Annotated in this window: 129 protein-coding genes, 4 tRNA genes and 2 pseudogenes (2 of these 135 running past the window's edge); 41 read left to right on the top strand and 94 right to left on the bottom strand. The window is 69.5% G+C overall.

All coding sequences use genetic code 11. The features are described from left to right. The 26 genes and pseudogenes from gpW to LMH63_RS19535 all read right to left on the bottom strand — a co-directional run. On the bottom strand, positions 1-192 hold the 5' portion of the coding sequence (gene gpW, locus LMH63_RS12640; RefSeq protein ID WP_109679637.1) for a gpW family head-tail joining protein. The gene continues 42 nt to the left of window position 1, outside the view; only the first 192 of its 234 coding nucleotides appear in the window; the start codon lies at positions 190-192; the stop codon falls past the left edge of the window. Between the two features lie 15 nt (positions 193-207). Then, positions 208-2187 carry a phage terminase large subunit family protein gene (locus LMH63_RS12645; RefSeq protein ID WP_158280435.1) on the bottom strand — a complete coding sequence of 660 codons (1980 nt, stop codon included), beginning with the start codon at positions 2185-2187 and terminating at the stop codon, positions 208-210. Then, entirely contained in the window at positions 2132-2653 is a 522-nt protein-coding gene (locus tag LMH63_RS12650) for a hypothetical protein (protein WP_158280434.1), read from the bottom strand. The genes LMH63_RS12645 and LMH63_RS12650 overlap by 56 nt, the downstream gene beginning before the upstream one ends. Before the next feature lie 103 nt (positions 2654-2756). Then, the gene (locus tag LMH63_RS12655) at positions 2757-3095 is read right to left on the bottom strand and encodes a phage fiber-tail adaptor protein (protein ID WP_109679635.1); all 339 of its coding nucleotides are present in this window, start codon (positions 3093-3095) and stop codon (positions 2757-2759) included. Further along, positions 3092-3451, bottom strand: coding sequence for a hypothetical protein (locus LMH63_RS12660; RefSeq protein WP_109679634.1), 360 nt, complete (start codon positions 3449-3451; stop codon positions 3092-3094). The genes LMH63_RS12655 and LMH63_RS12660 overlap by 4 nt, the downstream gene beginning before the upstream one ends. Positions 3452-3457: 6 nt before the next feature. Then, entirely contained in the window at positions 3458-3688 is a 231-nt protein-coding gene (locus LMH63_RS12665; RefSeq protein ID WP_109679633.1) for a hypothetical protein, read from the bottom strand. A gap of 10 nt (positions 3689-3698) precedes the next feature. Continuing rightward, positions 3699-5114 (bottom strand): hypothetical protein, encoded by a 1416-nt coding sequence (locus tag LMH63_RS12670; protein ID WP_109679632.1) that lies wholly within the window; start codon positions 5112-5114, stop codon positions 3699-3701. Between the two features lie 412 nt (positions 5115-5526). Then, positions 5527-5898 carry a hypothetical protein gene (locus tag LMH63_RS12675; protein WP_109679631.1) on the bottom strand — a complete coding sequence of 124 codons (372 nt, stop codon included), beginning with the start codon at positions 5896-5898 and terminating at the stop codon, positions 5527-5529. Next, positions 5898-6353, bottom strand: coding sequence for a hypothetical protein (locus tag LMH63_RS12680; RefSeq protein ID WP_109679630.1), 456 nt, complete (start codon positions 6351-6353; stop codon positions 5898-5900). Before LMH63_RS12680 ends, LMH63_RS12675 begins: the two co-directional genes overlap by 1 nt. A gap of 274 nt (positions 6354-6627) precedes the next feature. Beyond that, the gene (locus LMH63_RS12685) at positions 6628-6990 is read right to left on the bottom strand and encodes a DUF1353 domain-containing protein (RefSeq protein ID WP_109679628.1); all 363 of its coding nucleotides are present in this window, start codon (positions 6988-6990) and stop codon (positions 6628-6630) included. Between the two features lie 10 nt (positions 6991-7000). After that, complete coding sequence (locus LMH63_RS12690; protein WP_109679627.1) at positions 7001-7348, bottom strand: hypothetical protein; 348 nt, start codon at positions 7346-7348, stop codon at positions 7001-7003. After that, positions 7345-7554 (bottom strand): Rz1-like lysis system protein LysC, encoded by a 210-nt coding sequence (gene lysC, locus LMH63_RS12695; RefSeq protein WP_442777720.1) that lies wholly within the window; start codon positions 7552-7554, stop codon positions 7345-7347. Before lysC ends, LMH63_RS12690 begins: the two co-directional genes overlap by 4 nt. Continuing rightward, positions 7472-7936, bottom strand: coding sequence for a hypothetical protein (locus LMH63_RS12700; protein WP_109679626.1), 465 nt, complete (start codon positions 7934-7936; stop codon positions 7472-7474). Before LMH63_RS12700 ends, lysC begins: the two co-directional genes overlap by 83 nt. Further along, positions 7933-8223 (bottom strand): hypothetical protein, encoded by a 291-nt coding sequence (locus LMH63_RS12705; protein ID WP_146205246.1) that lies wholly within the window; start codon positions 8221-8223, stop codon positions 7933-7935. The genes LMH63_RS12700 and LMH63_RS12705 overlap by 4 nt, the downstream gene beginning before the upstream one ends. Next, positions 8220-8786 (bottom strand): DUF5675 family protein, encoded by a 567-nt coding sequence (locus LMH63_RS12710; RefSeq protein WP_229332589.1) that lies wholly within the window; start codon positions 8784-8786, stop codon positions 8220-8222. Before LMH63_RS12710 ends, LMH63_RS12705 begins: the two co-directional genes overlap by 4 nt. 226 nt (positions 8787-9012) lie before the next feature. Further along, positions 9013-9495, bottom strand: a complete 483-nt coding sequence (locus LMH63_RS12715) for a hypothetical protein (RefSeq protein WP_229332590.1) — start codon at positions 9493-9495, stop codon at positions 9013-9015. A 317-nt stretch (positions 9496-9812) separates the two neighbouring features. Beyond that, entirely contained in the window at positions 9813-10172 is a 360-nt protein-coding gene (locus LMH63_RS12720) for a hypothetical protein (protein ID WP_229332591.1), read from the bottom strand. Between the two features lie 89 nt (positions 10173-10261). Then, positions 10262-10348, bottom strand: a pseudogene (locus LMH63_RS19525) (VapE domain-containing protein); the annotation flags it as partial. 13 nt (positions 10349-10361) lie between these two features. Continuing rightward, a pseudogene (locus tag LMH63_RS19530) lies at positions 10362-10487 on the bottom strand (VapE domain-containing protein); the annotation flags it as partial. After that, a complete protein-coding gene (locus LMH63_RS12725; RefSeq protein ID WP_373317937.1) occupies positions 10429-10959 on the bottom strand; it encodes a VapE domain-containing protein in 531 nt (176 codons plus the stop codon). The pseudogene LMH63_RS19530 and the gene LMH63_RS12725, both read right to left, overlap by 59 nt. A gap of 116 nt (positions 10960-11075) precedes the next feature. Beyond that, positions 11076-11513 carry a hypothetical protein gene (locus LMH63_RS12730; RefSeq protein ID WP_229332593.1) on the bottom strand — a complete coding sequence of 146 codons (438 nt, stop codon included), beginning with the start codon at positions 11511-11513 and terminating at the stop codon, positions 11076-11078. Between the two features lie 20 nt (positions 11514-11533). Next, positions 11534-11890, bottom strand: a complete 357-nt coding sequence (locus LMH63_RS12735) for a hypothetical protein (protein WP_229332594.1) — start codon at positions 11888-11890, stop codon at positions 11534-11536. Positions 11891-11921: 31 nt separating this feature from the next. After that, positions 11922-12281: a PriCT-2 domain-containing protein gene (locus LMH63_RS12740; RefSeq protein ID WP_229332595.1), complete on the bottom strand. Its 360-nt coding sequence runs from the start codon at positions 12279-12281 to the stop codon at positions 11922-11924. Next, complete coding sequence (locus LMH63_RS12745; RefSeq protein ID WP_146205245.1) at positions 12278-12553, bottom strand: hypothetical protein; 276 nt, start codon at positions 12551-12553, stop codon at positions 12278-12280. The genes LMH63_RS12740 and LMH63_RS12745 overlap by 4 nt, the downstream gene beginning before the upstream one ends. Before the next feature lie 27 nt (positions 12554-12580). After that, entirely contained in the window at positions 12581-13135 is a 555-nt protein-coding gene (locus LMH63_RS12750; RefSeq protein WP_229332596.1) for a DUF8585 domain-containing protein, read from the bottom strand. 639 nt (positions 13136-13774) lie between these two features. After that, positions 13775-13954 (bottom strand): transcriptional regulator, encoded by a 180-nt coding sequence (locus LMH63_RS19535; RefSeq protein WP_373317938.1) that lies wholly within the window; start codon positions 13952-13954, stop codon positions 13775-13777. 451 nt (positions 13955-14405) lie between these two features. Between LMH63_RS19535 and LMH63_RS12755 the strand changes: the two genes are divergently transcribed. From LMH63_RS12755 to LMH63_RS19540, 26 genes are all read left to right on the top strand, one after another. Further along, positions 14406-15152 carry a LexA family transcriptional regulator gene (locus LMH63_RS12755; RefSeq protein ID WP_109679616.1) on the top strand — a complete coding sequence of 249 codons (747 nt, stop codon included), beginning with the start codon at positions 14406-14408 and terminating at the stop codon, positions 15150-15152. A gap of 23 nt (positions 15153-15175) precedes the next feature. Beyond that, positions 15176-15694 (top strand): PH domain-containing protein, encoded by a 519-nt coding sequence (locus tag LMH63_RS12760; protein WP_109679659.1) that lies wholly within the window; start codon positions 15176-15178, stop codon positions 15692-15694. 126 nt (positions 15695-15820) lie between these two features. Beyond that, positions 15821-16291: a hypothetical protein gene (locus tag LMH63_RS12765; RefSeq protein WP_109679615.1), complete on the top strand. Its 471-nt coding sequence runs from the start codon at positions 15821-15823 to the stop codon at positions 16289-16291. After that, positions 16288-16491 carry a hypothetical protein gene (locus LMH63_RS12770; RefSeq protein WP_109679614.1) on the top strand — a complete coding sequence of 68 codons (204 nt, stop codon included), beginning with the start codon at positions 16288-16290 and terminating at the stop codon, positions 16489-16491. The genes LMH63_RS12765 and LMH63_RS12770 overlap by 4 nt, the downstream gene beginning before the upstream one ends. Then, positions 16485-16937: a hypothetical protein gene (locus tag LMH63_RS12775; RefSeq protein WP_109679613.1), complete on the top strand. Its 453-nt coding sequence runs from the start codon at positions 16485-16487 to the stop codon at positions 16935-16937. The genes LMH63_RS12770 and LMH63_RS12775 overlap by 7 nt, the downstream gene beginning before the upstream one ends. 13 nt (positions 16938-16950) lie before the next feature. Further along, a complete protein-coding gene (locus tag LMH63_RS12780) occupies positions 16951-17169 on the top strand; it encodes a hypothetical protein (RefSeq protein WP_109679612.1) in 219 nt (72 codons plus the stop codon). Between the two features lie 128 nt (positions 17170-17297). Beyond that, positions 17298-17879, top strand: coding sequence for a hypothetical protein (locus tag LMH63_RS12785; protein ID WP_109679611.1), 582 nt, complete (start codon positions 17298-17300; stop codon positions 17877-17879). A gap of 2 nt (positions 17880-17881) precedes the next feature. Continuing rightward, a complete protein-coding gene (locus LMH63_RS12790; RefSeq protein WP_109679610.1) occupies positions 17882-18127 on the top strand; it encodes a hypothetical protein in 246 nt (81 codons plus the stop codon). Then, complete coding sequence (locus tag LMH63_RS12795; protein WP_109679609.1) at positions 18127-18327, top strand: TraR/DksA C4-type zinc finger protein; 201 nt, start codon at positions 18127-18129, stop codon at positions 18325-18327. The genes LMH63_RS12790 and LMH63_RS12795 overlap by 1 nt, the downstream gene beginning before the upstream one ends. Next, positions 18324-18620 (top strand): hypothetical protein, encoded by a 297-nt coding sequence (locus tag LMH63_RS12800; RefSeq protein WP_109679608.1) that lies wholly within the window; start codon positions 18324-18326, stop codon positions 18618-18620. The genes LMH63_RS12795 and LMH63_RS12800 overlap by 4 nt, the downstream gene beginning before the upstream one ends. 128 nt (positions 18621-18748) lie before the next feature. Then, complete coding sequence (locus tag LMH63_RS12805; RefSeq protein WP_199225723.1) at positions 18749-19006, top strand: SEC-C metal-binding domain-containing protein; 258 nt, start codon at positions 18749-18751, stop codon at positions 19004-19006. A gap of 4 nt (positions 19007-19010) precedes the next feature. Then, positions 19011-19253, top strand: coding sequence for a hypothetical protein (locus LMH63_RS12810; protein WP_109679607.1), 243 nt, complete (start codon positions 19011-19013; stop codon positions 19251-19253). Then, positions 19250-20137: a phosphohydrolase gene (locus LMH63_RS12815; RefSeq protein WP_109679606.1), complete on the top strand. Its 888-nt coding sequence runs from the start codon at positions 19250-19252 to the stop codon at positions 20135-20137. Before LMH63_RS12810 ends, LMH63_RS12815 begins: the two co-directional genes overlap by 4 nt. Then, a complete protein-coding gene (locus LMH63_RS12820) occupies positions 20134-20343 on the top strand; it encodes a hypothetical protein (RefSeq protein ID WP_109679605.1) in 210 nt (69 codons plus the stop codon). Before LMH63_RS12815 ends, LMH63_RS12820 begins: the two co-directional genes overlap by 4 nt. Beyond that, positions 20340-20498 carry a hypothetical protein gene (locus LMH63_RS12825; RefSeq protein WP_158280431.1) on the top strand — a complete coding sequence of 53 codons (159 nt, stop codon included), beginning with the start codon at positions 20340-20342 and terminating at the stop codon, positions 20496-20498. Before LMH63_RS12820 ends, LMH63_RS12825 begins: the two co-directional genes overlap by 4 nt. After that, positions 20498-21184, top strand: coding sequence for a deoxynucleotide monophosphate kinase family protein (locus tag LMH63_RS12830; protein WP_109679604.1), 687 nt, complete (start codon positions 20498-20500; stop codon positions 21182-21184). Before LMH63_RS12825 ends, LMH63_RS12830 begins: the two co-directional genes overlap by 1 nt. Further along, positions 21184-21828 (top strand): HNH endonuclease signature motif containing protein, encoded by a 645-nt coding sequence (locus LMH63_RS12835; protein WP_109679603.1) that lies wholly within the window; start codon positions 21184-21186, stop codon positions 21826-21828. Before LMH63_RS12830 ends, LMH63_RS12835 begins: the two co-directional genes overlap by 1 nt. Beyond that, positions 21809-22063: a hypothetical protein gene (locus tag LMH63_RS12840; RefSeq protein WP_109679602.1), complete on the top strand. Its 255-nt coding sequence runs from the start codon at positions 21809-21811 to the stop codon at positions 22061-22063. Before LMH63_RS12835 ends, LMH63_RS12840 begins: the two co-directional genes overlap by 20 nt. A gap of 11 nt (positions 22064-22074) precedes the next feature. Then, the gene (locus tag LMH63_RS12845) at positions 22075-22287 is read left to right on the top strand and encodes a hypothetical protein (protein ID WP_109679601.1); all 213 of its coding nucleotides are present in this window, start codon (positions 22075-22077) and stop codon (positions 22285-22287) included. Next, entirely contained in the window at positions 22284-22511 is a 228-nt protein-coding gene (locus LMH63_RS12850; RefSeq protein WP_109679600.1) for a hypothetical protein, read from the top strand. The genes LMH63_RS12845 and LMH63_RS12850 overlap by 4 nt, the downstream gene beginning before the upstream one ends. Further along, positions 22508-22654: a hypothetical protein gene (locus LMH63_RS12855; RefSeq protein WP_158280430.1), complete on the top strand. Its 147-nt coding sequence runs from the start codon at positions 22508-22510 to the stop codon at positions 22652-22654. The genes LMH63_RS12850 and LMH63_RS12855 overlap by 4 nt, the downstream gene beginning before the upstream one ends. Next, entirely contained in the window at positions 22651-22983 is a 333-nt protein-coding gene (locus LMH63_RS12860; RefSeq protein ID WP_109679599.1) for a DUF4326 domain-containing protein, read from the top strand. The genes LMH63_RS12855 and LMH63_RS12860 overlap by 4 nt, the downstream gene beginning before the upstream one ends. Next, the gene (locus LMH63_RS12865; RefSeq protein WP_109679598.1) at positions 22980-23228 is read left to right on the top strand and encodes a Lar family restriction alleviation protein; all 249 of its coding nucleotides are present in this window, start codon (positions 22980-22982) and stop codon (positions 23226-23228) included. The genes LMH63_RS12860 and LMH63_RS12865 overlap by 4 nt, the downstream gene beginning before the upstream one ends. Next, on the top strand, positions 23225-23761 hold the full coding sequence (locus LMH63_RS12870) for a hypothetical protein (RefSeq protein ID WP_109679597.1): 537 nt from the start codon (positions 23225-23227) through the stop codon (positions 23759-23761). The genes LMH63_RS12865 and LMH63_RS12870 overlap by 4 nt, the downstream gene beginning before the upstream one ends. Next, positions 23758-23901, top strand: a complete 144-nt coding sequence (locus LMH63_RS12875) for a hypothetical protein (RefSeq protein ID WP_158280429.1) — start codon at positions 23758-23760, stop codon at positions 23899-23901. The genes LMH63_RS12870 and LMH63_RS12875 overlap by 4 nt, the downstream gene beginning before the upstream one ends. Positions 23902-23911: 10 nt before the next feature. Then, on the top strand, positions 23912-25486 hold the full coding sequence (locus LMH63_RS19540; RefSeq protein ID WP_109679658.1) for a recombinase family protein: 1575 nt from the start codon (positions 23912-23914) through the stop codon (positions 25484-25486). Here the strand turns inward: LMH63_RS19540 and LMH63_RS12880 are convergent. The 24 genes from LMH63_RS12880 to LMH63_RS12995 form a co-directional block, all read right to left on the bottom strand. Further along, positions 25443-25519 (bottom strand) — tRNA-Met (locus LMH63_RS12880). The genes LMH63_RS19540 and LMH63_RS12880 overlap by 44 nt on opposite strands. Before the next feature lie 196 nt (positions 25520-25715). Then, a complete protein-coding gene (locus LMH63_RS12885; protein ID WP_109679596.1) occupies positions 25716-26045 on the bottom strand; it encodes a DUF2818 family protein in 330 nt (109 codons plus the stop codon). 102 nt (positions 26046-26147) lie between these two features. After that, positions 26148-27584, bottom strand: coding sequence for an NADH-quinone oxidoreductase subunit NuoN (gene nuoN, locus LMH63_RS12890; RefSeq protein WP_109679595.1), 1437 nt, complete (start codon positions 27582-27584; stop codon positions 26148-26150). Between the two features lie 45 nt (positions 27585-27629). Beyond that, on the bottom strand, positions 27630-29141 hold the full coding sequence (locus LMH63_RS12895) for an NADH-quinone oxidoreductase subunit M (protein WP_109679594.1): 1512 nt from the start codon (positions 29139-29141) through the stop codon (positions 27630-27632). A gap of 52 nt (positions 29142-29193) precedes the next feature. After that, the gene (nuoL, locus tag LMH63_RS12900; protein ID WP_109679593.1) at positions 29194-31173 is read right to left on the bottom strand and encodes an NADH-quinone oxidoreductase subunit L; all 1980 of its coding nucleotides are present in this window, start codon (positions 31171-31173) and stop codon (positions 29194-29196) included. A 4-nt stretch (positions 31174-31177) separates the two neighbouring features. After that, positions 31178-31483, bottom strand: coding sequence for an NADH-quinone oxidoreductase subunit NuoK (nuoK, locus tag LMH63_RS12905; RefSeq protein ID WP_109679592.1), 306 nt, complete (start codon positions 31481-31483; stop codon positions 31178-31180). 53 nt (positions 31484-31536) lie between these two features. Then, a complete protein-coding gene (locus LMH63_RS12910; RefSeq protein WP_109679657.1) occupies positions 31537-32148 on the bottom strand; it encodes an NADH-quinone oxidoreductase subunit J in 612 nt (203 codons plus the stop codon). Between the two features lie 541 nt (positions 32149-32689). Beyond that, positions 32690-33178 (bottom strand): NADH-quinone oxidoreductase subunit NuoI, encoded by a 489-nt coding sequence (nuoI, locus tag LMH63_RS12915; RefSeq protein ID WP_109677363.1) that lies wholly within the window; start codon positions 33176-33178, stop codon positions 32690-32692. Positions 33179-33257: 79 nt separating this feature from the next. Further along, positions 33258-34277, bottom strand: coding sequence for an NADH-quinone oxidoreductase subunit NuoH (nuoH, locus tag LMH63_RS12920; protein ID WP_109677361.1), 1020 nt, complete (start codon positions 34275-34277; stop codon positions 33258-33260). Positions 34278-34304: 27 nt separating this feature from the next. Then, positions 34305-36710: an NADH-quinone oxidoreductase subunit NuoG gene (nuoG, locus tag LMH63_RS12925; protein ID WP_109677359.1), complete on the bottom strand. Its 2406-nt coding sequence runs from the start codon at positions 36708-36710 to the stop codon at positions 34305-34307. Beyond that, positions 36707-37984: an NADH-quinone oxidoreductase subunit NuoF gene (gene nuoF, locus LMH63_RS12930; RefSeq protein WP_109677358.1), complete on the bottom strand. Its 1278-nt coding sequence runs from the start codon at positions 37982-37984 to the stop codon at positions 36707-36709. Before nuoF ends, nuoG begins: the two co-directional genes overlap by 4 nt. A 2-nt stretch (positions 37985-37986) precedes the next feature. Then, positions 37987-38499, bottom strand: coding sequence for an NADH-quinone oxidoreductase subunit NuoE family protein (locus LMH63_RS12935; RefSeq protein WP_109677356.1), 513 nt, complete (start codon positions 38497-38499; stop codon positions 37987-37989). Continuing rightward, positions 38496-39749 (bottom strand): NADH-quinone oxidoreductase subunit D, encoded by a 1254-nt coding sequence (locus LMH63_RS12940; RefSeq protein WP_109677354.1) that lies wholly within the window; start codon positions 39747-39749, stop codon positions 38496-38498. Before LMH63_RS12940 ends, LMH63_RS12935 begins: the two co-directional genes overlap by 4 nt. Continuing rightward, the gene (locus LMH63_RS12945) at positions 39742-40482 is read right to left on the bottom strand and encodes an NADH-quinone oxidoreductase subunit C (RefSeq protein ID WP_109677352.1); all 741 of its coding nucleotides are present in this window, start codon (positions 40480-40482) and stop codon (positions 39742-39744) included. Before LMH63_RS12945 ends, LMH63_RS12940 begins: the two co-directional genes overlap by 8 nt. A gap of 9 nt (positions 40483-40491) precedes the next feature. Next, positions 40492-40968 carry a NuoB/complex I 20 kDa subunit family protein gene (locus LMH63_RS12950; protein ID WP_109677350.1) on the bottom strand — a complete coding sequence of 159 codons (477 nt, stop codon included), beginning with the start codon at positions 40966-40968 and terminating at the stop codon, positions 40492-40494. After that, a complete protein-coding gene (locus tag LMH63_RS12955) occupies positions 40959-41318 on the bottom strand; it encodes an NADH-quinone oxidoreductase subunit A (protein WP_109677349.1) in 360 nt (119 codons plus the stop codon). The genes LMH63_RS12950 and LMH63_RS12955 overlap by 10 nt, the downstream gene beginning before the upstream one ends. 173 nt (positions 41319-41491) lie before the next feature. Then, positions 41492-41576 (bottom strand) — tRNA-Leu (locus tag LMH63_RS12960). A gap of 83 nt (positions 41577-41659) precedes the next feature. Further along, positions 41660-42058 carry a preprotein translocase subunit SecG gene (gene secG / locus LMH63_RS12965; protein ID WP_109677347.1) on the bottom strand — a complete coding sequence of 133 codons (399 nt, stop codon included), beginning with the start codon at positions 42056-42058 and terminating at the stop codon, positions 41660-41662. 34 nt (positions 42059-42092) lie between these two features. Then, positions 42093-42851, bottom strand: a complete 759-nt coding sequence (gene tpiA, locus LMH63_RS12970; RefSeq protein WP_109677345.1) for a triose-phosphate isomerase — start codon at positions 42849-42851, stop codon at positions 42093-42095. Positions 42852-43448: 597 nt separating this feature from the next. After that, the gene (gene glmM, locus LMH63_RS12975) at positions 43449-44801 is read right to left on the bottom strand and encodes a phosphoglucosamine mutase (protein ID WP_109677343.1); all 1353 of its coding nucleotides are present in this window, start codon (positions 44799-44801) and stop codon (positions 43449-43451) included. A 109-nt stretch (positions 44802-44910) separates the two neighbouring features. After that, positions 44911-45690 (bottom strand): dihydropteroate synthase, encoded by a 780-nt coding sequence (gene folP, locus LMH63_RS12980; RefSeq protein WP_109677341.1) that lies wholly within the window; start codon positions 45688-45690, stop codon positions 44911-44913. A gap of 70 nt (positions 45691-45760) precedes the next feature. Continuing rightward, positions 45761-47683 carry an ATP-dependent zinc metalloprotease FtsH gene (gene ftsH, locus LMH63_RS12985; RefSeq protein WP_229332795.1) on the bottom strand — a complete coding sequence of 641 codons (1923 nt, stop codon included), beginning with the start codon at positions 47681-47683 and terminating at the stop codon, positions 45761-45763. 80 nt (positions 47684-47763) lie between these two features. Further along, entirely contained in the window at positions 47764-48384 is a 621-nt protein-coding gene (rlmE, locus tag LMH63_RS12990) for a 23S rRNA (uridine(2552)-2'-O)-methyltransferase RlmE (RefSeq protein ID WP_109677337.1), read from the bottom strand. A 1-nt stretch (position 48385) separates the two neighbouring features. Next, the gene (locus LMH63_RS12995) at positions 48386-48628 is read right to left on the bottom strand and encodes a hypothetical protein (RefSeq protein ID WP_109677329.1); all 243 of its coding nucleotides are present in this window, start codon (positions 48626-48628) and stop codon (positions 48386-48388) included. Positions 48629-48643: 15 nt separating this feature from the next. Here LMH63_RS12995 and yhbY point away from each other — a divergent pair, with 15 nt between their 5' ends. After that, positions 48644-48943: a ribosome assembly RNA-binding protein YhbY gene (yhbY, locus tag LMH63_RS13000; protein WP_109677327.1), complete on the top strand. Its 300-nt coding sequence runs from the start codon at positions 48644-48646 to the stop codon at positions 48941-48943. A 147-nt stretch (positions 48944-49090) separates the two neighbouring features. Here yhbY and greA read toward each other — a convergent pair whose 3' ends face one another. From greA to carA, 3 genes are read right to left on the bottom strand one after another with little or no spacing between them, the layout of a single operon-like run. After that, positions 49091-49567 (bottom strand): transcription elongation factor GreA, encoded by a 477-nt coding sequence (gene greA, locus LMH63_RS13005; RefSeq protein WP_109677325.1) that lies wholly within the window; start codon positions 49565-49567, stop codon positions 49091-49093. Next, positions 49564-52785, bottom strand: coding sequence for a carbamoyl-phosphate synthase large subunit (gene carB / locus LMH63_RS13010; protein ID WP_109677323.1), 3222 nt, complete (start codon positions 52783-52785; stop codon positions 49564-49566). The genes greA and carB overlap by 4 nt, the downstream gene beginning before the upstream one ends. Before the next feature lie 50 nt (positions 52786-52835). Next, positions 52836-53987, bottom strand: a complete 1152-nt coding sequence (gene carA, locus LMH63_RS13015; protein ID WP_109677321.1) for a glutamine-hydrolyzing carbamoyl-phosphate synthase small subunit — start codon at positions 53985-53987, stop codon at positions 52836-52838. A 617-nt stretch (positions 53988-54604) separates the two neighbouring features. Here carA and LMH63_RS13020 point away from each other — a divergent pair. The 3 genes from LMH63_RS13020 (at position 54605) to LMH63_RS13030 (ending at position 57780) form a co-directional block, all read left to right on the top strand. Beyond that, a complete protein-coding gene (locus LMH63_RS13020) occupies positions 54605-55549 on the top strand; it encodes an ABC transporter ATP-binding protein (protein WP_109677319.1) in 945 nt (314 codons plus the stop codon). A gap of 1 nt (position 55550) precedes the next feature. After that, the gene (locus LMH63_RS13025; protein WP_109677317.1) at positions 55551-56342 is read left to right on the top strand and encodes an ABC transporter permease; all 792 of its coding nucleotides are present in this window, start codon (positions 55551-55553) and stop codon (positions 56340-56342) included. 94 nt (positions 56343-56436) lie between these two features. Beyond that, positions 56437-57780 carry a nicotinate phosphoribosyltransferase gene (locus tag LMH63_RS13030; protein WP_109677315.1) on the top strand — a complete coding sequence of 448 codons (1344 nt, stop codon included), beginning with the start codon at positions 56437-56439 and terminating at the stop codon, positions 57778-57780. 25 nt (positions 57781-57805) lie between these two features. Here the strand turns inward: LMH63_RS13030 and LMH63_RS13035 are convergent, their stop codons facing one another. Then, entirely contained in the window at positions 57806-58126 is a 321-nt protein-coding gene (locus tag LMH63_RS13035; RefSeq protein WP_109677313.1) for an H-NS histone family protein, read from the bottom strand. A 536-nt stretch (positions 58127-58662) separates the two neighbouring features. On the opposite strand from LMH63_RS13035, the gene LMH63_RS13040 reads away from it, so the two are divergent. Continuing rightward, positions 58663-59892, top strand: a complete 1230-nt coding sequence (locus LMH63_RS13040) for a hypothetical protein (RefSeq protein ID WP_109677311.1) — start codon at positions 58663-58665, stop codon at positions 59890-59892. Positions 59893-60038: 146 nt separating this feature from the next. Here the strand turns inward: LMH63_RS13040 and pdxH are convergent, their stop codons facing one another. The 16 genes from pdxH to LMH63_RS13120 form a co-directional block, all read right to left on the bottom strand. Beyond that, complete coding sequence (pdxH, locus tag LMH63_RS13045) at positions 60039-60626, bottom strand: pyridoxamine 5'-phosphate oxidase (RefSeq protein WP_109677309.1); 588 nt, start codon at positions 60624-60626, stop codon at positions 60039-60041. A gap of 8 nt (positions 60627-60634) precedes the next feature. Beyond that, complete coding sequence (locus LMH63_RS13050) at positions 60635-62053, bottom strand: NfeD family protein (protein WP_229332597.1); 1419 nt, start codon at positions 62051-62053, stop codon at positions 60635-60637. 397 nt (positions 62054-62450) lie between these two features. Beyond that, positions 62451-63101 carry an adenylate kinase gene (adk, locus tag LMH63_RS13055; RefSeq protein WP_109677305.1) on the bottom strand — a complete coding sequence of 217 codons (651 nt, stop codon included), beginning with the start codon at positions 63099-63101 and terminating at the stop codon, positions 62451-62453. A gap of 192 nt (positions 63102-63293) precedes the next feature. After that, positions 63294-64055 (bottom strand): NRDE family protein, encoded by a 762-nt coding sequence (locus LMH63_RS13060; protein WP_109677303.1) that lies wholly within the window; start codon positions 64053-64055, stop codon positions 63294-63296. A gap of 7 nt (positions 64056-64062) precedes the next feature. Continuing rightward, complete coding sequence (gene bamB, locus LMH63_RS13065; RefSeq protein ID WP_229332598.1) at positions 64063-65202, bottom strand: outer membrane protein assembly factor BamB; 1140 nt, start codon at positions 65200-65202, stop codon at positions 64063-64065. An 8-nt stretch (positions 65203-65210) separates the two neighbouring features. Further along, a complete protein-coding gene (locus tag LMH63_RS13070; RefSeq protein WP_158280325.1) occupies positions 65211-65840 on the bottom strand; it encodes a YfgM family protein in 630 nt (209 codons plus the stop codon). Positions 65841-65857: 17 nt separating this feature from the next. Next, a complete protein-coding gene (gene hisS, locus LMH63_RS13075; protein WP_109677297.1) occupies positions 65858-67135 on the bottom strand; it encodes a histidine--tRNA ligase in 1278 nt (425 codons plus the stop codon). 93 nt (positions 67136-67228) lie between these two features. Next, a complete protein-coding gene (locus tag LMH63_RS13080; protein WP_109677295.1) occupies positions 67229-68590 on the bottom strand; it encodes a RodZ domain-containing protein in 1362 nt (453 codons plus the stop codon). Beyond that, complete coding sequence (gene pilW, locus LMH63_RS13085; protein WP_109677293.1) at positions 68577-69347, bottom strand: type IV pilus biogenesis/stability protein PilW; 771 nt, start codon at positions 69345-69347, stop codon at positions 68577-68579. Before pilW ends, LMH63_RS13080 begins: the two co-directional genes overlap by 14 nt. Beyond that, the gene (rlmN, locus tag LMH63_RS13090; RefSeq protein WP_109677291.1) at positions 69344-70474 is read right to left on the bottom strand and encodes a dual-specificity RNA methyltransferase RlmN; all 1131 of its coding nucleotides are present in this window, start codon (positions 70472-70474) and stop codon (positions 69344-69346) included. The genes pilW and rlmN overlap by 4 nt, the downstream gene beginning before the upstream one ends. Then, positions 70452-70880 (bottom strand): nucleoside-diphosphate kinase, encoded by a 429-nt coding sequence (gene ndk / locus LMH63_RS13095; protein ID WP_109677289.1) that lies wholly within the window; start codon positions 70878-70880, stop codon positions 70452-70454. The genes rlmN and ndk overlap by 23 nt, the downstream gene beginning before the upstream one ends. A 208-nt stretch (positions 70881-71088) precedes the next feature. Then, positions 71089-71412 carry a HesB/IscA family protein gene (locus tag LMH63_RS13100; protein ID WP_109677287.1) on the bottom strand — a complete coding sequence of 108 codons (324 nt, stop codon included), beginning with the start codon at positions 71410-71412 and terminating at the stop codon, positions 71089-71091. Positions 71413-71427: 15 nt separating this feature from the next. Next, complete coding sequence (locus LMH63_RS13105; RefSeq protein WP_109677285.1) at positions 71428-71787, bottom strand: iron-sulfur cluster assembly scaffold protein; 360 nt, start codon at positions 71785-71787, stop codon at positions 71428-71430. 1 nt (position 71788) lies between these two features. Further along, on the bottom strand, positions 71789-73006 hold the full coding sequence (locus tag LMH63_RS13110; RefSeq protein WP_109677283.1) for a cysteine desulfurase family protein: 1218 nt from the start codon (positions 73004-73006) through the stop codon (positions 71789-71791). A 4-nt stretch (positions 73007-73010) separates the two neighbouring features. After that, a complete protein-coding gene (gene cysE / locus LMH63_RS13115) occupies positions 73011-73871 on the bottom strand; it encodes a serine O-acetyltransferase (protein WP_109677280.1) in 861 nt (286 codons plus the stop codon). 187 nt (positions 73872-74058) lie between these two features. Next, positions 74059-74787, bottom strand: coding sequence for an RNA methyltransferase (locus LMH63_RS13120; RefSeq protein WP_109677278.1), 729 nt, complete (start codon positions 74785-74787; stop codon positions 74059-74061). Between the two features lie 109 nt (positions 74788-74896). On the opposite strand from LMH63_RS13120, the gene suhB reads away from it, so the two are divergent. Further along, positions 74897-75694, top strand: a complete 798-nt coding sequence (gene suhB / locus LMH63_RS13125; protein ID WP_109677276.1) for an inositol-1-monophosphatase — start codon at positions 74897-74899, stop codon at positions 75692-75694. 175 nt (positions 75695-75869) lie between these two features. On the opposite strand, the gene LMH63_RS13130 is transcribed toward suhB, so the two are convergent. From LMH63_RS13130 to queA, 7 genes are all read right to left on the bottom strand, one after another. Beyond that, positions 75870-76970: a glycosyltransferase family 4 protein gene (locus tag LMH63_RS13130; protein WP_109677274.1), complete on the bottom strand. Its 1101-nt coding sequence runs from the start codon at positions 76968-76970 to the stop codon at positions 75870-75872. Then, positions 76967-77776 carry a UDP-2,3-diacylglucosamine diphosphatase gene (locus LMH63_RS13135; RefSeq protein WP_109677271.1) on the bottom strand — a complete coding sequence of 270 codons (810 nt, stop codon included), beginning with the start codon at positions 77774-77776 and terminating at the stop codon, positions 76967-76969. The genes LMH63_RS13130 and LMH63_RS13135 overlap by 4 nt, the downstream gene beginning before the upstream one ends. Positions 77777-77926: 150 nt before the next feature. Next, entirely contained in the window at positions 77927-78862 is a 936-nt protein-coding gene (gene secF / locus LMH63_RS13140; RefSeq protein ID WP_109677270.1) for a protein translocase subunit SecF, read from the bottom strand. Positions 78863-78872: 10 nt separating this feature from the next. Then, positions 78873-80732 (bottom strand): protein translocase subunit SecD, encoded by a 1860-nt coding sequence (gene secD / locus LMH63_RS13145; RefSeq protein WP_109677268.1) that lies wholly within the window; start codon positions 80730-80732, stop codon positions 78873-78875. Positions 80733-80769: 37 nt separating this feature from the next. Then, positions 80770-81147 carry a preprotein translocase subunit YajC gene (gene yajC, locus LMH63_RS13150; protein WP_109677266.1) on the bottom strand — a complete coding sequence of 126 codons (378 nt, stop codon included), beginning with the start codon at positions 81145-81147 and terminating at the stop codon, positions 80770-80772. 59 nt (positions 81148-81206) lie between these two features. Continuing rightward, complete coding sequence (gene tgt, locus LMH63_RS13155; protein WP_109677443.1) at positions 81207-82310, bottom strand: tRNA guanosine(34) transglycosylase Tgt; 1104 nt, start codon at positions 82308-82310, stop codon at positions 81207-81209. 2 nt (positions 82311-82312) lie between these two features. Then, positions 82313-83356, bottom strand: coding sequence for a tRNA preQ1(34) S-adenosylmethionine ribosyltransferase-isomerase QueA (gene queA, locus LMH63_RS13160; protein ID WP_109677264.1), 1044 nt, complete (start codon positions 83354-83356; stop codon positions 82313-82315). A gap of 78 nt (positions 83357-83434) precedes the next feature. Here queA and LMH63_RS13165 point away from each other — a divergent pair. After that, a tRNA-Leu gene (locus LMH63_RS13165) sits at positions 83435-83521 on the top strand. Positions 83522-83535: 14 nt separating this feature from the next. On the opposite strand, the gene LMH63_RS13170 is transcribed toward LMH63_RS13165, so the two are convergent. From LMH63_RS13170 to LMH63_RS13190, 5 genes are all read right to left on the bottom strand, one after another. Continuing rightward, positions 83536-83709, bottom strand: a complete 174-nt coding sequence (locus LMH63_RS13170) for an entericidin A/B family lipoprotein (protein ID WP_109677262.1) — start codon at positions 83707-83709, stop codon at positions 83536-83538. An 88-nt stretch (positions 83710-83797) separates the two neighbouring features. Next, positions 83798-84031 (bottom strand): RSP_7527 family protein, encoded by a 234-nt coding sequence (locus LMH63_RS13175; protein WP_146205176.1) that lies wholly within the window; start codon positions 84029-84031, stop codon positions 83798-83800. A gap of 145 nt (positions 84032-84176) precedes the next feature. Continuing rightward, complete coding sequence (gene glgC, locus LMH63_RS13180) at positions 84177-85448, bottom strand: glucose-1-phosphate adenylyltransferase (RefSeq protein ID WP_109677259.1); 1272 nt, start codon at positions 85446-85448, stop codon at positions 84177-84179. A 189-nt stretch (positions 85449-85637) separates the two neighbouring features. Next, entirely contained in the window at positions 85638-86270 is a 633-nt protein-coding gene (locus tag LMH63_RS13185) for a TIGR04282 family arsenosugar biosynthesis glycosyltransferase (RefSeq protein WP_109677257.1), read from the bottom strand. Beyond that, positions 86267-86965, bottom strand: a complete 699-nt coding sequence (locus tag LMH63_RS13190; protein ID WP_373317857.1) for a TIGR04283 family arsenosugar biosynthesis glycosyltransferase — start codon at positions 86963-86965, stop codon at positions 86267-86269. The genes LMH63_RS13185 and LMH63_RS13190 overlap by 4 nt, the downstream gene beginning before the upstream one ends. Before the next feature lie 65 nt (positions 86966-87030). On the opposite strand from LMH63_RS13190, the gene LMH63_RS13195 reads away from it, so the two are divergent. Beyond that, a tRNA-Ala gene (locus LMH63_RS13195) sits at positions 87031-87106 on the top strand. 124 nt (positions 87107-87230) lie between these two features. Here LMH63_RS13195 and LMH63_RS13200 read toward each other — a convergent pair. From LMH63_RS13200 to yghU, 4 genes are all read right to left on the bottom strand, one after another. Further along, positions 87231-88505, bottom strand: coding sequence for a PQQ-dependent sugar dehydrogenase (locus tag LMH63_RS13200; protein WP_109677255.1), 1275 nt, complete (start codon positions 88503-88505; stop codon positions 87231-87233). Positions 88506-88629: 124 nt separating this feature from the next. Next, on the bottom strand, positions 88630-88947 hold the full coding sequence (locus LMH63_RS13205; RefSeq protein ID WP_109677253.1) for a c-type cytochrome: 318 nt from the start codon (positions 88945-88947) through the stop codon (positions 88630-88632). A 229-nt stretch (positions 88948-89176) separates the two neighbouring features. Then, a complete protein-coding gene (locus tag LMH63_RS13210) occupies positions 89177-89533 on the bottom strand; it encodes a glutaredoxin family protein (protein WP_109677251.1) in 357 nt (118 codons plus the stop codon). A 27-nt stretch (positions 89534-89560) separates the two neighbouring features. After that, positions 89561-90436 (bottom strand): glutathione-dependent disulfide-bond oxidoreductase, encoded by an 876-nt coding sequence (yghU, locus tag LMH63_RS13215; RefSeq protein WP_109677439.1) that lies wholly within the window; start codon positions 90434-90436, stop codon positions 89561-89563. Between the two features lie 176 nt (positions 90437-90612). On the opposite strand from yghU, the gene LMH63_RS13220 reads away from it, so the two are divergent. Together LMH63_RS13220 and LMH63_RS13225 are read left to right on the top strand one after the other, a co-directional pair. Next, positions 90613-91281 carry a DsbA family oxidoreductase gene (locus LMH63_RS13220; protein ID WP_109677249.1) on the top strand — a complete coding sequence of 223 codons (669 nt, stop codon included), beginning with the start codon at positions 90613-90615 and terminating at the stop codon, positions 91279-91281. A gap of 269 nt (positions 91282-91550) precedes the next feature. After that, the gene (locus LMH63_RS13225; RefSeq protein WP_109677247.1) at positions 91551-92462 is read left to right on the top strand and encodes a homocysteine S-methyltransferase family protein; all 912 of its coding nucleotides are present in this window, start codon (positions 91551-91553) and stop codon (positions 92460-92462) included. An 86-nt stretch (positions 92463-92548) separates the two neighbouring features. Here the strand turns inward: LMH63_RS13225 and LMH63_RS13230 are convergent, their stop codons facing one another. The 5 genes from LMH63_RS13230 to LMH63_RS13250 form a co-directional block, all read right to left on the bottom strand. Further along, positions 92549-92920: a thiol-disulfide oxidoreductase DCC family protein gene (locus LMH63_RS13230; protein WP_109677245.1), complete on the bottom strand. Its 372-nt coding sequence runs from the start codon at positions 92918-92920 to the stop codon at positions 92549-92551. 219 nt (positions 92921-93139) lie between these two features. Next, the gene (locus tag LMH63_RS13235) at positions 93140-93775 is read right to left on the bottom strand and encodes an SOUL family heme-binding protein (protein ID WP_109677243.1); all 636 of its coding nucleotides are present in this window, start codon (positions 93773-93775) and stop codon (positions 93140-93142) included. A gap of 104 nt (positions 93776-93879) precedes the next feature. Continuing rightward, positions 93880-97056: an efflux RND transporter permease subunit gene (locus LMH63_RS13240; protein WP_109677242.1), complete on the bottom strand. Its 3177-nt coding sequence runs from the start codon at positions 97054-97056 to the stop codon at positions 93880-93882. After that, the gene (locus LMH63_RS13245) at positions 97053-98309 is read right to left on the bottom strand and encodes an efflux RND transporter periplasmic adaptor subunit (protein ID WP_109677240.1); all 1257 of its coding nucleotides are present in this window, start codon (positions 98307-98309) and stop codon (positions 97053-97055) included. Before LMH63_RS13245 ends, LMH63_RS13240 begins: the two co-directional genes overlap by 4 nt. Positions 98310-98311: 2 nt before the next feature. Continuing rightward, positions 98312-99202 carry a LysR family transcriptional regulator gene (locus LMH63_RS13250; protein ID WP_109677238.1) on the bottom strand — a complete coding sequence of 297 codons (891 nt, stop codon included), beginning with the start codon at positions 99200-99202 and terminating at the stop codon, positions 98312-98314. Between the two features lie 460 nt (positions 99203-99662). On the opposite strand from LMH63_RS13250, the gene LMH63_RS13255 reads away from it, so the two are divergent. The 3 genes from LMH63_RS13255 to LMH63_RS13265 all read left to right on the top strand — a co-directional run bounded on the left by LMH63_RS13255 (position 99663) and on the right by LMH63_RS13265 (position 101697). Beyond that, a complete protein-coding gene (locus LMH63_RS13255) occupies positions 99663-100592 on the top strand; it encodes a PhzF family phenazine biosynthesis protein (RefSeq protein ID WP_158280324.1) in 930 nt (309 codons plus the stop codon). 215 nt (positions 100593-100807) lie between these two features. Further along, on the top strand, positions 100808-101368 hold the full coding sequence (locus LMH63_RS13260; RefSeq protein WP_109677234.1) for a hypothetical protein: 561 nt from the start codon (positions 100808-100810) through the stop codon (positions 101366-101368). Then, a complete protein-coding gene (locus LMH63_RS13265) occupies positions 101365-101697 on the top strand; it encodes a hypothetical protein (protein ID WP_109677232.1) in 333 nt (110 codons plus the stop codon). The genes LMH63_RS13260 and LMH63_RS13265 overlap by 4 nt, the downstream gene beginning before the upstream one ends. 91 nt (positions 101698-101788) lie before the next feature. On the opposite strand, the gene LMH63_RS13270 is transcribed toward LMH63_RS13265, so the two are convergent. Next, a complete protein-coding gene (locus LMH63_RS13270; protein WP_109677230.1) occupies positions 101789-102793 on the bottom strand; it encodes a virulence RhuM family protein/type II toxin-antitoxin system death-on-curing family toxin in 1005 nt (334 codons plus the stop codon). 403 nt (positions 102794-103196) lie between these two features. Here LMH63_RS13270 and LMH63_RS13275 point away from each other — a divergent pair, with 403 nt between their 5' ends. Together LMH63_RS13275 and LMH63_RS13280 are read left to right on the top strand one after the other, a co-directional pair. Beyond that, positions 103197-103829 carry a hypothetical protein gene (locus tag LMH63_RS13275; protein WP_109677228.1) on the top strand — a complete coding sequence of 211 codons (633 nt, stop codon included), beginning with the start codon at positions 103197-103199 and terminating at the stop codon, positions 103827-103829. Continuing rightward, entirely contained in the window at positions 103829-105433 is a 1605-nt protein-coding gene (locus tag LMH63_RS13280; protein ID WP_109677226.1) for an SH3 domain-containing protein, read from the top strand. The genes LMH63_RS13275 and LMH63_RS13280 overlap by 1 nt, the downstream gene beginning before the upstream one ends. A 29-nt stretch (positions 105434-105462) precedes the next feature. On the opposite strand, the gene LMH63_RS13285 is transcribed toward LMH63_RS13280, so the two are convergent. Further along, positions 105463-105801: a hypothetical protein gene (locus tag LMH63_RS13285; protein ID WP_109677224.1), complete on the bottom strand. Its 339-nt coding sequence runs from the start codon at positions 105799-105801 to the stop codon at positions 105463-105465. Between the two features lie 33 nt (positions 105802-105834). After that, positions 105835-107579, bottom strand: partial view of a CHAT domain-containing protein gene (locus LMH63_RS13290; RefSeq protein ID WP_158280323.1) — the 3' portion only. It continues 79 nt past the right edge of the window; the window shows 1745 of its 1824 coding nt (coding positions 80-1824); the start codon falls outside the window, past its right edge; the stop codon is at positions 105835-105837.

Genomic DNA, 107579 nt, shown 5'->3' on the forward strand with positions numbered 1-107579 from the left:
CTTGAGTCGCGCGATCTGGGACTTGAGCTCGGCGATGTAGGCCTCGAGGCGGCGGATCTGGTCCGGCGAGTTGGCGAACTGGGTACTCCGCCCCTCACGGCTCACCTGGACGACCTGCTTGCCGATGTTCAGGTCGTGCAGGGCGGACTCCGCCTCAGCCAGCCGCTTTTCCAGCGTGGCGAGATCGCTCATGGCTTCTCCTCGGGATCAGTCCGTGCGGCTGATGGGCTTGCCGCCGGAGAAAAGGTTGCGCGCGCTGCTCGGCTTCTCTGCCGGTGCAGAGCCGCCGGATTGGCTGTTGCTGAACAGATCCGCCTGGGCGAGCTCGCGCTCCAGGGCGTCCCACTTCGCCTCGCTCCACAGGTGGAGCCGCAGGGCCCGGGCGGCGTGGAGCGCGTACACGGCAGTATCCAGCGCCTCGTTGCGAGCGCCGGCCTTCAGCTGCCAGGTCAGCTTGCCGGGCATGTTCCGGTGCGGGGCTTTTACCTCGCTGGTCATCTGCGCGTACCAGTCGCTGCGCACGTCCTGGTACCAGTGCATCCGCCCCGGGCCGTGGCCGGTGAGCGTGATGCGCCCGCTGCCGCCGACCAAGAGGTCCTTGGCTTTATGCGTGCCGACCATGAAGACCTGCACGCCGGCCTTGCTCGCCTTGGTCTTAGTCTTGTAGTCGACCTTGCGCGGTGCGCTGTAGATCTCGCGCTTACCGTGGTCGTGGCTGTCGCCCTTCACGGCCATGACCCCGCGGCGCTGGCGGCCACGGACGTACCAGTACACGGTGTCCGAGGTCTGGCCGTCCGAAGCATCGATCGACGTGCCCTCGACGATGAGGCGATAGCCACTCTGATGCTTGCGCGCGGTGAAAAGCACCTCGTCCAGCGCCTGCCAGCACGGGTCCGTGCGATCCACCGTTGTGCGTGCCGCGTAGATCTCACCCCAATAGACCAGCCACTGCTCCTCGCCGCGGCCCCAACCCCAAACCGACACCGCCAAGCGATCGTGCTGCACGTCGACGCCGGCTGTCAGCACCAGGGCACCCGCCGGCACTGTAAGCTCTGGATAATCTGAAGCCCGGCTTTCCAGGTCTTCAATATCGGGTGTTTCGCTTTCAACTTCATACGGCCGAGCCAGTTTCGTGTTTACGAATTTGATTCGGCCAGAAATATTTCCCGTTTCCGCTGCACGTTCCGACTCTAAATATTCCCTCACTACGTCCGAAAGAACTGAGCCCGGAAGACAAGCGTAAAGCTCGTTGAGTTCTTTGAAACCCACTACTGTCCCATCGCTTTCTACAGTTGGCTTCCAACCGCAGTAAGGATCTCCCGACGCTACCGCATTTCGGACCGTCTGGAGCACATTTCGCTTTCGTCGCCAATCGTCCCACGCTGATCCGCAATGGGGGCACGCATACAGCGCCGTTTCTGGCATTGCCATACCGTAAACGGGATGAGGCGCGCCCTCGTCTCGCTCCTGCCACGTAACGTTTTCCCATTGCAGGACGTGGCTCTCCAAGCACTCATGGCACTGCACTGGAAGAACGCGCTGGTCAGAAATCGCGATAAACTGCTCTACGCGAGAGACACCTTTAACAGTGGGTGTTCCGCCTAGAATCATCTTCCCTCGCCGCCACCGGACTATCCTGTCTCTGATATGCCCTAGCGCTGCCCCCTGCTCTTTGATGTTTTCATTTGTGTCATCCGGCTCCTCGACCACGACCATTTCCGCGGTTGTGGATTTAACGTTGCTTATTGAGTTGGAACCTACCAGGGTAAAGTAGCCGCCCGGAAATTGTTTAAACAACGCTCTATTGCCGTTTTTCCTAGAAGTTCCAACATCCAGCTTTTTCGACATCGCAGGGGTTGCACGAGCAGCCGGCACAAATTTTTCATCCATGAATTTTCTTGCCGATTCTTCTTTTGGAAAAAGCCCAATAATCGCTGTAGGGCTTTCTGCAATTGTTTTCAAAAGGTACCCAATTAGGCCAAAGGTCCAACCAATCTGTGCAGCTTTCATTTGCACAATTAGCTTTACTTTGGGGTCATCGAGCGCGGCAAAAACGCCCCACAGGTATGGCACCATGTCCGGGCTGTAAGCGCCCGGCAGATCCGCACCCTCCTCCGGCAGCCGGTACTCCTCAGCCAGCCATTCCCTGGTCGCCCTTGGTGGCGGCGGCACCCACAGTTGTCCCACCCTCGCCATCATCGCCTGCAGCGCAGGGCGGGTAGCTCCCGATAGCTCGGTAGGCAGGCTGCAATGCGTCATCAATCTCCTGATCCGACACTTCGATCCCGTGCTGGCTCCGGATTCCCGCCACCAGCTTATCCACGGCAAACCCGACCTCCGACCGCGCCGTCGCGGCCCATCCGGCCAGGCGCGGTTCGATCTCCTCCACGGGCACCAGGAGCTTCAGCTCCCGGTAGTAGGTGAGACGCTTGAGGTTCGCATCGGCCAGCGCCTGCTGGGTCCGCGCCTCGGTAAGCGATGCCTGCTGGTCACCACCCCGGCCAGCCGCGAGCTCACGCAGGTGGCGGATGTACGAGACACGCACCTCGTCCAGGCTGGCCTCGCGATGGTCGACCCCGAGCTCCGCGAGCAGATCCCGCACCCGTCGCTCGGACAGGTCGAGGTGCTCTGCTATCTCTCGTTGTGTCGCCATCACTACCTCACCCGGAACCGGAACCCCCTATAGGCTCAGAAATCTGCACGAAAATCGCGGCTCCGCGCACCCGTACGCTGCCGACCCCAGGAAGGACCCGCGGCTAGGTGTGGCTGACCTTGACCCGTAGGGACCGGTCCTTCTCGGGACCGTCGCTGAAGACCACGCGATTCGTGAACGTCAGCTCAGTCACGCCGGGGGCTGGGGTGCCGCTGATCCTGGCGCGGTTGACGTGCTCCACCAGATCACCGTCCACGGTCTCGACGGTGACGTCCTGCTGCTCCTCGAGGGGCTCAAAGCCATCGGGCAACAGCCAGGCGCTGGAGACCATCGAGCGAGCGCCGGTGAGCCAATCGCTCCAGCTGATCCCGACCCAGTCCGTCTCGTCCGGATCCCACCACTGCGGGTCCAGTGGCGGCTGGCGACCGTCGTGCTTGATCACGTCGGGTCCGCGATCTCGGTGTCGTAAGCGGGCACCGTCACCGTGCCGCCGGACGTGAGCTGCTGCGACGGGCAGGTGGTGACATGGATATTGGTGCCATCGTCCTGCACCACGTGCGTCGCCGACCCCGAGGTGTTGATCGGCAGGTCCGCCTGCTGGCCCATGCGGACCTTCCGGCCGGAGGTGTCCCCATCGCTGACGGTAAAGTCCCCGCCAACGAGCGGCCCCTCCGCCAGCACCACGTTGGCGATGTCAGCGTGATCTACTGGTTCCGCCGAGCAGACGGAGAGCTGAATGCATCCGGCAATCCGGTCAAGCGTGCCGTCGAGGAAAAAGTCGTCAGACTTCTTAGCCATATCGCCTTAGCCCTCCGAGCGCTTGGATTCAAGCTTCTGATTGCGAGGACGCACGGTGGCAGCGCCCGGCTTCCTCTCAGGGGCCTTGTCCCAGCCCTCGACCTCACACCAGCCCGCCTCCCAGGCCTGAGCCAGATCGGCTTCCGTCAGCGACGGGTACTTCTCCAGGGTGTACGTGTTCTCCGCCTCGAACGTGTTTCGTCCGAGCCGGAAGTCCTCGTTGGCCGTGAACTTCATCGGTCTTACCTCAGTGGATGACTCGTTGCGCGGGCGCAACTATCAGGAGCCTATCGGTTGCCTTCACGAGCAGCAGGCGGCCTCGGTGCTCCACCGGGCCGCCCATGTTCGGCTGGTCCAGCAGCAGGCTGAACAGCACGTCCGAGACCACGACCGTCGCGTCGGTCACAAGCTGCGGCTCCTCCGCGGCCAGGGCCACGGCGAGGTCCTGGACGGCGAGCACGGTGGACGTGCTGAGCGTTGGCGCCTCGGTGGCCGTGGCCAGCGACACCCCGGCCGGGGCGAGCACGAGCGCCTGGGTTACCACGGGGCTCTCGATGCTCGGCTCGAGCGACACCTCGTTGACCGCGAGCACGTGCGCCTGAGTGAGCGCCGGCGCCTCGGTGCTCGTCGCGTGCAGCAGATCCTCGACCGCCAGCACCCCGGCGATGCCGAGCGTCACGGTCTCGAGGCTCTGCGCGATCGCGAGCGACTCCGGGGCCAGCGTGTGCGCCTGGGTCAGCCCGGGGCTCTCGGTGCTCGTGCTGTGGAGCATGTCGGCCACTGCGAGCGCGGCGGCTTGACTGAGCTCGGGCGCATCGAGGCCGACGTTGAGCTGCACGCCGTCGGCGGTGAGCACGTGGGCCTGCGTCAAGCTCGGGGAATCAGCAGATACCGCGATCTGCAAGCTGGCCGCTTGTAGCACGTGCTCCTGCGTAAGCGCGGCGGCATCGAGCGTGGGCGCCAGGGCCAGGTCCTCGGGCGCGAGGTCGCCAGCCGCCGTTAGCTCCGGGGCCTCGAGGCTCTGGGCCAGGTTGATCTCATCCGCAGTCAGGACATGAGCCTGCGTCAGGCTCGGGCTCTCCGCGCCGACACTCAGCCCGAGGCCTGCGACGTTCAGCACGTAAGCCTGCACGAGGCTCGGCGTCTCGAGCGCCGGTGCCAGGAGCACGTCGTTCGGTGCGATCGAGACGGCCGTGGTCAGAGCGGGGCTCTCCACGGCCGTCTCATGGTGCAGATCGCTCGGGGTGAGCACGTGCGCCTGGGTCAGCGCGGGCGCCTCTAGGCTGTTTCCGAGGGTCAGGCTGTCGACGGTCAGCGTCGCCCCGCCGCCCGTAGATACGGGGATGAGGAGTGGGCGGGGGCGGAAAGGAAGCCAGGGGTCGTCGGCTAGGTCTGCAATGAGGTGGTCTGGCAAGTAGCTATTGCACACCCACGCGTGCAGAACATCACCGCCGACCCCTGCCCCGAGGTCAGAAGAAGCAGACCCCCCGTTTATAGGGGCGCTGAGGTCCCCGTCCGAGTCATTTGATGCAGCAAGAAGGCCATTGACGAAAACATCTAGTGCGACCCCCTCCCGAAAGCGACCCACTATGTAGACGAGTTCGCCAACCGACCATCCGCTAGTATCCTGCAGCACCAAGCCGCTGGTGGTCTGCACGGCCATTCTGATCCCAGGGGCCGCCTGAAGCTCAATAATCCATTTTCTGTTGGAAAGCGCCCCCCACTGACCCCAGACAACCCCCGAATCAGTCGGATAGAAGGCAATCCCGAACGTAATATCGGACGCACCGGATGCCGTATAATCCGTGTCACTCCACTCAACAACGACCCCGCCTATATCCGACGCGGGACCTCTCGTGGTAATTGTACGAGTTAAATCGCTTTCGTTTATACCCTCAACAAGTCCAGCAGCATTGCGGGCCTTCCGATCTGGTCCGAAAAAAGATAGGTACTCCTGCCCCAGCGCTCTCCAAAATTGAGGCGCAGCACTCTCCGCCGCCGAACGGGCGATGGTCGCGGGCGCGTAGCCTCGCTTGGTGCTTATCCCGCGTGGGACTTGGATCAGGCCCATCAGCTTACGCCGTCATCGCCACATTGCTGTCGCCCGCGTCCAGCGAGCCGATGGGGATGCCCTCCTGCGCGTCCGGCCACGTTGTGCCGCCGTCGTCGCTGAACTCCAGAAAGACGGTGATGACGCCTGCGGTGCCCGTGCCGGTCGCAGAGACGAGCAGATTCGCCCCAATGTTCTTAGCCGTGGAGTTGTCCACGGTGGCGCCCGTGCCAAGCGTCCCGTCAGCGGTGGTTACGGCGTTCATGCGCGTGGTCCAGGTGCCGTAGGACAGCGCTCCGTTGCTATCGAACTTCCACGCCTGCTCCTCCACGGTGATGTCGCTGGAGGCTCCGCTGGCGTTGTAGGCCGTGTAGCGGTAAGTGCTAGGCAATGGCATCAGACGGCCTCCCGAATCTGTGCGAGCGTCACGCGCCCGAGCCCGATCTGCTCAGCGCGGCTGATGTCTGCGGTGGAGAGCGCTTCGAGCGAGGACTTGTCGTCGGCCGTGAACACTGTCGCCTGCACCAGCGCATCAATCATCGCAACTTCCTGCGCGTCGCTCAGATCGAGGCCAGTGTCAGAGCGCTGAACCATGCGCAGGGCGGCAGACGCGATGCTCCGCACATCAGCGCCTAGCTGGCTGTTCGCCGCTGCATCCTCTAGGCGGGCAATACGCCCTGCCTGCGCGCCCCACATCAACAGCTCGGTGCTGGAAATCCTCCGACCGCCGACAGTGCTGTAGCGCGGCTCGTTGATGATCGCCGTGACGCTCTGGTGGTCGCCCGCGCTGATATGCGTCTGGTAGCCAAGCCCTTGTGGGTCATTGGCCAGCTCGTTACTCAGTGTGCTCACAGCCTGTATCTCCGATACGTAATCCGATCACCCCGCCTGCGCTCAATGCACAGCCAGCGGGCGCTACGGGCTCGATGGCGTAGCAGCTCGCGGAAACGCGCCCAATCGGCAAGGTCGAAGCCGTCCGAGCGAAAGCCGGTAACGCTCGCCGTGTCGCCCTCTACAACGACGGTGCCGCTAGCGGTGTACGGGTCGCCGAACGTCTGATGGGGCGGGCCACCGCGCAGCGTGCCAGTCAGGTCCGCGCGCTCGTGCCATTCAATCGTGACGCCCATCAGCCCTGCACCCTCAGCCGCGCCCACAACGCGCCGATCTGCACGCCCGCGTAGAGCACCGCCCGGCGCCACCAGGCGACGCCCAACCGGCGCAGGAGCACGCGGAACACGGCGTCGGCCTCCGACCGAGGTGTCGCCGGCTGGCGCACGAGGTGGTCGTGCACCACGGCCGCAGGCCAGTACCGGCCCATCGGGTGCCCCACGATCGGCCAGAGCGCCCGCGGGATGCTCGCGCCGTCGGTGACGAACCCGGCAGGGACGACGTGGCGGGTGCCGAGGGCGTATACGCGGATCGGCTCGGTGGTGAGCCATTCGCTTGCGCTGATCGGCTCGAGGCGCTGGTAGAGGCCGTGGTCGGTCATGGCTGGGTCCTCACGAGACGATCAGCACGACGAGGGTGCCGGCGGTCAGGACCACGCCGAACACGCCGATCAGCGTGCCGACCAGCCACTTGATGCTGCTGACGGCGCCGTTGAGCTCGCCCACCGTCGCGGAGTACGAGGTCTTCAGCTCGTTGAGCGTGTCCAGGACGCTCTGGTTGGCGACTCGCGATTCTCCCCGCAGGTTGTGGAGCTCCTGGACCAGCCGCTCCTCGCGCTGCTCGATCGCAGTCAGGCGCGCCACGAGGCTGGCCTGCCCGGTCTCCAGGGAATTGAGGCGGCGGCCGTGCTCACTGAGCTTCTTCCAGGATTCGGTCTGCTGCTGGGCCTGTTCCGTCATTCCGGCGCATCCCGCTCCTGAGTCGCCTCGTCTCGCCACTGGCGCATGGCATCCACCTGGTCCGCGCACTGGGCACGCTCATCGATCAGCACCGGCAGCGCCTCCAGCGCCTCGCCGATGGTCTCAGCGGCCACCGGTGTCCTCGGGCAGGGCGCCGTCATCCACGCCGGCGGCGCCACCGTCACCGTCTGCGGCTCGCGGATCACCTCCGTGCCCCCGCAGGCTGCGAGCGACAGACTCAGGCAGGCGCACGTCCAGGCACTGGCGATAGGCCTCATCGGCATTCCTCCGTGCCTCGGCGAGTGCGTCCTCGAGGGACTGGCGGGTGGCGGCGCGTTCGGCCGCACGCTCACGCTCGGCGGCGAGCAGCGCCTCGCGGCGGTCGAGCTCGGTGCGCAGGCGGTTCACCGCGGCCGTGGCGCTCTCGTGCGCCTGGCGGTACTGCTCGGCCCGGCTGCGGGCGGCCTCGGCATCCTCGCGCGCGCCGTCTAGCCTCCACAGCAGCAGGGCGAGGGCCACAGCGGCCGCCACCAGCACACCGAGCAGGACTTTCGGGCCGGCGGCCTTGGTGAGGATGCGGCCGATCATCTCTGCAGCCGGCTTGCCGCCCGGTCAGCAAAGCGCTGGAGAATGTCGGATCCTGCGTAACCGACGCCGAGCGCCGTAATCGGCCCGAGCTCGTCGGTCGCGTGCAGGCCGCCGAATGCGGCCAGGCTCGCCACCACACCGAGGCCGATGGCGTAGGGCCGGCTGCGGAGGAACTCCACCGGGTGCACCGGCTTGTCCGGCTTGGATGCGGAATGCAGCGCCATCAGCAGATTGCAGGCCATGCCGTAGGCAAGCATCGCCAGCGGGTGGCTGATCAGATCGATCACGGCCACTGCACCCGAAAGGGGCGGATGTCGAGCGTCCACTCGTCGCGCTCGTCGAGCTGATCCATGAGCTCACGAAAAGCCGCGCGGCTATGGGTCACAGACCACTTGCCGCGGACCACGCCGATGTCCTCACCCGGGCCGATGCAGCCTTCGAGGTCGTCCATCGTGTTGGCGGGGTGCAGCATGATGAAAGTGCGCCCCGGAACGTCGCAGACCTCCCAGCCTTCCTGGTACTCGCCGCCGGTGGAGCGCGTCACCACACCGGAGCGGCGCATCCGCAGCGGGTAGACACCCTCCGGGATGCAGGAGACGTTCGGCCGGTTGCCCGCCCATGGCCGCTCGACCGTGTAGCAGCTCCAGCGTCCGATCCGCAGCGTCCCGAACACGCCGACCGGCGTGTATGCCCAGCGCTCGAGCTCAACCACGGCGCACCTCCAGCCGTAACACCCGCGCCTGCGGCAGCGGCCCCAGGCCGCCGCCGCCCGCAGCCACGCACGCGCCAAGGCCAGGTGCCAGCCGGCCATCAGCCGGCACCCGATGTAGGTGGCCAGTGCGGGATGCATGAGCGCTCCGAAGAGGGCGGCCCAGCGGCGCAGGGAGGAGAGGAACCACACCGCCGGGCCTGGAACGACAAAGCCCGGCGCGGTGGCCGGGCTTTAGAGACAGCTTTGTTAGCTTGGGAAAATCATGCCTCAAAATTGGGGGCTAAATCAAGCCCCGCTTCAAACCGCCTCCTTCAACGCCACCGGAAGGGCGTCCGCAACCGTCGCCAGCCCCCGCCGATCCCAGTCATCGACGATGCGGATCATCGCCTCCACCGCCGGCTTGTAGTCCCGCCACCGATCCGCGCCCACGCCTATCGCCTTCGTGTACTGGATCGGCTTCGCCCCCCTCCCTCGTCGGCGATCGGTACTGCTGCCGCAGATCCGAGATCACCGCCGCCGCGGCCAGCACCACCCGGTCCGGCCGCATGCGGATCGTCCGCGTCTCCGCGTACTGGCGGTAGAGCTCCGAGGTCACGCGGTGCAGCGCCCGGCTCGAGGCGTAGCCATCGGCCCCGTACGTCAGCAGCAGCCAGCTGCGCACGTGTGGCAGGCAGCGGTCCACCGCCGCCAGCACCCTGCCGCAGTCCAGCCCGTGCCAGATCGCGGCCGTATTGTCCGGCTTGCCCGAGCGGGCCGCCGCCAGCGCCTCATCCACCCAGCCCGGCACCTGCATGCCGTTCGCCGTCGCCACCGCAATCGCCACCCGTGCACTGGTCGTCCTGATCATCGTCACTCCCGCTCGCTGCTCTGCTGATTCGCCCCGTCACCACCTGGTAGTGACACCCCGCCGAGGTAGTGACACCCCGGAGCCCTTGCTGGGCGCGGGTTGTCACTACCGTCACTACCGTCACCACCTTTTTCTCGCGTATAGAGAAAACCGCTTTCTTGTGGCGAGTGCCCCGTTCGTTCACTCACGGAATTGATCCCCCTTACGCGCGACCCCCTTGAGGTAGTGACGGTAGTGACAACCCGCACGGGCACTGGCCTGGAGGCACTTATCCAGGTGGTGACAAGGTAGTGACGAGGTGGTGACGGTGGTGACACCTATCCGCCCTCCTCCGGGCGCACGTAGAGGTACACCCGCCTGCCGTTCCGTCGTCGCTGCTCCCGCTGCCAGCCGAGACGCCTCAGCACCTCGCCGACGCGCATCTGCTCCGGCCGGCTCTGCTTGCCCGTCTCCACCTTCAGCGCCCAGGCCATCACGTCCGCCACCGTCACCTGCCGCACCGGGTGCTTGCGGTCGATCGGCAGCCACTCGAACGGATACCGGTCCTGCTCACACTCCCCGTCCAGCCAGGCACCGATCGGCTCCTCCCAGGCGTCCGCCGCGTTAGCGCGCCTCCTGCCTCCTCCTCCGCGCTTGCCGGGAAAATCCCACCACGGCTCCCCGCGCTGGTAGCGCACGTTCCGCCTCCGCCCACAGCTGGTCGCGCAATTGTTCGAGGGAGGGAATACTCGATCCACCCGCAACTCACGGGCAGGAACCGCCTCGCCCCGGTCGGATCCTGCAGGTAGGCGTGGTCGTTGGTGGTGCCCACAAAGATATTCTGCCCGGGAAAACTGGCGCGCGTAGCGGCCATAGCTCGGTCGGTAGGTGTCTTCCTGGGCGGAGACGGCTGCCTTGATGCGGTTACGGTCCGCCTTGTTGAAGGACTGGAGCTCAGGAATCTCGATGATCCAGCGCCCGGAGAGTATCTGGTAGAAGTCCTTGTCCTGGGGCGATTGCATCATCTCCGCGAACCACTGCGGCCCGCAGAGCGTGCGCACGGCCGTGGACATTCCCCCGGCCCTGCTTGCCTTCCAGGATCACCATGAAGTCCACCTTGCAGCCCGGGGACCGCACCCGCGCCACCGCGCTCATCAGCCACGAGCGGCCCACCGCCGCCGTGTACTCGTCGTGCGTGCAGCCGAAGAAGTCCGAGAGCATGTGGTCGAGCCGCGCCGTCCCGTCCCACTGCAGCCCGTCCAGGTACTCCACCACCGGGTGGTACTTCCGCCGCCGCGCCACCGCCTCCACCGCCTCCAGGGCCATGCCGGAGCCGATGCTCAGCGCGTAGTGGTACGGGTGCCCCATCCAGGCCGCGATCTCGGTCCCGTCCGCGTCCGCCAGCGCCTCGCCCGATCCGCTGCCCGCATAAGGCGGCGCCCGCGTCGTCCGGATCTCGTTGGCGAACGCGTCGAGCGCGTACATCCCGTGCCAGGCCTGGTGGTTCTCCAAAATGGTGATGACGTTGTGCAGCGTGGCCTTCACGCCGCCCTTCTCCGTCCGCACCAGGAGCTCCTCCCACACCGAAGGCGAGCGGGGGGTCAGAGCACCGCCCTCAACCCCCGCTTCGGCTGGCGCTCCTCGCCGCCCCTGGCCGGACGCTCCGCTGTGGCCGCCGCAAACTGCTCGACCAGCTGCCGCGCCACCGCCGGCCGCCCCCTCGGCAATCTGCAGATCGTTCCAGTCGCTCTGCCCCGCCGGCTCCCGGAACTGCGGCACGAGCACCACGCCCCCGGTCTCCGCCGCCGCGGCCTCCGCCTTCTCCCGCCGGGATTGATCGGCCGACCGCGGGCGTCAACCGCCTCGTGGTCGTCGTCCGCGCAGTAGGCCAGCGTCGCGCCCACCTCCGCCGCCAGCGGCAGCAGCACCCGGCCCACCGGCGCCAGGTTGCCGGCATCCCAGGCGACGGCCACCGGCCAGCCCTTGGCCTCGTGCACCGTCGCCGCCGTCGCATACCCCTCGGCGATCGCGAGCGGCATCCCGGCCCGGGGCGTGCCAATCAGATGGAAGGTGCCCTTCTTGCGGGCATGGCGGAGGAACGTCTTCGCCCCGCCGGGAAGATGAACTGCAGGCCCCACAGCGTGGCCTTGGCGTCGCGCATGGGCACCGCCAGCGTCCCGCGCTTCACGTAGCGGAACGAGACCCCGTCCCGCTCGCCCGCCTTGCTGTCGAAGAAGGCGCGGATCTCGGCGCGGTCCGTGATGCAGCGGGCCGTGCCCGCCTCCTCGTCCGTCACCAGCAGCAGCGCGCGCTTCGCGAACCGCAGGCCGTGGCTTTTCACCTTCTTGCCGCCGAGGTACCGGCTCTGCCCCACCTGGTGGAGCTGGTCCCAGCACTCCGCGGCCATCTCCGCCACGCGCCGCTGCCACGCCGCCTCGCGCTCCGCCTCATCCGCCTCCTGCGACCCGACGTTCCTGCTGGCGCCTCTTCTGCCGCTCGTCCAGATCGCGGCGCTCGGCCTCGGAGCGCTCCCGCCGCCGCGGCTGCCAGCCGCCCGCCTTCGCGTGGTGGATCAGCGTGCCGATGCCCACGCGCCCGTGCGGCTTCACGGACCGCCACTGCGTGCGGGCATCCCGCTCGCGGTAGTTCTGCGCCTGCGCGCTCCAGCGGTCCCAGGCCTCGAAGGCGCCGTCCCCGAACTCGGACTTCAGCGCCATTGCCATGCGCAGCCAGACGTCCCGCGAGTGCGGGTCGACGTGGGCCAGCGCCTCTTCCGCCTCCTCGAGCGTGAGCTCGGGCAGCGTCATCCGAGGCCCTGCTCCCGCTCCATCTCCCGCACGCGCTCAGGTGTGCGCTGCGCTATCAGCCGCTGCATCGCCTCGAAAGCGGCCCGCTGGTCCGCCTCACTCTCCACCACGGAGAGCTTCCAGGCCTCCGTCTCGATCTGCACCTCCAGCCGCCGGTCCGCCTTCAGCCGCGTGATCAGCGCGAACAGCTCCCCGCGCTGCCGCGCCGAGCGCACCGTCTGCAGCTGTAACGCCAAACGGTCAATGCGCCGCTCCAGGCGCACACTCGGCAATTCCCTTCCCGCGGCCGCGGCCAGCCGTCAAGCGACTCTCGCGGCAAATCCCGCACGCTCATCGCTCACCCCCGCCAGGTCACCGGGCCGGCCACGACCGTCTCGTCCGCCACCGCCCTCCGCGGCCGCCTGCACGTGCTGGCGCAGGCTCTCCAGATCCGCCTGCATCCGCTGCACGTCCCGCAGCAGGGCCGGCAGACGCGAGGCGTCGTCCTGGTCGATCCGCCCGTCCGCCAGCACCGCGGCCATGTCCCGCGTCACCAGGCCGAAGTCCTCCAGCACGCTCGCCCAGCTCGCCGTATCGCCGGCCACCGTCGCCGGCCGGCGGAAGGCACCGTAGAGCCCGTAGCGCTCCGCGAGCTCGCGGATGCAGTCGCTGCGCCAGGGATCCTCCAGCGCCGCCACCCAGGCCTCCTCCAGCTCAACGGGAAAGCGCAGGTCGTCCGCCGCATAGCGGCGCAAGGTCTGGTCCCAGGCCCGCAGCAACTTGCGCCACTCCTCCGCGCCGGCCACCGCCTCCAGATTCGGCGCCGGCACGTGGCGCAGGCGCTCCGGCACTCGCGCGCAGTACGCCGCGTCCACACCGCTCCGCCCACCGCTCGTGGGACAGCCCCCGGCGCAGGCGGTACTGCTCCGCATAGGCCACCAGCACCGCCTGTCGCGTTGGCGCCTGCGCGCCCTGTGTCTGCCTCTCCATCAGCCATCCCTCCAGGCCGGCTGCAAATGGCGGAGCGTCCCCGGTGGGCCTATGCTGGCCGTTGCCACACGACACCAGCAGCCCACCGGAGCCGCCCCCATGGATCATCGAACCGAATTCGACTTCGCCCTCGAGCAGGTCCAGCGCAACCGCCGCAGCCCCGAGGGAATGGCAGATGCCGCCATCCACGTGCACGACACGATGAAGCCTCGCCATCGACGCCGCCTCGCAGCCTCTTCGGCGATGCTTTCACCCCCGCGCTGGCGCTCGACGTATACGACCGCATCGAGGCGGCCAGGCAGTCGCAGCGCACCGACTCCCGCTCGTAAGGCGGGCGCACAAGAACGCCCCCGCAGCTGCCCCTGGGGCAGGTCGCAGGCGTTTCCTCGGGTGTGTGGTACGGCGGTGCATCCGTTCCACACTCATCTCCCGAGTTCATCCGCTGTGGGTGTTTCAACGTTTCCTCTCCTCTGGTGCTGGGCTGTACTGGCCCCATGGAATCGCCACGCTCAAACCCTGCGCGTTCACTTGTACGACTGGGCTCGGTACAAGTCCGGCCGTAACTCCTCCGGGCGGACCCGCCCCCCAGTCGCGTCGACGATGCGCAACACCTGCTCCGGCGGCACACGGCCGCGAGCCTTCCAGTTGGATATCGCTGATGGCTGGACCCCAAGCGCTGCCGCCAAGGACGCACTCGTGCCCATAGCGGCAATTGCCTTCTGCAGCGCGCTCACGTCTATCCCCGCTTCTCCACACGCCTGGCGCGTCACGCCGCGTCGCTCGCCGGCCCGAACACATCCGGCCGCAACTGCTCCGCCGTCGCCGCGCCGCCGCTCGCATGCTCGATCGCTCGCAGCGCTCGGGAGGCACCGGCCGCTGCCCGCGCACAGCTGCGACACGAACTGCGGGCTCACGCCGATCGCTGCCGCCAGCCGCGCGCGGGACTCGCAAGCCGCCACCGCCGCCTCCAGCGCCCGGATCGCCTGCGCCCCTGCGCTCCGCGTCCAGCTCCTGCCTCTCGGTCACCATTCACCTCTCACCCCGGTCGGGGTCCCTTCAGGTGAAGGAAGTAAAGCAGCGCTTTAGCTACACGTCAATGCCCGAGGACAACCGGCGCTTGTTCCTAGCACCGGAGCACGGCCGCACACTCAAGCCATGACTGAGAAAACCAACCACGAGCTGGCCGAAAACATCCGCTGGGCGATGCAGCAGGCCGGCGTTCGCTCCGTGGACGTCGCCAACGCCCTGGGCGTGAGCGAGCAGGCCGTCTACGGCTGGCGGAAGACGGGCAAGATCAGCCGCGCCAACCTGGTGCGCCTCGCACGCTATCTGCAGGTCCCAGCGGACCAGATCCAGCCGCCCGGCGAGATCATCGAGGTCATGAGCAGCAGTCGAGAGACGACGCTGCCCAAAGAGCTCGAGCCCATGGTCGTTGCCGAGGACGCCGGCCCCTATTTCGACGAGCCGGCCTTCCTTCGCCGTTCGGAACCCGCCTACCCCCTGGAGACGGGCCCTGCTATACGTGGTGAGATACCGCTTATCGGCTGGGATGAGGCAGGGAGGTGGCGAGGCGTGCACGAAGATACCCGCACGGAAGAGACGATCATCGCCACGCGCAAGGTGTCGCCTGATGCCTTCGCGCTGCGCGTGCAGGACGACACCAACTCACCGGACATACCTCGCGGTGCCATCGTCGTCGTGGATCCGGACGTGGAACCACGCCACGAGCACTACGTCATCGCGCTCTTGCCCGGCAGTGATGCGCCCACGCTCAAGCAGCTCATCGTCGACGGCGACCAGCAGTACCTCCGCCCGCGCAACGACCGCTATCCCATCCAGCCCTTCCCGCCAGGCGGCCGCATCATCGGCGTCGTCCGCCAGGCGGTGCAGGACTTCTTCTAGCCAAAGCGAGGCGCAGCGACCCCATGGCCAGCGGCACCGATAAGCACCTCGCCAACTTCCGCCGCCGCCACCGCAACCCCGGTGAGCAGATCCGCACCTGGGCGCCCGGCTACATCGGCAAGATGTTCGGCAGCGGGAAGGACTGGCAGCACAACGGCGTGCTCATCGTCACCGACCAGCGCGTCATCTTCCACCGCCGCGGCCTGCTCGGCGAGGTGCTGGAAACCATGCCGCTCGCACGCATCAGCTCTGTCGAGCAGCTCACCTTCGCCGGCCACCGCGTCCTGCGGCTGCACACGAGCAACGACAGCCTCGAGTTCAAGAGCTTCGACGCCGGCCGAGTCCGCAGCGTAGCCCGCGCGGTAGAGGCTGCCCGCGGCAACATCCAGCCGCCGCCCCAGCCGCAACCGACAGCCACCAACCCCACCAGCGCCACACCCGCCGCCGAGCGCCTCCGCCAGCTGGACGAGCTCCACCACCAGGGCCTCATCTCCGCCGAAGAACACCAAGCCAAGCGCGCCGAGATCCTCGCAGAGCTCTAACCCCTCTCTCAGACGGCCACCGCCCGTCGGCCACAAAGGCCGCTTGTGCTCGATCTAAAGCAATGCTTGACTTCCAGCAACGGCGATGCTTTAGTTTCCGACGTCAGCCAAGCGAGGAGACCGGCCATGAACCAGACAGCCACCGCCCGCCCCCTGGACGAGCCCCGCCTCGACGAGCTCTGGGACAGCACCGTCGCCCGATACGCCTACGAGGGCGGCCCCCTGGCCGCCGAAGCGCGCGCGGAGCTCGTCCGCAGAGGTTTGGCAGAGACGGCCAGCGCACCAGCCGAGGCCGTGCACGCCGTAATCCAGGGCAACGAGCGCCGCATCGAGCACGCGCTCGGCGAGCTCATGCGCGCTGCCGTAGCCTCTCAGCGCGAGGGCCGCGCCAGTGTGTTCGTGACTTACTTCGGCCACGTGAACGCCGTGGACGTCTACGCAAGACGTGTGGCCGACACCAGCGATAGCGATGCGTTCTTGCTGAAGCGCGTAATGATCGATCTCACAGGCCCCCTCAGCGACCGCCCCGCGGACCGCCTCTACGAGCTCGCCGCCCGCATCGACGCCCTACACTCCGACATGGAGCCGGGCCAGTGACCCGCGCGGACTGGCCGCGCCTCCCCGGCGTGCTCATCCAGATTGCCCTGGACCACCAGCGCAACCACGCCGAGGAGCTCCGCCGCGCCGCCGAGATGCGCCGCAACGGCGCCCGCCTCGAGCGCTGGTACCACCGCGGCGGCCCGGAGCGCCGGCTCGACGAGGTCATCGAGCGCCAGGGAGCGATCACCCCATGGTGAGCAGCACCGCCACCATCCGCCGCCGCCTGGGGCGCGTCACTGCCCTCGCCAACCGCGGCCGGCTCAGCTCCCGCGGCCAGGCCCTCGCGGCCCTGCTGCGCAGCCACCTGTTCGCCAGGCTCAACCGCGCCCGAGCCGCCGAGCTCCGCGCCCGGCGCCCGGAGGCCCAAGAGCCGCCGCCGCTGCCGGACCACCAGCAGGCCCTGACGGACCGCTACGGCCGCCAGTGGGAGTGGCACGGCAGCCGCCGCCTGGCCTGGTGGGAGTCCCGCATCGCAGGCCACGCCGTGCGCTATCGCGTCGACCTCACCACCCAGCTCTGGCCCGTCGAGGTCTGGCACCCCGTCCATGGCTGGGCCCCGATCCACCAGGCCACCCATGAGGCCGACGCCCACGAAGCCGTCCACGCCCTCGCCCAGGCCGTCGACCACGCCCGGGCCCGCTGAGAGGAGAGCCACGATGAGCGCCACCGTCCACATCTTCCCCGGCGACCACTGGCGCGACACCACCGCGCGCGTCACCCGCGCCGGCTACCTGGTGCACGTCACCCCCGGCAGCGGCCAGCTCCGTGGCCGCCCCCACGCCGACAACTTCGCCCGCCAGAAGCGCCCGCGCCATCACGGCCAGTACGTCGGCGCCCTGCCCGGCGGCGGGCCGGAGGGGGGCGACGCGGCGTGAGTGACGACCCGGTCCCTGCCCGCCCCTCGCGCTTCCAACAGCCGGCGGGCGACTACCGCCCGCCGGCACCGCCCCCGCGCAGGGCCGGCTCGGACCACAGCCACATCCCCCACAGCCTGGAGCGACCCGTGGAGCATCCGTTCAGCACTCTCAGCCCAACTGGCCGGCGCATCACCGTGCTCGCCGAGCTTCGCAAGCAGCCGGCGACGACCGTGCAGCTGCGCGAGCTGCTCGAGATCGAGCGCGACACGACGGCAGCCACCCAGCTCAACGGCACCCTGCAGGAGCTCCAGCGCGCGGGCGATATCGAGGGCGAGCGCCTGCCGGGCGGACCGCACAAGCGCTGGAGCGTCACTGGTCTTGGCGCTGCCCGGCAAGACTCGGAATCCGATCGCGTTTCGATCGAAGAATCCAGCGCCCCGGCAGACAAACCGCAAGCCGCCACCGTTCGGCAAACGACTCCAGGATGCGGCATGCCGACCCCGGACTGGCAGCCGCCTGAGAACTGGGACCAGCCAGCCGGCCGCATCCGCGAGCTCGCGCCGGAGCTGAACCCGACCGTCACACCCGACCGCGTCGGCATGACCGCCGACGGCCACCTGCTGATCTGGCTGCCGGGCAAGGCCCTGCCGCTCGAGCTCTGCCAGCGGACCACCGCCGGCATCGCCCGGCTCACCGAACTCAACCGGCCGCTGATCCGGGAGGACTGACTATGGCCGATCGCAAGCTAACCGGACTAATACACGACGCGCTGGCTGAAGCTCTTCCGAAGATGGGCGAAAGCGACCGGAAGATAGCCACGAGCGTGATCGCCAACGAGCTAAGCGCCAAAGGGCATGTGGGCACCAGCGCCGAGGCCGACTTCGAGCGCATGCAGTGGACGTTTGAGATCGGCCACGACTGCCGCGTCAGAGGCGGGCGCTACCTGCTTATCCAGATTGGACCGGAGGTGCCGTGATGGCCGACGCCGCCGACATCGCCACCGAGCGAACCGAGGCCGCCATCGAGGAAGCCCTCGCCAGCCGCCAGCGCTACGCGGGCCACAGCGCTACGCACTGCGACGAGTGCGATGCCGCCCTCCCCGAGCGCCGCCGCGAGCTCATCCCGGGAGTCCGGCTTTGCGTGGAGTGCCAGGAGATGGAGGAGCGGAGGCGATGACTGGGAAGCAAATCGATGATTCAGGCGTCACGACGACTCAAGTACGTCAAGTGATGCTGCGCTTCGAGGACGAGCTGGAAATCGCGCTTCAGGAGCACCCAGGATTTCCCGACGACCCGATCCACCAGGTCGCCATCGTGTGCGAGGAATCCGGAGAGGCCCTGCGCGCTGCGATCCAGAGCGTTTACGAACACGGCCCCGAGGCTGCCGTGGACAAGGAGCTTGTTCAGACGGCGGCCATGTGTATCCGAGCGTTGATCGCCCGGCGGCTTCAGCGGGGGGCTGAGGAATGAGCAAGCCGAGACGACGCATCGACGACGGCATGCAGCTGGCGACCGCTGCTGTGCTGGCCGTGGTCTTTGTCGCGGGCTGCGCCGTAGGCGCGGCGGTGCTGGCGGCGCTTTTCTGAGGTGGCAACCCGATGACGCAGATCCTTGACCCGATCGCCCGCGACGCCATCGAGGCCTTCGAGAAGGCGAACCGTGAACTCCGGCGAGTTCTGCGCGTGCCCGAAGGCTCAATGCAGCGCCCGTCTCTGCATCCGATGCAGCGCCCGGCCAAAAGCCGCATCCACCCCGTCACGTATGTCCGGGAGCACCCGAAGGTCGGGCGCAACCAGCCTTGCCCATGTGGCTCAGGGCGGAAGTTCAAGCGCTGCTGCATCAACAGCTGGGAGTGACCTGATGACCACCGCAACACACATGCGAACCCCGGTGGGGCCGGTCCCGATCCGCCCGGAGATCCAGCTCCGGCTGGCCGAGATGAGCGACCGGGAAGTCGCGGATGCGGCTTTCCAGATGTCCGCCCGGTTCATCAACCCCGAAATGTACGCCGAGCTCGTCCACCGCGGCCTGTCGGGCCCAGGCGTGAGCGTCGGCGAGACCTACCGCCTCATCGAGGCGCGAGAGCAGGAGAGCACCCAATGAGCGAACCGCTCTGCATCTATCACGGCAACTGCGCGGACGGCTTCACCGCGGCCTGGGCAGTGCGCCAGGCCCTCGGACCAATCGAGTGCGTCGCCGCCACCCACGGCAACCCGCCTCCGGACGTCACCGGCCGCGACGTGATCATGGTGGACTTCTCCTACAAGCGCCCGGTGCTGGAGGAAATGGCCCAGCAGGCGCGCTCCATCCTGATTCTCGACCACCACAAGAGCGCCGCGGAGGACCTGGAGCCGTTCAAGGTGACGGAGTGCGGCGGCGGGAGACTGGTCTACGACGACGTCCCCGACATGCTCCGCGACCTCGCAGAGCTATGGCGGCCGCCCGTCATCGCCCTATTCGACATGGAGCGCTCCGGCGCCGGTCTGGCCTGGGACTTCTTCCACGACGCGCCACGCCCGGCGCTGATCGACCACGTCGAGGACCGCGACCTCTTCCGCTTTGCGCTCGAAGGCACCCGCGAGATCCAGGCAGCCGTCTTCGCCCGCGAGTACGACTTCGCCCTGTGGGACGAACTCATGGAGACACCGCTCGAGCGCCTGCGCGCCGAGGGCGAGGCCATCGAGCGCAAGCACCACAAGGACGTCCGCGAGCTCGTCGACGTGACCATGCGCTACATGGTGATCGCCGGCCACCGCGTCCCGGTGGCGAACGTGCCCTACACGCTCACGAGCGACGCCGGCCACCTGATGGCCGAAGGCAACCCCTTCGCCGCCTGCTACTGGGACACACCAGACGGCCGCGTCTTCTCGCTGCGCTCTCACCCCGACGGCGCAGACGTCTCCGAGATCGCGACGCAGTACGGCGGCGGTGGCCACAAGCACGCCGCCGGCTTCCGGATGCCCATCGGCTGGGAGGGCGAAGCATGAGCAGTTCACCGAGCCACGGCTACGCCATCGTCCTGCCCTGCGGCCATGCCGACGCCATCCTCGGCGACCTTGGCACGCCGAACGGACTCGCGGACGTGCTGGAGCACTACCGAGACACGGACTGCCACGTAGAGAGGCTGCCGATCGAGCAGCTGCGCCAGGTCCCGATGGGCTGCGACTGCGATGAGAAGGAGAGCAACCAGTGAGAGCAACCCTAATCTCGACCGGCGAGGACGTCCTGGTGCTACTCCGGGGCGACCTGCGCTGCCTCTGCCGATTGGCGCCCATGGCGCCCTGGCACCGCCACCGCATTGAGGAGATCGGCTACAACCGACTCCGGTTTCCGAAGGGGGACGACTGATGCACCTGATCGGTCTGGCCGGCGCCGCCGGCGCGGGGAAGGACACCGTCGCCAGCATCCTCACCGCCGTACACGGCTGGCGCGCGTTCAGCTTCTCGGACGCCCTCTACCAGGAGGTGGCCGAAGCCTTCGGCGTCAGCGCCGAGAGCCTCAAGGAGCGCACGCTCAAGGAGATTCCGTGGCCCAGGCTCAGCGTGGATCGCTGCCGTGACCACGGCTTCCGCCGCCGGATGCTCGCCGGCGTCGCGGACTCCGACCTCTGCGAGCTGATCCTCACGCAACCGAACAGCCCGCGCGAGATCCTCCAGCGCTGGGGCACGGACTACCGCCGCGAGCAGGATCCGGACTACTGGGTGCGCCAGGCGGAGGCTACCTGGTGGCAGCACCACCAGTCCGACGCCCCGCCGGTCGGAATGGCCAACACCTCCACCCGCTTCGACAACGAGCTCGCCTGGATCAGGGCCATGGGCGGACACGTGGTTCGGGTGGACCGCCCCGGCGTCGAGCCCGAGTCGGACTACATCAGCGAGCGCCCGGTGCCGGACAACGCGGTCGACTACGTGATCGACAACAGCGGCGGTATCGACGAGCTGCGCGGGGAAGTGATGCAGATGCTGCTATCCCTGGATCTGCTCGCCCGCGAGGAAACGTCCGACGCGCCGGTGGATCCGCTGGAGGCCGACTGATGGCCGCCCATACCGGCACAGCGTGGACGGACATTGAGCTGTCGTGGCTCGAGGCCTTGTACGCAGACACGCCGAACCGCGAGCTCGGAGAGCTCCTGGGGCGCAATCCGCGTGCGGTAGGCCTGAAGGCACGCCAGCTGGGCCTGCGCAAAAGCGAAGCATTCATGGCCCGGCCGGAGCACAACGGCCGGTTCCGCCGCGGCCAGAGCGCCTGGAACAAAGGCCAACAGTTCGACAGCGGCGGGCGTTCGCGCGAGACACGGTTCCAGCCAGGTGAGCGGCCGCACACCTGGGTACCAGTCGGCACCGAGACCACCGACGCGGACGGCTACCTGAAGCGCAAGGTCCGCGACGACGCGCCACCCGGGATGAGCCGACGGAACTGGCGCTACGTCCACGTGATGCTGTGGGAGGAGCACTACGGCCCCGTCCCTCGAAGCCACGCGGTCATCTTCCGCAACGGCGACCGCACCGACCTCCGCATCGAGAACCTGGAGTGCATCCCGCGCTCCGAGCTTGGTCGCCGCAACAGCATGTGGACACGCTACCCGCGCCCGGTGGCCGAGGCGGTCCATATGCGCGGCGTCCTCAAGCGCCGCATCCGAGAGATCCAGGAGAAGCGCCATGAAGAACCGCATCGATGATCTGCGCGACCACCTGTTCGAGTCACTGGAGCGACTGAAGGAAGCCGACGGCGAATCCCTCGAGCAGGAGCTCACCCGCGCGAAGGCGATCAGCGAAACCGCCGGCAAGCTCATCGACAGCGCGAAGGTCGAGGTTCAGTACCTGGAGGTCACCGGACAGATCGAGGGCAGCCGGTTTCTCAAGGGCGCCCCCGCGCTCAACGGCGAACGTCAGCCTGGCATCACCAAGCAGTGACGGAGAAACCCATGGAAAACCCGTTCATCACCGGCCACTTCAACGGCCATCCGGTGGGCCACACCGACGCCCAATCGCGCATCGAGGCAGCGAGGCGGTTTGACCGTGCCCAGTGTCTGGCGGCGCTTGAGGTGCCTGGGCTGCAGAAGACCGTGCGCAATGCAGTTGAGCGGCGGCTGCGGAAGTTGGAGGCAGCGCTGGCGCACCAGGAGCAGAGGCGATGATCGCCAACGCCGCAACCTGCACAGACAACGACATTGACCGCGACGCCCTGAAGCGCGAGGAGCAGCAGCTATTTAACGAGCTGGCCGTCGCCAAGCGATCCGAAGAGGCCCTGGCCAAGCTCCGCCGGTTCCGCCAGATCAGGCGCCTGCTGCAGGAAACCGCACCGCCGCCTCCGCCGCCGGAGCCAAAGCAGCAGGAGCTGTTCGCGGAGGGCACGCGATGACCCATGACCTCACCTACGCCTCACGCGGCCGCAGTGGCTGGGTCACCGTCTTTTGCCGGCGATGCCGCACCGTCGTCTTTGAGGCCACGAGCGCCGCCGAGGCGCTGATCTTCGTGATGGATTACCGGGAGGGCGCGCTATGACTCCCAAACGCATCCAGCTCCGCCGCGCCCGCGGCTGGCGGATGCCCGAGAACACGGTGAAGGTCGACCGCTCCACGCCGTGGGGCAACCCCTTCATCACCGGAAAGCACGGCACGCGTGCCGAGTGCGTAGAGCTCTACCGCGGCCTTATGGCGGGGTTCATCTGCCTGACCACTTTCAACGCCGATAAGCAGAAGGCCGCGCGGGAACACGTGATCCACCACATCGACGAGCTCCGCGGCAAGAACCTCGCTTGCTGGTGCCCGCCGGACGCTCCGTGCCACGCGGACGTGCTGCTGGAGATCGCGAACCGCGAGGAGACGCCATGACCCGCTACGCCGAAACAAGCAAGGTCCCAGCCCCCTGCCCCTTCTGCGGCAGTCCCGCCGTCGCTCACTGGACCAACCAGGAGCTCGGCATCACGTTCATCCAGTGCAGCGGCTGCAGCGCCACGGTGTCGTTCACCGAGGCCCCGCGAGGAAGAGAGGCGGTGCTGGCGTGGAATGCGCGCAGCGGCGTGGATGAGCAGGTTCGCGCCCGACGGGCGCAGAGGCGGAGGAGGGGCACGCATTGAGCATCGACAGCGACCTCGCCCGCAGCACTGAAGCCCGCCACGGTGCCGACGTCGCCACCCTGGTCCGCCGGTGCATCGCCGACGGCCTGAGCCAGTCCCAGGCCTGCGGGCGCCTGGGTGTGCCACGTGGCACAGTCGGCCGCTGGGCGAAGATGCTCGGCATCCGATGGGTACCCCGCCGCGATTTACAGGTCGCCGCCCTCCGCCGGCAGAGCGCCCGCAACACCTACCGCTGGGTCGAGATCGACGGAGAGCGCATCACCATCGGCGAGCTCCACCGGCGCACCGGCATCGCGCTCACCACACTGCGCATGCGCTACGACGCCGGCCTGCGCGGCCGAGCCCTCACGCGCCGACCAGGCCGCCAGGGCAAGGCGCCTGCCCACTACCACCTCGGCATTGGTGAGCGCGACTGGCGAATCATCCTTGAGCATGCGGAACAGCACGGGCCGAAGACCACGGCGAACCGACTGGGCATACCTCTCGGAGCGATCCAGGCGATGCGGCGGGGCGACGTGTGGAGGGTGGCGTGAGCGAAGCACACCGCAAGCTGATCGAGCTGATCGCCCGCCAGGCCGTACGCGAGCATCTGACACGTGAAACCGCGCAACGGCGGGATCGGGAGAGTGGTCAACAGAATCGGGCCTGCACGAAGCGGGCAGCCAACGGCTAGGCTTCACTCCATGCGCACCGCCGCCTACGCCCGATACTCCAGCGACCAGCAGCGAGAGCAGTCCATCCGAGACCAGCTCCGCAACTGCGCCGCTTACTGCGAGCGCATGGGCTGGCCAGAGCCGGAGCCCTATAGCGACGAGGCCGTTTCAGGATCGCTTAGGGAGCGACCTGGATACCAGCGCCTGCTCAAAGCCGCTGAGGCCCACGCTTTCGACGTGCTCCTGGTGGATGACCTTTCTCGCCTTTCGCGCGACCAAGTGGAATCTACGCAGGCACTGCGGCTGATGCAGTACCGCGGGATCCGCGTCATCGGCATCAGCGACGGCGTGGACACCGATCAGCGAGGCTACAAGCTCCAGGCCGGTGTCCGCGGCCTGATGGCCGAGCTCTACCTCGACGACCTAGCCGAGAAGACGCACCGCGGCCTCACCGGACAAGCCCTCGCCGGCTACTCCGCCGGCGGCCTGCCCTACGGCTACCGCTCCGTGGAGGACCACGACGGACACCGCCGGGAGATCGACGAGGACGCCGCGACCTGGGTTCGCTGGATCTTCGAGCGCTACGCCGCCGGGTGGAGCCCGAGGCGCATCGCCTCCGCGCTGAACGAGCGCCGCATACCGTCACCCCGCGGCGGCAAGTGGTCGCAGACCGCCATCTACGGCGACGCCAAGCGCGGCACCGGCCTGCTAAACCAGCCCCTCTATGCCGGCAAGCAGATATGGAACCGATCCCGCTGGGTGAAGGATCCCGCCGACGGAAAGCGCAAGCGCAAGGAGCGCCCGGAGAGCGAGTGGATCATCACCGAGCACGAGGATCTTCGCATCGTCGACCAGGCGACGTGGGATGCGGTGAAAGCCCGTCAGCGGGATACCCGCGCTCGAACACGCAAGGCCCAGGAGGCGCTCGGGCGCCACGCACGGCTCGGCCGTGGGCCAAAGTACGTGCTGAGTGGGCTGCTGCAGTGCGGAGTCTGCGGCGGGAACTACGTCATCATCGACCGGTATCGGTATGGCTGCGGCCGTCACCGGGACCGCGGACCGAGCGCCTGCACGAACAGCGAGTGCGTGCCGCGACGTGTCGCCGAGGAGCGTCTCCTCGAGCACATCAAGGCCGAGCTACTGAGCGAGGAGGCCTACCAGCTGTTTGCCCAGGAAGTACGCCGCCTCATGGCGGCCGAGAAGCCGGATCCAACGGCCACCCGACGAGAGGTCGCAGAGGCCGAGCGCGAGATCGAGAACATCATGGCGGCCATCCGGCAGGGCATGATCACGCCATCGACGCGCAGCGCCCTGGAGGCGGCCGAGGCACGCAGGGATGCGGCCAAAGACCGGCTGGCCGCCATCAAGGCCTACGAGCCGACCCAGGTGCTGCCCCGGGCGCGCGAAATCTATGAGGGATGGGTGCGCCGCCTCGAGGAGCTGGACGACGTAGCGGAGGCCAGAGAGGCGGTACGGGAGATCACCGGTGTGATCCGGTTGATCCCCGACCGCGGCCTCGTCGCGCAGTTGCAGGCCAGCGGCCTGGCCTGTCAACTAAGAGTGGTAGCGGGGGCAGGATTTGAACCTGCGACCTTCGGGTTATGAGCCCGACGAGCTACCGGACTGCTCCACCCCGCAATCGGTAGCGCGCATATTACGGATGCATTGCGGCGTTTTCAAGGGCCGCAGCCCGGCACTGGACAGTCGGTTTCAGGTTCCACACTCGGAGGTCGTGCACGGCGCAGCCGTGTGCGACGTCCTTGCGCCGCGCGGTCCCCGGTCTCGCATCCCGGTCGGTGCCATGGCCGGGCCGCGGGTCGCGCCACAGGTGCGGCTAACGCCCGCGCCGGCGCTTGCGAAGGTGGCGGCGGAGGTCGTGGTGGTAGATGAAGCCCGGCAGGGCGAACACCGCGAACAGGCACAGGACGATGACCCAGAACTCCCAGTCCTGATCCTGCAGCTGCCCCTGGGTGCGCTGCTCCAGTGCTGCACCGGCCAGGCCCACGAGGCCGAACATCAGCAGCCACTCCAGCAGACGGATCCATTCCCGCTTACCGCGGGGCGGCACCGGGAGCAGGAACAGCGGCCGTTCCGAGAGCCAGGGCAGGTTCGCCGCCACCAGCGCCAGACCGAACAGCAGCCAGATTGCCGCGGCATCGCTCATGCCGTGGCCACCCGGCCTGCCTCACCGATCCACCGCTGCCGCTGCGGGTCCGGCAGGCAATCCCGGGTGGTGCTCGCTGGGCGCATCGTACCGACGGGCGCGCTACAGCCCGAAGGCGGCACGGCAGGCCGAGATCAGCGCATCCGGGAACAGCCCGAGCAGCAGCACCGCGCCGCCGTTGGCCGCGAGCATCACCCGCTGCCCTAGCGGCGCCTCGAGCGGCGGGCCGTCGGACTCGAGGCGGTCGAAGTAGACCGCCTTCAGCACGCGCAGGTAGTAGAACGCACCGATCACCGCGAACACCACCGCCAGCACCGCGAGCCAGATCAGGCCGGCATCGATCAGGGCCTGCAGCACCAGCCACTTGGCGTAGAAACCCACGGTGCCGGGGATGCCGGTCATCGAGAACATGAGCAGCAGCATGACGAACGCGAAGCCGCTGTGGCGCTCGTTCAGGCCCTTCATGTCGTCGATCATCTCCGCCTCGAACCCGCGGCGTGAGAGCAGGATGATCATGCCGAAGGCGCCGGCGGCCATGAGTCCGTAGCTGATGGCATAGAACAGCGCCGCGGCGTAGCCGTCGTCGCTGCCGGCGATCAGCCCGAGGAACAGGAAGCCGATGTGCGAGATGGTGCTGTAGGCCAGCATGCGCTTGAGGTTGGTCTGCACCAGCGCGACCAGGTTGCCCACCACCAGTGAGCCCACGGCGAGAATGACCGCCATCACCTGCCACTGGTCATGCAGGCCGCCCAGCCCCTCGCCGAGCAGCCGCACGAACAGCGCCAGCGCCGCCACCTTGGGTGCGCTGCCGATGAACAGGGTGGAGGCCGTGGGCGCGCCCTGGTAGACGTCCGGGATCCACATGTGGAACGGCACGGCACCGAACTTGAAGGCGACCCCCACCAGGGCGAAGGTCATGCCGAAGGCGAGCAGGAGATTGGCCTCGCCGCTGCTGGCGGCGGCCACGTCGGCCAGCAGCAGACTGCCGGTGGCGCCGTAGATCATGGACATGCCGTAGAGCAGCATGCCCGAGGACAGCGCACCGAGGACGAAGTACTTCATCGCCGCCTCGGCGCCGATGCGGCTCTCGCGATCAAACGCGACCATGGCGTAGAGGGAGAGCGAGAGCATCTCCAGGCCGATGTACAGCACCAGCAGGCTCGCGGCCGAAGCCATCACCAGCATGCCGAGCACGGCGAACAGACCGAGCAGGTAGTACTCGCCCCGCAGCAGGTCGCGCTGGCGCAGGTAGTCGCGGCTGTAGGCCAGGGCGAGCAGCGAGATCACGCAGATCGCGACCTTGAGCACCGCCGCCAGGCTGTCCGAGACGTACATGCCGTTGAACGTGGTCGCGGCCTCGCCCCAGTGCGTCTCCAGCGCCAGCCACGCCGCCACCACCAGCGTGAACTGCGTGAGGTAGAAGGCCGGCGCGCTCTCCCGCCCGCTGGCGAAGAGATCCACCACCAGCACCACGCAGAGCATGATGGCAACCCAGATCTCGGGGGCCGCCATGGCGAATTGGGGCATTTCGAAGCTCATAGTCGTCCTCGAGCCAGCAGTTCGTGACCGCGGGGCGCCGTCGGCTCAGGAGCCGGGCGCCACCTGGCGGAGCAGTTCGGTGAGCGAGGGCTCCATCACCTCGATCAGCGGGGCCGGATAGATGCCCACCAGCAGCACCACCGCGGCCAGGGCGCCGAGCACGGCGAACTCGCGCCGGTTGAGATCCTGCAGCGCATCGACCTGTGAGTTGGCCACCTCGCCGTAGACGACGCGCTTGATCATCCAGAGGCTGTAGGCCGCACCGAGGATGAGCGTCAGACCCGCGATGGCGGCATACCAGAAGCCCGCCTGGAAGCTCGCGAGGATCACCATGAACTCGCCGACGAAACCGGAGGTGCCCGGCAGGCCGGCGTTGGCCATGGCGAACAGCACGAAGAAGCTCGCGAACACCGGCATGCGGTTGACCACGCCGCCATAGTCGCGGATCAACCGCGTGTGCATGCGGTCGTAGAGCACGCCGACGCAGAGGAACATGGCCGCAGAGACGAAGCCATGGGAGACCATCTGCACGACGCCGCCCTCCAGTGCCAGCACCGCGCCCTGCTCGTCCCCGCCGTTGGCGAGGATGCGGAAGATAATGAAGAACCCGAGGGTAACGAAGCCCATGTGCGCGATGGAGGAGTAGGCGATGAGCTTCTTGAGGTCCTCCTGCACCATGGCGACCAGGCCGATGTAGACCACCGCGATCAGCGACAGCCCGATCACCAGCCAGTCCAGCGCCATGCTCGCCTCCGGCGCGATGGGCAGGCTGAAGCGCAGGAAACCGTAGCCGCCGATCTTCAGCGTGATCGCGGCGAGGATAACGGAGCCACCCGTGGGCGCCTCCACATGGGCGTCCGGCAGCCAGGTGTGCACCGGCCACATCGGCACCTTCACCGCAAAGGCGGCGAGGAAGGCAAGGAACACCATCGTCTGGGCGGCGAGCGGTAGCTCCAGCGCATGGAAGGCGAGAATGTCGAAGGTTCCCGCCTGCGTGCGCAGGTAGATCAGCGCCACCAGCATCAGCACGGAGCCGAGGAAGGTGTAGATGAAGAACTTCAGCGTCGCGTAGATCCGGTTCGGCCCGCCCCAGATGCCGATGATCAGGAACATCGGGATGAGCATCGCCTCGAAGAAAACGTAGAACAGGATCGCGTCCAGCGCGCTGAACACGCCGATCATGATGCCTTCCATGATCAGGAAGGCCGCCAGATACTGGCTCGGCTTGTAGCGGATCACCTCCCAGGCGGCGATCACCACCAGCAGCGTCGAGAACGCTGTAAGCAGGATCAGCGGCATGGAGATGCCGTCGACGCCCAGGTGGTAGTCGATGTCGAACGCGGAGATCCAGGACGTGCGCTCGACGAACTGCATCGCCGCCGTGCCCGGCTCGAACCCCGTCCAAAGCCCCAGGCTCAGCAGGAAGGTCACCGCGGCGGTGGTCACGGCGATCCAGCGCGCGCGGTCCGCGTCGCGGTCACCGGCAAGCAGCACCACCGCGCCACCGAGTATCGGCAGCCATACCAGCAGGCTCAGCAGGGGCCAACCTTCAAACATTCCTCAGATTCCTTGCCCAGTCGCGCGGGCGGAGCGGCACCGGCCGCCCCGCTCAGGAAAACCAGCCACGCCAGCCGCCAACGAAGACGGTAAGCAGCACCAGCAGGCCGATGATCATGGCGAACGCGTAGTGATACAGGTAGCCGGACTGTACGCCGCGGACCACGCCGGCGATGCGCCCGATGGTGCGCGCGGTGCCGTTGACGATCACGCCGTCGATGAGCCCGGCATCGCCGCCGCGCCAGAGCACCTGCCCCAGGCCACGGCCGGCGGCGGCAAAGCCGCCGATGTAGAGGTCGTCAAAGCCGTACTTGCGCTCCAGGACGCGAATGGCGAGTGCCGCGCGCTGGTGCACCAGCGGCAGCAGGTCCGGACGGCGGATATACAGAAACCAGGCCAGCAGCGCGCCGGCCACCGTCAGCCAGAACGCGGGGTTGACCGCCGCGTGCAGTCCGAAGGCGAAGGCGCCGTGGAAGTGGCTGCCGAGCTCGGCGAGGACGTCATTGTCCCGGGCCACGAAGATGGCGTCGCCGAAGAAGCCGCCGAAGAGCAGCGGGCCGATGGTGAAGAATCCGATCAGCACCGACGGCACCGCCAGCGCCACCAGCGGCCACTCCATGACCGGCAGCACGTAGCGCGGCAGGTGCTGCATGTGCTCTTTGGCGTGCGGATCAATGCGCTCCTCGCCCCAGAACACCAGGAAGTAGAGGCGGAAGCTGTAGAGGGCGGTGACGAACACGCCGAGCAGCACGCACCAGTAGGCGAAGGTCGCGCCCGCCCGGTCCGCCAGGTGCACCGCCTCGATGATGGCGTCCTTGGAGTAGTAGCCGGAGAAGAACGGCGTGCCCACCAGCGCGAGGGTACCCAGCAGCATGGTGATGTGGGTGCGGGGCAGGTACTTGCGCAGGTTGCCCATACGGCGCATGTCCTGCTCATGGTGCAGGGCGACGATCACGGCCCCTGCGCCGAGGAACAGCAGCGCCTTGAAGAAGGCATGGGTCATCAGATGGAAGATGCCGGCGGCGTAGGCCGAGGCGCCGAGGCCGACGAACATGTAGCCGAGCTGGGAGAGGGTGGAATAGGCGATGACGCGCTTGATGTCGTTCTGCACCAGGCCCACCAGCCCCATGAACAGCGCCGTGATCGCCCCGAGCACCAGCACCGTGGACAGTGCCGCCTCGGAGAGCTCGAACAGCGGCGACATGCGGGCCACCAGGAAGATCCCGGCGGTGACCATGGTGGCCGCATGGATGAGCGCGGAGATCGGTGTCGGACCCTCCATGGAGTCCGGCAGCCAGACGTGGAGCGGCACCTGGGCGGACTTGCCCATGGCGCCAATGAACAGAAGGATGCAGGCCACGCTCGCCACCAGCATCTCGCCGCCGAAGAGGCTCATGGTGAGGTCGGGGCTGTCGGCGGCGGCGGCGAACACCTCGGCGTAGTCGAGGCTGCCGTAGTACATCAGCACCGCGGCGATACCGAGCAGGAAGCCGAAGTCGCCCACCCGGTTGACCAGGAAGGCCTTGAGGTTGGCGAAGATCGCGCTCTCGCGGTTGAACCAGAAGCCGATCAGCAGATATGAGACCAGGCCTACCGCTTCCCAGCCGAAGAACAGCTGCAGGAAGTTGTTCGCCATCACCAGCATCAGCATGGAGAAGGTGAACAGATTGATGTAGCTGAAGAAGCGCTGGTAGCCGGCGTCGTCGTGCATGTAGCCGATGGTGTAGACGTGCACCGCCAGCGAGACGCTGGTGACCACCACCATCATGAGTGCAGTCAGCCGGTCCACCAGGAAGCCCACCTCGAGCTGCAGACCACCCGCCACCGCCCAGGTATAGATGGTGCCGTTGAAGGTCGGCGCCCCGCCCCAGACGTGCAGAACCAGCACCACCAGGGAGAGCACCGCCGACAGGCCGACGGCGGCGATGGTCACGCGGTGGGCGTTGGCGCGCCCGATGCTGCGCGCGAACAGGCCCGCCGCGATGGCGCCAAGCAGCGGCGCCAGCGCGATGACGAGATACAGCGTCTGCATGCGATCAGCCCTTCATGCTGTCCAGGTCGCCGACGTTGATGGTGTCCCGGTTGCGGAACAGCACCACCAGGATGGCGAGCCCGATGGCCGACTCGGCGGCGGCCACGGTGAGGATGAAGAACACGAACACCTGCCCGTGGATATCACCGAGAAAGTGCGAGAAGGCGATGAAGTTGAAGTTCACCGCCAGCAGGATGAGCTCGATGGACATGAGCAGGATGATGGCGTTCTTCCGGTTGAGGAAGATGCCGGCCATCCCTAAGGCGAACAGCAGCGCGCCCAGTACCAGATAGTCGGAGAGCTCGATCATTGGCTTGATCCCGGCCGTTGTTTGGCTTGGTTCCGCGGTTCCCGTGCCCGTTCTTATGACTTCTCGCGGCGCTCGGCGGTCATGCGCACCACGCGCAGGCGCTCCGCCTTGGTGGTGCGCACCTGACGGGCCACGTCCTGGTGCTTGGTCCCGCCCCGACGGCGCAGGGTGAGCATGATCGCGGCGATGATGGCGAGCAGCAGGATCAGCGCCGCGAGCTCGAACGGATAGACATACACCGTATAGAGCACGCTGCCGAGCAGGCGCACGTTGTTGCCGCCCTCAGCCGCTGCGCCGACGTCGGCGGCGGTCATGCCCGCGAGGTCCACCTCTCCGGAGCCGAGCACCAGCAGCATCTCCAGCACCATGACCACCGCCACCAGCGCACCGATGGGCAGATACCGGGCAAACCCCTCGCGCAGCGGCGCCATGTTGACGTCCAGCATCATCACCACGAACAGGAACAGCACCATCACCGCGCCCACGTACACCAGCACCAGCGCAATGCCGAGGAACTCGGCCTCCGCCATCAGCCACAGCGCGGCGCTGTTGAAGAAGGCAAGCACCAGGGCGAGCGCGGCGTGCACCGGGTTGCGCACGGTGATGACCATGGTCGCCGCGGCCAGCAGGATGCCCGCGAACACGTAGAAGATCAGCTGCTCAATCACGTCGTGCCCCTGGTCGAGCGGTTCTTCGTCGCGCGCCCCCACCGGCGCGCGCCGCGGCATCCGGAGCCGCGGGTCGTTGTCAGGTGCCCACTAGCCCGCAATTCTCACCGATCCGCGGCTGCGGACGCGAATCTGGCGGGCAGGCCGGCGTTGTGCTCGGTCCGGGTGCTCGACGTACTGTCGAGTACGCCTAGCGCGCCCGGACTCTCCCGCGCGTTGGGCAGCGCGGAGCCCTTCCCGCGGGCCTCTGCGCTTCAGAGCGGCGACCTGGCAAGGCGGCGTTCGCAGCGAATGGCCGTAGCCCTTTGCAAGAACGCCAACGCAGTCCAGGGCGCCGCTCTGAAGCGCCCTCCGGGGCCGCACGGCGCGCGCGCAGCCGGCGTTGCGCTGCTTGACTGTACCTCGGTACAGCGCTGCGCAGCGCGCCTTGTCTGCACGCGCGCCGTGCGGCCAGAGGCCCGCGGGCAGGGCTCCGCGCTGCCCATCTCCTGCCCGCCATCTCCGCGCCCTCGCTACGCGCATCGGTGAGAACTGCGGGCTAGCGATAGGGCGCGTCGGCAGCGCGGTCGGCGGCGAGCTGGGCCTCGTACTTGTCCCCCAGCGCCAGCAGCTCCTCCTTGTGGATGATCTGCTCGCCGCGGCGCTCGAAATGGTACTCGTGTATCCGGGTCTCGACGATGGAGTCCACCGGGCAGGACTCCTCGCAGAAGCCGCAGTAGATGCACTTGAACAGGTCGATGTCGTAGCGCGTGGTGCGGCGGGTACCGTCCTCCCGCGGCTCGGACTCGATGGTGATGGCCAGCGCCGGGCAGACCGCCTCGCAGAGCTTGCAGGCGATGCAGCGCTCCTCGCCGTTGGGATAGCGGCGCAGCGCGTGCAGCCCGCGGAAGCGCGGCGACTGCGGCGCCCTCTCCTCCGGGTATTCCAGCGTGTATTTGGCATCAAAGAGGTGCCGGCCGGTGAGCCGCATGCCCTTGAGCAGCTCGACCAGCAGAAAACTGTTCACGAAGTCGCGTATCGCCTGCATGCGTTTCACCTCGGGCTCTCGGCCCCTTGCGCGACGCCCGCCCGGCGCCCCGGTGCGGGTCGTGACGGTCAGCCCCGGCTCAGAACCAGGGGCCGAATCCGGTCAGAATGAACACCGACTCCACCACCAGCCACACCACGGTGACCGGGATCAGCACCTTCCAGCCGAGCCGCATGATCTGGTCGTAGCGGTAGCGCGGGAAGGTGCCGCGGAACCAGATGTAGCAGAACAGGAAGAAGGCGACCTTGAGCGAGAACCAGACGATGCCGGGCACCCAGTCAAACAGGGGCCCGAGCAGCGGCAGCCCGTGGAAGGGCGAATACCAGCCACCGAGGAACATGATCGCCGCCAGCCCGGAGATCAGGATCATGTTCGCGTACTCGGCGAGGAAGAAGATGGCGAAGGCCATCCCCGAATACTCTACGTGGAAGCCGGCGACGATCTCCGACTCGCCCTCGGCGACGTCGAAAGGCAGCCGGTTGGTCTCCGCCACTCCGGACACCCAGTAGACCAGGAACAGCGGCAGCAGCGGCAGCCAGAACCAGTTCCAGATCGGCCCCTCCTGGGCGCGCACGATCTCGCCGATGTTGAGGCTGCCGGCGGCCATGAGCACCCCTACCAGCGCGAACCCCATGGCGATCTCGTAGGAGACCACCTGGGCGCCGGCACGCAGCGCCCCCAGCAGGGCGTACTTCGAGTTCGAGGCCCAGCCGGCCAGGATGATGCCGTAGACGCCCATGGAGGTCATCGCCAGGACGTAGAGCAGCCCGGCGTTGATGTCGGCGATCACCAGCCCCTCGCCTACCGGCAGCACCGCCCAGGCGGCCAGCGCCGGCATGATGGAGAGCATCGGCGCGAGCACGAACAGGAAGCGGTTGGCGTTCTGCGGCAGCACCACCTCCTTCATGAGGAGCTTGAGCGCATCCGCGATGGGCTGCAGCAGGCCGTGCCAGCCGACGCGGTTGGGCCCCCGCCGCAGCTGCATGGCACCGATCACCTTGCGCTCGGCATAGGTCATGTACGCCACCGCCAGGAACAGCGGGATGATCAGCGCCACGATCTTGGTGACGATCCAGCTCAGTTCGATCAGCTCACTCATGCGTGCATCGCTTCCTCGTCCCGCGCGTCAGGCGCGCTGCAGGGTGACCTCGCCCACCAGCGGCCCGAGCCCCTCGCTGCCGGGCAGGCCGGCGGCGATCCAGCAACTGCCCGCCGGCACGGCGTCATCGATGCGCAACGGCAGGCGGCGCTCGCGCCCGGCCTGGAGCACCAGCACCGGCTCGCCGTCGCCTATGCCGAGCTCCCCGGCCACCTTGGCCGACACGTGCACCGCCGCCTCGCCGGCGTGCGCCGTGCGCTGCAGCGAGGCCGCCCGGCGCGTCAGCCCGTCGACGTTGAACATGGCCGGCGCGCCGATGCGCAGGGGGCCCTCGAGCTTGACGGGCGTCGGCCGTGCCGCCCAGTCCGGCGCCGCAGCGACACCCGCCTCGCCGGCGACGCTGCGCACCGCGTGGTGGATCTCGTCCGGGGCCTGGTACTCGAAGCCCGCCACCTCCAGGACGTTGGCGAGCACGCGCAGCACGCGCCAGGCCGGACGCGCCTCGCCCAGGGGCCGCGCCACGCCGGCGAAAGTCTGCCAGCGGCCTTCGGCGTTGACGAAGGTGCCGGCGGTCTCGCCCAGGGTGCCGATGGGCAGCAGCACGTCGGCATGCTCGCGCAGGCCGGGTCCGTCCCAGGCGGTGAGGGCCACCACGGTATCGGCAGCAGCCAGGGCCGCCAGCGCCGTGGCCCCGTCCCAGGTATCGTGCTCCGGCTCGACGCTGAGCAGCAGATAGCCCCGGCGGGGCTGCTCCAGCATGGCCCGGGCATCAAGCCCCTGGCCGGCACTGCCATCGGGGCGGCGCTCCGGCAGCGCGCCGGCGAGCCAGCCGCCAGCGCTGTTGGCGCCATCGGTCAGGCGACCATAGCGGGCCCCGGCGAGCTCGGCGATGCAGCCGGCCAGGGCCCGCAGCTCCGCCCCCGCCGGATGCGCCTCGGCCAGGGCGCCGAGCAGCACGGCACCGCGCTCACCCCGGGCCAGCGCCCGGGCGATCGCCTCGTGGGCGGCCTTCGGTCTGGCACGCCCGGCCCAGGTGCCGAGCCCCTCCGGCACGGCAACGCCCTGCTCGGCGGCCAGTGCCGTTGCCACCAGGGCCAGCTCCCGCGGCAGTGTCGCGGCATCGGCCACCTGCTCAACGGCCAGATCGAAGTTCCAGTCGAAGCCCCGCGGGTTCACCGCCATCACCGCACCGCCGCGGCGGGCCGCCTTGCGCAGGCGATGGTTGAGCAGCGGCTGCTCGTGGCGCGGATAGGCACCGATCAGCAGCGCGGCGTCCAGGCGCTCGAGCTCGGCCACCGGCAGGCCGAGACCCGGGAAGCCGTCGGCGGGCGCGCCGTCGCGGAAATCCCCCTGGCGCAGGCGGTGGTCGATATGGTCGCTGCCGAGCTCGCGCACCAGGCGCGAGAGCAGATACATCTCCTCCAGGGTCGCCGAGGGCGAGATCAGGGCGCCGAGGGCGTCGCCGCCGTGATCGCGGACGACGTCGCGCAGGCCGTTGGCGGCGGCCTCCAGGGCCGTCTGCCAGTCCACGGTCTGCCACTCGCCGTTGCGCCGGATCTGGGGCTCCGTGAGGCGCTCCTCGCTGTAGATGCCCTCGTAGGAGAAGCGGTCCCGGTCGCTGATCCAGCACTCGTTCACCGCCTCGTTGTCCCGCGGCACCACGCGCTTGACGGTACCCCGCACCTGATGCAGGTGGATGTTCGAGCCGAGGCAGTCGTGGGGCGCGACGCTGGGATGGCTCAGCATCTCCCAGGCGCGGGCCCGGTAGCGGTAGGGCCGCGAGGTCAGCGCCCCCACCGGGCAGAGGTCGATGATGTTGCCGGAGAGCTCGGAGTGCACGCCGTGGCCCACCAGGGTGCTGATCTCGGTGTGCTCGCCACGGTGCATGGCGCCGAGCTCCGAGGTGCCGGCGATCTCGTCGAGGAAGCGCACACAGCGGGTGCAGTGGATGCAACGGGTCATCTCGGTGGCGATGAGCGGGCCGAGATTCTCGTCCTTGACCACGCGCTTGCCCTCGACGAAGCGCGAGACACTGCGCCCGTACCCGAGGGCCAGGTCCTGCAGCTCGCACTCGCCGCCCTGATCGCAGATCGGGCAGTCCAGGGGGTGGTTGATGAGCAGGAACTCCATCACCCCCTTCTGCGCCTTCAGCGCCCGCTCGGAGGCGGTACGCACCACCATGCCGTCGGCCACCGCGGTGATGCAGGCAGGCAGCGGCTTCGGCGCCGGACGCCCGCCCATCTCCACGTCCACCAGGCACATGCGGCAGTTCGCGGGGGCCGAGAGCTTGCTGTGGTAGCAGAAGCGGGGGATGTCGATGCCGTGCTCGTCGGCCACGGCAATGATCGTGGCCCCCTTCGGCGCCTGGAAGGTCTCGCCGTCGATCTCGACGCTCACGGTCTCGGGATGCTGGGTCTCGACCTTCGCGCTCATGCCGCTGCCTCGACGATGGATCGCTTGTGCTCGATGTAGTACTCGAACTCGTGGCGCCAGTGCTTGAGCACGCTCTGCACCGGCCAGGCGGCTGCCTCGCCGAAGGCGCAGATGGTATGCCCGGCGATCTGGCCGGCGGCGGACTCCAGCAGCTCGATGTCCTCCGGGCGGCCGTGACCCTCGTAGATCCGCTTGATCACCCGGTACATCCAGCCGCAACCCTCGCGGCAGGGCGTGCACTGGCCGCAGGACTCGGCATAGTAAAAGCGGCTGACGCGCATGATCGCCTTGACCATGTCGGTGGTCTCGTCCATCACCACCACCCCGCCGGAGCCGAGCGCGGTGCCGGCCTTCATCAGCGAGTCGTAGTCCATGTCCAGCTCGAGCATCTGCTCGCCCGGCACCATCGGCATGGACGAGCCGCCGGGGATGACCGCCTTGAGCCGGCGGCCGCCGCGCACGCCGCCGGCCATCTCGAGCAGCTCCCGGAACGGGGTGCCCAGCGAGATCTCGAAATTGCCCGGCTTCTCCACGTGACCGGAGACGCAGAAGATCTTGGTGCCGCCATTGTTGGGCTTGCCGAGGTCCAGAAACCACTCGGCGCCGTTGCGGATGATCGCCGGCACCGAGGCCAGGGTCTCGGTGTTGTTGATCGTGGTGGGCCGGCCGTAGACGCCCACCTGGGCGGGGAACGGCGGCTTGTTGCGCGGCATCCCCTTCTTGCCTTCCAGGGACTCCATCAGCGCCGACTCCTCGCCGCAGATGTAGGCGCCGGCGCCGATGTAGTTGTGGATCTCGTAGTCGTAACCGGAGCCGAGGATGTTCTCGCCGAGGTAGCCGGCCTCACGCGCCTCGCGCACCGCCTGCTCCATGCGCTCGAGGGGCTCCTTCATGAACTCGCCGCGGAGGTAGTTGTAGCCCACCGTCGCGCCCATGGCGTAGCCGGCGATGATCATGCCCTCGATCAGCGCATGCGGGTTGTAGCGCAGGATGTCTCGGTCCTTGCAGGTGCCGGGCTCGGACTCGTCGGAGTTGCAGAGCAGGTACTTCGGCCCCGGCGCGCTGCGGGGCATGAAGCTCCACTTCATGCCCGCGGGGAATCCGGCGCCGCCGCGGCCGCGGAGGTTGGCCGACTTCACCTCCTCGATCACGTCCTCCTGACTCATGCCCTCGCCCAATACCTTCTCGAGCGCCTGATAGCCGCCTACCTTGCGGTAGTTCTCCAGCGTCCAGGGCTCGTCGAAGTCCAGGGTCGTGTAGCAGACGCGGGTCATGGTCACTCCAGCCGGTCGAGGATTTCGTCGATCTTCTCGGGGGTGAGGTCGGTGTAGTAGACCTCGTCCACGAGCATCATCGGCGCGCCCGTGCAGGCGGCGAGACACTCCTCCTCGCGCTTCAGGGTGATGCGCCCGTCCGGCGTGGTCTCGCCGAGACGGATGCCGAGCTTCTTCTCTGCATGGGCCACGATCTCCTCCGCGCCGCAGAGCATGCAGGAGATGTTGGTGCAGATGTTGACCTTGTGCCGGCCCACGGGCTCGGTGTCGAACATGGAGTAGAAGGTCGCCACCTCGTAGACCTTCACCGGCGGCAGGCCGATGTACTCGGCCACGGCGTCCATGCGCGCCCGCGGCAGCCAGCCGCCGCTGCCGTGCTGGGCGACGTGCAGCGCCGGGATCACCGCCGAGCGGCGCCCCTCGGGCGTATCGGGGAAACGGGCGAGCCAGCCGTCGATCTCGCGGCGCTCCTCGGCGGTGAGCCCGGATTCCTGGATCTGCTCGGCGCTGCTCACCGGTCCACCTCCCCGAAGACGATATCCATGGTGCCCATGATCGTGACCACATCCGCCAGCATGTGCCCGCTCGCCATCTCGTCCATGGCCGCCATGTGGGCGAAGCCGGGGGCGCGCAGCTTCAGCCGGTAGGGCTTGTTGGCGCCGTCGGAGACGATGTAGGCGCCGAACTCTCCCTTGGGCGCCTCGACGCAGGCGTAGACCTCCCCCGGTGGCGTGCAGTAGCCCTCGGTGAAGAGCTTGAAGTGGTGGATGAGGGATTCCATGTCGTCCTTCATCTCTTCCCGGCTCGGCGGCACCACCTTGTGGTCGTCGAGGATCACCGGGCCGCCGTTGCGGCGCAGCCAGTCGATGCACTGGCGGATGATGCGCACGGACTGGCGCAGCTCCTCCATGCGCACCAGGTAGCGGTCGTAGCAGTCGCCGTTGGTGCCCACCGGGATGTCGAAGTCCATGCGGTCATAGACCTCGTACGGCTGCTTCTTGCGCAGATCCCACTCCACCCCGGAGCCGCGCAGCATGGGGCCGGTAAAGCCGAGCTGCAGCGCCCGCTCCGGCGAGACCACGGCGACGTCCACCAGCCGCTGCTTCCAGATGCGGTTGTCGGTGAGCAGGGTCTCGATCTCGTCGATGGTGCCCACGAAGCGGTCGCAGAACGCCTCGATGAAGTCGAGCATCGTGCCCTGCCGGTCCTTGTTCATCCGCTCGAGGTCCTTCTCGCTGCGGAAGTCCGAGGGCTGGTACTGCGGCATGCGCGCCGGCAGGTCGCGATAGACGCCGCCGGGGCGGTAGTAGGTGGCGTGCATGCGCGTGCCGCTCACCGCCTCGTAGCAGTCCATCAGCTCCTCGCGCTCCTTGAACGCGTAGAGGAAGACCGTCATGGCGCCCACGTCGAGACCATGGGCGCCGATCCAGAGCAGGTGATTCAGGATGCGGGTGATCTCGTCGAACATCACCCGGATGTACTGGGCGCGCTCCGGGGGCGTGATGCCGAGCAGCTTCTCGATGGCGAGCACGTAGGCATGCTCGTTGCACATCATGGACACGTAGTCGAGCCGGTCCATGTAGCCGATGCTCTGGTTGTACGGCTTGGTCTCGGCAAGCTTCTCGGTGGCCCGGTGCAGCAGGCCGATATGCGGGTCCGCCCGGCGCACCGTCTCGCCTTCCATCTCCAGCACCAGGCGCAGCACGCCGTGGGCGGCAGGATGCTGGGGGCCGAAGTTGACCGTGTAGCTGCTGATCTCAGGCATCCCGCGCGTCCTCCTTCGGCTCGCTGCGGCGGTCGGCGTAGCGGTTGTCGTCGCGGATCACGCGCGGCACGAGCACCCGCGGCTCGATGGAGACGGGCTCGTAGACCACCCGCCGGCGGCTCTCGTCGTAGCGCACCTCGACATTGCCGATGAGCGGGAAGTCCTTGCGGAAGGGATGGCCGACAAAGCCATAGTCGGTGAGGATGCGGCGCAGGTCCGGATGGCCGTTGAAGAGGATGCCGAACAGGTCGAAGGCCTCGCGCTCGAACCAGTTGGCGCACGCCCAGAGCGGCACCACCGAGTCGAGCATCGGCAGGTTGTCGTCCTCGGCATAGCAGCGCACCCGCAGCCGGTGATTGCGGGTCAGCGAGAGCAGGTGGTAGACCGCGGCAAAGCGCCGGCCGGTGCTGGACTGGATCTCCTGCACGCCGTAGATCCCGGTCAGGCCCAGGCGCCCGGTGCTGAAGCCGTCCACGCCGCGGCTGAAGCCGGTGTTGGAGGCCTCCTCGGTGATCCACTCGTCCTGGCCGTAGGCGGCGTAGTCGACGCCGGCGATGTCCATGAGCTCCTCGAAGCGAAGGACGTCGTGGTCACGCAGCGTCTGCATCACGCCGTAGAGCTCCGCCGGCGCCACCTCGATCTCGGCCTCGCCGTAGGCCACACGCGTCGCCACGAGGCGCTCGCCGAGGATCGACTCCAGACTGCCGACGAGCTGTTCCGGTGTCTTGGCCATGGGCGCTCCTCAGCGGGCGATGGTGTTGGTGCGGCGGATCTTGTTCTGGAGCTGGACCACGCCGTAGAGCAGGGCCTCCGCCGTCGGCGGACAGCCCGGGACGTAGATGTCCACCGGCACGATGCGGTCACAGCCGCGGGTCACCGAATAGGAGTAATGGTAGTAGCCGCCGCCGTTGGCACAGGACCCCATCGAGATCACCCACTTGGGCTCGGGCATCTGGTCGTAGACGCGGCGCAGCGCCGGCGCCATCTTGTTGACCAGGGTCCCGGCGACGATCATTACGTCCGACTGCCGCGGGGAGGGCCGGAAGATCAGTCCGAGCCGGTCCATGTCATAACGGGCCGCGCCGGCGTGCATCATCTCCACGGCGCAGCAGGCCAGGCCGAACGTCATCGGCCAGAGCGAGCCGGTGCGCGCCCAGTTGATGAGCTTGTCCGCCGAAGTGGTGACGAAGCCCTTCTCGAGAACGCCCTCTATTCCCATTCCAGCGCCCCCTTCTTCCACTCGTACAGAAATCCGACCAGCAGCACCCCGACGAATATCCCCATGGCGGCAAAACCGAACAGGCCGACCTGGTCCAGCACGATCGCCCAGGGGAAGAGAAAGGCGATCTCCAGGTCAAAGATGATGAACAGAATGGCAACGAGGTAGTAGCGCACGTCGAACTTCATGCGCGAGTCCTCGAATGCCTCGAAGCCGCACTCGTACGGGGAGAGCTTGTCCTGGTCCGGGCGCCGGGGCGCCAGCACGAAACCCGCCACCAGCGGGGCGATGCCGATGCCGATGGCAATGACGATGAACACCAGGATCGGAAGGTAGCTCTCGATGTCCATGACGGGCTGCCCCTGCTGCGGAAGGCGGTTCGGCGCGGGCGTTGGGAGCCCGCCGGACCGTCAGCCAGTCTATGGCTGGAACGGTTCCAAGTCAACTCGAGGGCACCGGAAAAATTGCGCTAAATCAAAAAGTTGGGCCCCGCCGGCAAGTACCGGCGGGGCCCTCCTCGATGTGGTGCGGATGGCCGGACTCGAACCGGCACGGCTTGCGCCACTGCCCCCTCAAGACAGCGTGTCTACCAGTTCCACCACATCCGCTTCGGCTGGCTGGCAGCCGGGGGCAAGAATACCAGCGCCCGGCCCCTGGAACAACGCCGCCCCCGCGGCCCGGGCACCAGCGGTTACTCGTCGCCCGGCGGCGGCGCGGGCGCCTCCGCATCGGACTCGCGGCCGCCCGCGGTCGCGCCCTCCGGCGCCGGCGCCGGACCGTCGCCCTCGCTCTCCGAGGCGGGCGCGCTGCTGCTTGCCGGCTCCTCGGCGAAGCGCTCCATCACGCTGCCGCCGCCACCGAAGGTGCCGGCCATGATGGCCAGAGTCAGACTGGTGACGAAGAAACCGGCCCCGAGCACGCCCGTGAGCTTGCCGAGGAAAGAGGCCGAGCCACGCGCCCCGAAGACGGTGCTCGAGGCGCCGCTGCCAAAGGCGGCACCGGCATCGGCGCCCTTGCCGTGCTGAAGCAGCACGATGCCGATGAGCACGAGGGAAATGGCCAGATGGATGACCAGCAGAACCGTATACATGGGTCTCCCGTTACAGCGTCGAGCCGCGGCTGGCCTAGCGCTCGGCCGCCGCTCTGCAGATGGCGAGAAAGTCTTCCGCCTTGAGGGACGCGCCGCCGATGAGGCCGCCGTCCACGTCGGGCATGGAGAGCAGCGCCGCGGCATTGTCCGGCTTCATGCTGCCGCCGTAGAGCAGCCTCACCCCCGCGGCGGCCTCGCCGAGATGTCCGGCCAGGCGGTCGCGCAGCGCCGCGTGCACCGTCTGGGCCTGCTCCGGTGTGGCCGTGCGCCCGGTGCCGATGGCCCAGACCGGCTCGTAGGCGATCACCGCGTCACCGAACCCGTTCGCCCCCACCGCCGCGAACACCGCATCCACCTGACGTGCTACCACGGTCGCGGTGGCGTCCGCCTCGCGCTCGGCGAGGGTCTCGCCCACGCAGAGGATCGGCACCAGCCCCGCCTCGCGGGCCTGACGGAAACGCCGGGCGACCAGGGCGTCGTCGTCCCCATAGTGCTGCCGGCGCTCAGAATGGCCGACGATGACGAAGCGGCAGCCGACGTCCGCCAGCATGGCCGCGGACACCTCGCCGGTATGTGCGCCCTCCGCCTCCGGTGCGACGTTCTGCGCCCCGAGGGCCACCGCACTCCCCGCGAGGCTCGCCGCGGCATCGGCCAGGTGCACGAAGGGCGGACAGATCGCGACCTCCACCGCCTGCGGCGCCGGGACGCCGCTCGCCACCTCGGCGGCGAGGCGCTGGGCATGCGCGCGCAGGCCATGCATCTTCCAGTTGCCGGCAATCAGCGGATGCCGCATCGCGTTGCGTCCCGTGGGGAAAATCGCGGCAAGGTTACGCGGCGCCCGGCATGAAATCAACGCGCCGCCCTACCGACGCCCTCGGCGCCTGCCGAGGGCGGGGGCAACAGTGGCTGAGGCAGGTACGCAATCCGGGGGCGCCGGACGCCTAGCCCGCGTATCTCACCGATTCGCGAAGCGAGGGCGTGGAGATGGCGGGCAGGAGATGGGCAGCGCGGAACCCTTCCCGCGGGCCTCTGCGCTTCAGAGCGGCGGCCTGGCAAGGCGGCGTTCGCAGCGAATGGCCGTAGCCCTTTGCAAGAACGCCAACGCAGTCCAGGGCGCCGCTCTGAAGCGCCCTACGGGGCCGCACAGCGCACGCGCAGCCGGCGTTGCGCTGCTTGACTGTACTCGCTGGTACAGCGCTGCTCAGCGCGCCTTGTCTGCACGCGCGCTGTGCGGCCAGAGGCCCGCGGGAAGGGTTCCGCGCTGCCCAACGCGCGGGAGAGTCCGGGCGCGCAGGCGTACTCGACAGTACGTCGAGCACCCGGGCCGAGCGCAACGCCGGCCTGCCCGCCAGATCCGCGCCCGCAGCCGCGGATCGGTGAGATACGCGGGCTAAGCCGGCGAGGCGGAAAGGGCCTCCCGCACCACTTCCGCCAGGGCCGCGGCATGCCGGCGTACCGCCGCCTCGTCGCGCCCCTCCACCATGACCCGAACCACGGGCTCGGTACCGGAAGGCCGCAGCAGCACCCGACCGGCCTCGCCAAGGGCGTGCTCCACGTCGTTCACCGCCTCGACTACCGCCGCCGTCTCCAGCGGATCGCGGCGCTGGGCCACGGGCACGTTCACCATGTGCTGGGGCAGCTTCTCCATGCCGTCCACCAGCTCGCTCAGCGGGCGTCCCACGGCGACCGCACGGCCGAGGACCTGCAGCGCCGAGACCACGCCGTCCCCAGTGGTGGTGCGATCGAGACAGACGATGTGCCCGGAGGACTCGCCCCCCAGGGTGCCGCCATTGGCGAGCAGCATCTCCAGCACGTAGCGGTCGCCCACGCGAGCGCGCAGGAAAGGCACCTTGAGGCGCTGCAGCGCAAGCTCGAGGCCGAGGTTGGTCATCTGCGTGCCCACCACCGGGCCGGCAAGGCCATCGCCGTCATGGCGATCCCGGGCGATCACCCAGAGCAGCTCGTCACCGTCCAGCAGGCGGCCCTTTTCGTCCACCATCAGCACCCGGTCACCGTCGCCATCCAGGGCAATGCCCGCATCGGCGCGATGTTCGAGAACCGCCTGGCGCATGGCCTCCGGATGCATGGAGCCGCAGTCGACGTTGATATTGAGCCCATCGGGCTGGACGCCAAGGCGGATCACCTCCGCGCCGAGCTCGTGGAACACCGCCGGCGCCACCTGGTAGCCGGCGCCGTTGGCGCAGTCCACCACCAGGCGCAGGCCCTCGAGGCTGCGCCCCGGGCGAAGGGAGTGCTTGCAGAACTCGATGTAGCGGCCGGGCGCGTCCACCAAGCGGAAGGCCTTGCCCAGGCGCTCCGAGGCGACGGTGGTCAGCGGCTCGTCCAGCAGCGCCTCGATGGCGAGCTCGGTGTCGTCGTCGAGCTTGCGGCCCTCGGCGGAGAAGAACTTGATGCCATTGTCCTGGTGCGGGTTGTGCGAGGCGCTGATGACGATGCCCGCATTGGCCTGGAGCGTCCGGGTGAGATAGGCGGTCGCCGGCGTCGGCATCGGCCCGAGCAGCTGGATGTTGACCCCGGCGGCCGACAGCCCCGCCTCCAGCGCCGACTCGAACATGTAGTTGGACAGCCGCGTGTCCTTGCCGATGAGCACCTGATTATTGGTGCCTCGACCCGAGAGCACACGCCCCGCGGCCCAGCCCAGCTTGAGCACGAAATCCGCGGTAATGGGGCTCTCGCCGACCCGGCCGCGGATGCCGTCGGTGCCGAAATAGCGCTTCTGCATGCCAGTGCCCTCCACACTTTGGCGCGCCCGCCCCGGGGCGCATCGGCGCCGGTAGCCCGCCTACCTTACCGAGTCGCGGCTGCGGCCGCGGATCGGTGAGACAGGCGGGCTAGGCGTAGGCGGCGACGTAGCTCGCGAGCCGCACGGCGTCCACGGTCTCACGCACGTCATGGGCGCGAATGATACGCGCCCCCTGCCAGACCGCCAGCGTCGCCGCCGCCACACTCCCGGCCAGGCGCTCGCCCAGCGGGCGCCCGAGCACCCGGCCTACCAGCGATTTGCGCGACAGCCCCACCAGCAGCGGCGCCCCAAGCCCGGCGAGGCGCGGCAGCCCGGCGAGCAGCATCGCGTTGTGGGGGTCGGTCTTGCCGAAGCCGAAACCGGGATCGAGCAGGATGCGCTCCGCCGGGATGCCGGCGGCCAGGGCGGCGTCCCGGCGCTCCGCCAGGAACGCCGCCACCTCGGCGAGCACATCGTCGTACTGCGGCGCCTGCTGCATGGTCTTCGGCGTGCCCTGCATGTGCATCAGGCACACGGGCAGGCCACTCGCCGCCGCTGCCTCCATCGCCCCCGGCTCGCGCAGCGCGCGGACGTCGTTGATGAGCCCGGCCCCGGCGCGGGTGACCGCTGCGATCACCTCCGGCTTGCTGGTATCCACGGAGACGGGCACGGACAGCTCGGCGGCGAGGGCCTCCACCACCGGCAGCACCCGTCGCAGCTCCTCCTCCACCGGCACCGGATCGGCACCCGGACGCGTGGACTCGCCGCCGACGTCGATGATGGCCGCGCCATCCTCGACCATCGCCCGGGCCCGGGCGATGGCGGCCTCGGCCGCAATGAAGTCACCCCCGTCGGAGAAGGAGTCGGGGGTGACGTTGAGTACGCCCATGACGCAGGGCTGCGTCAGGTCGACGGCGAATCGGCCGCACTGGAGCCGGGACAGCACGCGCTGCCCCGCGCTAGTGCTCGCTGGCGGGGCGCCCCAGCTTGCCGTCGTCGGTGCCGGCCTCGCCCTCCTCCGCGGGCTTGCCGGCACCGCCGTCCGCGGGCGCGGAGGGCTTGCTCCAGTCCCGGGGCGGGCGCGGCGGGCGGCCGTTCATGATGTCGTCGATCTGCTCGCGGTCGATGGTCTCGAACTTCATGAGCGCATCGGCCATCGCGTGCAGCTGCTCGACATGCGCCTCGAGGATGCGCTTGGCCTCCTGGTAGTTCTCCTCGACGATGCGGCGCACCTCCTCGTCGATGGCATGGGCCGTCTCGTCGGAGATGGTCTTGTGCTGCGTCACCTGGTGGCCGAGGAAGACCTCGCCCTCGTCCTCGCCGTAGGCCAGCGGGCCCATGCGGTCGGACAGGCCCCACTTGGTGACCATGTTGCGGGCGATTTCGGTGACCCGGGAGATGTCGTTCTGGGCGCCGGTGGTCACGCGCTCGGCGCCGAAGATCATCTCCTCGGCGATGCGCCCGCCGAACAGCCCGCAGATGGAGCTGTTGAGCCGCCGCTTGGTGTAGCTGTAGCGGTCCTCCTCGGGGAGGAACATGGTCACGCCGAGCGCCCGCCCGCGCGGGATGATGGTCACCTTGTGCACCGGATCGTGCTCCGGGACCTTGAGGCCGACGATGGCGTGCCCGGCCTCGTGATAGGCGGTGAGCCGCTTCTCGTCCTCGGTCATGACCATGGACTTGCGCTCGGCGCCCATCAGGATCTTGTCCTTGGCGTCCTCGAAGTCCTGCTGGTCCACCAGGCGCTTGTTGCGGCGGGCGGCGAACAGCGCCGCCTCGTTCACGAGGTTCGCCAGATCGGCGCCGGAGAACCCCGGCGTGCCGCGGGCGATGACCCGCGGATCCACCTCGTCCGCGATCGGGGTCTTGTTCATGTGCACGCGCAGGATGTGCTCGCGCCCGCGCACATCCGGCAGCGGCACCACCACCTGGCGGTCGAACCGGCCCGGACGCAGCAGCGCCGGGTCGAGCACGTCCGGACGGTTGGTGGCGGCGATGACGATGATGCCCTCGTTGCCCTCGAAGCCGTCCATCTCGACGAGCATCTGGTTCAGGGTCTGCTCGCGCTCGTCATGCCCGCCGCCGAGGCCGGCGCCACGCTGGCGGCCGACGGCGTCGAGCTCGTCGATGAAGATGATGCAGGGCGCGTGCTTCTTCGCCTGGGCGAACATGTCCCGCACCCGGGAGGCGCCGACGCCGACGAACATCTCCACGAAGTCCGAGCCGGAAATGCTGAAGAACGGCACCTTGGCCTCGCCGGCGATGGCCTTCGCAAGCAGGGTCTTGCCGGTGCCGGGCGGGCCCACCATGAGCACGCCGCGGGGGATGCGGCCGCCGAGGCGCTGGAACTTGGAGGGATCGCGCAGGAACTCCACCAGCTCCATGACGTCCTGCTTGGCCTCCTCCACGCCGGCGACGTCGGCGAAGGTGATCTTCACCTGCTCCTCGGACATCATCCGCGCGCGGCTCTTGCCGAACGACATGGCGCCACGGCCGCCGCCACCACCCTGCATCTGGCGCATGAAGTAGATCCAGACGCCGATCAGCAGCAGGAAGGGGAACCAGGAGATCAGGATCTGGAGCAGCATGCTCCGCCCTTCCGGCGCCTCGGCCCGGATCTGGACGCCGTTGTCCATGAGCTGGCCGATGAGGGCGTTGTTGTCCGTCTCCGGGTTGTAGGTGCTGAAGTTGCTGCCGTCGCTGCGCGTGCCGCGGATCACCGGACCCTTCATGGTCACGGAATCCACGCGGCCGCTGTCTACCTCGCTCAGAAACTGCGAGTAGGGGACTTCCTGCGCGGTGGAGCCCTGATCCTGGAAATTGCTGAAGACGGACATCAGCACGATGGCGATGACCACCCAGAGGATCAGATTCTTGGCCATGTCGTTCAAGGCGAACTACCTTTGTCGCTGCGCCGGCACTGCCGCCGGCAGATGCCTCGGGCTATCGTAGCCCGACCCTACTACGCAAGAAACTCTCGGGCCAGCAGATAGACCTCGCGGCTGCGATCCCGCGAGGCGCCCGGCTTGCGGCTGTGTACCCGCCGGAAGCGCCCCCGCATGTCTGCGAGCAGCGCCTCGAAGCCCTGTCCCTGAAAGGTCTTGACCAGCAGGTCGCCCCCCGGGTTCAGCCGCCCGTCCACGAACTCGAGGGCCAGCTCGGCGAGCAGCATCGCCCGCGGCTGATCCACGGCCTTCTGACCGGAGAGATTGGGCGCCATGTCCGAGAGCACAAGGTCCACCGGCTCGCCGCCCAGCGCCTCGTCGAGGCCAGCCAGCGCCGCCGCCTCGGTGAAGTCCCCCTGCAGGACCGTCACCCCCGGCAGCGGCTCCATGGGCAGCACGTCCAGCGCGATGACCTGCCCGCGGCCACCCAGCCGGGCGGCGCAGTATTCGCTCCAGCCGCCCGGCGCCGCGCCGAGATCCACGATCCGCTGGCCCGGGCGGATCAGCCGGTCGCGGCCGTCGATCTCCTCGAGCTTGAACACCGCCCTGGAGCGGTAGCCCTTCTGCTGCGCCGCCTTCACGTAGGGGTCGCTGAAGTGCTCCTTCAGCCAGCGGCGGCTGCTGCGGGTGCGCGGCATCTCACTCGCGCCGCTGCTCGTGGCGCCGCAGCACGCCACGGGTGCGCGCCGCCAGCCAGCCGCCGCACCCGAAGCCCACCACCGCCAGGATGGCGAGCTCCGTCCACTGGCCGAGCTCGAGCCTCAGCACCACCACCAGCACACCCACCACCAGCCCGAGGACCACGGCGAGCTCGAGCTTGACCTTGTCCAGCGGACCCGGCTGCTGGGAGACTGTGCGACCTTCGCGGTCCGCTCCGCTCATCGGGAATTCTCACGCATGTCGCTTACTCCGGCCCAGAAACGCTATCTGCGAGGCCTCGGTCACGATCTCCACCCGCTGGTCCGCACCGGCAGCGCCGGGCTCACCGACGCCGTGCTCGCCGAGCTCGAGCGGGCACTGGCGGACCACGAGCTGGTCAAGATCCGCCTCCTGGCCGACGACCGCGAGCAACGCAGCCAATACCTCCAGCAGGTCCTCACCACCACGGGCGCCGAGCTGGTCCAGCGGGTCGGCCATGTGGTGCTGTTGTACCGGCCGAACCCAGAGAAGCGCCGCGGGCGTATCGAGCTGCCCTAGGGCAGCTCGATACGCCCGCGGCGCAGTCCAAAGTTCAAAGTTCAAAGTCCGCGAGTCGGGCGCCGTGACAACATTCACCGCGGTCTGTATGGCCAGCGGCGCCTGGCCGCCACTTTGAACTTGTCCCTTTGAACTTTGAACTGTGCGCTACTCGTAGCGCACCTCCACGATCTCGTACGACCGATTGCCCCCGGGCGCCTGCACGTCCGCCACGTCGCCCTCCTCCTTGCCGATCAGGGCGCGGGCGATGGGGGACTGGACCGAGATCAGGCCCTGCTTGATGTCGGCCTCGTCCTCGCCGACGATCCGGTAGGTTTTCTCCGTGCCGTCCTCCTCGTCGGCCAGCACGACGGTTACCCCGAACACCACCTTGCCGTTGGCCGGCAGGCTGGTCACGTCGATGATCTGGGCATTGGAGAGCTTGCTCTCGATGTCGGCGATGCGGCCCTCGATGAAGCTCTGCTGCTCGCGGGCCGCGTGGTACTCGGCGTTCTCCTTGAGGTCGCCATGGGCGCGCGCCTCGGCGATGGCACGGATGATCCGCGGGCGCTCCTGACTCTTCAGCCGGTCCAGCTCCTCGCGCAGCTTCTCGGCACCGCGCACGGTCAGCGGCGTCTTGCTCATGCCCTTGCCTCCCTGTAGAGGTCCTGGAGGGACGTCACCGTGGCCGGTTCGAGGTAGTCCAGCGCCTGACAGGTGGCGCGGGCACCGGCAATCGTGGTCGTGTAGCAGACCTTGTGGTGCAGGGCCTCGCGGCGGATGGAGAAGGAATCCGCAATGGCCTGGCGCCCCTCGGTGGTGTTGATGATGAGGTCAATCTCCTCGTTCTTGATGGCGTCCACGATATGCGGACGGCCTTCGGTCACCTTGTTGATCAGCTCGCAGTCGATGCCCGCCTGGTGCAGCACGGCCCCGGTGCCGCCGGTAGCGACCAGCGCGAAGCCCCGGCGCAGCAGATCGCGGGCGATGGGTACGGCCGCCTGCTTGTCGGCGTCGCGGACGCTGATGAACACCTTGCCGCTGCGCGGCAGCACCACGCCCGCGGCCAGCTGCGACTTGGCATAGGCCTCGCCGAAGCCCGGCCCCAGACCCATGACCTCGCCGGTGGACTTCATCTCCGGACCGAGGATCGGGTCGACGCCCGGGAACTTGATGAACGGGAACACTGCTTCCTTCACCGCATAGTAGGCGGGAATGGCCTCCCGCGTGCAGCCCTGCTCGGCGAGGCTGCGTCCGACCATGCAGCGCGCGGCGATCTTGGCCAGCGGCAGCCCCGCCGCCTTGGAGACGAACGGCACCGTGCGCGAGGCCCGCGGGTTGACCTCGAGCACGTAGATCTCCTCGCCCTGGATCGCGAACTGGGCGTTCATCAGCCCCACCACGCCGAGGCTCAGGGCCATCTCGCGCATCTGCGCGCGCAGCCGGTCACTTACCTGGGGCGCGAGGCTGTAGGGCGGCAGCGAGCAGGCGGAGTCGCCCGAATGCACGCCGGCCTGCTCGATGTGCTCCATGATGCCGCCGATAAGCACCTGTTCGCCGTCGCAGACGGCGTCCACGTCCACTTCGACGGCATCGTCCAGGAAGCGGTCCAGCAGCACCGGCGACTCGTTCGAGACCTTCACCGCCTCGTTCATGTACTGCTCGAGCTCGGCCTCCTCGTAGACGATCTCCATGGCCCGCCCCCCCAGGACATACGAGGGGCGCACCACCAGCGGGTACCCGATCTGGGCGGCCAGCTCCAGGGCTTCCGCGGCGCTGCGGGCGGTGCGATTCGGCGGCTGCTGCAGGCCGGCGGCGTTGATCAGGCCCTGGAAGCGCTCGCGGTCCTCGGCGAGGTCGATGGAGTCCGGCGTCGTGCCGATGATGGGCGCGCCGAAGGCCTCCAGATCCCGGGCGAGCTTGAGCGGGGTCTGGCCGCCGTACTGGATGACGATGCCCGCCGGGCGCTCGGTCTCCACGATCTCGAGCACGTCCTCCAGGGTCAGCGGCTCGAAGTAGAGCCGGTCGGAGGTGTCGTAGTCGGTAGAAACGGTCTCCGGGTTGCAGTTGACCATGATGGTCTCGTAGCCGTCGTCGCGCAGGGCGAGGGCGGCATGAACACAGCAGTAGTCGAACTCGATGCCCTGACCGATGCGGTTGGGCCCGCCGCCGAGGATCATGATCTTCTGCCGGTCGCTCGGTTCGGCCTCGTCCTCCTCCTCGTAGGTGGAGTACATGTAGGCCGTGGCGGTGGCGAACTCGGCCGCGCAGGAGTCCACCCGCTTGTACACCGGCCGGATGCCGAGGCCGCGCCGGCGCTCGCGGATGGCATGCTCGCCCAACCCCACCAGGCGGCCGATGCGCGCGTCGGAGAAGCCGCGACGCTTGAGCTCGCGCAGCGCGTCCGCGTCAAGCGAGTCCGGGCCGGCGGCGGCCAGTGCCTGCTCACGGGCGACCAGATCCTCCACCTGGGCCAGGAACCAGGGATCGATCCAGGTGTGCTCGTGCACGGTGTCCAGCTCCAGCCCGGTACGGAACCCGTCCGCCACCCAGAGCAGGCGCTCCGGCCCCGGCAGGCGCAGCTCCTGGACGACCCGCGCCTGGGCCCCCGCGGCATCCGCCGGCACCCGCGGATCCAGTCCCTCGAGCCCGTTCTCCAGCCCCCGCAACGCCTTCTGCAGAGACTCCTGGAAGGTGCGGCCGATGGCCATGACCTCGCCCACGGACTTCATCTGGGTGGTCAGCACCGGCTTCGTCTTCATGAACTTCTCGAAGGTGAAGCGCGGGATCTTCGTGACCACGTAGTCGATGGTGGGCTCGAAGGAGGCGGGCGTGCGCCCGCCGGTGATCTCGTTGCGCAGCTCGTCGAGGGTGTAGCCCACCGCGAGCTTGGCGGCGACCTTGGCGATGGGAAAGCCCGTGGCCTTGGACGCCAGCGCCGAGGAGCGCGACACCCGCGGGTTCATCTCGATCACCACCATGCGCCCGTCGTCCGGGTTGATGGCGAACTGGACGTTGGAGCCCCCGGTCTCGACGCCGATCTCGCGCAGCACGGCGAGCGAGGCATCGCGCATCAGCTGGTATTCCTTGTCGGTAAGCGTCTGCGCCGGGGCCACGGTGATGGAGTCGCCCGTGTGCACGCCCATCGGGTCCAGGTTCTCGATGGCGCAGACGATGATGCCGTTGTCCGCGCGGTCGCGGACCACCTCCATCTCGAACTCCTTCCAGCCGAGCACCGATTCCTCGATCAGCAGCTCGTTGGTGGGCGAGAGATCGAGGCCGCGCTCGCAGATCTCGACGAACTCCTCGCGGTTGTAGGCGATGCCGCCGCCGCTGCCGCCGAGGGTGAACGACGGCCGGATGATGGTCGGGAAGCCGATCTCCGCCTGCGCCGCCATGGCCTCGGCCATGGAGTGGGCCAGCAGCGCATGGGGGGTTTCGAGGTCGATGCGCGCCATGGCCTTGCGGAAGGCCTCGCGGTCCTCGGCCATGTCGATGGCGATCTTGCTCGCGCCGATCATCTCCACGCCGTGCTCGGCGAGCACGCCGTGGCGGTCCAGGTCGAGCGCACAGTTCAGCGCCGTCTGCCCGCCCATGGTGGGCAGCAGGGCGTCCGGGCGCTCCTTGGCGATGATGCGCTCGAGCACCCGCCAGTCGATGGGCTCCACGTAGACGGCGTCGGCCATCTCCGGGTCGGTCATGATCGTGGCCGGGTTGGAGTTCACCAGGATGACCCGGTAGCCCTCCTCCCGCAGGGCCTTGCAGGCCTGTGCGCCGGAGTAGTCGAACTCGCAGGCCTGGCCGATGACGATCGGCCCTGCGCCGATGATGAGAATGCTCTGGATGTCGGTGCGCTTCGGCATCGTCTTGCGTTCGCCTCGAGTCGGGGGCCGCGGGGCCGGGGTAGGAGCGCTCAGGCGGCGTCGCCGCGGCGACCGTCCATCAGCTCGATGAAGTGGCCGAACAGCGGCGCGACGTCGTGCGGCCCGGGGCTCGCTTCCGGATGCCCCTGGAAGCTGAAGGCCGGTTGGTCGGTCAGGTGGATGCCCTGCAGGGAGCCGTCGAACAGCGAGCGCTGCAGCACCCGCACGTTGGCCGGCAGACTCTCGGCATCCACCGCGAAGCCGTGGTTCTGGCTGGAGATCATGACCCGGCCCGCGTCCTCGTCCAGCACCGGATGGTTGGCGCCGTGATGGCCGAACTTCATCTTCACCGTCCGTCCGCCGACGGCCAGGCCCAGCAGCTGATGGCCGAGGCAGATGCCGAACACCGGCGTGCCGCTGGCGAGGATCTCGCGGGTGGCCTCGATGGCGTAGCCGAGGGGCTCGGGATCACCCGGCCCGTTGGAGAGGAACACCCCGTGCGGGCGCATCGCCAGCACCTCCGCAGCCGGCGTCTGCGCCGGCACCACGGTGACCCGGCAGCCATGATCCACCAGCTGGCGCAGAATGTTGCGCTTGATGCCGAAGTCGTAGGCGACGACGTGCCAGGGCAGCTCCGCCTCGGGGCGCGGCTCGGGCTCGCGCTCGCCCCGCTCCAGCGCCCAGGTGCCGAGCCGCCACTCGTAGGCCTCGGCGGTGGTGACCGCCTGCACCAGGTCGCGCCCCTTGAGGTCCGGGCACTCCCGCGCCGCCGCCACGGCGGCGTCCGCGTCCGGCTCGCCGGCCAGAATGCAGCCGTTCTGCGCGCCGCCCTCGCGGATGATCCGCGTCAGCCGCCGGGTGTCGATGTCGCTGATGGCGACCACACCGTTGCGCTCGAGGTAGTCCGGCAGCGACTCCCGGGCGCGCCAGCTGCTCAGGCGCACCGGAGCATCCCGCACGATGAGCCCGGCCAGCTGCGGGCCCAGGGACTCCTCGTCCAGCGGGTTGGCGCCGGTGTTGCCGATATGGGGGTAGGTGAGGGTCACGAGCTGGCCGTGGTAGGAGGGGTCGGTGCAGATCTCCTGGTACCCGGTCATGGCGGTGTTGAAGCAGACCTCGCCGACAGTCTGCCCCTCGGCGCCGAGCGCCCGGCCATGGAACACTGTGCCGTCTGCAAGCGCGAGAATGGCGGCTTTGGCCAATGCAGTCCTCCCCCCGGTCGCAAAAACGGGAGGGATCCGCGGATGCCCTCCCGTTACCTGCGTCAGGCGCTGTTCACCCTCATCGATCAACCCCTAATTCTACGTCGCCCCTCTGAAGCTGTCCAACCGCGCTCCTGTCCTGTTCACAGGCTTCGCCCCGGTATCTGACCGCGAGCTCGGAAGCTCGAGATGCCCTCCGCACGCTGGGTGCCCGGGCCGCGCTGAGCGCGGCTGTCGGCGAGCGCTCCGCGCTTGCCGACCTACCGAAGAGTGACCGCATCGAGACCGTTCGTGAAGCAGGGTCAGGGTGTGGTTCCCAAAGCTTGCCCAAGCACGACACCGCGGAACCCGGCACGGCGCCCGGGGAGATGGTTCGTGGTGACCGTTTACGGGACACGCCGTGAATACCTCCATGTAGGCTCCACTGCGGCATCCATGCCGCAGAGGGTCCCGTAAACGGTCACCACGAACCATCGCGGCACGGCCCCATGCGCAAGCACGACCTCGCGGATCTGAATAGCCGAGCGCGAGCGGGTTGCACAAGCGAGCCCCCAGCGGCTAGCCTACGCGGCCTTCACCGCCGCGGGCGGTGACCTCCGACTCCTGTCAGGCACCCCATGAACGCGCTCTCCCTGCGTCAGCTGAACAAGACGTATCCCGGCGGCGTCACCGCCCTGCGGGACGTGAACCTGGAAGTGGCCCCCGGCGACTTCTTCGGCCTGCTCGGCCCCAATGGCGCCGGCAAGACCACCATCCTCGGCATCGTGGCCTCGCTGGTGCGCAAGACCTCCGGCAGCGTGGAAGTGTTCGGCCACGATATCGACCGCGAACCCTGGGAGGCGAAATCGAATCTCGGCCTCGTGCCCCAGGAATTCAATTTCAACCAGTTCGAGACCGTCAGCCAGATCGTGCTCAACCAGGCGGGCTACTACGGCATCGACCGGCACACCGCCCGGGAGCGGGCCGAGCGGTATCTCAGGGAGCTCGACCTCTGGGGCAAGCGGGACGCCACCTCCCGCTCCCTGTCCGGGGGCATGAAGCGCCGGCTGCTGATCGCCCGGGCCCTGATCCACGAGCCGCGGCTACTGATCCTCGACGAGCCCACGGCCGGCGTGGACATCGAGCTGCGCCGCTCCATGTGGCGCTTCCTGCGGCAGATGAACGAGCGCGGCACCACGATCATCCTCACCACCCATTATCTCGAGGAGGCGGAGTCGCTCTGCCGTAACATCGCCATCATCGACGGCGGCCGGATCATCGAGAACACCGACGTACGCTCGCTGCTGCGCAAGCTCAAGAGCCAGAGCTTCATTCTGGATATCCGGGGCAGCGTGCGCACCATGGACACCCTGCCGGACTTCCACGTGGTGCCACTGGACGAAAGCACGCTGGAGGTGGAAGTCCGCGGTGACCAGACCCTCAGCGACCTTTTCCACCAGCTGACCGAGCGCGGTGTCGAGGTGGTGAGCATGAAGAACAAGTCCAATCGTCTGGAGGAGCTGTTCGTGCGCATGCTCGGGCACGGGCAGCCGACGCGGCGGGCCGACGCCGTGGAGGCCTGAGATGGCGAGCTTCTACCCGGCCTACCCCCGGCAGACCCTGATCGCCCTGCGCACCCTCGCCGGCAAGGAAACCCACCGCTACCTGCGGATCTGGGTGCAGACGCTGCTGCCGCCCGCGATCACCATGACGCTGTACTTCATCATCTTCGGCAGCCTGATCGGCTCCCGCGTCGGGCCCATGGATGGCTACAGCTTCATGGAGTTCATCGCGCCCGGCATCATCATGATGTCGGTCATCACCAACTCCTATACCAATGTGGTCTCCTCGTTCTTTGGCGCCAAGTTTCAGCGCCATATCGAGGAATTGCTGGTCTCGCCCACGCCGAATTACGTGATCCTGCTCGGCTATCTCGCCGGGGGCGTCGGGCGCGGGCTGCTCACGGGCCTCATCGTCACCATTATTGCCACGTTCTTCGCCGATCTCAGCATTCACAGCGTACCCATCACCATCAGCGTGGTGTTCCTGACGGCGGTGCTGTTTTCCCTCGGCGGGTTCATCAATGGCGTGTTCGCCCGCAAGTTCGACGACATCGCCATCGTACCCACCTTCATTCTGACGCCGCTCACCTATCTCGGCGGCGTGTTCTATTCCATTTCGCTGCTGCCGGACTTCTGGCGGGTGCTGTCGCTGGCGAATCCGATCCTGTACATGGTCAATGCCTTTCGCTACGGCATTCTCGGCAGCTCAGACATTCCGATCGGGGTCGCCTATGCGCTGGTGTTCGGCTTCATCGCCCTGCTCGGCGGCTTCAGCCTGTACCTGCTGGAGCGCGGTACCGGTCTGCGCAGCTGACCGCCAGCCGCAAGACCACACTTGACTTGCGCCCGTCGCGCACGCACACCTGCCGGCAGGCCCGGGGCCGCGGCAGAGAGGGGACGCAGACACCATGGATCTAGAGCGCACGCCGCTGCTCACCGATCTCTACGAGCTGACCATGCTCCAGACCTACTACGAGCATGGCATGACCGGCGAGGCGGTGTTCGAGCTCTTTTTCCGGGCGGCGCCGCATCGGGGCTTCTTCGTTGCCGCCGGGCTCGAGCAGGCGCTCGACTGGCTCACGGGCCTGCGGTTCGGGGACGAAGAGCTTGCCTGGATGCGCGACAGCGGGCATTTCTCCGCCGAATTCGTCGAGCGCATGGCCGGCTTCCGGTTCACCGGCGAGGTGCGCGCCCTTCCCGAGGGCACGGTGTTCTTTGCGGAGGAGCCCGTGCTGCAGATCACCGCGCCGCTGCCCGAGGGCCAGCTGGTGGAATCGCGGCTGATGAACATCGTCCACTACCAGACGCTCATCGCCACCAAGGCGGCACGCTGCCGGCTCGCCGCCGGCGACCGGAGGGTGGTGGACTTCGGCATGCGCCGCGCCCATGGCGGCGAGGCCGGGCTATGGGCGGGCCGGGCCTGCCATCTGGCCGGCTTCGAGGCGACGGCTACCTGCCTCGCCAGCGCGCGCTACGGTGTGCCGGCCACCGGCACCATGGCGCACGCATTCATCCTCGCTCATGACGACGAGGCCGAGGCCTTCGAGCGCTTCGCCCGCAGTCATCCGCACAACGTCGTGCTGCTCATCGATACCTATGACGTCGAGGCCGGCGCGCGCAAGGTGGTGGAGGTGGCCCGGCGGCTGCGACCCGAAGGCATCCCGGTGCGGGGGGTGCGCATCGACAGTGGCGACCTCGCTGCCCATGCCCGGAAGGTAAGGCGGATCCTTGATGCGGGTGGCCTTCAGGAGACCAGGATCCTGGTCAGCGGCGGACTCGACGAACACCGCATCGCCCGGCTGGTGGCCGACGGCGCCCCCATCGACGGCTTCGGCGTTGGCTCCCAGGTGGATACCTCCGCCGATGTGCCCTTTCTCGACTCCGCCTACAAGCTGCACGAGTTCAGCGGCCGTGCCCGCGGCAAGCGCTCGGAGGGCAAGACGGACCTGCCCGGGCGCAAGCAGGTCTTTCGTGAGCAGGATGCCGACGGGCGCTGGCGCGGGGACACCATCGGCCTTGCCGACGAGTCACTGCCGGGAGAGGCGCTGCTCGCGCCGGTGATGCAGGGCGGGGAAAGGGTTGATCCGGGGGGAGAGGGATCACTCGAGCGCGCCCGGGCGCACTGTGCTGACGGTCTGCGCCGCCTGCCCGAGGCGCAGCGTGCCCTGAAGCCGAAAGCGGATTATCCGGTCAGCCTTTCGCCGGCGCTGCGTGCGCTGCGCGAGCAGGTGGCGGGCGGCGCGGCCGGCTGAGCGCCGGCCGCCCTCCACGCCAGTCTCAGTCGACGCGGATCTCGTCGAGGGAGCGGCCCGAGGCCTCCCACTCCTTGATCCAGACCGGCTTGCGGCCACGGCCGGACCAGGTCTTGCTGGCATCCGCGGGGTGCTGGAAGCGCACCTTGCCCTTGGCACGCGTGGTCTTGGGCTTGCTCGGCTGCCCGCCCACGAGGTCGGTCAGATTGAAGCCGTAACGCTCCGCGACCTGCTTGATCTCCTGCTGGGCCTTCTTTGCATCCTCCTTGCGCCGGCTTTCGATCTCGCGATCGATATCCTTCTTGAGCTGCCGAAGCTCCTGGGAGGAATACTTGGAAAGATCCATTACTGCTCCTTTTCGGTAACACCGCCTGAAATCGATGGCATCGACCGGACTGCCGGTCGCTTTGTTATTCTTCGCGGTCTTTCCATCGCGCGGACGCCTGGGTCGCCGCGAAGATGGCGGTAATTTAATCGCAACCGGGAGCGAATGCAAAAAAATCCATGGCCCATGCCGGCGTCGGCGCGAGGCCGTGTAGGGCACCCCGTCTGCGTTCAGCGACGGTGCGGTTTGGAGCGCGCCTCGGCACTTGCGGGAATACCAGGCTTCGAGGGTTGCCCGGCGAACCGGAATGCCTGTGAATGGGTTTTCGCGGGGATCAGGCTACCCTTGCGCAATTCGGGAAAGCCGGCAGGCGCCAGATTCTGCCTGCCGCCATGAACCCGCGGACCTGCGTGCAAAATCACCGCTACAGGCCATTTCGGCCCCGGGGATCTGAAGGGCGATCGCCACTGCCTCCCACCCGCGTCGCGAACGCTATTCCCGCACCGGGTTCGGGCGGTACCCTGACCGGTCTCTCACTGACCCCTGGAGTGACTGCCATGCAGGGCGCCCTGTCCGCCACGCCTGCCGTGCTGACCGTCGAGCTTGATCCCGCCGTGGCCGCCGGCGGGTCGCCGCCGGAGCCGCTGACACGGGATGCCGCGGAGATTCTCGCCGGTGCCATCGCCGACGACCTGCGCCGGATCGTCGGCGAGGAGGTCGCCGAGGCGGGGCTGGTGATGCCCGCGGCCCTGTACGACCTCACCGAGCTCCTGCGTCCCGGCCTGCCGATGGCAGAGGCCCTGCTGGACATCTACCGCGGCGCCCTGCGGGGCGGACCGTTCGCGCCCCAGCTGCTCGCCCTCGGCACCGCCGGCGGGCGGTTTCCCGTGCCGGCGATCGCCCCGGCACGGCGGCCGGGCTCGGGCCCGCTGCTGGCGATCCCGTTCGCGCTGGTGGCACCCGGTCCCGTGCTGGATCCGCTGCGCCGGCAGCTGGAGTCGGTGCTGCTGGAGAAAGGCGGCGCCTCGCTGGCCACGGACCGGACCCTGCGCCAGTTGCTCGCCGTGGAGCCGGTGCATCTCAGCTACGCCACGTTTCACGACCTCTCGGCGCTGCTCAAGGTGCAACTCGAGCATGCCGGCTTCGGGCCGCTGTGGGCGCTGCTGGAGGCCGCGCTCTACCGCCCGGACGAGCCGGTACGCGAGGCGCTGCCGGCGGGCAACCGTTTTCTCGGCCTGCACGGCCGGGTGTGGACGCCGATCACCGGCTTCGATGCCTGGGCGGCCCGCCACCCGGAGGCCGAGGGCGGCGCCGAAGCCGGCTACGCGCGCTGGAGTCGCCAGCAGCGGCAGTACATGGCGGGGCTGGAGGCGCATGGCATCGAGGTGATCCCGGTGGCCGAGCGCCCGGGCGTGGATGCCGAGGATGTGGAGGTCGCTCTGGGCGTGGCCCAGTCAGCCGCCCTACCCGATCCGGTCTGGTACACCGAGACGGTGGGCGAAGCAAAGGCGGGAGAGCCGGCCATCGTCAGCCTTACCGAACAGGCCACCCCGGAGCTCGGCCCCATCGCCTACACGGTGCTCATACAGGCCACCGACGGCGACGTGCTCACCCTCCGCCACGACTACCCGCTGAGCCCCGAGGCCATCCCCCGCATCCGCGATCACTGGCAGCACCACGCCAACGAACATGGCGCCCGCTTCCACCTGGAACGCCCGGGCCAGCTGGTCACCACCGGCAACCCGCCGAGGCTCATGCCCTGGCTGGAATACGCCGGCGAGGCCTGACGGCCTCGCCGGCAGTTCAAGGTCCAAAGTTCAAGGTTCAAAGACCGCAACCGCCCGGCCTTGCCCAACCTCGGCGTGCGCTAGGGCTTTGGGCTGTCCGGCGGGAGTCTTTGAACTCCGAACTTTGAACTTTGAACTAAACCCCGCTAGGGGTTTAAGAGCATCCACCGCCACTCCCCATCTTCAAGGTGGTAGCGGTCGCGGTCGTGGAGGCGGCCTTCGCGGCCGTGCCAGAATTCGATGAGGTCGGGGCGGATGCGGTAGCCGGTCCAGTGCGGGGGGCGGGGGACTTCGCGGCCGTCGAACCGGGCCTCGAGCTCGGCGACGCGGGCCTCGAACTCGTCGCGGCCGGACAGCGGCTCCGACTGCTGCGAGGCCCAGGCACCGATCTGGCTGAGGCGCGGGCGGCTTGCGAAGTAGGCATCCGCCTCCGCGTCCGCCACCGGCGCCACGTCCCCCTCCACGAGTACCTGGCGGACCAGCGGTGCCCAGAAGAAGGTCAGCGCCGCGCGCGGGTTCTCCGCGAGCTGGCGGCCCTTGCGGCTGCGGGTGTTGGTGTAGAAGACGAACCCCCGCTCGTCTATCTGCTTGAGCAGCACGGTACGCGCGCTGGGGCGCCCCGCCGCCGTGGTGGTGGCGAGGGTCATCGCCGTCGGCTCGCCGATGTCAGGATGTTCCCTGGCCTCCTGCAGCAGTGCCTTGAATCGCTCGAGCGCATCCTCGTAAAGCCCCATGCCCCGGGTCACTCCCTCTGCGGTGTCTGCGTGTGGGTATCCGTCTTCGCCACCGGCTCCACCTTGAGCCGCAGGCCCTGCATGTCGACGACGCGCACTATGTCCCCCGGCGCCAGTGCCGCGTCCGAGTCCGCCAGCCAGCTCTCGCCCTCGATGCGCACCCGCAGCGGCGGCCCGGCCTGCAGGACCTCGCCCTCGCCGCCAAGCATATGCTCCGCGCCGGCGACGCCGCGTCGCTGGAAGGCGCGCGCCGCCAGCAGCGCGGTGCCGAGAAAGAGCACCAGGCTCGCCGCCGTGACGCCGCCCACCAGCATCATCGACAGCTGAAAGCCTTCCCCCTCGGCATCGAACAGCAGCACGGAGCCGAAGGCGAAGGCGATGACCCCGCCTACGCCCAGCGCACCGAAGGATGGCACGAGGGCTTCGGCGATCATGAACAGAATACCGAGCAGGATGAGCCCGAGGCCCGCGTAGTTCACCGGTAGCGCCTGGAAGGCGAACAGCGCGAGCAGCAGGCAGATGCCGCCGAGCACGCCGGGGACCAGCGAGCCGGGGTTGGCCAGCTCGAAGATCAGCCCGTAGATGCCCACCAGCATGAGGATGTAGGCCACGTTGGGGTTGGTGATTACGGACAGCAGCTCGGTACGCCAGTCCGGCGGCCGGTCTTCCACGGTGGCGCCGGCGAGGGCGAGGCTGCGGGACTCGCCGCCGATGCTCACCTCGCGGCCGTCGGCGGCGGCCAGCAGCGCGGCACTGTCCGGCGCCACCAGGTCGATGACGTCCTGCTCCAGCGCCGCGGAATAGGACAGGCTCACCGACTCCCGCACGGCGCGCTCGGCCCACTCGGCGTTGCGACCCCGCAGCTCCGCCAGGGAGCGGATATAGGCGACGGCGTCATTGATCATCTTGCGCTCCATCGCCGAACCGCCCTGGTCTGCGCCCTCATCGGCGCCGCCCTGGCTGTCTTCCGCGGCCTCGCCGTCGCCGCCACTCTCACCGGCACCGCTGCCCTCGCCACTGCCGGCGCTGCCATCACCCTCGCCCTCACCGGCCGGCTGATCACCTCCGGGCTGATCACCTCCGGGCTGATCACCGCCCGGCGTGCCAGGCATGCCGCCGATGCGCACCGGCGTCGCGGCACCGAGGTTGGTGCCCGGCGCCATGGCCGCCACGTGGCTGGCGTAGAGGATGTAGGTGCCGGCGCTGGCCGCCCGCGCCCCGGACGGGGCCACGTAGCCGATGACCGGCACCGGCGAGGCCAGTATGTCGCGCACGATCTGGCGCATGGCGCTGTCCAGGCCGCCGGGCGTGTCCATCCGCAGGATCACGGCCTCGGCGTCGGCCGCAGCGGCCTCCTCGAGCCCGTCACTGACATAGTTCGCCGTCACCGGGCCGATGGCCCCGTCGATGGTGAGCTGATGTACCACCTGGCCATGCGCCGGCAGGGACAGCAGCAGAAGCCCAAAGACGGCGGCGAGCCCGCCTATCCCACCGATCCGCGGCTGCGGTCGCGGATCTGGCGGGCAGTCCGGCGTTGCGCTGCTTGACTGTACCGCGGTACAGCGCTGCGCAGCGCGCCTTGTCTGCACGCGCGCTGTGCGGCCAGAGGCCCGCGGGAAGGGTTCCGCGCTGCCCCTCTCCTGCCCGCCATCTCCACGCCCTCGCTGCGCGAATAGGTGAGATATGCGGGCTAGCACTGGGCGGAATGGCATGGTGGCTCCCGGGTTGCGCAGCCGGGACGGACGGCGTCCGCCCCTAACCTTTCCGATCGCCGCGACCCGGCCCCGGTTCCATGTCGCGGCCCGCCTTCCCCACTCGTGGCGACTACAGTGCGTTCAGGATGCGGCGGCTCACCTCGTCGATGTCGCCGCGGCCATCCACGGTAACGTAGCGCGGTGCGTCCTCACCGCCCTCGCGGGCCCAGCTGGAGTAGTACTCCACCAGCGGGCGGGTCTGCTCGTGGTAGACGGCGAGGCGCTTGCGGACGGTGTCCTCGCGATCATCGTCGCGCTGCACCAGCGGCTCGCCGGTGATGTCATCCTTGCCCGGCTCCTTCGGCGGTGCATGCTCGAGGTGATAGACGCGCCCGGACCCCGGATGACACCGCCGGCCGGCCATGCGGGCGACGATGTCCTCGTCGTCCACGGCGATCTCCACCACGGCATCGATGCGTATGCCCTCGTTGCGCAGCGCATCGGCCTGGGCGATGGTCCGGGGGAAGCCGTCGAACAGGAAGCCGTTGGCACAGTCCGGCTCCGCGATGCGCTCCTTGACCAGGCCGATGATGATGTCATCGGACACGAGCCCGCCGGCGTCCATCACCTTCTTCGCCTCCTGGCCGAGGGGCGTGCCCGCCTTGACCGCCGCACGCAGCATGTCGCCAGTGGAGATCTGGGGGATGCCGTAGTGCTGACACAGGGTTGCGGCCTGGGTGCCCTTGCCGGCGCCGGGCGGGCCCAAGAGGATGATGCGCATAGCGGAGATTCTCCCTGCCGTTTTCGTAGCCGTGGCCCCTGGCCGCCGGCGGCAGCGGGGGTCTTGTCAGGGTGATGGCGGATCGCGGAGCCCGCGCGTCGCGCCGGGCCACCTCTCCTCCTCGTTGGCCGGCAGGCTACCACCCGCCCCGGGGCCCCGCAACGCGGGCCCCCGGGGCCGGCGGACGGTCGCTCAACCCTTGGCGGCGGCGGGCGACAACGCCTCGCGGGTCTCCCCGATGCAGCGACCCTCGGCATCGAAGCGCCGCTCCAGCACCGTCACGCCGCCCTCGGCATCAGCCAGCAGGATCGTGGTGGCACGGGTGCCGTACTCCGGGGAGACGATGAACATCGGCGAGAGCCGCCGCTCCCACTCCGGGCTGAGGCCCGTGTCCGGCAACTCGCCGTGATCCGCGGGACGGCGATCGGCGAGCAGGGCGCAGAGCGACTCCGGATCGGCCACTGGCAGGCTGGCGGCGAGCAACTCGAGGCCACGGCTCACCTTGGGCCAGGGGGTATCCAGCAGGTGATTGCTGAGCCCGTGCAGGCCCGGGTTGACCGGCTGCGGGGGCACGCCCCGGTTGGAGGCGTAGTGGACCGCTCCGGGGCGGCCCCAGAGCAGATTGAATCCGGCGTAGGCCTTGCCGTGGCGGCGCAGGTGCGCGCCCAGGTCCTCCGCGCTCTCCGTGAGGGCGAGCAGCGGCAGTTCGCCGCGGGAACGTCCGCCGCTGGGCCGTTGCTCCGGCTCGCGGTAGTTGGTCACCGCCGCAAAGGCGCCATCCGGCGCGACGGCGAACCACGTGCCGCCGGCCTCCTCGTCGCGGCCTGCCAGCACCCGCGGCTCGCGCCACCAGTGCATGGCGGTGGTCGGTCGGCGGTGGAACTCGTCGCGGTTCGCCGCGATCACCAGCGGCTGGCCGGGCACTGCCTGATGCGCGAGCAGAACCAGGCACATGCCGACGCTACCGCTCGGAGAGCCGCAGGGCCTGGACGCGGCCCTCGAGATCCTGGACGTAGAGACGCTCGCCCGCGACCCGTGGCGCGGCGCTGATGCGCGCGCCGCCCACCCGGTGCCGGACCACGGGACGGCCATCCTCCGGGGCCACCCAGGTCAGATGACCGTCGGAGCCCGCCACCACAACATGCCCCTGGTGCAGGGCCGGCGCGGTGAGCCGCTGACCCTCCAGGGCGTCCATGCGCCAGACGGTGGCGCCGTTGCGCCGGTCGAACGCCCACAGGCGCCCGGAGGCATCGGTCACATAGAGGTTGCTGTCGTCCACGGCGAGACCGCCACCCACCGAGAGCTCGCGGCTCCAGGCGATGCGGCCGTCGTTGAGCGCCACACCGACCACCCGGCCCTGATAGCTCGCGGCGAACAGGTCGTTGCCGTCCACCACCGGGTCCACATCCACGTCCACCATGCGCTCCAGGTCGGTGCGCCCGCGGGGAACGCCCACCGTCGCCTCCCAGGCGGGAGCGCCCTCGCGCAGGGTAAGCGCGCTCAAGCGGCCGTTGTCGAAGCCGACCACCGTGCCACCGCGCACCAGCACCGGGCTTGAGTGCCCGCGCAGGCTCAGCGCCGGCACGTTGCGGTCGTACAGCCAGCGGCGGGCACCACTGTCCGCCGCAAAGGCCACCACGCGGCCATCGTTGCTGCGCACCACCACGGCGCCCTGACCCACCGCCGGCGGCGCCAGCACCTCGCTGGTGGTGCGGGCCTGCCAGCGCTGCTCGCCGGATTCGGCTTCCAGGGCGATGACCTCCCCCTTGGGCGTGCCGACGACCACCAGCCCGTCACCGGCGCCGGGGCCGCCGGAGATGCGGTGCTCCAGCCGTCGGCGCCAGTGGCGCTCACCGCTGTCCGCCGCATAGGCGCTGACGGTGCCATCCGCCGCCGCAGCGAACAGGCGGCCGCCGGCAAGGGCCGGCTCCAGGCGCTGCTCGCGCTCCGCCGCGGGGCCAACCCGGGCCTGCCAGAGAATCTCCACGGCGAGATCGTCGCCGGCCAGCCCCAGCGATGGCGCATCGTCCGCCTCCAGCAGGTCCGGCGTGCCGCAACCGCCTAGGGCAAGCGGCAGCGCGAGCACCAGAGCCCAACGCACCAGCCCCCTCATGAGCTCGGATCCACGCCCAGGTCCGTGAGCTTGACCTGTACCAGGCCGCGGCGCTGGCTGCCGGCCTCCGCCATGGCCTCGCGGTAGGCCTCGATGGCGGCGTCCCGCTCGCCGCTCGCCACCAGCAGGTCGCCGCGCAGCTCCAGATAGCGCGCCCGCAGGGCGCCATCCGGCAGCGGCTCCAGCAGCTCCAGCGCCGCCGCCACCTCGTCCGCGCCGGCCAGTGCCTCGGCCCGGCGCAGCCGGGCGATCTCCACCAGCCCGGCCGGCGCCTCCCGGGAAGCAGCCCAGGCCAGCGTCTCCGCCGCCGCGGCCGCGTCACCGGCGTTCATCTGGGCCCGGGCAAGGCGGAAGCTTGCGAGGATCGCGTAGGGGCTGTCGCCGTAGTCGCTGCGCAGGCTCTCCAGACGGTTTGCCGCCGCCTCCAGATCGCCCTCGCTCACCGCCCCGGCAATGGCGCTGTAAGTCGACGCCGCCGCCGCGGCCTGGCGCTCCTGATAGGCGTTCCACTGCTGCCAGCCGAGCACCGCGGCCACCGCGATCACCACGCCGGCCACCACCGCGCGGCCATTGCGCCGCCACCAGTCGCGGATCGCCTCGAGTTGCTCCTCGTCCTCGTATGCCACGCTCAATCGCTCCCGTCTCAGTCACTCTGCCGGGCCTCGCCGAGCACGTCGGCGAGGCGTGCCACCGGCACCTGCTCCTGGGGGCGCTCGCCCCGCAGGTCCTTGACCGTCACCGCGCCTGCCGCGGCCTCGTCCTCGCCGAGCACCAGGGCAAAGCGCGCCCCGCTGCGGTCAGCACGCCGGAACTGGCTCTTCAGCGAGCCCCCGGCCGTGTTCAGCCGCAGCTGCAGCCCCGGCATGGCGTGGCGCAGCCGCTCCGCCAGGCTCACCGCCTCGCTCTCCAGGGCCTCGTCGGCCACCACCAGGAAGGCGTCCGGCGCCGCCGGCGCCGGGGCCGCTCCGGCCTCCTCCACCAGCGCCACCAGCCGCTCGATGCCGGCGGCGAAACCGATGGCCGGCGTCGGCCGGCCGCCGATCATCTCCACCAGCGTGTCGTAGCGCCCGCCGGCCAGCACCGTCCCCTGTGCGCCGAGCCGGTCGCTCACCCACTCGAAGACGGTCCGCCCGTAGTAGTCGAGGCCGCGCACCAGGCGCGGGTTGACGTGGTACGGCTGGCCGGCAGCGTCGAGCATGGCGCAGAGGCGCCGGAAGTGGTCCGCCGATGCCCCGTCCAGATGATCCAGCAGGCTCGGCGCGCTCTCGATGACCCCGGCCATGGCCGGATTCTTGCTGTCCAGCACCCGCAGCGGATTGGTCTCCAGGCGCCGGCGGGCGTCGTCGTCGAGCTGGTCGGCGTGGGCCTGCAGATGCGCCACGAGGCGCTCACGATAGGCCGCCCGGGCCTCGCTGCTGCCAAGGCTGTTGAGCTCGAGGCGGACGTCATCGAGCCCCAGCGCCTGCAGCAGCCGCCCGCTCATCAGGATGAGCTCCGCATCCAGCGCCGGACCCTCGACGCCGAAGGCCTCCACACCCACCTGATGGAACTGGCGGTAGCGGCCCCGCTGCGGGCGCTCGTGGCGGAACATCGGCCCGGCGTACCAGAGCCGCGGCTGGGCATTGTGCAGCAGCCCGTGCTGGATCGCGGCGCGCACGCAGCCGGCCGTGCCCTCGGGGCGCAGCGTGAGGCTGTCGCCGTTGCGGTCGCTGAAGGTGTACATCTCCTTCTCGACGATGTCGGTGACCTCGCCGATGGAGCGGGCGAAGAGCTCGGTCTTTTCCAGGGCCGGCAGCCGGATCTCCTCGTAGCCATAGGACTCGAGAAGGACCCGGAAGGTGTCCTCGACGAACCGCCAGACCGGCGTGCGGTCGGGCAGGATGTCGGCAAAGCCCCGAATGCTCTGGATCGAAGCGCTCAACGTTGTCTCCACTGTCAGCTTGCGCCGGGCGCATCGCAGCCCGTCCTTACCGCCGCTCCGCGGCTGCGGGCGCGGACCGGTGAGATGGGCGGGCTAGGGGGAGCCCAGGGTGAAGCGGGCGACGCGGTCGCGGGCGTACTGTTCCAGGGGCACCGACTCGCCCTCGCGCTCCAGGCTCACGTTCTGCGTATCGCCCACCACGATCTCGAACGGCGGCACGCCGGCAACCTCGCGCACGCCGCCCTCCTCGAGGCCGAACAGCAGCCGCTCGCCGCGGGCATCCCGGACCTCCATCCAGGACTCGCCGCTGAAACTGAAGCGCAGCGTTTCCTGATCCTCGGCCGCCGGGGCGCCCTGGGTGTCGCCGCCCTGCCCGTCAGCCGGGGCCTCGGTGCCGTCGGCGCCGGCACCCGGGCGCGTCGTTCCCTCGTCGGCCTCGCCGGCCAGCAGGGAATCCGGTTCGACGGGTGCGGCCCCGCTGTCTGCCGGGGCGTCGCCACCGGATGTTCCGGCGGTGGCTGCACTGTCGTCACCCGCGCGGCGGCGCGGCATCGCCTCGGCCGGCGGTGCCGCGTCGCCGAGGCGGGGCTCCGCCGCCGGGGCCTCCGGTGCCGTCGTGTCGGGGCCTGCGGCCTCGTCGTCGGCCAGCTCCTCCGGCGCGGGGGATAGCCCACCGCCATCCGACGCCTCGGGGGCATTCGCATCGGCGTTGTCGCTGTCCCCCGCCGCCGGCGGCTCCACCAGCTCCGGGTCGAATACCGGCTGCTCCGCGGTGCGCCCCGACGCTGCGGTATTGCCATCGACAGGCGGCGGCTCACGCGCGCTCTCGCTGCTGATGCCGGTTTCCGGCTCCGCGGCCGTGCTGCCGTCCGTACGGGGGTCCGGCGCCGCGTCAGCGTCGGCGGTGGAATCGGACGCCTCCGGCGCCAGCGCGAGGTTGCCGTCGCCGTCAGCGGACTCGGTGGCCGGCCCGCTGCCCAGCAGCCGATCGAGCCCCGGCAGTGACCAGTCCCGCTGCTGCAGCAGCCAGGCACCGCCGCCCACCCCGCCGATGACCAGCACCAGCGCCAGGCTCACGGCGAACAGACCGCCGCTGCGACGACGCACGGCGGGCGTCGGGGCCGGGGCGGTGCCGGCATCGCCGACACTGGGCGTCAGCGGTCGGGTGCCGTCGGAGACGCCCATGGCGTCGAACCGCTTCAGGACCTCGTCGTCCGGCAGCTCGAGCAGCCGCGCATAGGCCCGCAGGTAGCCACGCACGAACGTCACCGGCGGCAGGCCGGCGTAGTCGTCCCGCTCCAGGGCGTCGATGGTACGGGCGTCCAGATGCAGGCCGTCGGCGACATCGCCCACGCTCAGCTCCCGGCGCAGGCGCTGGTCCCGCAGCAGCCGCCCGGGGCCCTGTCGTGGCCGGGCGCTCGCCGTCTCCCCCACTTGCGGTTCAGAGTCGGCCATTGCGTTCCCATTCCAGGAGGCGCGCCGCCTCCTCGGATTCCGGATAGCGCTGGCGCAACAGCAGGCTGTAGCTCGCCAGTCGGTCGCGATCGTCAGTGGCCGCCGCAAGGCGGATACCCACCCAGAGTGACTCCGGCGTCTGCCGGTTCACCGCGTCGAGGTAGCGCTCGTAGAAGGCCCGGGCCGAGAGCGAGTCGCCGTCGTCCAGGCGCAGCGCCGCCAGGTTCAGCAGCGCCGTCGGGAAGCGCGGGTTGCGCTGCAGCGCCGCCCGGAAGTAATCCTCGGCCTCGGCCTTCTGGCCGTCCTGCAGCGCGCAGCGCCCGGCGTTGGTCAGCGGCACTTCCGGGCGCTCGTAGAGCGGATTGTCGGCGGCGCGCTCGAAGAGCTCCTGCGCCCGCTCCCGTTCGCCCCGGGCGCAGAGGAAGCGCCCGAAGTTGTTGAGCGCCGCGCCGTTCTCCGGGTCCAGGCGGACCGCCTGCTGATAGTAGCGGCGGGCCTGGTCGGCTTCATCGAGCTGGTTGTAGATCTCGGCGGTCACCATGTGCGCCGGCGAGGAGTCGCCATCCTGCTCGACCGCCTTCTGCGCCTTGCGCAGCGCCTCCTGCAGGTTCCCCTGCTGGAGGTAGCGGATGGCAAGCTGGGTGTTCGCCTCGGAGGCGCGGGCGGCCTGCTCGGACGTCATCGTCGGGTTGCCGGTGGTGGCGCAGCCGGCGAGCAGCGCCAGCAGCACCAGTACCAGGGGTGCGAGCCGCCTCATGCGGAGGCCTCCGCCTGGGCGCCGCGCTTGCCGCGATTGCGGCGGTTGACCACCTGCCCCACGAGCTGGCCGCACGCGCCGTCAATGTCCTGGCCGCGGGTACGGCGCACCGTGGTGATGTAGCCCGCGTCCTGCAGGCCGCGGGAGAAGCGCTCGATGCGCTCCCTCGGCGAGCAGCGATACTCCGTCCCCGGGAACGGGTTGAACGGGATCAGGTTGATCTTGGAGGGAATGCCCTGCAGCAGTGCCGCCAGCTCCCGGCAATGGGCCTCGCTGTCGTTGACGCCATCGAGCATCACGTATTCCCAGGTAATGCGGTGATGCGGCGTGCGCTCGACGTAGTGCCGGCAGGCCTCGAGGAGCTCCGCCAGGGGGTACTTGCGGTTGATCGGCACGATCTCGTCGCGCAGGGCGTCGTTCGGTGCGTGCAGCGACACCGCCAGGCTGATGCGACTGTACTCGGCGAGGCGATAGAGCGCCGGCACGAGACCGACAGTGGACAGCGTCACCCGCCGCCGCGACAGCCCCCAGGCGTGCTGGTCGACCATGAGCTCGGTGGCCGGGACCACGTTGCGGAAATTCGCCAGCGGCTCGCCCATGCCCATCAGCACCACGTTGGTGACGCGGCGCCCGCGGCCCTCGGCGTCCAGCGCCCGGCGGGCGAAGTGCAGCTGGCCGATGATCTCGGCCGTGGAGAGGTTGCGGTTGAAGCCCTGCTTGCCGGTGGAGCAGAACCCGCAGTCCAGCGCACAGCCCACCTGGGAGGAGACGCACAGCGTGCCGCGGTCGCGCTCGGGGATGAACACCGTCTCCACCGCGTTGCCGCCGTCGAGGGCGAGCAGCCACTTGCGGGTGCCGTCCTTCGATTCGCGGTCGAACAGCGCCTGCGGCAGACGCAGCTCGGCGCGCTCGGCGAGCCGTGCCCGCAGGCCCTTGCCGAGGTCCGTCATCGCCTCGAAGTCGAGTACGCCGCGCTGGTGCACCCACTGGGTGATCTGCGTGGCGCGAAAGGGCCTCTCGCCGAGCTCCTCGAGAAACGCGCGCAGGCCGGCGCGGTCCAGGTCAAGCAGATTGACCCGGGCCTCGCCGCCCGCCGGGGCGTTGTCAGCCGCGGGAATGGATCTCATCGTCGCGGAAGAAGAAGGCGATCTCGTCGCGGGCCGTCTCCGGGGCGTCGGAACCATGCACGGCGTTGGCGTCGATGGTCTCCGCCAGGTCGTGACGGATGGTGCCGGCTGCCGCCTCGGCCGGGTTGGTGGCGCCCATGATCTCGCGATTCTTGCGGATGGCCTCCTCGCCCTCGAGGACCTGCACCATCACCGGGCCGGAGGTCATGAACCCCACCAGCGCCTCGAAGAACGGGCGCTCGCGGTGCACGGCATAGAAGCCCTCCGCCTGCTCCCGGCTCAGGTGCAGCATGCGGGCCGCCACTATCCGCAGGCCGGCGGACTCGAACCGGCGATAGATCTCGCCGATCTGGTTCCTGCCGACGGCATCCGGCTTGACGATGGAAAGGGTGCGTTCGACGGCCATGCGCTGACTCCGTGATCCGAGGGCCCGGGAGACGGGCCGGTTACGTTCGGGCCCGCCCGAAGCGCGCCGCGCCCCGACGGCAGTTCACCGGACGGGGCGGGCTCGGCTTCCGCGGCGGGCCCACGATAAAGCCGCGACAGTCTAACCAGCGACCGCCGCCCCGGCAATTGCGCCCTGTCCGCCAGCGGGCGGTGCAGTGCGCGAGTGCTCAGATCGCGAAGCTCTCCCCGCAGCCGCATTCGGCGGTGACGTTGGGGTTGCGAAAGCTGAACCGCTGATTCAGGCCCTCGCGGATGAAGTCCACCTCGAGGCCCTCGAGGAACGGCAGGCTCTTGCGGTCGATCACCACGGTCGCGCCGTGCTGCTCGACGACGGTGTCGTCGTCGCCGATCGCCTCCGCGTAGTCCACCGTATACATGAAGCCGGAGCAGCCGGAGGTCCGCACCCCGAGCCGCAGGCCAACGGCCCCGCCGTGACGCTCGACCGAGCCGCGGATGTGATCGGCTGCCTGCTGCGTGAGCTGGATCGTCATGGGCTGAAGCCCTCCTTAACCGCTGTGGGCGGCCAGTGCCGCCCGTAGTGCGTCTTCCACGCAGAGCGCGTCGCCGCGTGCGGCCACCGGCAGACCGGCGGACTCCGCGATGGCGAGGCCGGTGACGCTGGCGGCCTCGGCCACGCTCTGCCCGGTCAGGTGCTCACCGAGCCAGACTGCCACGCGCAGGGCGTACGGGCCACCGAACACCTCGAACCGTGCCTCGGCGATGCGCTCGCCATCGAGCCGCAGCCAGCAGTCCACCCGCCGGTTGTCCGCCGCGGCGCCCGCGGTACCGTGGTGCCACCCCTCGGCCGGCACCGGTGCGCCCAGCGCCGGGCTGGTGAGGTCAAGATCGTAGCCATCGAGCTGCATTTCAAGCCACCGGCAGCGGGGTCTTGCAGCGATATACCTTGGACAGCGGCACGCCCGTGGCGAGTTCACGGGCCAGCGGCGAGACCCTGCGTAACGCCGGCACCACCTCCCCGAAGCGTGCCAGCACGGCGTCGACCTCGGCCTCCGCGCTGAAGCGCCCGAGGCTGAACCGCACCGCCGCGTCCGCCAGCGCATCCGGGCGGCCCATGGCCCGCAGCACGTGGGAGGCGCCTCCGCCGCTACAGGCGGAACCGTAACCTACAGCCAGCTCGCCGAGCGCGGCGCGCAGCGCCTCGCCGTGCACGCCGGCAAAGCTCACGTTGAGGATATGCGGCGAGCCGTCGTCGCGGCCGTTCAGCACCACGTCACCGAGCGCCCGCAGACCATTGCGCAACCGCCAGTACAGCCCCCGCAGCCGCTCGCGCTCGGACGCCCGCTCGGCCACGGCCAGCCGCAGCGTCTCGGCCAGGCCGACGATCTGGTGCAGCGGCAGCGTCCCCGAGCGCAGCCCGCCCTGCTGGCCACCCCCGTGCAGCAGCGGCGCGAGCCGCAGCCCCGGGCGGACGTAGAGGGCGCCGACACCGGCCGGACCGTGGCACTTGTGGGCGGAGATCGAGACCAGGTCCACCGGCTGGCTGGCCAGGTCCAGAGGCAGCCGCCCGGCTCCCTGGGCCGCGTCCACGTGCATGACGGCGCCCGCCTCCCGCGCCAGCCCGCCGAGTGCCGCCAGGTCCTGCACCACCCCGGTCTCGTTGTTGACCTGGGCGAGGGACACCAGGGCCACGTCGTCGCCGAGGGTTTCGGCCAGGCGCTCGGGCGGCAGGCGCCCGTCCGGCTCGGGGGTGAGGTGGTCCACGCGGAAGCCCAGCGCCCGGGCCGCGCGCATCGGCTCAAGCACGGCTGCATGCTCTGTGCGCAGAGTGACGAGCCGCCGGCGTGGCGTGTCCCGGGCCGCCAGATGCTGCGCCGTGCCGAGGATGGCGAGGTTGTCCGCCTCGGTGGCACCGGACGTCCAGACCACGCCCTCGGGCTCGCCGCCCAGGGCGGCGGCGACGGTCTCCGCCGCCCGGGCGACCTCCGCCCGGGCGCGGCTGCCGGCGGCATGGCTGCTGGCCGGATTGCCGAAGCCGGCCGCGCGGTCCAGACAGGCCAGCATGCGCTCCACCACCCGCGGATCCACCGGCGTGGTGGCGGCGTGATCCAGATAGGGCCCGACCATGAGCCTAGCGCGGGCCGTCGGTCCCGGAGCCGCGGGCGGCGGGGGCCTCGGCGTCGCTGGCGTCCTGGGCGCCCTCCGGCCGGGCCGGCGGCTTCGGCTCCTCGCCGGCGTCGATGCCGCAGTTGTCGAGCTCGGGGATGCGCGTGTCGCTCACCTCGGCACCGAGCTTGCGCAGAGCGGTGCACATCTCCTGCAGCCGGCTGTCCGTCTGGTGGACATGGTCGAGGATGGCGTTGATGGCATTGGCCACCGGGTCCGGCATGTCGCGGGTGGCGCCATAGGCCTCGAAGCCGATGCGCCTAGCCGTCTCCGCGCGGCGGCGGTCGTCCTCGCTGGGGGCGGCCTCGTCACTGCGCCGCCGGGCGACCCGGGCGGGGATGCCGACCATGGTCGCGCCGGCAGGGACGTCCTTCACCACCACGGCGTTGGAGCCGACACGGGCGCCGGTGCCGACGGTGAGCGGGCCGAGGATCTTGGCCCCCGCGCCGACCACGACGTCATTCTCCAGCGTCGGGTGCCGCTTGCCCTTCTCCCAGGACGTACCGCCGAGGGTGACGCCCTGGTACAGGGTGACGTCGTCCCCGATATCGGTGGTCTCGCCGATGACCACGCCCATGCCGTGGTCGATGAAGAACCGCCGCCCGATCCGGGCGCCGGGGTGAATCTCGATGCCAGTGAACCAGCGCGCCAGCAGCGAGAGAAAACGTGCCAGCCAGCGCAGGCCCCGCTGCCAGAGCCAGTGGTTCATGCGGTGCATGAGCAGTGCATGCACGCCGGGGTAGCTGGTCAGCACCTCGAAATGGTTGCGGGCCGCCGGGTCGCGGTCGAAGACGCAGCGGATATCCTCTTTGAGACGATCGAACATGGCCGGTTTCCGGTAGCTGAACGGGGAACGGGCGGGGTGACGGGAGTGGGGCCGCTACCGGCTGCCCGCAGCCGGGCGCCCCCGAGGACAGCAGGCTTGGCGATGCGTCTCGATCATGCCGGAAGTATAACGAGGCGCCGGTCGGCGCGGCCAGCGCCTGCCGCCCCGGTCGATGACAGCGCTGCCGTCAGTCATCCGACGGCAGCCGCCGCTGCAGGCGCTTGAACACGCCCCGCAGCAGGTTGACCTCGTCCGCCGTGGGTCGGGCGCGGTTGAACAGGTTGCGCAGCCGGCGGTGCAGCAGCTCGGCGTTGCCGCCCTCGGCATAGCCGCTCGCCGCCACCAGCGCCTCCAGGTGCTCGAACAGCCCCTCCAGATGGCGCCCGCTCGCCGGCGGCTCCGCCGGCATGGCGACGGGCGCCGGCGCCTCGGCCAGCGCGGCGCGGCGCAGGGTGTAGGCCATGATCTGCACCGCCGCGGCAAGATTGAGCGCCGGGTATTCCGGGTTTGCCGGGATATGCACCAGCCGGTGGCAGTGGCCGAGCTCGGCGTTGGTGAGCCCGGTGCGCTCGCGCCCGAACAGCACTGCCACCGGCCCGGTCTCCGCCAGCGCCAGCGCCGCGGCACCCTCGGGGTCCAGGGCGGGCACCCCGTCCCGCCGCGCCCGGGCAGTCAGCCCCAGCACCAGCGTCGCCCCGGCGACGGCGTCCGCCAGTCGCTCATGGTGCTGCGCCGCGTCCAGGAGGTCGTCGGCATGGGCGGCGGTGGCACGGGCCTGGGCGTCGGGCTCGCAGTCCGGCGCCACCAGCGTCAGCCGCGACAGCCCCATGGTCTTCATGGCCCGGGCGGCGGCGCCAATGTTGCCGGGGTGACTGGTGCCCACCAGCACGAACTCACACTGCCCGAGCGCAGCCATCCGGGAACCGCCGTCGTCGCCATACAGGACCCGGCAGTTTGCTGTTATCCTCCGCCTCCGTCCACTGCCGGGCCGTCCGGCAACCCTGCATCCGATTCGGGAAGCGCCAATGCACCCCATGGTGAACATCGCCGTGCGCGCCGCGCGCAGCGCCGGCAACGTCATCGCCCGGCACATGGACCGGCTCGACCGGGTCAAGGTCGAGGCCAAGGGCGAGAACGACTTCGTCAGCGAGGTGGACCGGCTCGCGGAGGGCGAGATCATCGCCATCCTCCGCCATGCCTATCCGGACCACGGCATCGTCGGCGAGGAGAGCGGCGGCGACGGTCGCGGCGAGTACGTCTGGGTGATCGACCCGCTGGACGGCACCACGAACTTTCTGCGCGGCTTCCCGCATTTCGCTGTCTCCATCGCGCTGAAGTATCGCGGCGCCCTGGAGGTGGGGGTGATCTACGACCCCGTGCGCCAGGAGCTCTGGACCGCCAAGCGCGGCGGCGGGACGACCTTCGAGGGCCGGCGCGTGCGCATCGCGCCCCGGCGCAGCATCGACAACGCCCTGCTCGGCACCGGCTTCCCGTTCCGCCTGCGCCAGCACCACGATGCCTATCTCGGCATGTTCGGCGACGTGCTCGGCCGCGCGGGGGATTTGCGCCGGGCCGGATCGGCGGCGCTGGACCTGGCCTACGTCGCCTGCGGGCGGCTCGACGGCTTCTGGGAGATCGGGCTCAAGCCCTGGGACATGGCCGCCGGTGCCCTCATGATCCGGGAGGCCGGCGGCATCGTCGGCGACTTCGCCGGCGGCGACAACTACCTCGAGACCGGCAACATCGTCGCCGGCAGCCCCAAGCTCTTCGCCGACCTCGTCCGCACCATCCGCCCCCACCTCAACGAAAACCTCCGCGCCTGAGCTGACGTTTTCGACGGGAAGCCGACCGCAAAGACGCAAAGGGCGCAAAGGCGAGAAAACGATTGGCGTAGTGCCGCGTCATTGCCGCGAGCTGCCTGATCGCAAGCTGACTGGGATCACCCGCCGCTGATCGGTGCGACACCCTGCCAGTCGGAGCCAGCCTCTCCCTTCGCGCCTACTTCGTGTCCTTCGCGCCTTTGCGGTTCATTTCCCCGTGGGCGCCCAGCGCAGTAATCGGTGCAAGATAATCGCGGAGCTGGGCGGCGCAGGCGGCCCAGGTGTGTCGGCGAGCATAGGCGATGCAGGCGTCGCGGTCGCAGTGGAGGGCGCGATGGACGGCGGCAGCGAGGTCCTCGTCGAGGGCGCCGGTGATGCCTTCCTGGACCACATCGCGGGGGCCGGTCACCGGGAAGGCCGCCACCGGCACGCCGCAGGCCATGGCCTCGAGCATGGTCAGGCCGAAGGTGTCCGTGCGGCTCGGAAACACAGAGACATCCGCCGCCGCCACATGGCTCGCCAGATCCTCGCCGTGGCGGAAGCCGGCGAAGTGCACCTGTGGATAGCGCGCGCGCAGGCTCGCCAGATCCGGCCCGTCCCCCACCACCAGCTTGCTGCCCGGCAGCGACAGGCGCAGGAAGGCCTCCAGGTTCTTCTCCACCGCGACACGGCCGACGTATAGCGCCACGGGCCGCGGCAGGTCGAGGAAGCCCGGCGGCCGCGGCCGGAACAGCGTCGTGTCCACACCCCGGCTCCAGACGGCGAGATGCCGGAACCCCCGGGCCGAGAGCTCGTCGCGCATGGAGGCCGTCGGCACCAGGGTGCGCACTGCCGGCGCGTGGAAGCGGCGCAGCCAGCCGTAGGTCCAGCGCTCGGGGATCGGGGCACGCAACCGCACGTACTGCGGGAAGCGCGTGTGGTAGGCGGTGGTGAACGGCAGCCCCCGCCGCAGGCACCAGCGCCGCGCCGCCCGACCCACCGGGCCTTCCGTAGCGATGTGCACCGCCTCGGGTGTGAAGGCCGCAAGCGCCGCGGCAACGGCGGGATAGGGTCGCAGCGCCAGGCGGATGTCGGGATAGGTGGGCAACGCCACCGTGCGCTGGCCCTCCGGAGTGAGCCAGAGCACCCGGCAGCCGTCCGCCTCCAGCGCCTCGCCCACGCGAGTGAGCGTGGTCACCACGCCGTTGACCTGGGGCCGCCAGGCGTCGGTGGCGATGGCGATGCGGGTGGGGCGTTGCGCGGTCGGGTCGCTGGCGGGGGCCGTCGCCGCCGCGCTCATGCCGCCTCGCCGGCCAGCGGCGCGGCGTGGCTTTTCACCGTCTCCCGCACATCGCTCCAGCGCAGCAGTTTCAGGTGCCCGTCCGCCGTCTCCACCAGCGCCGTGCAGCTCTCCACCCAGTCACCGTCGTTGCAGTAGAGCACGCCGTGGCGCTCGGCAATCTCGGCGTGGTGGATGTGGCCGCAGACGAGACCATCCACCCCCTGCTGGCGGGCCTCGTGGGCGAGGGCCTGCTCGTAGTTGGCGATGTACTGCATCGCGTTCTTGACGCGGTGCTTGAGGTGGGCGGCCAGCGACCAGTAGGGAAAGCCGAAGGCCTGGCGGACGCGGTTGACCCAGTGGTTGGCCCGGATCAGCGCGCCGTACATGCGGCTGCCGAGCATCGCCACCAGCCGGCTGCACTGCACCACGGTGTCGAACTCGTCGCCGTGGAGCACCAGCATGCGCCGACCGTCGGCGCACTCGTGGATCGCCTGCAGGCGGATCTCCACCCCCTCGATGTTGGTGCCCGCGTAGGTGCGCATCAGCTCGTCGTGGTTGCCGGGGATATAGGTCACCGGCGTCCCCGCGCGGGCACGGGCGAGGATGTTCTGCACCACGGCGTTGTGGCTTTCCGGCCAGTGCACCCCGCGCCGGCGCATCTCCCAGATATCGAGGATGTCGCCGACGAGGTAGAGCTCGTCGCACTCCACCGATTCGAGGAAGTCCAGCAGAAAGTCGGCGCGGGCGCCGCGGAAGCCGAGGTGGGTGTCGGAGAGGAAGATCGTCCGGAAGCGCAGTGGCTTCAGCAGCCGGACATCGGTCATGGGCCCGTCCCCTGGTCGATGTTCGGCGCCGATCCTGCGCGCGTCGTGTTAAGCCCTCATGATGCCCGGAAGAGGTTTTCGTGACAGTTGCACGGTCCAGCCCGCCGGTTCAGCCCGCGTATCTCACCGCTTCCCGGCTGCGGGCTCGCGCTATGGCACCTCCTCCTCCAGCTCCTCGCCCTCCTTCTTCGGCGGGATGAGATCCTCCTTGCTCACGCCGAGGGCCAGCGCCGCCGCGCTCGCGACGTAGATCGACGAGTAGGTGCCCACCAGCACACCGATGATCAGCGCCAGCGCGAAGCCGGCGATGAGCTCGCCGCCCAGGAAGTACAGCGCCAGCAGCACCAGCAGGGTGGTGAGCCCCGTAACCAGGGTGCGGGAGAGGGTCTGGTTGATGGAGAGGTTGGCCACCTCCGCGGCCGTGCCCTTGCGCACCCGGATGAAGTTCTCGCGGATGCGGTCGAAGACGACGATGGTGTCGTTCAGCGAGTAGCCGATCACCGCCAGCAGCGCGGCGAGCACGGTGAGGTCGAACGTCAGCCCCAGGGCCGCGAACACGCCGATGGTGACCACCACGTCGTGCACCAGCGCAGCCACCGCACCCACCGCAAAGCGGTACTCGAAACGGAACGCGACGTAGATGAGGATGCCGCCCAGCGCGTAGAGCACCGCGAGCCCGCCCTGCTCGGCCAGCTCCTCGCCCACCTGCGGGCCGACGAACTCCACCCGGCGCAGCTCGGCGCCGCTGGTCTCGTCCTGCAGCAGCGCCAGCACGCGGTTGCTGACGGCGTCACTGTCGCCGGCCTCCGGCGAGAGCCGGATGAGGATGTCGCGGGCATTGCCGAAGGTCTGCACCACGGCGCTCTCGAAGCCGCCCTCTTCCAGAGTGGCGCGGACCTCGGCCAGGTCCACCGCCTCCGGGTAGCCGACCTCCACCAGCGTGCCGCCGGTGAAGTCCAGGCCGAGCTCCAGGCCGCGCAGCAGCAGCGCCGCCAGCGCCAGCACCAGGACGACGCCGGTGACGATGGCGGCGGTCCGCCGGGCGCCCATGAAGTCGATGTGGGTCTCGCGCTTGAAGAAGTCCAAGCCGTTCTCCTCAGATCGCGAGGCGTACGCCGCGACGCCCGCCGTAGATGAGATTGATCAGCCCGCGGGTGCCCATGATGGCGGTGAACATGGAGCTGACGATGCCGATGGACAGGGTCACCGCGAAGCCCTTGATCGGGCCGGTGCCGAAGGCGAACAGCACGATGGCCGCGATGAGCGTGGTGACGTTGGCGTCGGCGATGGTGGAGAAGGCCTTCTCGTAGCCGGCGTCGATGGCCTTCTGCGCGCTCGCGCCGCGGCGCAGCTCCTCGCGGATGCGCTCGTAGATAAGGACATTGGCGTCCACCGCCATGCCCACGGTGAGCACGATGCCGGCGATGCCGGGCAGCGTGAGCGTCGCCTGCAGCATCGACAGCACGGCCACGATCAACACCAGGTTGACGAACAGGGCCACGTTCGCCACCAGGCCGAACACCTTGTAGTACACCGCCATGAACACGACCACGGCGAGGAAGCCGATGACCACGGCCATAAAGCCCTGATCGATGTTCTCTTGGCCGAGGCTCGGGCCGATGGTGCGCTCCTCGACGATGCGGATGGGTGCCGCCAGCGAGCCCGCCCGCAGCAGCAGCGCCAGGTTGCGCGCCTCCTGGCTGCTCTCCAGTCCGGTGATGCGGAAACGGCTGCCGAGGGGCTCCTGGATGCGGGCGACGTTGATCACCTCCTCCACCTGCACCTGCTCGCGCACCACCTCGCCGTCCACGCGCCGGGCCTGGACCTCGTTCTCCTTGAACAGCACGGCCATGTGGTCGCCGACGCGCTCCGAGGTCACCCGGTTCATGATCGAGCCGCCGCTGCCGTTGAGGCGGATGGTCACCTCGGGCTGGCCGGTCTGGGTGTCGATGCCGGACTGGGCGTCGGTAATGGCCTCGCCGGTGATGATGATCTGGCGCTCCAGCAGCACATGGCCGCCCTCGCGCTGCGGGTAGAGCTCGGTGCCGGGGGGCGGCGGATCGTCCGGCTCGCCCTGATAGGGGAAGTTGCCCTCGTCCACCATCCGGAACTCGAGCGTCGCGGTGGCGCCGATGATCTCCTTGGCGCGGGCCGTGTCCTGGACGCCCGGGAGCTGCACCACGATGCGGTCCGAGCCCTGGCGCTGGATCACCGGCTCGGCGACGCCGAGCTCGTTGACGCGATTGCGCAGGGTGGTGATGTTCTGCTGCACGGCGAGATTGCGGATCTCCTGCAGCTCCTGGTCGGTAATGCTCGCCTCGATCCAGAAGCGGCCATCGCGCTCGTCGGTCGCGAGCTCGAGCTCGGGATACTCGTCCAGCAGCAGGTTGTAGGCCCGCTCGCGGTCCTGCGCGCCCTCGAATGCCACCTGGAGCCCCTGCTCCCCGGCCTCGATCTCGCCGTAGCGGATGTTCTCGTCGCGCAGCAGGCGGCGGAACTCATCCGTGTAGCGCTCCACCGCCTGCTCGAGCACGGCGTCGATATCCACTTCCATGAGGAAGTGGACGCCCCCGCGCAGGTCCAGCCCCAGATACATGGGCTGGCCTCCGAGCTCCCGCAGCCACTGCGGTGTGGCCGGTGCCAGATTGAGCGCCACCGTGTAGCCGCGCCCGAGGCCGACCTCCAGCTCGTCGGCGGCACGCAGCTGGGCATCGGTGTCGGGGAAACGCAGCATCAGATGGCCTTCCGCCACCCGCGAGTCGAGGGTCTCGATCCCGGCCTCGTCGAGGATGGAGCGGATCTCCTCACGCGCGTCCGGCCCGGGCGCCCCGCCGTCGTCGGCGGAGATCTGCAGGGCCGGATCCTCGCCAAAGACGTTGGGCAGGGCGTAGAGCACGCCCGTGCCCAGCACCAGCACGATCAGAAGGTACTTCCACAGCGGATAGCGGTTGGTCATGCGGGCTCCAGCGGCCGGCGGCACCCGGAGGAACGGGTCACTTCGACTTGTCGGCCTTCTCCGCGGCCTTGCCCTCGTCCTCGGACTTGTCGAGCTTCTGCTTGAGCGTGCCCTTGGGGAGGATCTGGGCGACGGCGTTCTTCTGCAGGCGCACCTCGATGCCGTTGGCGATCTCCAGGCCGGCGAAGGTATCGCCTACTTCAGTGACGCGGCCCACGACGCCGCCGCTGGTGAGGACCTCGTCGCCCTTGGCAAGGTTCTCGACGAGCTTCTTGTGCTCCTTCGCGCGCTTCTGCTGCGGCCGGATCAGCAGGAAATAGAAGATGACGATCAGCGCGATCGGGAAAATCAGGCCGGTGAGACCGGCACCGCCGGCACCGTCCTGGGCCATGGCCTCGCTAATAAAAAAATCCATCTCCGCTCCTCAGGTTGTGCAATCAAAGGGTTGCCGGCCCCGGCCGACAAAGGCACGCATTATGTCACACCCGTGCGCCGTCGGCGGAATGCCTCGGCATATTCGGCGAGGCGGTCCTCGGCGATGGCGTCCCGCAGCTCCGCCATCAGGCGCTGGAAGTAGCGCAGATTGTGCAGCGTGTTGAGCCGCGCGCCGAGCATCTCCCGGCAGCGGTCGAGATGGCGCAGATAGGCACGGCTGTAGTGGCGGCAGGTGTAGCAGTCGCAGTCCGGGTCCACCGGCCGGGTGTCGTCGGCGAAGCGGGCGTTGCGCAGGCGCAGCGTCCCCTGCGGGGTGTACAGGAAGGCATTGCGGGCGTTGCGTGTCGGCAGCACGCAGTCGAACATGTCGACGCCGCGGCAGACCGAGTCGACCAGGTCCTCCGGGCGCCCCACGCCCATCAGGTAGCGCGGCCGCTCCGCCGGCAGTCGGGGCACGATGTGCTCGAGCACCCGCAGCCGCTCCTCGGGGGGCTCGCCGACCGACAGGCCGCCGATGGCGTAGCCCTCGAAGCCAATGGCCTGCAGCCCCTCCAGCGAGGCCTCGCGCAGGCCGGGATACATCCCCCCCTGGACGATGCCGAACAGCGCCGCCGGGCTGTCGCCATGGGCCTCGCGGCTGCGCGCGGCCCAGCGCAGGGACAGCGCCATGGACGCCTCTGCCGTCGCCTCGTCCACCGGATACGGCGTGCACTCGTCGAACACCATGACGATGTCCGAGCCGAGCGCCCGCTGTACCGCCATGGAGCGCTCGGGGTCGAGGAACACACGGCTGCCGTCCACCGGCGAGCGGAACGACACCCCCTCCTCGGTGATGCGCCGGCCCTCGGCCAGACTGAACACCTGGAAGCCGCCGGAGTCGGTGAGGATGGGGCCGTCCCAGTGCATGAAGTCGTGCAGATCGCCGTGCGCGGCGATGATCTCCGGGCCCGGGCGCAGCATCAGATGAAAGGTGTTGCCGAGCAGTATCTCGGCGCCGGAGGCCCGCACCTCCTCCGGTGTCACGCCCTTCACCGTACCGTAGGTCCCCACCGGCATGAAGGCCGGCGTCTCCACCGTGCCGCGCGAGAAGTGCAGTCGCCCGCGCCGCGCGGCGCCACTGCGGGCGAGGGTCTCGAAGCGCAGGCTCACGGTCTCGCCTCCGGCGCCGGAGGGCAGAGGAACATGGCGTCGCCGTAGCTGAAAAAACGGTACTTGGCGGCGACCGCGTGGCGGTAGGCGGCGAGGACGTTCTCGCGCCCGCCGAAGGCGCTCACCAGCATCAGCAGCGTCGACTCCGGCAGGTGGAAGTTGGTGATGAGGCCGTCGATCGCCCGGAAGCGGTGCCCCGGGTAGAGGAAGATGTCCGTCTCGCCCTCGAAAGGCGCGAGCTCGCCGCCCCGGGCCGCCGTCTCCAGCGCCCGGACCACCGTGGTGCCGACGGCGATGACGCGCCCGCCGCGGGCCCGCGTGTCCGCCGCCGCCTCGCACACCGCCGCCGGTACCGAGAGCCACTCGGCGTGCATGTGATGGCCCTCCACCGTCTCGCTGCGCACCGGCTGGAAGGTGCCGGCACCGACATGCAGCGTGAGGCTCTCGGTCCGCACGCCGTCGGCCCGCAGGGCCTCGAGCAGGGGCCGGTCGAAATGCAGCCCCGCCGTGGGCGCCGCCACCGCGCCGGGGGTGCGGGCATAGACGGTCTGGTAGCGCTCACGGTCGGTCTCGGTGTCCGGGCGGCGGATGTACGGCGGCAGCGGCATGTGGCCGTGCCGCTCCAGCAGAACCGGCAGGGGGGCGTCGTCCGGGAAGCGCAGGCGGAAGAAGTCGCCTTCCCGGGCGACCACGGTGACCGCGAGGCCGCCCTCCAGCACCAGCTCGCTGCCCGCGCGCGGCTTCTTGCTCACCCGCAGCTGGGCGAGGGCCTCGCTGCCGCCGAGCAGGCGCTCCAGCAGCACCTCCACGGCGCCGCCGCTGTCCTTGTGCCCGAGCAGCCGCGCCGGCAGGACGCGGGTGTCGTTCAGCACCAGCAGATCACCCGGACACAGGAGCTCGCGCAGGTCCGTGAAGCGACGGTCCGCCACCGCGCCGGTCTCACCGTCCAGCACCAGCAGGCGGCTGTCGGTGCGCCGGGCCGGCGGCTCGGCGGCGATCAGCCGCTCCGGCAGCTCGTAGTGGAAATCGCTGACTCGCATGGGCTCTCGCGTGGGGCGATGCCACGCCGGGCGCAGGGACGCGCCGGCGGGTGGGCTGCTATACTCGCCGCGGTTTCGGCCGGGATGGCGGAACTGGTAGACGCGCCGGACTCAAAATCCGGTTCTGGCAACAGAGTGCGGGTTCGAGTCCCGCTCCCGGCACCATTCCCTCGGACGCGCTACTCCCCGCTCCCCGACTCGTCGCCGTCGGACTCGTCGGCCTTGCCTTCCAGTGCGCGACCCGCGCTCTGGATATCCTTGCCGAGCCCTTCCATGGTGTTGCAGGCCGTAAGGCCGAGCATCGTCAGCGCCACCAGCAGGGCCGGCAGCCAGCGGAATGAACGGTTCTGCATCGTCGCGCCTCCACGTATCCGGTTCCGGTTCGCGCGGTATCATACGCACGCCGGGTGAATCTCGGCTACGCGGTCTTGGCGCGTGGCCTCAGGCGGCCTTGCGCTGCTCCTCATCCACCGCGGCGGTCGCCGTGGCCCGGGTCGGCTGCGCGGGCAAGGGGCGCGCGTCGCGACGGCGGCGGAACAGGCTCAGGAAAAGCTGCCGCAGAGTCTGGGCGCGGAGCCGGCGGGCCTCCTGTTCCACGGTGAACGCGTCGAGCTGCTCTTCGGGTTCGGGGTCGGCGTCCGGCAAGGGGGCGCCGGTGTTGTCACGATCGGGCATGGGTCTGACCTCCAGGCTTTGCATCATGGCGGAAATGTTGCGCCGCCACATGCGTAAGTGTGGGGTCAGGCGGATTTTTTTGCAATGCAGCAGAGGCCGGAGCGCTGCGCCCGAGAGGCCCAGGTCCTGTGAGCAGAGGTCACGGTCAGCGTACGTGGGGAACGGCCTGGCCGAGCATCTCCGCGGTCACCAGCGCAACCCCGCTCTCCGAGACGAGAAAGCGCTCGCGGTCGGCGGCGCTGTCCTCGCCGATAACCGTCCCCGGCGGGATGCGGCAGCCCTCGTCGATGACGCAGCGGCGGATGCGGCAGCCCTCGCCGATCACCACCCCCGGCAGGATCACGGCGTCCGAGACACGGGCGCGCGGGCGCACGTGCACCTGGGAGAACAGCAGCGAGTGGCGCACCTCCGCGCCCTCGATGAGATCGCCGCCGGAGACCATGGAATCAATAGCGACGCCGCGCAGATCCTCCTCGTCGTGGATGAACTTGGCCGGCGGCAGCTGCGCCTGGTAGGTCCATATGGGCCAGGCCTCGTCGTAGATATCCAGCTCCGGGGCCTGGCCGATGAGCTCCAGGTTGGCCTCGTAGAAGGCGTCCACGGTGCCCACGTCCCGCCAGTAGGGCTGCTCGCCGGTGCGCGGGTCGGCGAAGGGATAGGCCATGACCCGGTCCGCAGCGATGGCGGCCGGGATGACGTCGCGGCCGAAGTCGCGCGAGGAGTCGATGTTCTCGGCATCCGCCCGCAGCTTCTCGAACAGGAAGTCCCGGTCAAAGACGTAGATGCCCATGGACACCAGCGCCTGCCCGGGCGCCCCCGGCGCCGGCTCCGGCTCGTCCGGCTTCTCGCTGAAGCCGCGGACGTGGCCGTCCTCGGCCACGCTCATCACGCCGAACGCCCGCGCCCGCTCCAGCGGCATCTGCACGCAACCCACGGTCATGTCCGCCCCGCTCTCCACGTGCCGGGCGATCATGGTGCCGTAGTCCATCTTGTAGACATGGTCGCCGGCGAGCACGAGCACGTAGCGCGGGTCATGCGCCTGGATGATGTCGATGTTCTGGTGCACCGCGTCCGCCGTGCCGGCGAACCAGAGCGGCTTGTCCAGCCGCTGCTGCGCCGGCACCACCTCGATGAACTCGCCGAACTCGCCACGCAGAAAGCCCCAGCCGCGCTGAATGTGCTGGATCAGCGAGTGGGCCTTGTACTGGGTAATCACCTCGATGCGGCGGATGCCAGAGTTGATGCAGTTGGACAGCGGAAAGTCGATCAGCCGGAACTTGCCGCCGAAGGGCACCGCGGGCTTGGTGCGCCAGTCCGTCAGGTTGGCGAGCCGGCCACCCCGCCCACCGGCAAGGATAATGGCCAGGGTGTCGCGGGTCAGGCGGCTGACGAAGCGGGGATTGCGCTCCAGGAACATCGCGGCTCCGCTGCAAAGTCGGACGCGCGCAGCATACCGGAACGACCGGCCGGCACGCGCGCGTCAGGGCGGTTATCCGGGTAGGTCGGCAAGCGCGGAGCGCTCGCCGACACGCCGGCAGGCGAATCCCGAAGGCCGCGCTCTGCGCGGCTGTCGGCGAGCGCTGCGCGCTTGCCGACCTACACCGGCCTACCCAGGTCCGCGCCACAGCAGCGCCGTTCCGCGCTGCCGCCGATAGCGCCGCAAGTCTGCCAGGTTATCGAGATCGTCCGCCGCAGAGAGCAGTGCGACGTCAAGCCGCGCCCGGCGGACCCGCTGGAGCGTCTCCGCGAGCACCGCGCTGGTTCCCCATGGCACTGCCCGGAACAGCGCCGGCGCCGGCCGGGCGAGGCCCACCAGCGTGTACCCGCCATCCGGCGCCGGCGCGAACACCGCATCACGTCCGGCCGCCAGCGCCGCCATGGCCGCTGCCAGATGCCTGGCGGTCAGCCCGGTGCAGTCGCCACCAATGATCACCACCGGCCCGCCCCGCCCGAGCACGTATCGGCTGGCCCGCTCCATGCGCTGCCCGAGATCACCGGGCGGCTGCACGCGCTGGACGAGCCCGTGCCGCCGGGCCATGGCATCCAGCGCCGGATGCCGCCGCGGGGTCACCCAGAGCTCCACCGGCGCCACGCGAGCCTCCGCCGCCATGGCCACCGTCTGCGCAAGCATGCCCCGGTACAGGCCAGCGGCGGCACGACGCCCCAGGCGCCGTGCCAGGCGCGTCTTCACCCGCCCCGGCACAGGCGCCTTGGCGAACACGAGCACCCGGGCGCTCATGGTCGCTCCCGCACCTGCCGGTAGAGCCGGGCAAGTGTCTCCGGGTCCGCCCCCAGCCAGTAGCGCAGGCGCAGGCGCCACATGAGCAGGATGGTGCGCCACACACCGCCCTGCTCCCAGCGGCGCCCCGACGTCACCACCGGGCCGTGCGGGCAGGCCGGCCAGCCGAAGCGGCGGCGCAGGCTCCGCGACAGCGCGATGTCCTCCATCAGCGGCTGGTCCGGGAAGCCCCCCACCGCCTCGAACGCCCGGCGGCGGACGAACAGGGCCTGGTCGCCGGTGGCGATGCCGGTCAGGCAGGAGCGCCGGTTCATGCACCAGGCGATGACGCGCAGCGTCCGCGCCCGACCGGCAATGGCGACGTCGAATCGGCCCCAGGCCCGCCCCGAGAGCAGCGCCCCGCGGACGATCTCCGGGGCCTCCGGCGGCACGCGCGTGTCGCCGTGGACAAACCAGAGCACATCCCCCCTCGCCGCGACCGCCCCGGCATTCATCTGCCGCGCCCGCCCGGGTTCCGCGACCAGCACGCGATCGGCCAGCGGCGCCGCCAGCTCCGGGGTGCCGTCGTGGCTGCCGCCGTCCACCACCAGCACCTCGTCCCCCGCCGCCCGCGCCGGCGCGAGGGCGCCCAGCGTCGCAGCGATGCCGCTCGCCTCGTTGAGCACGGGCACGATGACGCTGAGGCGCAGTCGCAAGGTGGCCTCCGGTGCAGGTATGGATAGGGCGCAGGCACGATGCTACACTCTGCTCCGCTTCAAACGGGGCCGTAGCTCAGTTGGGAGAGCGCTAGAATCGCACTCTAGAGGTCAGGGGTTCGATTCCCCTCGGCTCCACCAGATCCCCCGAAAGGCCGCCGCTGAGCGGCCTTTTTCGTTACTCATCGTTTCGGCCGGGCGCAAGACGAAAACGGCCACACTGCCCTCTGGCAGTGTGGCCGTGCGTGGCTTGGCTGGATGCCGCTCAGTTGGGCGAGATGCGGTGGATCCGGCCCTCGTCGACGGCTACCCAGAGGTCGCCCTCCGGGCCCTGGACCACGGAGCGGAAGCGACCGGCCGGCATGGGCAGGGCCATGGTGGTCACGTCCACGGACATGGCGTCGTCCGCAACGTCGACCACATCCAGGCGCTGTCCCACCGGCGTACCGCCGAAGCCGATGCCCATGAAGCCGACCACCAGCCGGTTTTCCCAGTCACCCCACTGCGAGCCGCTCAGGAACTGCGCCGAAGAGATGCCCTGGGAGAGGCCGTCGTTGTTCCAGGCCGGGCGCATGGCGTCGGGGAAGCGCTCGGTGTCCGTCATCGGCATGAACTCCCTGCGCTCCGCCGGATCCATGCCCTCCATCTGGTTGGGCATGTAGCCGCAGTAGTCATCGGGGCAGTCGCCGCGGCCGCCAACGTTGGGCTTCGGATCCCAGCCGCTGTTGCCGCCGTTCTCCAGCGCCATCAGCTCGTCGGAATGCCACGGGCCGTGCTCGGTGATGAACGGACGATGGGTCTCCGGGTGGAAGCTGATGCCCTGCACGTTGCGGTGGCCGTAGGTGTAGATACGGTCGTCGAACCCCTCGGGCGGGTCGTTCTCCGGCGCGGCGTTGCCGTCGCGGTCAATGCGCAGCACCTTGCCGCCGAGCAGCGTCGGGCTCTGCGGTACCTCGGCGTTGTGGTTGTCGCCGGTGGTCACGTACAGGTAGCCGTCACCCGGATTGAAGCGGATGCGTCCGCCGTTGTGGGCCCCGGCGTCGCCGAAGGGATGATTGGTCTCGTTCTGCTTGTAGGGGATGTCATCTACGATGTCGGTACGGTCCGAGACGTCGGTGAAATCCTCGTTGACCCGCAGCCGGATGACGCGGTTCTTGTGGGGCGTCGTCTGCTGCGACGCCGAGTAGACGTAGACGAAGCGGTTGTCCTCGAACTCCGGGTCCATGGCGACGCCGTTCATGCCCGCCTGGCCGTGGCAGAAGAGGTCATCCGCCGTGTGGGCGTAGCCCTCGGTGCCTTCCATGCCGAGCAGGGCGTTAATGTCACCGGAGGGCAGACGGACCGAGAGCCCCTTGCACTTCTCGGTGAAGAACAACGTGCCGTCCGCCAGGAAGGCCATATCCCAGGGATTCTCGAGCCCGTCGACGACCGTGGTGGCCTCCAGGTCCGGGGCATCGGCATTCGCAGCCAGCGGCAGGCCCTGGCCCATCGTCAGGGCCACAAGCGCACCGAGCGCCATACTGGTGTTGCGACTGATCATGGGGTCTCCTCCGCGCAGCGTCTGGGCTGCTTGTTATCGCTGGATTGCCCGCAACCGTCCCTCCTCACGGGGGGCCGGCGGGGTCGGGCCCGATGCAGGACCGGAAGGATGAACCGTCCTCAGGTCACTGGAAGTTAGTGGAAATATAGTCAGCGAGGGCGGCGATATCCTCATCCGAGAGATTGGCCGCGTTCGGCGCCATCAGCGCCGAGTTGGCGCCGACCCGCTCGCCGGCCCGATACTGCTCGAGGCGCATGGTGATGTACTCGGCATCGCGGCCCTGCAGCGCGGGGAAGCTCGCCAGCCCCTGCCCCGAAGGCCCGTGACAGGTCACGCAGGCCTGACTGTAGATCTTCTCACCGGCAGAGACGTCCTGGGCATGGGCCTGCGCCATGCCCAGCGCGAGCACGGCAACGGTCATCGGAATCAGGGGTTTCATCATCGACTCCTCCTCGGGAACGGCGCCATTAGCGTTGTTTTTCGCGAGGCCACCGGCGTGGGAGCCATCGTCTCGCAGCCCTCCACTGCTGGGGTGCGGGCTCGAGCCACGGCGGGCATCCGCTGCGAGCTATACGCCTGGCCCCGTGCACCGTCAACGGCGGTCGAATCCGTAATGTCACCGATACGGTGGCCCCGGGGGCCGCCGGGGCTCGTCATGCTGTAGCATCGGGTCAGCACCGCCCGGTCCCGAACCGGCTCTCCAGGTAGGCGATGATGTCATCCGACTCGTAGAGCCAGCGGGGCTGCTCGCCCTCCTCGATCCGCAGGCACGGCACCATCTGCCGCCCGCCCTCGGCCACGAGCTCGCGCCGGGCTGCATCGTCAGCGCCGATATTGCGACGCTGCACCGGCACGTCCAGCCGGCGCAGCGCGATGAACACCTTGATGCAGAACGGGCAGGTAGGCCGGTAGTAGAGCGTCAGCTGCTGCGCGCTGCGGTCGACCTCCGCCTGGGCGGCGTCGTTGCGCACCGCGACGCCCGCCCGTTTCCGGATCACGTCCACCCCGGCCTTCAGGCGATCAAACATCGATGCCCTCCCCGCAACACCGGGCGGTCAGCCGGCCGAATGCCGCCTGGCCGGGTCCAGCTGCTCGAAGTCGCTGGCGTCGTGGCGCTCCGGGAGTTGCTCCTCGGGCTCGCCCCAGACGCGGTTCACCATGCGGCCGCGCTGCACCGCGGGGCGGGCGTCGATCTCCTCCGCCCAGCGCTGCACGTGCCGGTACTCCTGAACCTGCAGGAACTCGGCCGCGTCGTAAAGCCGGCCCAGCGCCAGCGCGCCGTACCAGGGCCAGTTGGCGATATCGGCGATGCTGTACTCGTCGCCCCCGAGATAGCGGGTCTCGGCGAGGCGACGGTCGAGCACATCGAGCTGGCGCTTGACCTCCATGGCGTACCGGTCGATCGGGTACTTCAGCGGCTCCGGGGCATAGGCGTAGAAATGGCCGAAGCCGCCGCCGAGGAAGGGCGCGCTGCCCATCTGCCAGAACAGCCAGTTGAGGGTCTCGGTTCTGACAGGGCCGCTCGCCGGCAGGAACGCGCCGAACTTCTCCGCCAGATGCAGCAGGATGGAGCCGGACTCGAACACCCGCACCGGCTCCGGCCCGGTGTAGTCCACCAGCGCCGGGATCTTGGAGTTCGGGTTGATCTCGACGAAGCCGCTTGAGAACTGCTCGCCATCGACGATGCGGATCGGCCAGGCATCGTATTCGGCCTCGAAGATCCCGCGCTCCAGCAGCTCCTCGAACAGCACCGTGACCTTGACGCCATTCGGCGTCGCCAGGGAGTAGAGCTGAAAGGGGTGCCGGCCCACCGGCAGGTCCTGCTCGTATCGTGCCCCGGCGACGGGACGGTTGATGCCGGCAAACTGGCCGCCCGAAGGCTGGTCCCAGGTCCAGACACGCGGGGGTGTGTAGCGCTGCTCGTCGTTCACGAAACTCACTCCTATTCCAAATGATTGGGGGACAGCGTCCCGACAGGGCGATGCGCGTCATGAGAACACAATTTGAGTGATTGCTCAAAAATCGCTAGACTGTGGATAGTACGGATGCACGGTGCAACCGTGGACAGTTGCGCCGGGCGAATAGCTCCTACAGGGGGACGCTGCCGATGCAGAAGCTGAGAATCGACCTGGTTTCCGATGTCGCCTGCCCGTGGTGCGCCATCGGCTATCGGCGTCTCGAGCAGGCCCTGGAAACATTGCAAGGCGAGGTGGACGTCGAGCTGGTCTGGCAGCCGTTCGAGCTGAATCCGGACATGCCGCCGGAGGGTGAGCCGATTCTCGAGCACCTGTGCCGCAAGTACGGCCAGGATGCCGAGAGCATCCAGCGCACCCAGGGCGAGATCGTCGCGCTGGCCGAGCAGCTCGGGCTCAACTTTCAGCGGGCCACCGAGCGCCGCGCCCACAACACCTTCGACGCCCATCGCGTGCTCGCCTGGGCCGGCGAGCACGGCCGCGAGACCGAGCTGCAGCTGGCGCTGTTCGATGCCTACTTCGGCGAGGCAAAGCGGCCCTCGGACCCCGAGGTTCTGCGCGCGGCCGCGGTCCGCGCCGGACTGGACGGAGACGAGGCCGAGGCCGTCGCACGCTCCGACCGCTATGCCGATGCGGTGCGGGCCGCCGAGCGCCGATTCCTGGAAGCCGGCGTCAGCGCCGTGCCGGGCTTCGTGCTGGGCGGCCGCTATCTCATCTCCGGCGCCCAGCCGCCCGAGGCCCTGGCCGACGCCATTCGCCAGGTGGCCAGCGAGCCGGATGGCCGGCCCAGCGTAACGGCTTAGGCGCACCGGCCGCGGTGCCGGGGCGCGGCCCGGCAGGGGGGCCGCGCGCGCTGCTGTCGCGGGCACTCTCCCGGCGAGATCTGCCCCGGCGGCGCCCTTGTCCCGACGGTGGACGACTGCAAGACTGCGGCGGACTGCCTGACCCGCCAATCTCACCGATTCACGGCTGCGGGCGCGGATCTGGCGGACAGGCCGGGCGTGCGCCCCGGGGGACCGTTTGCGGAAACGGGCGGCGAGCGGCCTGAACACACGGGGGAGACGAGCCAACAATGAGCGCCGAACAACGAGACGTCATCCTGCTGGACGGGGGTATGGGCCAGGAACTGCGGCGGCGCAGCAGCCAGCCGGCCTCGCCACTCTGGTCGGCCCAGGTGATGCTCGACGAGCCGCACCTCGTGGTCGGGGCCCACCGTGATTTCATCGACGCCGGCGCGCGGGTTATCACCGTCAACACCTACAGCGCGACGCCGCAGCGCCTGGCGCGGGACGCCGACCCGGATCTGTTCGAGCCACTCCACGCCGCCGCGCTGGACGCCGCGCACCAGGCGCGCCGCGAGAGCGGCCGGTCGGTGCGCATCGCCGGCTGCCTGCCACCGCTGGTGGCGAGCTATCACCCGGACGTAGTACCGGACGAGGCGACCTGCCTGCAGGGCTATCGCCGCATCGTGGCCCGTCAGGCCGACGAAGTGGATCTCTTCCTCTGCGAGACGCTCTCCCTCGCCCGGGAGGCGCGGGCGGCGACCATGGCGGCGGTGGAGAGCCACCTGCCGGTGTGGACGTCGTTCACCCTCGACGACGGCGACGGCACCCGCCTGCGCTCCGGCGAACCCCTGGCCGATGCGGCGCGGGAGGCCGTGGGGGCCGGCGCCGAGCGGGTGGTGGTCAACTGCTCGGTACCGGAGGCGCTGACCACGGCCATGGCTGAGCTCACCGGTATCGGGGTGCCCTTCGGCGGCTACGCCAACGGCTTCGTCTCCGCGGTCGCCCTGAAGCCGGGCGGCACGGTGGACGCCCTGGAATCCCGCAAGGACCTCGACCCCGACGCCTACGCCCGCCACGCGCTGGGCTGGGTCGAACAGGGCGCGACCGTCGTCGGCGGCTGCTGCGAGGTGGGGCCGGCCCACATTGCCGCCCTCGCCGACCGCCTGGCCGCCACGGGCCACCGCCTGGTGTCCGGGTAGCGGCGCAGGACGAGCGACGGCCTAGGCCCGCGCGCCGCCGGCCGTCCGGAGGGCACGACGCAACCCCCAATCGGACCCTTGCGAGGTTACTGTCGAACCAGCCGCTGCAGGTAGGGCCGAAGGGGCAGGAACCCCCGATAGGCCAGCTCCAGCAGATTCACGAGCGGGCGCCGCCGGAACAGCCGCCCGGCGGCACGGAACCCGGGCAGGGCCGCCCAGAGCTCGGCGAACGCCGCCCCGCCGGATACCAGCCGCCCGTCCGCCAGGCCGACATGGAAACGCCCCAGTGCGGCCCGGCGGCTGAGCCCCTCCGGCAATACCGCCTCCGCGCCCTCGGCGCTCACGTCCAGCCAGCGCAGCCGCTCGGCGCCGCGCCGGCGACGGTAGAACCCGATCTCGCGGCGGCAGAGCGGGCAGGCGCCGTCATAGTAGACGGTCAGCGGTGGTGTCTCGGCCATGGTTGGTCCTTTCTCGGGCATGCCTCTGATGAGAGGACCCGCAGCGGGCGGCTCGGGTTCGGGACGGATGCCGCTGCCGCGTCGGCATGACGGTCGCGCACCGCGACGACCTGCCGGCCCAGCCCAGCCCTCCCCTCGCCGGCCCTGGCCGGCCGCCAGCCCGCGCCTGCCAGGATCGCGCCACGCCGAGGCATCGAGCGCCGCAATCCGGGCGCATGCTCAGCCGTCCATGGCCACCGGCACCATCACCTCGTTGCGCCGCAGCCAGGGCAGGGTCCAGGGCGGGTGGTAGCCCGCGGCCTGCCAGGCGCCCGCCGGCGCCTCGGGGCGGTCCGCGAGCCACGCCGCCAGGCGGCTGCGCGCCTCCGCAATGCGGTCGTCGCCCAGGGTGCCGGAAAAGGTCAGCACCGCCATTCGCCTCGCGGGCAGCGTGGCGATCTCGACCTCGGGGTGCGTGGGCCGTGGGGCCGTCGCGACGGTGTACTCCGGCGGCAGCACGAACATCACCCGCCAGCCATCCCCCTGCGGGGCTGCGCTGACCGGCGCGGTCATCGGGATGGAATCCCCCTGGGGCTCCGTCAGCACCGGGGCGGTCATGGAGACCTCGGTGGCCGGCGCGTTGGCGCCGCCGATGTAGTCGAACAGCCGGCCGAAGCCGCGGCGGACCGCGGCGTCCCAGCCCCCCTCCGCCGTGGTGCGAGCCACCGTGAGGGGCGGATACTCGCGGATCTCGAAGGGCGGCTCGGAGACCAGCACGCGATACTCCGGCTCCGGCGCCGCCTGGCCGCCGAAGACGGAACAGCCGGCGGTGGTCAGCGACGCCAGCAGCGCAAGGGCGGCGGGAATCGGGCGCATGTGCTCTGGTACTCCCTGGGAGTGAGGCTGCCGGCGCAATGCCGTTGCCCACCATACCGTTTCCCGGCGGCCCCGCGGGCCCGAAGCCCGACTCCGCCGTCCGTTCAGAACCCGGTCGCGCCGCGGTCGAACCAGCCCTCGTAGAGCCTGAGCAGCGCCGGGATCACGAACAGCACCAGCACCGTGGCGACCGCCAGGCCGAAGACGATGGAGATCGCCATCGGCACCAGGAACTGGGCCTGCACCGAGCGCTCGAACAGCAGCGGCGTGAGCCCGGCGATGGTGGTGACGGAGGTCAGGATCACCGCGCGCAATCGCTGGCAGGCGGCCTCGACGATGGCCTCGCGCAGCGCCAGCCCATCCTCCCGCAGACCCTGGTAGAAGCTCACCAGGATGATGGAGTTGTTCACCACGATCCCGGTGAGGCCGAACAGCCCGAACAGCGAGAGGATGGTCAGCTCCACGTTCAGCATCCAGTGTCCCAGCAGCGCCCCCAGGATCCCGAACGGGATGATCGCCATCACGATCAGCGGCCAGCCCCAGGAGGCGAAGACCCAGGCCAGGGTGATGTACATCAGGGCCAGCGCCAGCACCAGCCCCGTGCGCATGTCGGCGAAGGTCTCGGCCTGATCGGCCGCCCGCCCCTCGAAGGAGTACTCGATCCCGTAGCGCGCGGCGAGCGCCTCCAGGGGGCCATCCTCCAGAGCGGCGCGAATGCGGGCCGCGTTGTTCACGCTGCGGTCCACCTCGGTGGAGACCTGGATCGCCAGCCGGGTATCGGCGTGGCGCAGGGTCTCGAAGCCCTGGCGCGAGCGCAGCTCCACCACGCTGCCGAGCGGCGCAAACGCCCCGCCGGGCAGCCGCAGGTGCAGCCGCTCCAGGCTCTCGGTCGCGTGGCGTTCGCGGTCCGGCAGGCGCACGCGCACCTCCACCTCCTCCAGCCCGTCCTGGAACAGCTGGGCCAGGTGGCCTTCATAGGCATGGCGCAGCTGGGCGCCGACGGCCTCCGTGCTCAGACCAAGCGCCCGTCCCTCGGGCCGGACCGCGAACACCAGCTGCTCGCGCCCGAAGGGCGTGTCGTCCCGGGTAGCAAACGTGCCGGGGAATTCGTCGAAGGTTGCCGCGAGGTCCACCGCCGCCGCCTTGAGGACCTGCGGATCGCCCCCGGTGAGGCGCACTTCCAGGTCGCGCCCGGGCGGGCCGGCCTGGCGCTCGTCGATGCTGAAATTCTCTATTCCCGGCGCCAGCCGGACGCGCTCCCGCCAGGCGCGGATGAACTCGCGGTTGCGCACCTCGCGCTGCTCGGGGGAAACCAGCTCCACCTGCATGCTGCCGAACTGCTCGCCCCGCGGGGCGTTGCCGTCACCCGGGTCGGTCCCCTGACCGAGGCGGGTGATCGCGGCGCGCACCAGGTCGCCGCCCAGCGCGGCCTCCGCCTCGTCCAGGGCCTGCTCGACCTCGAGCAGGAAGTCTTCCACCCGCTCCGGCGAGGTGCCGGCGACGAAGTTGACGCCTGCGTTCACCACCGTGCCCTCCGGCGAGGGGAAGAAGGTGAACCCGATGCGCCCGCTGGCCGCGAGCCCGATGGCGAGGATGAGGGCGCCGACCGCCAGGGCCAGGGTGGTCGCGGAGTGGTCGATGGAACGGCTCACGGCGCGGCGGAAGGGGCCGTCCCGCAGCGCCTCGAAGCCGCTGTCGAAGCGCTGGCGCAGGCTGCCGGGCCGCGGTGGTCGGAGCCGGTGCATCACCCCCTGCAGGTGGGCGGGCAGGATCAGGAAGGCGATCAGGAGGGTGGCGAGGATCACGCAGACCACCACCAGCGGTATGTCGAACAGGATGTTGCCGATGATGCCGCCGATCAGCATCAGCGGCAGGAAGGCGGCGACCGTGGTCAGCGACGCCGCGAATACCGGCCCGACCATGCGCCGGGCGCCGTCGCGCGCCGCCCGGCTCGCCGACAGGCCGCGCTGGTGCAGGCTGTAGGCGTGCTCGGAGACCACGATGGCGTTATCGACGATGATCCCGAGCGACATGATGAAGCCGAACAGCGAGATCATGTTGATCGACCCGCCGACGGCCCAGAGCACCACGAAGGCCGCGGTAAAGGCGATCGGGATGCCGACGGCCACCCGCAGGGCGATGTGGCGGTTCAGGAACAGGAACAGGATCCCGAGCACCAGCAGCAGCCCGCCGATGCCGTTCTTCAGCAGCAGGGCGATGCGCTCGGCGATGAGCTCCCAGAACGCGTCGGTGACCTCCAGCTCCACCCCCGGCGGCAGCACCGGACGCGTGCGCTCCAGCCAGTCCTCCAGCACCCGCGCGGCTTCCAGGGAGTCGCCCGTCTCGGTGCGCAACAGCTGCATCACGATCGCGCGCTGGCCGTTGGCACGGGCCCGGACCTCGCCGTCCCGGTGGCGGCGCTCGATGTCGGCGACATCGCCGAGCGTCATTCGTCCAAGCTCGGCATCGCCACGCAGAACCAGGCGCTCGAAGTCGGCAACGGCACGCGCCTGCTCCAGGCTGCGAAGCTGGCGCGCTGTGTCCTCGCGCCCGACCGATCCCGCCGGCAGATCCTGCGCCATCGCGCGGATCTCCTCGCCGATCTCCGCCAGCGTCATGTCCAGGCGGTAGAGGTTGGCTGCGGGGACCTGGATGGCCACCTCGTCCTCGGTCAGACCGGTGAACTCGATGCGGGCGATACCGGCGTCCAGCAGCTCGCGCTCGAACCGGCGCGCCAGGGTGCGCAGCTGACGGGGGTCCTCCGGGCCAGTGACCAGCAGGCGGGCCACCGGCTCGTAACGGACGATGCGGGTGGTGACCGGCGTCTCCGCCTCCTCCGGCAGATTGCGCTGCTGGCTGACCCGGTCGTTGACCTGCTCCAGGGCCTGGGTCATGTCGGTGCCGGCCTCGAACTCCAAGGTGACGACGCCGACGCCCAGGGCCGAGGTCGAGGTCATGGCGCGCAGCCCGTCCACCGTTCGCAGATCCTGCTCCAGCGGCTCGATGACCGCGCGCTCGACGTCCTCCGCACTGGCCCCGCTCCAGGGCACCTCGACGGTGATGAAGTCGAGCTCGAAGTTGGGGAAGAACTGCGTGTTGAGCTGGGTCAGTGCGTAGGCCCCGGTCAGGACCATCAGCGCGACCAGCAGATTGGCCGCCAGGCGGTGCTCGAGGAACAGCTCGATCAGGCCGCGTGGCGGGCGCCCGTCGTCCCGCCGGCCACCACCGGGGAGCGGGGGATCGGCATCCGTGCCGCGAGGGCCGCCACCCGTGCTGCTCATGGCGCCGCGTCCCGGTCCTGCACGTCCACCCGCAACCCGGCGACGGCATTCGGCAGCCGGGTGGCGAGCAGCCGGTCGCCGGCGCGGACGTCGGGATGGCGGATCAGGGCCAGGGTGTTGCCGTCGTCGTCCACGAGCTGGCCCAGGCGCCGGACGGACAGCGGCTCGAGTCGCCCGTCACGGATGCGGAAAATCTGGTCGCGGCCGAACAGCGCCTCGAACGGCACCGCCACGCTGTCGGGTTCCGGCGGCAGTCGCAGACGCAGCTGGACGAAGCGGTTCAGGGGCAGGGACTCGCCGCCGGCCTGAATCCGGAAAACCCCGCGCAGCCCGGCCTCGCCGGCCCGTGTCTCGCCCTCCAGCCGCAGCAGCTCCGCTGTCACCTCCTGGCCGTCCACCCGGGCCCGCGCCGGCAGCGCCGCCCCCTGGGCCAGCAGTTCCCGGATCCGCGCGAGCAAGGGTTCGGGGAGGCTGGCGCGGATCTCCAGATCATCCAGCGCGAACAGGCGCAGCAGCGGATCCCCGGGCCGGGCGCGCTCGCCCTCCGCCACCTCCACCTCGACGATGCGGGCGTCGAAGGCGGCGCGGATGGTGGTCCGCTCGAGGTCGATCCGCGCCTGCGCCTCCGCGGCGCGGGCGCGCTCCAGCCGCGCCTCGGCCTGGGCGATTCGCGCCGGGGCCTCCGCTACTGCCCGCTCGCGGCTGTCCACCGTCAGGCTTACCTGCTGCACCCGCTCGCGGGCGGCGTCCACGTCGGCCTCCGAGCCGACGTTGTCGGCGCGCAGTGACTGGGCCCGGCGCAGCCCGCGCTCGGCGATCTCCAGCAGCTCGCGCTCCCGCGCCAGCGCGCTGCGGTCGAAGCGCGCGCGCACCTGCTCGCTCACGAGCGCGCTTTCCTGCTCGCGGCGCTCGGCCTCGCGCTGGTCAAGCAGGAGCTGTGCCTCGCGGGGGTCGAGGCGCACCAGCACGTCCCCTGCCGCCACCCGCTGCCCGGCGCGTGCCGGCACCGCCGCGACCTCCCCCGCCACCGCGGCGCGCAGCAGGGCATTGCTCGGGGAGCGCACGCGACCGTTGAGCATGACGATGGGGCGATGGGTGCCGGGCTCGGCGGTGATGGCCCGCACCGGCCAGGTACGCTCGCTCGCCTCCCTGGGCGGGCTCTCCGGGCCGGTGGCCCGCAGCGCCAGGAAGCCGCCCACCGCCAGGGCAAGGATCAGCAGCGGGACAAGGGCTCGTCGAAGGATACGCAGCATGCTCACACCGGGGCGGCCAGGCCGGGCACACCGGCGCGCACACGCCCGGCGACGAAATCCAGCACGGCGCGAACCCGGGCGGTGGCCCGCAGATCCGGGTGCGTGAGCAGCCAGAGATCCAGCGCCAGCGCGGGCAGCGGCTCGCCGACGCGCACCAGGCCCGCCGCGGGCTCGCCCAGATAGCACGGCAGCACGGCGAGCCCGATCCCTTCGCGCGCGGCTGCGAACAGACCGTTGGTGGAGTCGGTGCGGTAGCGGCAGGCCGCGTCCAGCCCCTGCTCGGTCATCCAGCGCTCGAGCGCGCGGTAGCCCATGCTGCCCTCCGGCCCGACCCAGTCCGATGTGCGCAGGTCGGCGCCCGCCGCCGGTGCGCGGTCCGGGGCAGCGTAGATGGCCTGTTCCACCACCGCGATACGCCGGCCGACCAGGCTCTCCGGCGGCGCCGCCGAGGGTCGGATGGCGATGTCGGCCTCCCGGCGCGAGAGACTGAAAATCTGGCTCGGGACCACGACCTCCAGCGCGATCTCGGGATAGGCGGCGCGGAACTCCGCGAAGATCGCCGAGAAGATGCCGAAGAGCAGCGCGTCGGTGGTGGTTATCCGCACCGTGCCCGCGGGCCGAAGGTCCTGCCCCACCACCCGACGCTCGACCTCGTCGATCTCCGGGGCGATCCGGCCCGCCACGTCCGCCGCCTCGGCGCCGGCCGCGGTCGGCCGGTAGCCGTCGCGATGACGCTCGAACAGCGCCACGCCGAGGCGTCCTTCAACGCGCTCCAGGCGGCGGAACACGGTCGCATGGTTCACCCCCAGCCGCCGTGCCGCCCCGGCGAGCGAGCCGGCCTCCGCGATCGCCCCGATCAGGCGCAGGTCATCCCAGTTCAGCAAGCGGCTCATCGGTGAATGCGGCCCGGTCCAGGTGGGTGTGCAGCCCTGCAAACGGCGTTGGCGATGCCGGCGAATGTTACGCGGCGCGCCTGCCCGATACGGTACCGGACAGGCGCTCGCGGCAGGACGCGAACGCCGGCCATCGGATGCAGCAGAGCGAGCGGGACCGTCATGTTCTATACCGGACTTCCAGAGCTTCGCGCCATCGAACGTCGGAACCTGCAGCTGCGCGCGGCCGCGTTCGGCGCCGCATTCCGCCTGCTGGCGCGCGGCGCGCGTCGCATCGCAGGCTGGCAGCGGGGCGTGGCCCGCAACCGCAGCATGCAGTCTAGCGGGACCATGGGACCTGCGCCGTGCGCGCACGACACGGGCCGCCGCCGTGGCCGTGGGCACAGCGCATGCGGCATGCGCTCGGCCTCGCCCGCCACCTGACGTTGCCTGGCGCACCGAGGACGCAGGAGGAACGGCCATGGCTACGCTGGACTACGAGCTCCTCGACGTATTCACCGACATCCCCCTCGCCGGCAACCCGCTGGCCGTGTTCCCCGAGGCCGCAGGTCTCTCGGACGCGCGCATGCAGCGGATAGCCGCCGAGCTGAACCTCTCGGAGACCGTGTTCGTTACCGACGGGCAGCCCGCGACCGGACGCTACACCGTACGCATCATGACGCCCGCCACGGAGCTCCCGTTCGCCGGCCACCCGACCATCGGCACCGCCGTGGCCCTGGCACGACGCGCCGGTGCGCGGGAGGCGACCACGCTCACCCTGGTGGAGGGCGTGGGGCCGGTGCAGGTACAGGTCGAGCCGGGTGCGGCGGACACCGGGCGTGCGGTGCTGACCGCGCCAGCCCCGCCGGCGCCGGTCCCGACGGACGTGGACGGCGACACGGCGGCTGCCGTGCTCGGTGTCGAGCCGCAGGCCCTGGCCGGCGCGCCACGCGCCTGGAGCGCAGGCGTCCCGTTTCTCTGCGTGCCGCTCGCCTCCCGCGCCACGCTGGACGCCATTCGGCTCGACACCGGGCGCTGGCAGGCCGCCCTGGCCGACGGCCCGGCACCCCATGTCTATGCCTACTGGCTCGCCGGGGAAGATCTGCCGCGGGTGCATGCACGCATGTTCGCCCCGGCCATGGGCATTGCAGAGGATCCGGCCACGGGCGCGGCCGCCGTGGCATTCGCCGGCGAGCTGGTGACACGCCTGGGCGCGGAGGAGAGCGCGCTCCACGCCACCATCCACCAGGGCGAAGCGCTCGGCCGCCCCTCGCGGCTCGAGCTCGAGGTGGACGTCAGCGGGGCGGCATCCGGTCGGTGCGGCTCGGCGGTCCGTCGGTGGCGATCGGCAGCGGCCGCTTGCGGCTGCCGCCGGAGATGGGCGACGGCTGAGGGCAATTATCCGGCCTGATTACGCATCTGACTTCGCCACCTGTCACCGATGGTGAGTAAAGCCTCGTCTCAGCACCTCTGGTCGGCCGTCGTGGCGGGCTCAGTGCAGCCGTCGCAACACAGGCAATGCCCAACGCAGTCCGCGCCGGGTGACGAACGTTGTTGCACACTGGCAGCAGTGACAGCGACTGGCTACGATGTCTCCCAAGTACCAGGGAACGGAGCAGAGTGGTCATGGAGAGGACTTCCATCTGTCGCGGGTATCTGCCCGCGTTTTTGCTATTTCTGACCGGCTGCGCCGGCCTTGAAGGCGCGCACACGAGCGCTTCCCACACCTGCCTTGATTTCGGCTTTGCCGCCGCGGCACTGCCCCCCGGCCACCTCGCCCTGGCGCCGATGCCTGACGGCATTGCGGTGGCTTATCCCACGGGCAGGATCGCCTTCCAGCGCTTGTTCGGCGCCGACCTCGAGCCGGTGGAAGCGTCCGGCGCCGAGCTGCGTCGCGCGGCAACGGCCGCTGCGGAGGCGGTCAACGCCGGGCGTACCGCGCCAGATGGCAACGCCAAGGTCATTCAGCAAGCGCTGTTCCGTGGGGCCGATGCCGTGGAGGTCCGCGCGGTGGACGGCGGCACCATTTACAGCGCCGAAGTCCGGCAGCCCGACCCTCGTCCGGCAACCGTTCTGGTGGCAGATGGCGAAGAAGCGGCGGTTGTCGATGCCTTGGGCGAGCCGGCAACCCAGGCCTACCTGGCCGCAGTCCAGTGGACGCAGCGCTGCCCGGAGGTCAGTGAATGAGCGTGTTGTCGGAGGACGAGCGGGAAGCGCTGCGCCAGGTACTGTTTCGGCTGTTCGACGACCGGCAATTCCTCGCGCCAGGCTTCACGCCCAATACGACGACTCTCCATTACACGGAAACCATGCTGCTCGAAGCAGCCGAGTGTGAGCGCCGAATTGATCGTCTTCTCCGCAGCCTGCCATGTGCAGTGATATCGCGAGGCTTCCTCCGGCGCTGCCTGGAAGCACTGCAGAGGGTACTCGACAGCGACGGTCAACAGTTTGCCGGCTGTTCCGCCATTAGCCGCGCCCGATGGCGTTCGGTGATTACGCTCTCCGGAATGCGATAGATCCCTGGCGGGAGATTCGGGTTCAGCAGGCGAGCAGCTCCAGCGCCGCCGAGTCCAATGCGCTCTCGATGCTCGCCGGTGAACGCCAATGTCAATTCGGCGTCTGCGCGTTGGCGTCGTCGGCGCCGGCGACCTCCTGTGCGACGAGGTTCATCACCAGGCGCACCATCAGATCCTTGGCTTTGGGATCGCTCTCGGCGATCAGCAGCGTCAGGGCGGTGAGGCCATGCTCGTTCAGGGTCAAACGCATGCCCTCCTGGCGCAAATACAGCAGAAACAGGAACGCGCCGGAACGCTTGTTGCCATCCGAGAAAGGGTGATTCTTGATCACGAAGTAGAGCAGGTGGGCGGCGCGCTCTTCCCGGGTTCGGTATAGCGGCTCGCCGAACATGGTCTGTTCCAGATTCCCGAGAATTGACGACAGGCCGTCACCGCGGTCCCTTGCGAAGAGCTCGCTGGCCTCACCCCGCTCGCGCAACTCGCAGGCCAGGGCGTCCAGCGCCCGCCGGGCCTGCTCCAGACCCAGCACCCCGCGCGCCGGACGGGCACCGGGCGGCAGCCCCAGCGCGCCTTCGTCGTAGTCCTGCAGCAGGCGCCAGGTGCGGGCATACCCCAGGATCAGGCCCACCACCTCCTGTCCCACATCTGAGACCAACGCCTGCCGCGTCAGCGTCTGGCCGAGCAGCTCCACAGCCTGCTCGAGCTCGGCAAGGCCCTGCTGCGCCAGACGGTGCTCGTTGAGGCTGTAGCCCTGGGTAAGGTGCTCCCGCAGGACGCGGGTTGCCCATTGGCGGAAGCGAACGCCGCGTTGGGATTTAACGCGATAACCGACAGAAATAATGACATCAAGATTGTAGTGCTCGATGGCACGCGTAACCCGTCGCTTGCCCTCCTGACGAACTATCCGGAATTCCCGGACAGTTCCATCGCGCCCAAGCTCACCCTCCTCATACACGTTGCCGACATGCTCGCCGATGGTTCGCACGTCCTTCCCGAACAACTCGGCCATCTGCCTTTGGGTGAGCCAGACGGTTTCGCCCTCCAGGCGAACCTCAACCTGCTGGTCCTGCTCCTCAAAAATGACAACCTCGCTCATGTGGCCTCCGTGCCTTTACGTTCGCTTAACCCCCATATCGTAACCCTAACGGAAGTACTGCCGGGCCTCAGCGCCCCGGTGTGGCCCGGCGGCAAGGCGCATGAGCGCCGGCGTGGTCTCATTCCACGTTTAGCGGGCGCAACGCCGTCGCCTGCCCGCTCCGAGGCTCCCGGCCTGCGTGGGAGCGGTCTCCGACCGCGAAACGCCGCGCAGCGGCGTACCGTAGCGCGCTGCGCGCGCTATCGCGGTCGGAGACCGCTTCCACCGTGCGCGCAGGCCCCCTGAGACCTGACAATGCTTTCGACAGGATCGGCAGCGGCCACCCCGGTCCTCGGCGCCGCATCGACGCCCTCACCGGCCTGGGCTACGCTTTCGGAGTAGTCCCTGGAGGGTGGCTCCGGCTGTGAGCACTGCGCGGCAGGAGGCGGCCGTCGAGCGCCGGCGCGAGGCCTGGCAGGGACGGCTGTTGCCGCTGATGGCCGGAATGCTCGTCGCCACGGCGGTGTTCTTCGCGGTCATGAGCGTGGTGGAGCTGCGCGCCCTCTACCCGCGGGTGGAGCAGCAGCCTCTGGATCTCGGGACGAGCTTCGAGGCCTTCGAAGAGGCCCGACCCGCCGCACGGGGCGATTTCGATTACCTGCGCTTCAAGACCCTCGCGCTGCTGGAAGCCGACGCCCTGCACCGGCGGTATCACCAGGCGACGGGGACCATGCTCGCTCGCGTGTGGACCCGCCAGCTCGGCTTTCTGACGGGCATGGTGCTGGCGCTGGTGGGAGCGGCTTTCGTGCTCGGCCGGCTGCGCGAGGACACCTCCACCGTCGAGCTCGGCAGCGGGAACGTGCGCGCCGCCATTGCCAGCTCCTCGCCCGGGCTGGTGCTGGCGACGCTGGGCGCGGTGCTGATGGCGGTGACGCTGACCGTGCCCTTCGGCGTCGAGACGCGCGATGTCGCCACCTACCTTGGAGGCAGTGAGCTCCCGACACCGGGAGAGGGCCGGGATCCGGGGCCGCCGCCGCCACTGCCGGGAGAACCGTGATGTCCGCGCGCCTCACTCTGCTCGCCGCGACCATGGCCCTAGCGACCCTTGCTGCCACCCCCGCCCAGGCGGACCGGCGCGCCGAGCTGTACGACGCCGCCTGGGCCGCCTGGCATGAGCCGGACTATCCCGCCGCCTACGAGCTGCTCGCCGAGTTCCGGGAGCTGCCCTACGGGCGTCAGGCGGTGACGGACTTCATGCTCGCCACCAGCGCCTGTCGCATCGAGGGGGTGCGCGACTACGGCGCCCGGCTGCTGGACTGGATTCTCTACGCCTACGCGCTGAGCGCGGACAGCCGGCAGGTGGTGGCGGAGGAGCGACGCCGATGCGGCCCGGCCGCTGCGCCCGAGCCGCCCTCCCAGATCGTGGAGGCCCGCTCCGCCGGCATGACCGGCTACGGCAAGACCTTCTACTGGGCGAACGCCGAGGAGCAGCCGGTCGCGTCCTATCCCATTCGCCGCACGCGGCCGATGGACCGGGAAGTGCTCACGGCCCGCCGGGTGCCGCTCGGGGACCGGGCCGCGGCGGCCGCGCTCGCCGCGGAGCTCGCGCCCGGGGCACGGCACCTCGTCACGGACAAGTTCCTTCTGATCAGCCATGCCGGCCACGATGCCGGCGACCTGGCCGAGATCGGCCGGACCCTGGACCGCTTCGTCGGCTTTCTGGTGACCACCTACGACGTCGTGCCGCCAGGCCACTACCTGCGGGTGGAGCTTGTCACCGACGGCTGGGCGGTGAAGCAGCTCGCCCTCGAGCGCCACGGGCTCGGCGCGAGCTCCGCCACCATCGGCTACGCCTTCGTCGAGGATACGAGCGTGGTCGCCGCCGTCCCTACCAACGCCGCGGGGACGGTGCTGCACGAGCTCTTTCATCTGCTCGTCCGCAGCAACTTCGGCGACGTGCCGCAGTGGCTGGACGAGGGCATCGCCAGCCTCTACGAGGTCGCCGGGCGGCGCGGCGACGTCTACTTCGGCCTCGAGAACTGGCGCCGGGAGGTGCTCGAGACCACCTGGGCGGACCGGCCGAGCGTCGGCGAGCTCATCCGTGCGGAGTGGTTCCTGTTCGACGACCCCGAGCAGGCCAGGGCCCAGTCCGAGGCGGAACCGCCCCCCGATCTGCACGATCGTGTCGAGGGCCGGCGCCAGGCCGCCATGATGGCCATGGCGCGTTACTTCGCCCTGTACCTGCAGGAGCAGGAGAAGCTCGTGCCCGTGTACGAGGCAGTGCGTGACCGGGGCCTGAACCACGGCGAACGCCCCGCACCCGAGCACGCCGTGGCGCTCGTGGAGGAGATCGTCGGCCGGCCCATCGACGAGATCGATCGCGCGTTCGTCGCCTGGTTCAACGACGCGCCGCCCCCGACGCCCCAGCCCCGGACCACCGGTGGCAGCCTCCACGTCACCACCGCCAACCTCAACCTGCGCACCGGCCCCGGCACGGGCTACGAGCGCCTGACCACCCTGCCGGCCGGCACCCGCCTCGCCGTCACCGGCGAGACGGACGGGTGGCGCCAGGTCACGCTGGAAGACGGCACCACGGCATTCGTGAGCGCGGATTATCTGCAGCCGGTGGAGGTGGTCGAGAAAAGCCTGCCCGCGGACTGACAAGCGGCGGGCGTCGCCACCCCGGGGCGTCAGAGCCTGGCGATCTCCTCTTCGGTGAGCTCGGCGATATTCACCTTCCGGCCCCGGATCTCCACATAGGCCTGCTTCAGGTCGCCCAGTTCCAGCATCAGCTCCTTGAGCGCGCGGACGAACCGGGTCAGCGAGCTCACGGCGGACGTTCCATGGTCGATCAGGACCACACCGGCGGCGACGATGGCGATCGTTTCGGCGACTCCCCGGGACCGATCGGCCTGGGTCTCCACCTCGGCGACGTTCTCCATCGCGGCCAGGCGTACCCGAAGCTCCTCGGCCAGGGCCTCGCCCCGGGCGTTGTCGGCAAGCTCGAATTCCAGGGTGACGTCAGTCATGGGTACTCTCTTTCGGTTGTTGGCCGCCGGCTTTCAGGCCGCGGTAGCCGGGTTCGCCGGCAGCGGGGCATTCGGTCCGACCGCGGTCAGGAAGAACGCGGACCAGTAGTACCGCCGGCGCGTCAGGACACCGGCGCTGGCAATGAACTCGCGCACCGCCGACGCCAGCGCCAGGTCAGCGGGCTGCCCGGCCAGCCGGTGGCGGTGGAACGCGGCGCAGATACGCCGCGCGGCCTTGTCCTCCACCGGGAACAGGGTGGCGACGATCTCCGAGGTACCGCCGGCGAAGAAGGCCGCCTGCAGCCCCAGCAGGTCGTCGCCCGGCAGCTCGGCCATGCCGCGCCCGGCGATGGCCCGCTGCCCGGCACAGCAGGCGCTGAGCACGACGGTATTCGCGGCCAGGCCCATGAGCGGGATCTCGAGGCCGTCCAGCACGCTGCGGTGGAGGTAAAGGCAGGATTCCAGTGGCGTGTCGGCGTTGACGCTCTCGCCGTGGCATGCGAGGTGAGCCACCGCGGGGCGGCGCTGGGCCGCCTCGAGGATGGCAGCCTCGGTTGCCGCCTCGTCCAGCAGCTCTGCGACCTCCCAGCCATCGGTGCCGTAAAGGCCACGGATCTCGCGGCATTCATCGATCGCCGCCGGGAGCTCGGCGAGGGTGACGTTCGGCACCTGGTACCGGCTCACGCCCAGCGTGAGCAGAGCCCTGCGTTGTCCGCTGCGCGCCGGCCGGGCCAGCAGCGCGGCCAGGTTGGGCGCGAAGCGTACGGCCCAGCGGGCGATGACGTAGCCCTCATCCACGGCCAGGGCGCCCAGGGGCAGGGAGTGCAGCTGGCGGTGGGGCGAGATGATGAGCCGCTCGGCGCCGGCCAGGATCGCGCGGGCGTCGGCGTCCTCGGGCCAGAGCAGGTCGCGGAACTCGTCGATCCGGTCGACCAGGTGCTTCTCGACCCGCTCCGAGTCGGCGGTCAGCGCCGCGGCGAAGCGATCCAGCGCCTGGCGCCGCTCCGCGGTTACCGGTACGGACTCGACGACCAGACGGCTGCCGTCCAGGGTCAGGCGCAGCAGCTCCGTGCGGTCCACCCAGTAATAGTAGAGCACCGCCTCCCGCGGATTGAGCGCGCCACGGAGGGAGGCAAGGTCGGGCACGTCGTCCACGGCCTCGCGCCGGCCGGCGCTGACGAGGCGGTCCCACAGCGCGCGACGCTCGGCCAGCAGGCGCGTCGGCGTGCGGCCGGCCCGCTGCTCGCGATTGATGCGCTCGGTGACCGCGCGCAGGCGGCGTTGCAGCCCGCTGACCTGCGGGGACGCGGCCAGGTCCCGTGGCACGACGCTGAACGAGCGGCACTTGGAGAGCTCGGCGCGACGGACGAGGCGGTCGTGGTCGCCACGCCGCAGCGCCGCACGCACACCCAGGGCGTACAGGCCGATACGGGCGCGCATGTAGCCGGCCTGCAGGTAAGGGCCGGAGAGCGAGTAGCGGTGCCGCTCGACGATCCCGATGCCGCGCTCCACGGCCGTGTCCAGAGCCTCCCACTCGCCCAGCCGGTCGCGGCAGCGCGCCTCCAGCTCAAGAGCGGCCACGTGCAGATCCGCCTCGCGGAGGGGACCCAGCGCCTGAAGCGCGGCGTCCGCGTGGCTCGCGGCCTCGCGGTCTCGCCCGGAGCGGAAGAGTATCTCGCCCAGGCGCAGGTGCCAGGCGCCGGTGAGATCAGGCACCCGGACGGCGCGCACGTCCCGCTCCAGGTGCAGGGCGGCGGCGAGCAGATCGTCCAGCTCGG

The sequence above is a fragment of the Spiribacter halobius genome, from assembly GCF_020883455.1.
GTDB lineage: Bacteria > Pseudomonadota > Gammaproteobacteria > Nitrococcales > Nitrococcaceae > Sediminicurvatus > Sediminicurvatus halobius.

Coding starts and splice junctions, on each gene's coding strand:
- LMH63_RS12650 (WP_158280434.1), bottom strand. CDS start 2,653: ATGGCGACACAACGAGAGATAGCAGAGCACCTCGACCTGTCCGAGCGA.
- LMH63_RS12660 (WP_109679634.1), bottom strand. CDS start 3,451: ATGGCTAAGAAGTCTGACGACTTTTTCCTCGACGGCACGCTTGACCGG.
- LMH63_RS12665 (WP_109679633.1), bottom strand. CDS start 3,688: ATGAAGTTCACGGCCAACGAGGACTTCCGGCTCGGACGAAACACGTTC.
- LMH63_RS12670 (WP_109679632.1), bottom strand. CDS start 5,114: ATGGCCGTGCAGACCACCAGCGGCTTGGTGCTGCAGGATACTAGCGGA.
- LMH63_RS12675 (WP_109679631.1), bottom strand. CDS start 5,898: ATGCCATTGCCTAGCACTTACCGCTACACGGCCTACAACGCCAGCGGA.
- LMH63_RS12685 (WP_109679628.1), bottom strand. CDS start 6,990: ATGACCGACCACGGCCTCTACCAGCGCCTCGAGCCGATCAGCGCAAGC.
- LMH63_RS12690 (WP_109679627.1), bottom strand. CDS start 7,348: ATGACGGAACAGGCCCAGCAGCAGACCGAATCCTGGAAGAAGCTCAGT.
- LMH63_RS12700 (WP_109679626.1), bottom strand. CDS start 7,936: ATGATCGGCCGCATCCTCACCAAGGCCGCCGGCCCGAAAGTCCTGCTC.
- LMH63_RS12710 (WP_229332589.1), bottom strand. CDS start 8,786: ATGCATCCCGCACTGGCCACCTACATCGGGTGCCGGCTGATGGCCGGC.
- LMH63_RS12715 (WP_229332590.1), bottom strand. CDS start 9,495: ATGATCAGGACGACCAGTGCACGGGTGGCGATTGCGGTGGCGACGGCG.
- LMH63_RS12725 (WP_373317937.1), bottom strand. CDS start 10,959: ATGTACGCGCTCGACGCGTTCGCCAACGAGATCCGGACGACGCGGGCG.
- LMH63_RS12730 (WP_229332593.1), bottom strand. CDS start 11,513: ATGCCGCTCGCGATCGCCGAGGGGTATGCGACGGCGGCGACGGTGCAC.
- LMH63_RS12740 (WP_229332595.1), bottom strand. CDS start 12,281: ATGACGCTGCCCGAGCTCACGCTCGAGGAGGCGGAAGAGGCGCTGGCC.
- LMH63_RS19535 (WP_373317938.1), bottom strand. CDS start 13,954: ATGGGCACGAGTGCGTCCTTGGCGGCAGCGCTTGGGGTCCAGCCATCA.
- LMH63_RS12755 (WP_109679616.1), top strand. CDS start 14,406: ATGACTGAGAAAACCAACCACGAGCTGGCCGAAAACATCCGCTGGGCG.
- LMH63_RS12760 (WP_109679659.1), top strand. CDS start 15,176: ATGGCCAGCGGCACCGATAAGCACCTCGCCAACTTCCGCCGCCGCCAC.
- LMH63_RS12765 (WP_109679615.1), top strand. CDS start 15,821: ATGAACCAGACAGCCACCGCCCGCCCCCTGGACGAGCCCCGCCTCGAC.
- LMH63_RS12775 (WP_109679613.1), top strand. CDS start 16,485: ATGGTGAGCAGCACCGCCACCATCCGCCGCCGCCTGGGGCGCGTCACT.
- LMH63_RS12780 (WP_109679612.1), top strand. CDS start 16,951: ATGAGCGCCACCGTCCACATCTTCCCCGGCGACCACTGGCGCGACACC.
- LMH63_RS12790 (WP_109679610.1), top strand. CDS start 17,882: ATGGCCGATCGCAAGCTAACCGGACTAATACACGACGCGCTGGCTGAA.
- LMH63_RS12795 (WP_109679609.1), top strand. CDS start 18,127: ATGGCCGACGCCGCCGACATCGCCACCGAGCGAACCGAGGCCGCCATC.
- LMH63_RS12800 (WP_109679608.1), top strand. CDS start 18,324: ATGACTGGGAAGCAAATCGATGATTCAGGCGTCACGACGACTCAAGTA.
- LMH63_RS12805 (WP_199225723.1), top strand. CDS start 18,749: ATGACGCAGATCCTTGACCCGATCGCCCGCGACGCCATCGAGGCCTTC.
- LMH63_RS12810 (WP_109679607.1), top strand. CDS start 19,011: ATGACCACCGCAACACACATGCGAACCCCGGTGGGGCCGGTCCCGATC.
- LMH63_RS12815 (WP_109679606.1), top strand. CDS start 19,250: ATGAGCGAACCGCTCTGCATCTATCACGGCAACTGCGCGGACGGCTTC.
- LMH63_RS12820 (WP_109679605.1), top strand. CDS start 20,134: ATGAGCAGTTCACCGAGCCACGGCTACGCCATCGTCCTGCCCTGCGGC.
- LMH63_RS12830 (WP_109679604.1), top strand. CDS start 20,498: ATGCACCTGATCGGTCTGGCCGGCGCCGCCGGCGCGGGGAAGGACACC.
- LMH63_RS12835 (WP_109679603.1), top strand. CDS start 21,184: ATGGCCGCCCATACCGGCACAGCGTGGACGGACATTGAGCTGTCGTGG.
- LMH63_RS12840 (WP_109679602.1), top strand. CDS start 21,809: ATGAAGAACCGCATCGATGATCTGCGCGACCACCTGTTCGAGTCACTG.
- LMH63_RS12845 (WP_109679601.1), top strand. CDS start 22,075: ATGGAAAACCCGTTCATCACCGGCCACTTCAACGGCCATCCGGTGGGC.
- LMH63_RS12850 (WP_109679600.1), top strand. CDS start 22,284: ATGATCGCCAACGCCGCAACCTGCACAGACAACGACATTGACCGCGAC.
- LMH63_RS12855 (WP_158280430.1), top strand. CDS start 22,508: ATGACCCATGACCTCACCTACGCCTCACGCGGCCGCAGTGGCTGGGTC.
- LMH63_RS12860 (WP_109679599.1), top strand. CDS start 22,651: ATGACTCCCAAACGCATCCAGCTCCGCCGCGCCCGCGGCTGGCGGATG.
- LMH63_RS12865 (WP_109679598.1), top strand. CDS start 22,980: ATGACCCGCTACGCCGAAACAAGCAAGGTCCCAGCCCCCTGCCCCTTC.
- LMH63_RS19540 (WP_109679658.1), top strand. CDS start 23,912: ATGCGCACCGCCGCCTACGCCCGATACTCCAGCGACCAGCAGCGAGAG.
- LMH63_RS12885 (WP_109679596.1), bottom strand. CDS start 26,045: ATGAGCGATGCCGCGGCAATCTGGCTGCTGTTCGGTCTGGCGCTGGTG.
- nuoN (WP_109679595.1), bottom strand. CDS start 27,584: ATGAGCTTCGAAATGCCCCAATTCGCCATGGCGGCCCCCGAGATCTGG.
- LMH63_RS12895 (WP_109679594.1), bottom strand. CDS start 29,141: ATGTTTGAAGGTTGGCCCCTGCTGAGCCTGCTGGTATGGCTGCCGATA.
- nuoL (WP_109679593.1), bottom strand. CDS start 31,173: ATGCAGACGCTGTATCTCGTCATCGCGCTGGCGCCGCTGCTTGGCGCC.
- nuoK (WP_109679592.1), bottom strand. CDS start 31,483: ATGATCGAGCTCTCCGACTATCTGGTACTGGGCGCGCTGCTGTTCGCC.
- nuoI (WP_109677363.1), bottom strand. CDS start 33,178: ATGCAGGCGATACGCGACTTCGTGAACAGTTTTCTGCTGGTCGAGCTG.
- nuoH (WP_109677361.1), bottom strand. CDS start 34,277: ATGAGTGAGCTGATCGAACTGAGCTGGATCGTCACCAAGATCGTGGCG.
- nuoG (WP_109677359.1), bottom strand. CDS start 36,710: ATGAGCGCGAAGGTCGAGACCCAGCATCCCGAGACCGTGAGCGTCGAG.
- nuoF (WP_109677358.1), bottom strand. CDS start 37,984: ATGACCCGCGTCTGCTACACGACCCTGGACTTCGACGAGCCCTGGACG.
- LMH63_RS12940 (WP_109677354.1), bottom strand. CDS start 39,749: ATGCCTGAGATCAGCAGCTACACGGTCAACTTCGGCCCCCAGCATCCT.
- LMH63_RS12945 (WP_109677352.1), bottom strand. CDS start 40,482: ATGGCCAAGACACCGGAACAGCTCGTCGGCAGTCTGGAGTCGATCCTC.
- LMH63_RS12950 (WP_109677350.1), bottom strand. CDS start 40,968: ATGGGAATAGAGGGCGTTCTCGAGAAGGGCTTCGTCACCACTTCGGCG.
- LMH63_RS12955 (WP_109677349.1), bottom strand. CDS start 41,318: ATGGACATCGAGAGCTACCTTCCGATCCTGGTGTTCATCGTCATTGCC.
- secG (WP_109677347.1), bottom strand. CDS start 42,058: ATGTATACGGTTCTGCTGGTCATCCATCTGGCCATTTCCCTCGTGCTC.
- tpiA (WP_109677345.1), bottom strand. CDS start 42,851: ATGCGGCATCCGCTGATTGCCGGCAACTGGAAGATGCATGGCCTGCGC.
- glmM (WP_109677343.1), bottom strand. CDS start 44,801: ATGCAGAAGCGCTATTTCGGCACCGACGGCATCCGCGGCCGGGTCGGC.
- folP (WP_109677341.1), bottom strand. CDS start 45,690: ATGGGCGTACTCAACGTCACCCCCGACTCCTTCTCCGACGGGGGTGAC.
- ftsH (WP_229332795.1), bottom strand. CDS start 47,683: ATGGCCAAGAATCTGATCCTCTGGGTGGTCATCGCCATCGTGCTGATG.
- rlmE (WP_109677337.1), bottom strand. CDS start 48,384: ATGCCGCGCACCCGCAGCAGCCGCCGCTGGCTGAAGGAGCACTTCAGC.
- LMH63_RS12995 (WP_109677329.1), bottom strand. CDS start 48,628: ATGAGCGGAGCGGACCGCGAAGGTCGCACAGTCTCCCAGCAGCCGGGT.
- yhbY (WP_109677327.1), top strand. CDS start 48,644: ATGTCGCTTACTCCGGCCCAGAAACGCTATCTGCGAGGCCTCGGTCAC.
- greA (WP_109677325.1), bottom strand. CDS start 49,567: ATGAGCAAGACGCCGCTGACCGTGCGCGGTGCCGAGAAGCTGCGCGAG.
- carB (WP_109677323.1), bottom strand. CDS start 52,785: ATGCCGAAGCGCACCGACATCCAGAGCATTCTCATCATCGGCGCAGGG.
- LMH63_RS13020 (WP_109677319.1), top strand. CDS start 54,605: ATGAACGCGCTCTCCCTGCGTCAGCTGAACAAGACGTATCCCGGCGGC.
- LMH63_RS13025 (WP_109677317.1), top strand. CDS start 55,551: ATGGCGAGCTTCTACCCGGCCTACCCCCGGCAGACCCTGATCGCCCTG.
- LMH63_RS13030 (WP_109677315.1), top strand. CDS start 56,437: ATGGATCTAGAGCGCACGCCGCTGCTCACCGATCTCTACGAGCTGACC.
- LMH63_RS13035 (WP_109677313.1), bottom strand. CDS start 58,126: ATGGATCTTTCCAAGTATTCCTCCCAGGAGCTTCGGCAGCTCAAGAAG.
- LMH63_RS13040 (WP_109677311.1), top strand. CDS start 58,663: ATGCAGGGCGCCCTGTCCGCCACGCCTGCCGTGCTGACCGTCGAGCTT.
- pdxH (WP_109677309.1), bottom strand. CDS start 60,626: ATGGGGCTTTACGAGGATGCGCTCGAGCGATTCAAGGCACTGCTGCAG.
- adk (WP_109677305.1), bottom strand. CDS start 63,101: ATGCGCATCATCCTCTTGGGCCCGCCCGGCGCCGGCAAGGGCACCCAG.
- LMH63_RS13060 (WP_109677303.1), bottom strand. CDS start 64,055: ATGTGCCTGGTTCTGCTCGCGCATCAGGCAGTGCCCGGCCAGCCGCTG.
- LMH63_RS13080 (WP_109677295.1), bottom strand. CDS start 68,590: ATGGCCGACTCTGAACCGCAAGTGGGGGAGACGGCGAGCGCCCGGCCA.
- pilW (WP_109677293.1), bottom strand. CDS start 69,347: ATGAGGCGGCTCGCACCCCTGGTACTGGTGCTGCTGGCGCTGCTCGCC.
- rlmN (WP_109677291.1), bottom strand. CDS start 70,474: ATGAGATCCATTCCCGCGGCTGACAACGCCCCGGCGGGCGGCGAGGCC.
- ndk (WP_109677289.1), bottom strand. CDS start 70,880: ATGGCCGTCGAACGCACCCTTTCCATCGTCAAGCCGGATGCCGTCGGC.
- LMH63_RS13100 (WP_109677287.1), bottom strand. CDS start 71,412: ATGACGATCCAGCTCACGCAGCAGGCAGCCGATCACATCCGCGGCTCG.
- LMH63_RS13105 (WP_109677285.1), bottom strand. CDS start 71,787: ATGCAGCTCGATGGCTACGATCTTGACCTCACCAGCCCGGCGCTGGGC.
- LMH63_RS13110 (WP_109677283.1), bottom strand. CDS start 73,006: ATGGTCGGGCCCTATCTGGATCACGCCGCCACCACGCCGGTGGATCCG.
- cysE (WP_109677280.1), bottom strand. CDS start 73,871: ATGTTCGATCGTCTCAAAGAGGATATCCGCTGCGTCTTCGACCGCGAC.
- LMH63_RS13120 (WP_109677278.1), bottom strand. CDS start 74,787: ATGGCTGCGCTCGGGCAGTGTGAGTTCGTGCTGGTGGGCACCAGTCAC.
- suhB (WP_109677276.1), top strand. CDS start 74,897: ATGCACCCCATGGTGAACATCGCCGTGCGCGCCGCGCGCAGCGCCGGC.
- LMH63_RS13130 (WP_109677274.1), bottom strand. CDS start 76,970: ATGAGCGCGGCGGCGACGGCCCCCGCCAGCGACCCGACCGCGCAACGC.
- LMH63_RS13135 (WP_109677271.1), bottom strand. CDS start 77,776: ATGACCGATGTCCGGCTGCTGAAGCCACTGCGCTTCCGGACGATCTTC.
- secD (WP_109677268.1), bottom strand. CDS start 80,732: ATGACCAACCGCTATCCGCTGTGGAAGTACCTTCTGATCGTGCTGGTG.
- yajC (WP_109677266.1), bottom strand. CDS start 81,147: ATGGATTTTTTTATTAGCGAGGCCATGGCCCAGGACGGTGCCGGCGGT.
- queA (WP_109677264.1), bottom strand. CDS start 83,356: ATGCGAGTCAGCGATTTCCACTACGAGCTGCCGGAGCGGCTGATCGCC.
- LMH63_RS13170 (WP_109677262.1), bottom strand. CDS start 83,709: ATGCAGAACCGTTCATTCCGCTGGCTGCCGGCCCTGCTGGTGGCGCTG.
- LMH63_RS13175 (WP_146205176.1), bottom strand. CDS start 84,031: ATGCCCGATCGTGACAACACCGGCGCCCCCTTGCCGGACGCCGACCCC.
- glgC (WP_109677259.1), bottom strand. CDS start 85,448: ATGTTCCTGGAGCGCAATCCCCGCTTCGTCAGCCGCCTGACCCGCGAC.
- LMH63_RS13185 (WP_109677257.1), bottom strand. CDS start 86,270: ATGAGCGCCCGGGTGCTCGTGTTCGCCAAGGCGCCTGTGCCGGGGCGG.
- LMH63_RS13200 (WP_109677255.1), bottom strand. CDS start 88,505: ATGATCAGTCGCAACACCAGTATGGCGCTCGGTGCGCTTGTGGCCCTG.
- LMH63_RS13205 (WP_109677253.1), bottom strand. CDS start 88,947: ATGATGAAACCCCTGATTCCGATGACCGTTGCCGTGCTCGCGCTGGGC.
- LMH63_RS13210 (WP_109677251.1), bottom strand. CDS start 89,533: ATGTTTGATCGCCTGAAGGCCGGGGTGGACGTGATCCGGAAACGGGCG.
- LMH63_RS13220 (WP_109677249.1), top strand. CDS start 90,613: ATGCAGAAGCTGAGAATCGACCTGGTTTCCGATGTCGCCTGCCCGTGG.
- LMH63_RS13225 (WP_109677247.1), top strand. CDS start 91,551: ATGAGCGCCGAACAACGAGACGTCATCCTGCTGGACGGGGGTATGGGC.
- LMH63_RS13230 (WP_109677245.1), bottom strand. CDS start 92,920: ATGGCCGAGACACCACCGCTGACCGTCTACTATGACGGCGCCTGCCCG.
- LMH63_RS13235 (WP_109677243.1), bottom strand. CDS start 93,775: ATGCGCCCGATTCCCGCCGCCCTTGCGCTGCTGGCGTCGCTGACCACC.
- LMH63_RS13240 (WP_109677242.1), bottom strand. CDS start 97,056: ATGAGCAGCACGGGTGGCGGCCCTCGCGGCACGGATGCCGATCCCCCG.
- LMH63_RS13245 (WP_109677240.1), bottom strand. CDS start 98,309: ATGCTGCGTATCCTTCGACGAGCCCTTGTCCCGCTGCTGATCCTTGCC.
- LMH63_RS13250 (WP_109677238.1), bottom strand. CDS start 99,202: ATGAGCCGCTTGCTGAACTGGGATGACCTGCGCCTGATCGGGGCGATC.
- LMH63_RS13255 (WP_158280324.1), top strand. CDS start 99,663: ATGGCTACGCTGGACTACGAGCTCCTCGACGTATTCACCGACATCCCC.
- LMH63_RS13260 (WP_109677234.1), top strand. CDS start 100,808: ATGGAGAGGACTTCCATCTGTCGCGGGTATCTGCCCGCGTTTTTGCTA.
- LMH63_RS13265 (WP_109677232.1), top strand. CDS start 101,365: ATGAGCGTGTTGTCGGAGGACGAGCGGGAAGCGCTGCGCCAGGTACTG.
- LMH63_RS13270 (WP_109677230.1), bottom strand. CDS start 102,793: ATGAGCGAGGTTGTCATTTTTGAGGAGCAGGACCAGCAGGTTGAGGTT.
- LMH63_RS13280 (WP_109677226.1), top strand. CDS start 103,829: ATGTCCGCGCGCCTCACTCTGCTCGCCGCGACCATGGCCCTAGCGACC.
- LMH63_RS13285 (WP_109677224.1), bottom strand. CDS start 105,801: ATGACTGACGTCACCCTGGAATTCGAGCTTGCCGACAACGCCCGGGGC.